We start from the raw sequence: 115,343 nt of genomic DNA, 5'->3' as shown, positions 1-115,343 counted from the left end.
CACAGCTTACAAACAAATATGCTGAAGGTTACCCGGGAAAGAGATATTACGGAGGCTGTGAGGTTGTCGATGAGATTGAAAATCTAGCAAGAGAAAGAGCAAAACAGCTATTTAATGCTGAGCATGCCAATGTACAGCCTCATGCTGGTTCTCAAGCAAACATGGCGGTTTACTTTGCATTCTTAAAGCCTGGAGATACTGTTTTAGGGATGAATTTAAGTCATGGAGGACATTTAACTCATGGGAGCCCAGTTAATTTTTCAGGAAAACTATTCAAATTTATTTCTTATGGAGTTAATAAGGAAACTGAACAAATAGATTATGAAGAAGTTAGAAGACTTGCTTTAGAACATAGACCCAAGATGCTGGTAGCAGGAGCAAGTGCGTACCCTAGAATAATAGATTTTAAGAAGCTTAGAGATATTTGTGACGAAGTTGAGGCACTTTTTATGGTGGATATGGCTCACATTGCTGGACTAGTTGCTGCGGGGGCGCATCCTTCACCAGTACCTTATGCTGATTTTGTTACTACTACAACACATAAAACTCTTAGAGGACCTAGGGGAGGTGCTATCCTATGCAAGGAAAAGTATGCAAAGGATATTGATAAATCTATTTTCCCGGGCATGCAGGGAGGACCTCTAATGCATGTTATAGCTGCTAAAGCCATATGTTTTGAAGAAGCTTTAAGACCAGAATTTAAGGCTTATATTAATCAAGTAATAATTAATGCTAAGGTTTTGGGAGAAGAGTTAACTAAATATGGTTTTAGAATGGTGTCTGGTGGCACAGATAATCATTTGCTGCTGGTTGATTTGACCAATAAAGGCATTACAGGCAAGGATGCAGAAAAGTTGCTAGACGATGCTAAAATTACTGTGAATAAAAACACTATACCTTTTGAGACTCTTAGCCCATTTGTGACAAGTGGTATAAGAATTGGAACTGGAGCTGTTACAACAAGAGGCTTTAGGGAACAGGAAATGAAAGAGGTTGCTTATTTAATGAATCATGTAATTGAAAATAGAGGTCAAGATGTTGAAAAGGTTAGGGAACAAGTAAAGAACATATGTAGTAAATATCCAATTTATTAATTAGTATATGGTGAATATATGAGTAAGGCTGAGATTATATTAAAGTGCTTGCTTGACAATTTAGATGAAGGTATTCACATAGTGGACAATAGAGGAAAAACAATTTACTACAACAAAGCTATGGGTATGGTTGAAGGACTAATTCCTAGTGAGGTTATAGGCAAAAGAGCAATAGAATTATTAAAAGGCGTAGAAGAAGATTCTTCTACGCTTATGAACGCTCTAAAAAAAGGGGAAAAATATATAGATGTTATTCAACAGTACAGCAGCAATATTGGAAAAAATATAACAGCAATAAATACTACAATTCCAGTAATCGCCTCTGAAGAAGTTATTGCAGCTATTGAAATTTCAAAGGACAGGACACAACTAAGAGAACTTAATGAAAAGATCTGCAGGCTTCAAGGTATAAACAATATCAAGGGAAGATTTTACACATTTAAAGACATAATAGGAAGCAGCGAAAAAATACGAACTGCAATTACTAAAGCTATGAAGGCTAGTTTAACTAATTCATCTGTACTCATATATGGTGAAACAGGCTGCGGCAAGGAATTGTTTGCACAGAGCATCCATTATAATGGATTAAGAAAAGATAAAGCTTTTATTGATATAAATTGTGCTGCTATTCCAAGTAATTTGCTTGAAAGCATGCTTTTTGGAACAGTGAAAGGTAGTTTTACTGGAGCGGAAAACAAAAGGGGACTTTTTGAAGAAGCTAAGGGAGGAACAATCTTGCTTGATGAGATAAATTCAATGGATACTACATTGCAATCAAAATTATTGCGAGTGCTGCAGGAAGGCTACATAAGACCAATAGGAAGCAATGTTTTGGTTGATATTGATATAAGAATTATTGCGACTTTAAATGAGGCACCTGAAAAGCTTATAAAGGAAGGAAAGCTGAGAAAGGATTTTTATTATCGACTAGGTGTAATAAGGATAGATATACCTCCTCTTAGAGAAAGGCCACAAGATATTAATGAGCTAACAGCACAATTTATAAGTTTCTATAACAAATTATTGGGAAAAAACATAGCAGGAATTCATGAAGAGGTATTGGATATTTTTTTAAAGTATAGCTGGCCTGGTAATATTAGAGAATTAAAGAACACTATTGAGGCTTCAATGAATATGATAGATGATGGTCCATATATAACAAGAGAGTATGTAGAACAAAGACTGGCAAGGAATTTTATTAGCAATGGTAATTATACTGCTGGAATGGAAGAATTTCCAATAGAGCAATATTTAGAGAACTTGGAGAAGAAAATAATTAATGAGGCTTTAAATAGATACGGGAATAATATATCAAAAACCTCTGCATATTTAAAAATTTCCAGGCAGAACCTTCAATATAAGATAAAAAAATATAATCTGCTGTAAAATCGGCAGTATAATGCAAAAAAATTTGCACTAATTTGAACTATTCAATATATTAAAGCAAGCAGGCTGCATTTAAATTATATGCAAAATATTTTGCATATTTTTAGTTACTATCTCATATGTAAAATTATTAATGATATTTTTATAAAAAATGTATAAATAAAACCTTTTGGCATAAAATATTCCTTTTGCTAAGAGGTTTTTTATTTTTAACTGATATTTTAAGCGATTAAAATATCAGTTAAGTATAGAAATGCATATAAATTGGCTTGATTCTTGCTAGTGAAATATATATGAAGGAATATTTTAGGGGGATATAACATGGAAAATGTGAAAATTATTATATGCGGTTTAGGAGCAATGGGGTGTGGCATAGCTAAAATGCTTCTTGATAAAAAAGGAATTAGTATTATTGCCTGTATTGACAATAATTCAAATAAGGTTGGTAAGGATTTAGGAGAAGTGCTGGGGCTTCAAGAGAATCTAAGCATAGATATTAGCAACAATTTTAATAAAACAATTAAAGAAACAAAAGCAGATATAGTGATTCTAGCCATAGATTCTTTTATAAAGAACATTTATCCATATATAAAGACAATTGTAGAAAATAAAATGAATTGCATAACAATAGCAGAGGAAATGGCCTATCCTTATACTGCTGACGAGGATTTAGCAAAAGATTTAGACAGGCTTGCAAAAGAAAATGGAGTATCTATTTTAGGAACAGGAGTTAATCCGGGCTTTGTTTTAGACACCCTTATAATAACTCTGTCAGCTGCCTGCAGAAGGGTTCAATCAATATGCGCTTCAAGAGTTAATGATCTTTCTCCTTTTGGTACTACTGTTATGAGATCTCAAGGTGTAGGAACTACTGTTGAAAAATTTGAAAATGGCATTAGCGATGGATCAATAGTTGGCCACGTTGGTTTTAGGCAATCAATACCTATGATTGCAAAGGCCTTAGGTATTGAAATTGACGATATTATTGAAACAAGGGAACCAATAATTTCTAATACTTATAGGGAAACACCTTATGTAAAAGTAGAACCAGGTATGGTAGCAGGCTGTTCTCATACAGGTTATGGCATGAAAAATGGAAAAGCAGTCATTACACTGGAGCATCCTCAGCAGATTCATCCTGGGAGTGAGGGAGTAGACACAGGCGACTATATATATATTAAAGGAGATCCTGATATGCATCTTTCTATAAAACCTGAAACTCCAGGAGGAATAGGAACTATAGCTGTTGCAGTGAACATGATACCTCAGGTAATAGCAAGTATGCCAGGATTAAAGACAATGGTGGATTTGCCGCTGCCTCATGCTTTAGAAAACAGTTTTGCAGAAGCAGTAAAGTACTATAAGGAGGGTGATAAGTAATGATTCCAAAAGGAAGTTTTGTTGAAATTGAGCAGGTAATTTTAGAGGCTGAGAGTAGAGCAGAAAATGTTCCTAAGGATACTAAAAAAACCTCTCTAAAGCTTTGGGCAAAGGGATGGCTTTTGGACGATGCTGAAATTGGAAGCAAAGCTAGAATAAAAACTGTAAATAGAAGGACCTTGGAAGGAATATTAATTGAGGTTAATCCTAGGTATAGCCATGATTTTGGCGAAGTTATACCCGAGGTGGCATATATAGGTGTTCAAGCAAAGAAGTTGTTGTGGGGTGATGACGATGAGTGAATATAACAACATTATGCAGCGGAAAAATGAGATAATGCTTAAATCTGTAGGAATAGATTATTCTAATTACGAAACTGGGTCCATATCCTTTGACTACGAGAGGATGATGAGAGATTCAGGGTATTCTTTGTCAGAAGTAATGAAAATACAAGAAGATGCAGGGGTTGGAAACACACCTCTTCTTGAACTGAGAAATATTACTGCTTTGGCAAGGAGAGTTTCTAAGACAGGGAAAGCAGCTAGGATATTTATTAAAGATGAAAGTTGCAATCCATCAGGAAGCTTTAAAGATAGAAGAGCTTCTATTTCTGTTTATGATGCTAAAGTTAGGGGTTATAAAGGAATAGCTTCAGCAACCTCTGGAAATTATGGAGCAGCAGTTGCGTCACAAGCTGCTGCAAGAGGTCTTAAAAGTATAATCGTTCAAGAATGCTATGATTCGAACAAAATAGGTCAACCGGAAATACTTGAAAAAACAAGAAAATGTGAATGCTTAGGAGCAGAGGTTTTAAGATTGACTGTAGGTCCAGAACTTTTTTATACATTCCTAAAAGTTTTAGATGAGACTAGTTTTTACAACGCTTCGTTGTACTCTGTATATGGAATATTAGGAATTGAATCTTTAGGCTATGAAATAGCAACAGGCTGTAGAGAAAAGCTTGGGAAGGATCCTGATGCTGTTGTTATTACACATGCAGGTGGAGGAAACGTTACTGGTACCGCAAGAGGACTTAAGAAAGCTGGAGCAATAGGCACAAAAATAGTTGGTGCTTCTGTAGATTTAACAGGACTCCATATGGCCTCTGACAAAGATTTCAATAGAAAATCCTTCACTACAGGACATACTGGTTTTGGAATACCCTTTATGACATGGCCTGATAGGTCAGATGTACCAAGGAGCGCAGCAAGGCCATTAAGGTATCTTGACAGATATGTTACTGTTACCCAGGGTGAGGTGTTTTATATGACTGAACTTTTAGCACAAATAGAGGGACTGGAAAGAGGACCAGCAGGAAATACTTCGCTAGCAGCAGCTTTCATTATTGCCCAGGAAATGGAAGATGAACAAATAATTGTTATACAGGAAACAGAATATACAGGAGCGGGAAAACATCTTCTTTCTCAGTTAAGTTTTGCTAAAAAAAATGGTATTGATATAAAAATAGGGAACCCCTCAGCAGAAATTCCTGGAGCAAATATTATACTGCCCGAACATCCGTCAATGTTGGCTGTTAAAGAAATGGATTTGAACTATTATAAAAAATCTTATGTGGTAAATGTTATAAAACATAAAAATACAAATTTATTAGATAAAATAGATCTGAATTTTTTATGCGAGGAAACAAAAATGGATAGATTGTGCATGTTAGAACTATTATCGAACATGAATGTATATGTCAGGGAGGTATTATAGATGAAAAGAGAAGATGATTTTGAAAAGAGAAGAGAACATGTTAAAAATTTAAGGGATGAAGAATTATACGATAGATTTTGGAATCTTACTGAGCAAATAGTAAAGCCTATGGTGGAATTGGCATATAACCATACTAGCCCAGCTGTTGAGAGATCGGTGCTTTTAAGGATGGGATTTTCTAGTATCCAAGCTGGCAACCTTGTTAAAGAAGGTATAAAGTATAAACTTATGGGAAAAGGAATGGGAAATGTTGTACTGGCATATTCAAAGCTGAAAAATATTTCATATCTTGAAGCTGGAGAAGAGCTTAGCAGAGGAATAGGCTGGGACGTAGTTATAAAGGTATTTAGGGGTGAATAAGATGATGCAAAGAAATAAAAAGTTGAATATTGATGAAATATTGAAAGATTTGGAGAATTACGCTCCTAAAAGAAGAGGCTGGCATTGGAGAGAAGATTACTCGGATAAGATTGGAGAATTCCAGTACAAAGAAGTATCAAAGCCACTCAAAGACAGTCACCCACTTCCAGCTGCGCGCAGTTTTAACAACATCGATCCTCAGCCCAAACCTGTCATAACAACAGAAATTGCTTCAGGACGTTTTGAAGATGATATAAGAAGAATGAGGATGGCCGCTTGGCATGGAGCAGATCATATAATGGTTATACGAACTGCAGGGCAAAGCCATTTCGATGGGCTTGTAGAAGGTTCACCTGAAGGTGTAGGTGGAATTGCAGTTACAAGAAAGCAAGTTCGAGCTACCAGAAAAGCCTTGGATTTAATCGAAGAAGAAGTTGGAAGAAAAATCAACTTTCACTCTTATGTGTCAGGAGTGGCAGGACCAGATATAGCAGTTATGTTCGCAGAAGAAGGAGTTAACGGAGCACACCAAGACCCTCAATATAATGTGTTATATAGAAATATAAACATGATTCGTTCATTTGTTGATGCAGCAGTTGCAAAAAAACTAATGAACTGGGCAGGCATGCTTCAGATTGATGGAGCACATAATGCAAATGCAACAGCTATGAAGGGCTATAAAGTAATGCCTGAGCTTATGGTGCAGCATGCTATAAATAGCAAGTTTTCAGAACTCGTTGGTATGAAAAAGGAAAACATAGCATTATCAACAGTTCCGCCTACTTCAGCACCTGCACCATGCATAAGGATAGATCTTCCCTATGCAGTTGCATTGAGAGATTTATTCAAGGATTATAAGATGAGAGCTCAGATGAATACAAAATATATTGAATCCTGCACAAGAGAAGCAACTGTAGGACACACTTTAAATTTAATGATATCTAAACTAACCTCAGCAGATATTCAAAGTACAATTACACCTGATGAGGGAAGAAACGTACCTTGGCATTATAATAATATGCATGCTATTAACACAGCAAAGCAGGCTTTAATTGGTATGGATGGGCTCATGGATATGATAGAGCTTAAGAAAGATGGCTATCTTCCAGAAAAAGTTAGAGAACTAAAGGAAAGAGCAGTGCTTTTTCTTGAAGAGATAATTGAACACGGAGGATACTTTAAAGCAGTTGAAGATGGCTTTTTTGTTGATTCGGGCGAATACCCGCAAAGAAATGGCGATGGTATTGCCAGAAGAATAGACGGCGGTATAGCTGCAGACTCAATTTTTCCAAGAGAAAAAGATTACTTTGCTCCAGTATGCGCTCATTTTGGTTATAACAATATACCAGTAGAATATGCACAAGCTTGTGATGCGATTGAAGGATGCACTCTATGCAGACATGAAAAGATAAAATTTATTGATGAGCTGGATGAAAACGATAATGTATACAAGAGATTGGAAAACTTAAAAGAAAATAATACAGTTATGCCTGAGGTTCAATGGAAAAAAGATGGCTTTCTGTCAGTGACTATGTTCATACCTGAAAGTGAACTAATAAGTGAGGCAGCTGCAATAGAAATCGGGAAAAATATGAACTTAACTGAAGTTGAAGTTATTCATAAGCAGGTAATGCAGGAAGCTGAAGGGACTTTAGTTGAAATAAAAGGTAAGGTTAATTTCTCAGTAGATAAGCAGAAACTTAAAATAGCAGAGCCCAAAAAAGTTTTAGGCGAGGATTTTATAAGAGAATATATAAAACAGCATCCAGTTAAAATTGTGGCAGGGACAGTTGGGGAGGATGAACACTCAGTAGGTCTTAGAGAAATAATCGATATTAAGCATGGCGGAGTTGAAAAGTATGGTATTCATTGCGAGTATTTAGGTACATCTTGTCCTATAGAAAAGCTTATCGATGCTGCTGTAGAAACTAATGCACAGGTTGTTATGGCAAGTACAATTATTACTCACAATGATATTCATATAAAGAATATGAAAAAGCTTCATGATCTCTGTGTGGAAAAAGGTGTTCGAGATAGACTAATACTTATTTCAGGGGGAACTCAAGTAAATGATGAAATAGCAAAAGCAAATGGAATGGATGCAGGCTTTGGTAGAGGAACCAATGGAAACCATGTAGCTACTTTTATTGTAGAGGAGTTTCAAAGGAGACAAGATAGCTAGTAAATATTTATATATTCATGAGTTTATAAAACAAAATAGGCAATATGCTTAATGGAAGGAGGAGCTATGAGAATAGACTACCTAGTATCCGAGATAGGGAGTACTACGACTGTTACTACTGGTTTCAAGCTTAATAAAAGCAGCATTGAGATAATAGGACAGGGCAAAAGCTACACCACAGTGCAGGAAGGCGATGTTAATATAGGACTTAGAAAGTCTATTGAAGATTTGGAATCTCAAATAGGTGAGTGCATAATCTGGAATAGGATGTTAGCTGCCAGCAGTGCAGCAGGTGGATTAAAAATTACAGTTCACGGGTTAGTTGAAGATATGACTGTTAAGGCTGCAAAGGAAGCTGCTCTTGGAGCTGGAGGTAATATAAAGCTAGTTACTGCAGGGAAACTTAGAAGCAGCGATATAAAAAGAATAAAGCAAATAGAACCAAACCTCATTATGATAGCTGGAGGAACAGATTTTGGAGAGAGAGAAACTGCTTTATATAATTCTGAAGTATTAAGCAGGGAAATGCTAAATAAGCCTATAGTATACTGTGGAAATTCAGCAAACCATGAAGAGGTAAGAGAGCTTTTTAAGGGGCAGGAGCTTTATATAGTGGATAATGTTTATCCTAAAATTGACGAGCTTAATGTGGAACCTTCAAGAAAGATTATTCAAAAGGCCTTTGAGAATAATATCACTAGGGCACCTGGAATGAATCAAATTAAGGATATGGTTAATGGTACAATTATGCCCACACCAGGAGCTGTAATGGAGAGTGCAAAGTTGCTGCATGAAATCTTAGGGGATGTACTAGTACTCGATGTGGGAGGTGCTACAACGGATGTTCATTCTGTAACTGAAGGAAGCTCTGAGATATTGGATATACTTATTAGTCCTGAGCCTGTGGCAAAGCGAACAGTAGAAGGAGATTTGGGTGTATATGTTAATAGCGGCAATATAATAGATTTACTTGATTTAAGAGATCTGAAAAGCGTTAACAAACAATTTATAACTGATAATATAAAATCAATTCCCTCCACTAAACAAGAGATAGATTGCAGTTTAATACTGACCAAAAAGGCTTTAGAAATAGCATTGAATAGACATGTTGGATATCTAAAAAGAAACTATGGTGCTAGCAAGCAGATTGTAGCTTACGGCAAAGATTTGTCTAAAATTAAATATATTATAGGTACTGGTGGAGCACTTACAAGACTGCCAGATGGGCAAAAGCTTTTAAGAGAAATTAGATATAATAAAGAGGATTTGACCATGCTTCCAAGAGCAAGTGCAGAAGTATTTCTAGATAGAAATTATATAATGGCTTGTGCTGGAGTATTGAGTAAAGAAAATAAAGCAGCAGCATTAATATTGCTAAGACAGAGCTTGGGGATATAAGTCAGGGGGAAATATGAAAAAAAAATATCCTTGCATAGAAATAAATTTGAACAAGATAATTCACAACACAAAAAAAATTGTAGATATATGCAAAAGCAAGGAAATCCACATTGTGGGTGTAAGCAAAGTGTTTGGAGCAAAAAAGCCAATAGTTGAAGCTATGTTGAGAGGTGGAATAGAAATTATTGGAGACTCCAGGATTGAGAACCTAAAAAGAATTGGTGGTTTAAAGTGTAGAAAAATGCTCCTAAGAATACCTATGGAAAGCCAAGCTGTAGAGATAATCAAATATTGTGATATAAGTTTAAATTCAGAAATTGATACTGTTAAAAAACTTTCCGATGCAGCCAGAAGGCTTAATAAAATTCATCACATAATATTGATGGTTGACTTAGGAGATTTGAGAGAAGGAATTTTAGAGAAAGATGTACTTCAAATGGTAACCAGCATAAATCGAATGCCAAATATAAGGCTTTGCGGTATAGGTACAAACTTGACTTGTTATGGTGGAGTTATACCAGATAAAGATAATTTAGGAAGGCTAATGGAGTTAAGAAAGAAAATCGAGAAATCTTATGGCTTAAGGCTTCCAATAATTTCTGGAGGAAATTCCAGCAGTCTTTATGCAATTTTAAACAATACTATACCTAAAGGAATTAACCAGTTAAGAATTGGAGAAGCCATTGTACTTGGACGAGAAACTGCTTTTGGCAATCATATAACCGGCTGCTATAGGGATTCCTTCATTCTGAAAGGCGAAATTATTGAAATTAAAGAAAAACCATCGGTCCCTGTTGGAACAATAGGAATAGATGCTTTTGGTCAAATTCCAAAATTTGAAGATAAGGGAATTATTAAGAGGGCAATTATTGCATTAGGAAGACAGGATATAGTACCTGAAGGCATAGAGAGTGTTAATACAAGTGTTAAGGTGCTCGGCGCCAGCAGTGATCATCTTATAGTGGACATAACAAATTGCAATATTAATTATAATATTGGAGACGTTATAGATTTTTATATGGACTACGGCTGTATTCTTAGAGTTATGACATCTCCTTATGTGAAGAAATATTATGTTGAATTAAAACCTTAAATTTAAGCCAGCGAATAGAAAAGTATTCTGCTGGCTTATAAACTCAAAAATACTATACAATTCTAACAGTGTTTTCAACAAGATTTGAAGCTGCATCATTAGGGCGGGCTTTTAGTTCTATAACTAAACTTTTTATCTTTTCACACAGTAATGGAAACCTATCTTGAAGTTGTTTGCTTAACTGCAAATCAAAATCTATATTATTCACTTCTATGCCAATTAAATAACCAGTTAGATGTTCAGAATTATCTAATAGTCTTATTAAGCTTAGGTCATGCTGAGTCAAAGAATGATTAATATATAAGCTGTTTTTATTTAAAGGTACTAAGGTTATAGTGCCGGGTTCTATTCCATAACAAGTGGCATCCAAAAGTAAGATATAATCATTAATTTTCATATTTTCAAAACAAAAATCTACATCTGTTTCTCCAATAATTACATCAATACCCAGCAAGTTGAGCTCATCACTTAATTTTTCAGCAATTTTAATCGCTATTCCTTCATCGCCCATAAGTCTATTCCCCACAGCTATTAGCTTTGCTTTCACAAAATAACCTCCAAAACATTTTACTTATAAAGTATATGATTATATATTCAGTAAAATTAATTTTTTACAGTTAACATTAGTTGTTTTGAAAGCACTTTTTATAGTAAAATGTTTGAATAAGGCAAAATTAATATTTAATAAAATCTGGAGGTACATCCATGAAGCTTTACTATGATAGTTACGATTGTTTAATTGGCAGGATATATATAGTTTCAGACGAGTTAGGGGCTAGAAATATTGAAATAGTTGAAGAAAAGTGGCAAGAGTTTGCATCGAAAAATGATGTTCAAAAAAGCTCAAGCAAATGTTATGATACACTTAAACAAGTAGATGAATACTTTTTGGGGAAGAGAAGGAACTTTGAATTAAGGCTTTCTATAGAAGGAACTGAATTTCGAAAACGAGTTTGGAAAGAATTAATGAATATTCCTTATGGTGAAGTAATCAGCTATTCCCAGTTAGCTGAAGCTATAGGTAATCCTAAGGCAGTTCGTGCTGTTGGGCAGGCTAATAGGGCAAATCCTCTACCTATTATAGTTCCTTGTCATAGGGTAGTAGGAAAAGATAAAAGCCTTGTGGGTTATGCTGGTACAAGGACAGATATTAAAGATAAGCTGTTAAAGCTTGAAGGCATAATATTATAAAAACGCTATGCAGCATATTGGTGGTGATTTACAATGGATTTATTTACTATGGCAATGAATAAAAATATTAATAATAAGCCATTAGCAGAAAGAATGAGACCTAGAAATTTGGATGAATTCTTTGGTCAAAAACATATTATTGGTGAAGGAAAACTTTTAAGAAGACTTATAAAAAATGATAGTTTGACTTCTATAATATTATATGGACCTCCTGGAGTTGGAAAGACAACCCTTGCCCATATAATATCAAAGGAAACAAAATGCGAGTTTGTAAAGCTCAATGCAACAACAATTGGGGTCAAAGAGATAAGAGAATATATAGACAAAGCTGAAGATCTTTTAAAAATGTATAATAAGAAGACTATTTTTTTTATTGATGAAATACATGCTCTTAAAAAGGGCGCACAGCAGGATTCTCTATTGGATGCTTTGGAGAAGGGAATAGCCATTCTTATAGGAGCTACTACGGAAAATCCATACTTCCAATTAAATGGGGCTCTTTTAAGCAGAGCAAAGGTATTTCAACTTGAACCTCTAACTCTTAAAGATATAAAAGAGATTTTGGAGAACATTTTAAAAGACAAAGAAAGAGGCTATGGGTCAATAAAGATACATGCAGATCCTCAAGCGTTATATCATATAGCTGAACTTGGCGGCGGGGATGCGAGAAGTGCAATTAATGCATTAGAACTTTCTGTGCTTTCATCACAAAAGAACAGTCAAGGTGTAATTGTGATAGATAAGACTGTAATAGAAGAAGCAATGCAAAAATCGGTTGTTAACTATGACTCAACAGGAGATAATCATTACGATATTATTTCAGCGTTTATAAAAAGCATTAGGGGGTCTGATGCTGATGCTGGATTATACTGGTTCGGGCGAATGCTTGCTGGAGGTGAAGATCCTAGGTTTATTGTAAGAAGACTTTTAATATTGGCTTCAGAAGACATAGGTATGGCAGATCCTAATGCAATGGTTATTGCTATGGCTGCAAGTAATGCTCTTCAAATGGTAGGGTTACCTGAGGCAGCAATCCCAATTGCTCAAGCTATAATTTATTTGGCGAAAGCACCAAAGTCAAATGCGGTGTGTGAGGCTGTGTTTAAGGCTATGGAAGAAGGAAAGAAATATCAATTCAGGGTTCCTGTTCATCTTAGAGATGCCCACTATAAAGGGGCTGATGAATTAGGGCATAAGGGTTATAAATATCCTCATGATTATCCAGGACATTATGTTGAACAGGAATATTTTCCAAATGAAATGGGAAAACATACATACTATGTTGAGGATTAATTTGCATATTTATTCTGTTTTAGGGCATTGTTGACATGATTACTCGGATTTGTTATTATAAATTTGAATGTATAGAGAAACACTCAAATTTAAAGGAGTGATTTGATGAAACTTTCTACAAAGGGACGTTACGGTGTGAAAGCCATGGTTGATTTAGCTATTCACTTTGGAGGCGACCCAGTATCCATTAAAAGTATATCTGAGAGACAGAGTATTTCGGAATATTATTTAGAACAGTTATTTTCGCCTCTTAGGAAGGCGAACTTGATTAAAAGCGTAAGAGGAGCTCAGGGAGGTTATGTTTTAAGCAAAGCACCAAAGAATATAACTGTAGCTGAGATTATGGAAATTCTTGAAGGACCTATTGAAATTTCAAACTGCCTGGATGATAAAAGTTGTAATAATTTAGACTGTTGTGCTACTAGACTTCTGTGGGCTAAAATCAAAAACAGTATAGATAGTGTAACAAAATCTACAACACTGCAGGATATCTTAGACGACTATAATAATATGAACGGGTGTATTTAAAAGGAGAGAAACATAATGAATAAGCCAATTTATATGGATTATGCTGCTACAACTTATGTAAAACCTGAAGTTTTGGAAGAAATGCTTCCTTACTTTACTGAGCACTTTGGAAATCCATCTTCTGTATATTCTTTATCTAGAGAAACTAGAAAAGCTATAGACACAGCAAGAGACAGGGTTGCGAAAGCTATCAATGCTGAAGCTAATGAAATATACTTTACAGGCGGCGGATCAGAAGCAGATAATTGGGCGCTAAAAGGGGTTGCTTTTGCTAACATAAACAAAGGAAACCATATTATTACTACAACTATTGAGCATCATGCTATTCTTCATGCTTGTGAGTATCTAGAAAAGCATGGATTTGAAGTTACTTATCTTTCAGTTGATGAATATGGTGCTGTAAATATTAAGGAATTGGAAGCAGCTATTACAGATAAAACTATTTTAGTTTCTATAATGTTTGCAAATAATGAGATAGGATCTATTCAACCTATTAAAGATATTGGAAAGCTTTGCAGAGAAAAGAAGATATTATTCCACACAGATGCTGTTCAGGCTGTTGGAAATATTGAAATCGACGTTAAGGAAATGAATATAGATTTACTGTCCATGGCTGCACATAAAATATACGGTCCTAAGGGAACTGGAGCGTTATATATAAGAAAAGGTGTAAGAATAGATAATCTAGTACACGGCGGAGGACAAGAAAGAGCTAGAAGAGCTGGTACTGAAAATGTAGCAGGTATTGTTGGCTTTGGAAAAGCTATAGAAAGTGCTGTATTAAACATGGAAGAGCATTCTAAAAAACTTTCAGCTCTTAGAGACAGACTTATAGAAGGACTCCTTAAAATTTCACATACAAGATTAAATGGACCTCGTTATGAAAATAGACTACCTGGAAATGTAAATGTTTGTTTTAGATTTATAGAAGGTGAGGCAATACTTCTGCTGTTGGATGCTATGGGTATATGTGCTTCTAGCGGAAGTGCTTGTACGTCTGGTTCCTTGGATCCATCACATGTACTTTTAGCTATTGGACTGCCACATGAAATAGCGCATGGCTCTCTAAGACTGAGCTTAGGAGATACAAACACTGAAGAAGAAGTAGATTATGTAATTGAAACAGTTGAAAAGGTAGTTAAGAGACTTAGAGAGATGTCACCACTTTGGGATGACTTTTTAAAGAAAGGGGATCAATAAATAATGTACAGCGAAAAGGTTATGGATCATTTTATGAATCCAAGAAATGTGGGAGAAATTCCTGACGCAAATGGTGTTGGAGAAGTCGGTAATGCCAAGTGTGGCGACATTATGAAAGTGTATTTAAAGATAGAAGACGATATAATAGTGGATGCCAAATTTAAAACTTTTGGCTGTGGTTCAGCTATTGCTTCTTCAAGTATGGCAACAGAACTTATAAAGGGAAAGACAGTAGAAGAGGCTTGGAAGCTTACTAATAAAGCTGTTGCTGAAGCTCTAGATGGACTTCCACCTGTAAAGATGCACTGTTCAGTGCTTGCAGAGGAAGCTATTCATAAGGCTATAAACGAATATAGAAAATCCGCTGGTTTAGAACTTTGGGATTATAAAGAGCACGACGATATACACGATCAGGTACATGGCGAATAATTATGAAAGTATAACTCTGTAAAAGGGTTATATTTTTTTATTTTTTGGGAAACATATAAGATAGTTTTTCTTAAATAAAAATAATTTTATGAGGTTCTTATGTTTAAGACTAAAGATTTTATGCTTATGGATGTAGTTGATATAAGAGGTAAGAAAATAGGATTTATCAATGATATTATAATTGATTTTAAAAAGGGAGATGTGAAAGGATTTGTTGTTTCTTCCTACAGTTTTTTTCAAAAGACTCTATGTGTACTGAAGGAAGATATAGTTTCGTTTAATAAATCTATGATAGTTAGCAGGGTTTTAAAAGATAAGTTGTTTACATTTTCCAAAATAAAAGGCATGGATATTATAAACTGTAGTGGTAATATTTTAGGAATGGCTGAGGATATATTATTTCATGAGTTTACTTTTAAGATACAAGGTCTAGTAGTGTCCACTGGATTTATTAAAAATTTATTAGTAGGTAAGAAAATATTATTAGTTAATAGCTTTATAATTGGTGAACAGAGCATTCTATATTATTCTGCGAAAAGTAAAGTGGAATTTATAAGTGTACCTCACAAATTATTTGCAGAAGAGAATCAAAATGAAAAGACTATATAATTATTTAATAATTATTTTAATATCTATACTTGTTATATATTTGTCAATTAAAAGTCCGGTGGTAAAAGAACTTTATTATTTATTATGCATATCCTTTGTAATAGCGTATTCCTTAAGACCTTTATTACTTGTGCTTGTACATAAGGGCTTTAATAAAAGATTTGCGGTTATTCTTATTTTAACAATCTTTGTTGCAATAGCTGTAGGCGCTGTTGTAGTTGTAATTCCATCATTGTTTAAAGAAAGTCTGAATATAAACAATACTTTGCTAAAGATTCAGCTTTTTGTTGAAAACTTATATGAAAGAATAAAACCAATAAGCAGCAATAAAACTGTTTATGTAATTCTTGATTCTATATATACGAAAAGTAACAGCATGCTGATAGATATGTTCAATAAAGTATTTAATTACATATTAAGTTTAGGCGAAAATATGTTGTCACTTGCTGTTGTGCCACTCGTAGTTTATTATTTCCTAGCTGACAGTGATGTTATTTTTAATAGAATTCTTGTTATATTCCCGTCTAAATCACGAAATATGATCAAAAAAATAATTGGCGATATAGATAAGATACTAGGAAGATACATAATAAGTCAGTTTGTTCTTTGTGCTATTATAGGTGTGCTGACTTTTGTAGTACTAATAGTTTTGCACGTTGATTTTCCAATTATATTATCAGTACTAAATGCACTTTTTAATATAATACCTTATTTTGGACCGTTATTTGGAGGTCTTCCTGCTGTTATGGTGGCATTATTATATTCAGGCAAGACTGCTCTTTGGACTGCGGCTTGGCTGTATTTAATTCAACAGATTGAAGGCAATATAATATCTCCTAAGATAACAGGCGATAGCGTAAGCATGCATCCACTAGTTGTTATAATATTATTAATTGTTGGTGGAAAGCTTGGAGGCTTTTTAGGAATGGTATTGGCAGTGCCTATTGGTGTTGTAATAAAGATAATATATGAAGACTTAAATTATTATCTTTTCTAAAGAGGGCTAGATTATTGACAGATGGTACATTTTAACTTATAATCTTAATAAAATAAATACAAGACAATGAAGAGAAGGAGTAAGTTTATCTAGGCATTAAGAGAGGAAGTGGTCGGTGAAAACTTCTTGATGGATATTTTGAAGCAGTCTCTGAGTCATATTTTAAGAAGTGATATAACTATACTAATGCATACTATAGTTATATAATTAGGGTGGTACCACGGAATGCTTTCGTCCCTTTTGGGAATGAAAGCTTTTTATTTGCTTAAAATATAAAAAGTATTACATAGAATGAATGGAGGAATTTATATGAGAAAAATGGGTTTAAATGAAATTAGAGAAGAATATTTAAAGTTTTTTGAGAGCAAAGACCACTTAAGACTACCAAGCTTTTCTTTGGTGCCACAAAGCGATAAAAGTCTGCTTTTAATAAATGCAGGTATGGCTCCCTTAAAGCCTTATTTTACTGGTCTTCAAGTGCCTCCAAGCAAAAAGATAACAACCTGTCAAAAATGTATCAGGACAGGTGATATTGATAATGTAGGGAAGACTTCAAGACATGGTACATTTTTTGAAATGCTTGGAAATTTCTCTTTTGGTGACTATTTTAAAAATGAAATTATTCCATGGGCTTGGGAGTTCGTAACTGAGGTGTTAGGAGTTCCCAAGGATAAACTTTATGCTACAATATATCTCGAAGATGATGAAGCTTATGAAATCTGGGCTAATAAGACAGATATAGATCCTTCTAGAATATTCAGACTTGGCAAGGATGATAATTTCTGGGAAATTGGTCAGGGACCTTGCGGGCCTTGCTCAGAAATACACTTTGATAGAGGAAATGGAAAAATAAACACAGTTGAAGAATTTTTAAAGTCAGCCGAGGAAGATAGAGTTGTAGAGTTTTGGAACTTAGTTTTTACTCAGTTTGACAAAGATGAAGAAGGTGTTTATCATAGGCTTCCTAATCCTAATATAGATACTGGTATGGGGCTTGAGAGAATTGCAACCATAATGCAGGGTGTTAATAATATATTCGAGGTTGATACTATAAAGAGCATATTGGATGAGGTATGCAAACTTGCTAATGTAAAGTATGGAGATATTAATAAAAACGACGTCTCCATAAGGATAATTACAGATCATATAAGAAGCATGACTTTCATGATAAGTGATGGAGTGCTGCCATCTAACGAAGGAAGAGGCTATGTATTAAGAAGAATACTAAGAAGAGCAGCTAGGCATGGAAGACTTTTAGGTATAAGCAGTACATTCTTGCATGAACTTTGTGATGTTGCTATAGAAAACTCTAAAGATGCTTATCCTGAACTTAAAGAAAAAAGAGACTTTATTAAAAAAGTCATTAAGCTTGAAGAAGAGAGATTTGAGGAGACAATAGACAGCGGGATCCAAATACTAAAAGATTTTATCGAAGAACTACAAAACAAAGGAATTAACACTTTAGCCGGGGATAAAGCCTTCAAACTATACGACACCTATGGATTTCCGTTAGAACTGACTCTTGAAATACTAGAAGAAAAGAGCATGTCTGTAGATATTGATAGTTTTAATAGAGAGATGCAAAGCCAGAGGGAAAGAGCCAGAGCTGCAAGGGAAGAGTCTAACTACATGGGAAGTGAAGATAGTATTTTAAATAGAATTCCTTCAGAATTAAATACCGCTTTTGTTGGCTATGATTCATTGGTATGTGAATCTAAGGTAAGTCTTTTAATCAAGGACGAAGAATTTGTATCACTTTTAAAAGAAGGAGATAAAGGAATAATAATTACAGAGGAAACTCCTTTCTATGCTGAGATGGGTGGTCAAGTTGGAGATAAAGGTTTAATTGCTTCAAATACCTTTAAAGCAGAGGTTTTAGACTGCAAGAAAAATATATTAGGAAAAACACTTCACTTTGTCAATATAATAGAAGGTAGTGTGGAATTAAATAGTAATGTAACTCTTAAAGTTGATGAAGCAAGAAGAAACAGTATTAGAAAAAACCATACAGCTACCCATATGCTTCATGAAGCTCTTAAGCTTGTTCTAGGTGAGCATGTAAATCAAGCAGGCTCTTATGTAGATGACTCTAGATTAAGGTTTGACTTCACTCATTTTTCTGCTGTATCTGAAGAAGAACTTAAGAAAATAGAGCATATAGTAAATGAGAATATAATGAAGGTTTATAGTGTTGATACAAATATAATGTCTATTGACGAAGCAAAACAAAGCGGTGCTGTAGCATTGTTTGATGAAAAATATAAGGATGAGGTTAGAGTTGTAGCAGTAGGTGACTTCAGTAAGGAACTTTGCGGAGGAACTCACGTAAAAAATTCTGGTGAAATTGGGTTATTTAGAATCGTATCTGAAGCTGGAGTTGCAGCAGGTGTAAGAAGAATTGAAGCTGTTAGTGGTCTAAATGCATTAAACTATATTGAAGAAAAAAATGAACTGCTTAAAGAAGCTGCAGTTTCCTTAAGATGTTTAGAGAGAGACGTAATAAATAAAATACTATCACAAGCTGCAGAGTTGAAAGAAAAAGAGAAAGAAATACTGGAATTAAAAAGGAAAATCGCTGGATCTGTTGAAGAAAAATTGTTAAACAATGTAAAAGAAGTCAAAGGAGTTAAATTAGTTGCAGCAGCGCTTAAGGATATAGATGGAGATTCCTTAAGGGATCTTGCAGATAAAATTAGGGATAATATAAAAGACGGAGTTGTAGTTTTAGGAAGTGCTTATAGTGGCAAAGTGCAGCTAGTTGCAATGGCATCTAAAACTGCTGTAAACAAGGGTGTTCATTGTGGCAAGATAGTTAAAGAGGTAGCAGCTGTAACAGGTGGAGGCGGAGGCGGAAGACCTGATATGGCACAAGCAGGTGGAAAGCTTCCTGAAAAATTAGAAGAAGCCTTAAATATAGTTGAGCAGATTTTGGATACTTTAGTTAAATAGTGTACTTTTAATTAAAAATGGTTTATAATATATTTAACACAAATCTGTTATCATTTTAAATGATAAGAAGAGGGGTGAAACCGCAATGGGATACAACAATGACAATACCATTCAGTTTGATTTTTCCAAAGATAAGAAGGATTTAACCAAAGAGATTTTAAACGAGGTATACAATGCTCTCATTAAGAAGGGTTATAATCCTGTAAATCAGCTTGTGGGCTATTTAATTTCCGGTGATCCTACTTATATTACTAACTATAATGGAGCAAGGGCCTTGGTTAGAAAGTTGGAAAGAGATGAAATTCTTGAAGAAGTGTTAAAGTCTTATCTAGGAATAAAATAAAAATGCCCGTAGGGGCATTTTTATTTTAACTTTACACATAATAAAGGAGAATTAAAATGAGGGTATTAGGATTAGATGTAGGTGAAAAAACAATAGGTGTGGCTGTTAGTGATCCATTAGGATTTACTGCGCAGGGAATTAAGACCATTAATAGAAAAGGGAAAAAAAACGATATAGAAGAGCTTAGGCAAATATGCAATGAGTATACAGTTGATACTATTGTTATTGGGCTCCCGAAAAATATGAACGGTACGATAGGTCCAACCGGAGAAAAAATTATAAACTTTAGCGAGTTTGTAAAGGAAAACATAGATATACCTATTAAATTATGGGATGAAAGACTTACAACTGTTGCAGCTCATAAGGCAATGCTTGAGGCAGATCTTTCACGAGCCAAAAGAAAGAAGATAGTCGACAAGGTAGCTGCTACATACATACTTCAGGGTTATCTGGATAGCTTATCCAAATAACATTGACACAAAATTCTTATTAATATAAAATATCAATTACTACAAAGGAGAGATTTAATTATGGAAAATGATGTTACATCAATATTTCTTACTGATGAGAATGGTGAAGAAATAGAATTTGATGTTGTTACTAAACTTGATATCGAAGACAAGGAATATGTTATTGTAGTGCCTTCAGATGGTGAAGAAGACGAGGCTGTAGCTCTTAGAATCGATCAGGATGAGAATGGTGAAGATATTTTAGTAAGTATAGAAGATGAAGATGAATTTGCCATGGTAGCTGAGGCCTACGAATTAATTTTTTCTGAAGAAGATTTAAGTTAATAAAAGTGAGGTTTTAAAATGTCAAAACTAACTCCAAGTGAAATAGAAAAATTAAAGCAGAATTTAAAGGAAAAAGGTTACAAACTTACTCCACAAAGGAGAGCAATAGTTGATATTATAATCCAAAATGCTGGGAGCCATCTAACTACTGAGGAATTATACGACTTAGTAAAAGAAGATTGTCCTGAAATAGGTTTAGCAACTGTGTATAGAACTGTTCAACTTTTAGAAGAGCTTGGAGTTGTAAGTAAATTAGACCTAAATGATGGCTGTTACAGATATGAACTTGTTCGTGAAGATGAAAATCATCAACATCATCATTTAATATGCAGTCAGTGTGGAAAGGTCATAGAAGTTCAAGGAGATTTATTAGAAGTACTTGAGCATGAAATTGAAGGCAAGTATGATTTTAAAATTGAAAATCACAGTGTTAAGTTTTATGGTACTTGCAGTGAATGTAAATAAATATATAAATATTTATATAAAATATTGAAGAAAAGGAGGGTAGGCATGAAAAAAGAAAAGGATAAAGTTCGAATAATTCCTTTAGGCGGAGTTAACGAAATTGGCAAGAATTTAACTGTAATTGAATATAAAGATGATATTGTAGTTATAGACTGTGGTCTCAGGTTTCCTGACGAAGAAATGTTCGGAATAGATATTGTAATTCCAGATATAAGTTATTTACTTAAGAATAAAGATAAAGTAAGAGGGATTTTTCTAACTCATGGACATGAGGATCATATAGGGGCTCTGCCTTACGTTCTAAAACAGCTTAATGTACCTGTGTATGGTACGAAACTTACTCTTGGTATTGTAGAGTCAAAACTTAAGGAACATGGATTATTGAATACTGTAGAGCTTGTGCGAATCAGTCCTAAAGACGTTGTTAAGCTCGACAATATATCTGTAGAATTCATAAAAACAAACCACAGCATAGCAGATTCAGTTGCAATAGCAGTACATACGCCGCTTGGTGTTGTTCTACATACTGGCGACTTTAAAATCGATTATACCCCAATTGATGGAATGGTAGCAGATTTGCCTAGATTTGCCGAGCTTGGTAGAAAAGGTGTCTTAGCAATGATGGCAGATAGTACCAATGTTGAAAGACCAGGTTATACTATGTCTGAAAGCACAGTGGGAGAAACCTTTGAAAAGATATTTACTCAGGCAAAAGGCAGAATAATTGTAGCTACCTTTGCATCAAATATTCATAGGATTCAGCAGATAATAACTGCAGCAAGCAAGTATGGCAGAAAAGTTGCTGTTTCAGGTAGAAGTATGGAAAACATAGTAGCTGTAGCAGCTGAATTGGGGTATATTAATGCTGAAAAAGATATTCTGATTGGAATAGACTATATTAATAAATATAATGATAATCAGATTGTAATCATAACTACAGGAAGTCAGGGGGAACCTATGTCAGCTTTGACAAGAATGGCAGCATCTGAGCACAGAAAAGTAAATATTTCGCCAGGTGATACAGTAATAATTTCTGCAACCCCAATTCCAGGTAATGAAAAATTTGTTTCAAGGGTAATAAATCAGTTGTTTAAAAAAGGTGCTGATGTAATATATGAGGCTTTGGCCGATGTGCATGTTTCAGGGCATGCGTGTCAAGAAGAGCTAAAACTTATGCATACATTAGTAAAACCAAAGTTCTTTATTCCAGTCCATGGAGAATATAGACACTTAAAGCAGCACGCTGAACTAGCTACAAAGCTTGGTCTTGCTTCTGAAAATATTGCTATCGTAGATATTGGCGATGTTATAGAATTAACAAGAAATTCAATTAAGAAAAATGGCACGGTAATGGCAGGTCAGGTTTTTGTTGATGGTTTAGGTGTTGGAGATGTTGGAAACATAGTGCTTAGAGATAGAAAACACTTATCGCAGGATGGAATATTAACTGTGGTAGTTACTATAGAAAAAGAGTCTGGAAGTGTTATAGCTGGTCCGGATATAATCTCTAGAGGATTTGTTTATGTAAGAGAATCTGAGAACCTTATGGAAGAGGCTAGACTACTGGTTAGAGATACACTCAGAGAATGTGAAGAAAAACATATAACTGAATGGGCACCTATGAAATCTAATATTAAAGAAACCTTAAGGGTTTTTCTTTATGAAAAAACAAAGAGAAAGCCTATGATTTTACCTATCATAATGGAAATTTAAGATTGGAAGAGAACTTAAGTTGACATTTTATGAGCATAATATTAGAATAAGTATGATAAAAATAAATTGGATACTAGTGAGTATCCAATTTTTGTTTGTTAAAATTGATTATACATTATTAATTTTTTGATATAATCGCTGCAAAATATTTTTATAATTACAGAAAGTACGGAGGATACACAATGGAATTATTCACAAGAAATGATATAAGAAATGTTGCTATTATTGCACACGTAGATCACGGTAAAACCACACTTGTTGATGCATTATTAAGGCAAAGCAATGTTTTTAGAACCAATGAAAAGCTTCAAGAAAGAGTAATGGATTCTAATGATCTTGAAAAGGAAAGAGGAATCACTATACTTTCAAAGAATACTGCTGTTATGCATAATGGAGTTAAGATCAATATCGTTGATACGCCAGGACACGCTGACTTTGGTGGAGAAGTTGAAAGAGTTTTAAAAATGGTAGACAGCGTTCTTTTAGTTGTTGATGCTTATGAGGGAACAATGCCTCAAACAAAATTTGTTTTAAAGAAGGCGTTAGAATTAAAGCTTAAGCCTATTGTTGTAATTAATAAAATTGATAGGCCTGATGCCAGAGCGCATGAAGTTATTGATGAAGTATTTGACTTATTTGTAGAATTAGGAGCTGATGATTCACAGCTTGACTTCCAGATTATATACTGCTCTGCTAAAGAGGGTATAGCCAAAATTGAAATCGAAGACGAAAGTACTAACATGGATCCTTTATTTGATATGATTATTAAAAAGGTAAAAGCTCCAGCAGGATATATAGATCAGCCTCTTCAAATGTTAGTTACTACATTAGATTCAAGTGAATACGTAGGTAAAATTGCTATTGGTAAAATTGAAAGAGGAACTGTTAGGAAAAATCAACAGGTTGCCCTTATTAGAAGAGATGGAACTATAAACAATGTGAAAGTATCAAACCTATACGTGTTCCAAGGGCTTAAAAAAGAAGATGTAGAGGAAGCAAAGCTTGGAGATATAATAGCTGTTTCTGGAATTCCTGATATAAATATAGGAGAAACAATTTCAGATATAAGTAATCCAGAAGCAATTCCTTTTGTAGAAATTGATGAACCAACACTTGCTATGAATTTTATGGTAAATGATTCCCCTTTTGCAGGAAGGGAAGGCGATTATGTTACTTCAAGACATTTAAGAGACAGGCTTTATAAGGAAATTCAAACTAATGTAAGTTTAAGAGTAGAAGAAACAGACTCTGCAGACTGCTTTAAGGTTAGTGGAAGAGGAGAACTTCATCTTTCAATTCTTATAGAAACAATGAGAAGAGAAGGCTACGAGTTCCAAGTATCTAAGCCTACTGTAATATTTAAGGAAGAAAACGGAGCAGTGCTTGAACCAATTGAGAAGCTTACAATAGACGTCCCAGAAGAATTCATGGGAGTTGTTATGGAAAAGATGGGACCTAGAAAAGCTGAAATGGTTAATATGACATCAGCTATAAATGGTTATACTAGGCTTGAATTTGTAGTTCCATCAAGAGGGATAATTGGTTTTAGAAACGAATTTATGACTGATACTAAAGGTAATGGAATAATGAACCATGTACTTGAGGGATATGATAAGTACAGAGGAGATATTCCAGAGAGAAGCAGAGGTTCAATAGTTGTATTTGAAACTGGAGAAGCTGTTACTTATGGGTTATACAATGCTCAAGAGAGGGGAACTCTCTTTATAGGACCTGGTACTGACGTTTACGAAGGTATGATTGCTGGTGAATGCTCAAGATCTGGTGATGTAGAGGTTAATGTATGCAAGAAAAAACATCTTTCAAATACAAGAGCTTCAGGGTCAGATGATGCTTTAAAACTTACTCCTGTAAAACCGATGTCTTTAGAACAATGTCTTGAATTTGTAGCATCAGATGAGCTAGTTGAAATAACTCCTAAAACAGTAAGAATGAGAAAGAAAATACTTAATACAGAGCTTAGAAAAAAAGCTAATAACAGAAAATAGATTACTTTAAAAGTTTATATTTTTAACTAGATAACAAGAAAAGAAGATATCTTCTTTTCTTGTTATTAAACTAATTAAATATGGGGTGGGGCAATGAAAAAGAAAATTATTCTTTTTGTTATTATCATAGGAGTATTTGCCGGCATAGGGTATAAAATATACTCCGATGCTATGGGAATTATTCATCATCCATTTATAATGGATGAAAAAAATGTAGAAGTAACAGTAAAAAAGGGTGACACCTTATCAGGAGTCATTAATTCCTTATATGAAAATAAGAAAATAGGGAATTCCTATTTAATAAAGTGGTATATAAAAAAGCAGAATCTCGATACTAATATAAAACCTGGTGTATATACTTTTCCTAAGGATATAGCTTTAGAAATGTTCATTAAAGGACTTGGTGAAGGAAAATATAATGAAAACGCTGTTAAAGTCACTATACCTGAGGGGTACGGTGTTGAACAAATTGCTAAATTGCTTCAGGATAAGGGAATCATAGATAAAGATAAATTTATTCAGAGCATTAAAGAGTATGCTTTGCCCAATTATATAAAAAAGGATTCAAACAGAAGATATTCACTGGAGGGATATCTGTTTCCAGATACCTATGAGCTTATTAAGGGTATGAAAGGAAAAGAAATAATAGATATCATGATTAAAAAGTTTGATTCTGTTATAGCAACTATTCAATCTGAAGCAGGGAATAAGATAGTTGATGGAGAATTAGATAAAATTGTGACTTTGGCGTCCTTGGTTGAACGTGAAACAGAAGCAGTAGAAGAAAGAGTAATAGTTTCATCAGTATTATATAATAGACTAAAGGAAAAAATGCCACTCCAGATAGATGCAACTGTAGAGTATGCCTTAGGTATACATAAGACCATATATACATATAAGGATTTAGAGATACAAAATCCTTATAACACTTATGTTGTACCTGCACTTCCAGCGGGGCCTATATGCAGTCCCGGAAAAGCTTCATTAAAAGCTGCTTTAGAACCAGCTTCTACAAAGTATATTTATTATGTTGCAAAATTTGATGGCACTAAGACCCATTTTTTTTCAGACAATTACAATACTTTTTTAAAGGATAAAAATGTTTCACAGGCAAACTATGCTAAGATGAACAAATAATCGGAGGAAGCTTAATGAGTGGAATAACTTATGATTATATGGAACAGTATATTAGGAGTTTAATACCAGATAGTAATAATATACTTAAGGAATTAGAAGAGTACGCAAAAGAAAATTCTGTTCCTATAATTCAAAAAGAAGTAGGAAAGTTCCTTGAGCTTATGATAAACATAAAAAGACCCGTTAAGATATTAGAGCTTGGCACTGCTATAGGATACTCTGCAATACTTATGCAGCTTAGCTCAAATAATACTACTACCATTACTACTATTGAAAGAAATAAGGATATGGTAAATATAGCATGCGACAATATATCTAAATATGGCTTTCAAGACAAGATTAAGGTTTTAGAAGGAGATTGTCTTGAAGTTTTAGAAAAACTAGAAGGAAAGTATGATTTTATTTTTATGGATGCTGGAAAGGGACATTATAATCATTTTCTGCCTCAATGCTTGAGACTGCTCAATGGAGACGGAGTAATTGTTGCTGATAATGTTTTATTTAAGGGCATGGTAGCATCAAAAGAGCTCCTTAAACGAAGAAAAATAACCATTGTGAAGCGTATGAAGTCATATTTGGAGATGGTGTCCAACAGTAAAGAGCTTATAACTTCAGTCATACCTATGGGGGACGGCATTGCAGTAACTACGAGGAGGCATAATAATGAATAAACCAGAGCTATTGGCACCTGCTGGAAGCTTGGAAAAGCTAAAGACTGCTATAAATTTTGGAGCAGATGCTGTATATTTAGGAGGAAACAAGCTTAATTTAAGGGCTTTTGCGGACAACTTTGGAAATGATGAGTTGAAAGAAGGAATCGAGTATGCTCATGAAAGAGGAAAAAAGGTGTATGTAACATTAAATGTATTTCCTCATAATGAAGATTTAGATGGATTAGAAGAGTATCTTTTAGATTTGTACAAACTAAATGTAGACGCTGTAATTGTTTCAGATCCTGGAATTATAATGGCGGCTAGAGAAGTAGTTCCAGAACTTGAGCTTCACTTAAGCACACAAGCTAACAATGTTAATTGGAAATCTGCAATATTCTGGCACAAGCAAGGGATTAAAAGGATAGTTTTGGCTAGAGAATTATCTCTTGAACAGATAAGGGAAATTAGAAGCAAACTTCCAGAAACTTGTGAATTAGAAGCTTTTGTTCATGGTTCTATGTGCATGTCGTATTCTGGCAGATGTCTACTTTCGAATTATATGACTGGAAGAGATGCCAACAGAGGAGAGTGTGCTCAGCCTTGCAGATATAAATATTATCTGATGGAAGAAAAAAGACCTGGTGAATACTTCCCGGTTTTCGAAGACGAAAAAGGCACTTATATAATGAATTCAAAAGACTTGTGCATGATTAATCACATTCCTGAGTTGTTTGAATCAGGCATAACTTCTTTTAAGATAGAGGGAAGAATGAAGAGTTCTTTCTATGTTGCAACTGTTGTTAAATCCTATAGACAGGCTATAGATTCATATTTTGAAAATCCGGATACCTATGCTTTTGATGAAAAGTGGATGCATAATCTGATGATGGCAAGTCACAGAGAATTCCATACAGGTTTTTATTTTGGAGAAAAGAACAAGCAGGTTTATGGTTCATCTTCATATATCAGAACCCATGATATTATAGGGGTAGTCAAAGATTATGATAGTGAAAACTGCATTGCTACAATTGAGCAAAGAAATAAGGTTTTTGCTGGAGATGAGATTGAAGTGCTAAGGCCTCAGGGTGATAATTTTACTGTTAACTTAGACAGTATGAAAGATCTAGAAGGCAATAAGATTGATGCTACTCCTCAGGCTCAAATGATATATACCATAAAAACTAATGCTGCTTTAATGAAAGATGATCTACTTATAAAGGCCAAGGAGGAGAAGTAATGAAGCGTCCGATCTTAATTGGAATTACTGGCGGTACTGGCTCTGGCAAAAGTACAATTGCTAAAGAGATTTACAAAAAATTTGGCGAGCAATGTATTGCTATGATAGAACAAGACTCTTACTATAAGGATCAAAGTCATTTGTCTTATGAAGAGAGAATAAAGACTAACTATGACCATCCTGACGCTTTTGATAATGCACTTTTAATTAAGCACCTTAAGATGCTGCTTTCTGGTAAAGCTACTCAAAAACCTATTTATGATTTTGAAGTGCATAACAGAAAAACTGAAACTATAAGAATTGAACCTAGAGATATAGTTATTGTTGAAGGAATTTTAATTCTTCAAGAGCCTGAGATAAGAGACCTATTGGATATTAAGATTTATGTTGATACTGATGCGGACGTTAGAATAATAAGAAGATTAATAAGAGATATAAATGAAAGAGGAAGAACCGTTGATTCTGTAATTAATCAATATTTAAATGTTGTCAGACCTATGCACTTACAATTTACTGAACCAACTAAAAGATATGCTGATATAATTATTCCAGAAGGCGGACATAATAAAGTCGCTATAGATATAATTGTTGCAAATATAAAGCAATTTTTGCAAAATGATGAAGAGTAGAATAAAAAACCTCACTTTAGGCTAGAATTTAGTCAGGGTGAGGTGTTTTTATGTATAAAAATAAACATGTAAAAAGAGCAGTTGTTTTATTAATAATTTTTTTTGTTGTATTCGGAGCACTTTTGTGGAGGATTAAAGTTATAACTATGGACAAAGCTGAAACTCTTGGAGTACTTCAGGAATCTCAGTTTGAAGAAAAAGTAGATGTTTCAGACTTGAAGTATATAATTTTTGATCAGAATGGTAAACAAATGCTTAACTATAGTAATAAATATTATGCTGTTATAGATCCTGTAACATTCACTAGAAACTATAATAATGAGGATGAATTATTTGCATTAACATATATTTTAAGAGACTATAACAGTAATTACAATCTTTTAAACATGGGGATAGGTAAAAGCACTGCTAAGATTAGATATGAAGTTGATGAAAGCACATATAAGAAATTAAATAATATTAAAGATGTAAAAGGGTTTTATACATATAGATTTTCAGCTGTAGACAGAGGTGAGGCATGGAAGCTAGAAAATATGCTTATAAGCATAAAAAATCCTTCTGATGATAAGACAAAAAAAGACGACTCGCTTGAGATGCAGATATATAAAAAAACAGAAAAGAATGAAACTCCAAAAGAAGTTTTTAATAAAGATTTAGATGGAAATATTACTCATCAGGGTTTTAATGCGCTAGATAATAATATAAATGTTAGACTGACCATAGATAAGAATATACAAGATAGAGTTAAGGAAATAATTACATCAGACCCATACAAAAAGTATGATCAAATTGGAGTAGTTTTAATGGAAAGCAGCAGCGGAAAACTTCTAAGTATGACTCAAAAGGATGACTCTAGAGCTAATGTCAATCTTGGTTCTACAGGAAATGGATTTGATCCAGGATCAATTTTTAAGGTGATTGTTGAAGAGGCTGGATTAGAACGAAAACGGATTTCATTAAATGAAAAATATTACTGTAAAAATAGCATATATAGCGGAATTTATGATAAATGTCCTGAAAAAGATCATGGGCATCTTACAATAGAAGAAGCTATGAGGGTTTCTTGTAACAACATATTTGCTCAAGTTGGAGATAAAGTTGGTGTGAACTATTTTAAGGAAAATGCTGAATCACAGGGATTATTTAAAAAAGTTTTAAATTTCGACAGTGAAGCTGATGGCAGGATAGTTATGCCGGAGCAAGGAGAAGGGGCAGGCCAGCTTGCTATAGGGCAGAGTATGCTTATAACTCCAATTCAAGCTGTGAGCATAGCAAATACTGTTGTTAATGATGGATTTTATGTAAAGCCATATATAATAGATGCCTATGTAAATAATGAAAATAAAGCTATAGAAGTGTTAAAGACTGATAAGCATCAATCTATAAATAAATCCACGGCTAATATTTTAAAAAATCAAATGATTAAAGTTGTTAACAGCGGCACAGGAGTTGCAGCTAAAATACCAAACATAGAAGTGGGAGGAAAGACTGGAACATCAACTAGAATAGACGGAACTAAAAAAACTTCAGATGGATGGTTTACCGGATTTTTTAAAATAAAAAATAAATATTATTCAATGGTAATTTATGTACAAAATATAGACATTGAAAATGAGCAAGCTGCAAATACTGCAGTACCAATATTTAAGGAAATAGTTTTAGCTCTAAACGATTATCTTGGAAAATAAATTTGAATTTATCAAATAGTACAGGCACTTTTTTAAAAGCTGTGCCATATGATATTAATAAGCACTATTGGGAGGATCAGCTGTGTTCTTCGTGAATTGTTTATTAGATTTGGTTGGCAGCATGGCTTTTTTAGTTGCCTATGTGACCAATGGAAATTCATTTCCTCAACCTCTTGATGAAAAAGAAGAAGAGGACTATTTGATAAGGTTAAAAGATGGCGACATACTTGCTAAGAGCATTTTGGTAGAGAGAAACTTAAGACTTGTTGCACATATTGTTAAGAAGTACTCATATCCTGGAAAAGAAGTAGATGACTTAATCTCCATTGGTACTGTTGGGCTTATAAAGGCTATAGATTCCTTTGACAGTTCTAAAGGTACTAGGTTGGCTACTTATGCTGCAAGATGCATAGAAAATGAAATACTTATGCTTATTAGAAATAATAAAAAAACAAAGGGAGAAGTTTATTTGCAAGAACCTATTGGGATTGATAAGGAAGGCAATGAAATTTCTCTTATGGACGTGTTAAGCAGTGATGATGATTCTATAATTGAGGTTGTAGAAAATAAAATTCAGGTTAAAAAGTTATATAACAAAATTGATAGTTGTCTAGCTAAACGTGAAAAACTAGTTATTGAGATGAGATACGGCTTGTTGGACGGAAAACCTAAAACGCAACGAGAAATAGCTAAGCTTTTAAACATATCAAGATCCTATGTTTCAAGAATTGAAAAAAGAGCTTTAAAAAAGCTTTTCAAGGAGTTGAACAATCCAAATAAGCAGTAGAAATGATAAAGGAAACAATTTAGGGGGTTAGAAGTAATTTGCTATAGGCATATTTACTTCTAACCTTTTTTATTGAAGTATTAATTGTTTTAGAAGCTTAGAGGATATTGGGAAGATTTGTTGAATTAATATATATTAAAATAAAATGGAGGGATATTTTGTACAGATGTGGTCTACTGGGCAAAAATATAAATTATTCTAGTTCGCCAGAAATACATAACAACTATTACTTGAATAAGAAGGTTCCTATAAGTTACGAATTGTTTGATTTAAGTGAAGAATGCATTGAGCATTTTATTAATAATTTAAAAAAGAATAATATTATAGGATTTAATGTTACTATACCTTATAAACAAACAATTATTAAATATTTAAGTCAATTAGAATATCCTGCAGATGAAATTGGTGCTGTTAATACTGTTGTAGTGGAAGAAGATAAGCTAGTAGGATATAACACAGACTATTACGGTTTTATAAGCAGTATTAAGGATTATAATATAGTCCTTAATAAAAGAAATGCAATTATTCTAGGTGCTGGTGGTGCAGCTAAAAGTGTTAGCTGTGCACTTAATGACTTAGGCTGCAGCACTATTGAAATAGCTGCAAGAAATGCAGAAAAAGCGATAAATGACTTTAATAGAAGGTATAAGGTAGTTTCAATAAATGATTATTTAGATTTAAGCAAATATGATATTATAGTTAATTGTACGCCAGTAGGGAATATAAATTCTATAAATCAGATTCCCATAAATTTTGATGAAATTAATAAAAGTTCCATTTTCTATGATTTGATTTATAGACCTGACAAAACTAGATTTTTAAGTAAAGCAGAGCAGCTGGGTGCATTTATTATCAATGGTAAGATGATGCTTTTGCATCAAGCATATAAGGCTGCCGATATTTGGATTAGTAGCTTACAATTAAAATGATAGGGGGATAAACATGACACTATATGAACTTCTTAAAATGACAACAGATAAGGGAGCATCGGATCTTCACTTAACAGTTGGAGTGTCTCCAACTATTAGAGTAAGTGGCGAATTAATTCCCGTAGGCACAGAAAGGTTGAATCCTTGTGATACTGAGAAGTATGTAAAAGAAATTTTGGATGAAAAAGAATACTCGCAATATTTAAGTATCGGCGAAGTTGATACATCCTATTCAATTTCTGGATTAGGACGTTTTAGAGTTAACATTTTTAAGCAAAGAGGAAGCGATGCGTTGGCGATTAGAGTGGTAGCATTAAACATTCCTAGCTTGAACGATTTAGGGTATCCTCAAGTAATAAGAGAACTTACAGAAAGACAAAGAGGGCTTGTGTTGGTAACTGGGCCTACTGGCAGTGGTAAGAGTACCACTTTAGCTGCAATGATAAACGAAATAAATTTAACAAGAGCTGCACATATTATTACCTTGGAGGATCCTGTTGAATATTTACATAAACATAATAAATCTATAATAAATCAAAGAGAGATTGGGAAAGATAGTCACAGTTACCAAAATGCATTAAAAGCTGTACTTCGTGAAGACCCCGATGTTATATTAGTTGGTGAAATGAGAGATATAGAAACAATTTCGATAGCCATAACAGCAGCTGAGACAGGTCATTTAGTTTTTTCTACGCTCCACACTATTGGAGCCGCTAAAACTATAGATAGAATAATTGATGTTTTTCCTCCTTATCAGCAGCAGCAAATAAAAGTTCAACTTGCTGCCGTACTTCAGGGGATAATTTCTCAGCAACTTTTGCCAAGGGCATTTGGAGGTGGTAGAGTTGCTGCTTTGGAAATTATGACTACGACTCCGGCTGTACAAAATCTTGTTAGAGAAGGAAAGACTCATCAGATAGAATCGGTGGTTCAAACTGGTGCTAAATACGGGATGAGAACGATGGATATGGCTTTATCAGAATTATACAGAAAAGGATTAATTACCAATGAATCAGCATTGACACACTCTGTTGATAAGGAAATGCTTCTCAAAATGCTTTCTTTATAATTTATTGATGATAAAATAGCTATTAAAGTAGGAATAATCTGTTTTAACTAGAGTATACAAATACTATTTACGGTTTATAATCAAAATAAAATTTGATTATAAACAATGATAAATACAAATAAAAATATAAACCCTATAGCAATTAGTATAGATTTGTGCTAAAATATCTTGTGAACTAGGGGGGATTGATATTGGATATAATAACATCAATAATGCAGTTTAGTTCGAAGGCGCTAAGTAATATAGTTTTTGTTATTTCAATGTATTATTTATGCATCTCTTTTTTTGGGCTTTATAGAAAAAAAGAAAATAATTCTGTAGAACCAAAGAAAAGCTTCGCGTTAATAGTTGCAGCACATAACGAAGAACAAGTAATTCAAGACATAATCCATAGTTTAAAAAGATTGGACTATCCAAAGAATTTATATGACATTTTTGTTGTTGCTGATAACTGTACTGATAAAACCGCAGCTAAAAGTAAAAGTGCTGGTGCAATAGTATATGAAAGATATAATAAAACTAAACGTGGAAAAGGATTTGCACTAGAATGGGTTTTTGACAAGATTTTTAAGTTGGATAGAAAATATGATGCAGTTGTTATATTTGATGCAGATAATCTTGCTTCCAGAAACTTCTTAAGAGAAATGAATACAAAGCTTTGTGAGGGATTTAAGGTTGTTCAAGGATATCTTGATAGTAAAAATCCTCATGATACTTGGATTACAGGAAGTTATTCCATAGCTTTCTGGACATCAAATAGAATGTTTCAACTTTCAAGAAGAAATTTAGGGCTTTCTAATCAGTTGGGTGGAACAGGCTTCTGTATTGATACCGACACTTTAAAAGAATTAGGCTGGGGTGCAACTTGTTTAACTGAAGATCTTGAATTTACTTGCAAGCTAGTGTTGAATGGCCACAAGGTAGGCTGGGCACACGATGCTGTTGTGTATGATGAAAAACCATTAACTTTGTCACAGTCATGGTGGCAGAGAAAAAGATGGATGCAAGGTTTTGCAGATGTAACTGGCAGGTATTTTTTGAAACTAATTAAAAAAGGCATTGTAGAACGTAATTTTACTGCTATTGACTGCGCTCTTTATAGTATACAGCCTATGATTATTATAGTACTTGGTATTGCTACTCTATTAGATGCTGCAAGCAGGTTTAAAAGTTTATTTACAACAATTAAGGGATTGTTTACTTTCTCTAATGTCCCTGCAATATTTAATTTATCTAATATAAATACTATTACTATGATTTTATTGGTAGTTTCTGTATTACAGTTCATATATACTCCAATAGTATTGTTTTTAGATAAAAAACTTGATTTTAAGGTGTTCCTTTATTATTTTATTTTTCCTATCTATACAATAACTTGGTTACCAATATCTATACAAGGTATTATAGATAAGAATAAAAAGGAATGGAGTCATACTGTACATACGCGCAGTATAAATATTTCAGAGCTCGAAAAAGTTAATTAATTTATATAGAATAAGACAGCAATATATTGCTGTCTTATTCTATATAAATTAAGTTTAAATAACAAAAGTGTATTAAATTATATAGAAATAAAAAAAATTAGAAATTATGATAAATTTATTAAAAATTAAGAGGAAAAACAGAATTTTTGTTGAATATATAATTTAGTGTTCTCTTATGAGGGGGGAAAGTGACTTAATGGATGAATACATAGTAGGAATTGATATTGGATCTTCCAAAATATGCGGCGCTGCTGGTAAAATTGATAAGCAAGGAAAACTTCAAATAGCAGGTGTAAAGTCTGTTGCTTGCAGCGGTTTAAAGAAGGGCATAGTAGTTGATATTGATAGTACTTCAGAAGCAATCAGAAGCTGTATTGAGCAACTAAACAGAATGATTGATAAAGAAATTACTAATGTCTATATATCTCTTCCAGGTGGTATTTGCGAGTTAGTACCTAGTCAGGGTGTTGTTGCAATATCTTCTGAAGATCGTGAAATTAATAAGAATGATGTACAAAGAGTGTTAAATGCTGCAAAGGTGATATCTATTCCATCAAATAAGGAAATTATTGGAGTAATCCCAAATGAATATATAATAGATGGATTTGATAATATTAAAGACCCTATTAGCATGTCAGGGCTCAAATTAGAAGTGGATGCACATGTGATTTTAGCTCAAACAACTATCGTAAGCAATTTAATAAAAAGTGTAAGAAACTCCGGCTTAAGTGTTAATGGAATAGCACTAGAGCCATTGGTAGTATCTCAAATCGCACTGAAAAAGGACGAGTTAAAAATGGGTTCAGTTCTTTTAGATATTGGTGCAGATAAAATTGATATTTCTGTTTATAAAGATGGAGATATTCTATATACAGAAATGATACCGTTTGGAGGAAACACAATTACCAATGATATTGCGTTATGTCTTAAAATACCTTTTTCTGAAGCGGATAATTTAAAGCTTAAATATGGTAGCTTAGAAAAACCAAGTAATTTAGCTGCTAACACTATAAAGGTTAGTGTTGGATATAACGATATTGTTAATGTGAATTATTCTACTTTGATTGATATTATTGAAGCTAGAGTAGAGGAATACTTTATATTAATTAAAGATAGTCTTCAACATAGTGGTCATCTTGAGGATATTGCAAATGTAATTATAGTAGGTGGTGGAGTTAGCTACTTTAAGGGCATTTGTGAGCTTGGCAGAAATGTATTTAATATACCAGTCAGAGTTGGAGTTCCTGAATACTTGGGAGCATCAAGTCCAGTATATAATACAGCTGTTGGTATAATAAGAGATGTCACAAAATCATCAAGTTACGCAGAACCTGTGCGAAAAAGTAAAGAAACTACGGTATATAGGGAAGAACAGCAGGATGGAAGAGAGTTGGATAGTGAACAAACAGGCGTTTTATCTAAAATCAAAGGATTTTTAGCAGATTTTTTCTAATAAGGAGGTATTATTGTGCTAGATTTTGATGTTGATTTTCAACAATTTGCGCAGATAAAAGTAATTGGTTGCGGCGGTGGTGGAAATAACGCTGTAAACAGAATGATTAAGGGTGGACTTAAAAATGTAGAATTTATAGTAGTAAATACTGATAAACAAGCTTTAATGCTTTCACAAGCATCACAAAAAATTCAAATTGGTGATAAGCTTACTAAAGGGTTAGGTGCCGGTGCTAATCCTGAAATTGGTATGAAAGCTGCTGAAGAAAGTAAAGAAGAAATTTCTCAGGCTATTAAGGGAGCGGATATGGTATTCATAACTGCTGGAATGGGTGGAGGTACCGGTACTGGTGCTGCACCGGTAATTGCAGAAATTGCAAAATCTATGGGGATATTAACTGTCGGTGTTGTAACCAAGCCATTCCCTTTTGAAGGAAGAAAAAGAATGCTTAATGCAGAACTAGGGATTAAGAATTTGAAAGAAAGAGTAGATACTCTTGTTACAATTCCAAATGAAAGGTTATTAAGTATTGTTGATAAAAAAACTCCACTAGTTGAATCATTTAAACTTGCTGATGATGTATTAAGGCAAGGGGTTCAAGGTATTTCGGATCTAATAACTATACCAGGACTTGTTAACCTGGACTTTGCAGATGTTAAGACAATAATGATTGATAAGGGATTAGCTCACATGGGCACTGGAGAAGGCCGTGGCGACAGCAGAGCTCAAGATGCTGCTAAGCAGGCAATTTCTAGTCCATTGCTAGAAACATCAATTCTTGGTGCAACTGGAGTGCTTTTAAATATTACAGGTGGACAGGATTTCTCCTTGATAGAAATGAATGAAGCTGCAGAGATTGTTCAACAAGCTGCTGATCCTGATGCCAATATAATTGTTGGTGCAGTTATTGATGAAAATTTAAAGGACGAAATCAGAATAACAGTTATTGCAACTGGGTTTGAGCAAGTTAAGCATGAAGGGGCTAGTTCAAAGGCCTCAATTGGTAGAAGCGAAGCTGCTATAACAATGGAAAAAGAAAAACAAGAAGATAATGATCTTGAAATACCTGCTTTTTTAAGAAGGTCCTCAAGAAGATAAAAGTGCCGAAAGGCACTTTTTTATTTTGTCATTTTTCAGTAGCTAAAAGGATTTATGGTGAGGTATTTTGACACATTTTAAGAATAAAAAATAATAAGTCTAAATAAAAAGTGACAAAATTTTGAAAAGAATAGATATATAATTAATTTAAAGGGGGGAGGTAAATTGGTTATATATCTGGATACTTTGCTTTTAGAGAATTTCATTGTAAATTATTTTTTGCTATATATAACTTCCCAAACTATTAGGATTAAGGTTAAAACCTGGAAACTTGCATTAGCTGCTATAATAGGTGCTGCTTATGTTTTAACAAAGATATATCCAAGCCTTATAATTTTTACAAGTCTATTATTTAAGGTATTGATAGCAGGTGTTATGGTTCTAATTGTGTTCAATCAATTAAATGTTTTGTTTAATTTAAAAGCTCTATTGATTTATATGCTTTATTCTATGCTTTTAGCAGGGTTATGTTTCTTTATAGTGTTTAATCAAACAAATTATATGGGTGACTTTAGCGTTTTCTACGATTTTGAGTATAAGAAACTTATGCTTGCTATAATCATATTTTATTTAACAATAAATAGATTAGTCATTTTTATAAAGGATAGAAAAGAATTAAGTACACTTATATATACTGTAGATATTGTTAGCAATAATATTGAAAAGAAGGTTTTAGCATTTTTAGATACTGGAAATGAATTAAGAGAACCGGCCACTAATTTACCGGTGATGATAATAGAAAAAAGTTATTTTCAAGATATTGATATAAATGAAAAAAATGCTTTCTACATACCATACAGAGTTGTTGATGGCAGTGTTGGTAAATTGATAGGATTTAAACCAGAGTATATTAAAATTCATTATGGCAACGAAATAAAACAGAAAGAAGTTATAGTTGCATTATGTGAAAATAACTTAAGCAGTTTAAATGAATACCAGGCATTGTTATCAAGAGGAATAATTTGAGTACGGGGGGACGTTATGATTAGATTAAAAATATTATTAAACAGATTATTGACCAGATTCAAAGCTTTCGTTGGGAAATTATATTACATTGGTGGAAACGATGCATTACCTCCTCCATTAAGTAAGGAAGAAGAAGAGGACTTGGTTGCAAAGCTTGTTATTGGTGATGAGAGTGTCAGATCAATATTGATTGAAAGAAACTTAAGACTGGTAGTATATATTGCTCGTAAATTCGAAAATACTGGTGTTAATGTTGAAGATTTAATTTCAGTAGGAACTATTGGGCTTATAAAGGCTGTAAATACTTTTGACCCAAATAAAAAGATAAAGCTCGCAACCTATGGATCTAGATGTATTGAAAATGAGATATTAATGTATTTAAGAAGAAATAGTAAAGTAAAAGCAGAAATATCTTTTTATGAACCATTGAATATAGATTGGGATGGCAATGAACTTCTACTTTCAGATATTTTGGGAACAGAGAATGATGCTGTATATAATTTAATAGAAGATGAGGTAGACAAGCAGTTGCTATTTGTCGCTATGAAAAAATTAAATAAAAGAGAAAAAGAAATTGTACAATTGAGATTTGGATTAAATGGTGAAGGAGAAAAAACGCAAAAGGAAGTAGCTGATATGCTTGGAATATCGCAGTCTTATATATCAAGACTGGAAAAAAGAATTATTAAGAGACTAAAAAAAGAAATAAATAAAATGATATAAGGTTGTCTTTAGTATAAAAAACAGCCCCTCGGGAAACAATTTAAATGCTACTATTCAAAAGGGGCTGATGACAGGATGATGATAAACAAAGTAGAAATTTGTGGTGTTAATACCGCAAAACTCCCAGTTTTAAAGGAAGCAGAGATGAGACGGCTGCTTTATAACATGAAAGATGGGGATGAAGCTTCTAGAGAAAAATTCATTAAGGGCAATCTAAGATTGGTTTTGAGCGTTATACAAAGATTCAACAATAGAGGAGAAAATGTAGATGATTTATTTCAAGTTGGTTGTATAGGATTAATAAAAGCCATTGATAATTTTGATTTATCCCAAAATGTAAAATTTTCAACATATGCTGTGCCAATGATCATAGGAGAAATAAGAAGATACCTTAGGGATAATAATTCTATTAGGGTTAGCAGATCGCTTAGAGACATAGCCTATAGAGCGCTTCAGGTGAGGGATAAATTAGTAAGTGAGAATAACAAGGAGCCTACTATCTCTCAAATTGCAAAAGAACTTAAGGTTCCTAGAGAAGAGGTTGTGTTTGCATTAGATGCAATTCAAGATCCGGTTTCTCTATTTGAACCCATATACCATGATGGCGGTGATGCTATATATGTTATGGATCAAATCAGCGATAACAAAAATCTAGACGACAGTTGGCTAGAAAATATATCAATAAAAGAGGCTATGAAAAAGCTTAATGATAGGGAAAAACTTATTTTAACGCTGCGATTCTTTGATGGAAGAACTCAAATGGAAGTTGCGGATGAGATAGGAATATCCCAAGCACAAGTATCAAGATTAGAAAAAACAGCCCTTAGACATATGAGAAAATACATATAAGAGCCCTAAGGGCTCTTTTTTATGCACTTTTTTCATATATAGTGTACTAGCTTCATAGAATTGTATTAAGGTCTTATTCTAATACATGTACAAGCAATAATATTTGTAAAATTAACATATTATGGAGGAGAGGATGAAAATGGAATTATCTATGTATTCTATAGGAAACATAAGATCTATGGAAGTAATAGACCTATCAACAGGAGCAAAGCTTGGTTTTATAAAAGACTTAAAGGTAGACTGTGATCAATATAAAATTTTATCTATACTTTTACCAAATCAGAAAATATCCTGGTTCAGTAAAAATGATAGTATTGAAATTCCGTGGTCAAAGGTAACGAAGATAGGTATTGACGTAATTCTTGTTGATGGAAGCGGGTTAGCGATTAGCAATAGAGAGTAGAAAAAATATTTAATTAAGTATATAATGTACTTGTATAACAGAATCATATAACAAAAGGATGTGAATGAATTGAAATGTCCATACTGCGGCCATGAAGAAAGCAAGGTTGTAGATTCACGGTCAACAGAAGATGATATGTCTATCAGAAGGCGAAGAGAATGCTTAAAATGCACAAAAAGATATACTACATATGAAAAAGTTGAAGATATACCTGTTTTGATTATAAAAAAAGACAGTAGCAGAGAATATTTCGATAAGTCCAAGATTATAAACGGGCTTTTAAAGGCATGCCAGAAGAGACCGGTTTCCCGTATGCAAATAGAAACTATAGCTGATAATATAGAAAAGCAATTAAGCAATCAAATGCTAACTGAGGTTAAATCTGACTATATAGGTGAAATGATAATGGAAAATTTGAAAAGCATAGACGATGTAGCCTATGTTAGATTTGCTTCCGTATATAGACAATTTAAAGACATTAATACATTTATGGAAGAGATTAAAAACTTAATGATAAACAAGTAAAAATGCCCTATGGGCATTTTTATTATGTGTTAAATTACAGTTAAGTTTTTTAGGAAATTATATCTAAAATACAATGACGTGATAAAATCTTATTATGAGGTGAAGTAGTTTTGGAATCATTATATATAGATAATCATGAATTTTTGAAGGTAAAAGAGGACAATGCTAATATATTATTTTCTACTTCTAAGGGAGAGCTTGATTTTAATATAAACTATACAGAAGGTAAAGATAACATTGAAAAATTAAAAGCTTGGTTCTGTTTAAAGGATGTAGGATATCTTTCTCAAATACACAGTGGCAATATTTTTACTTATGATGGCAATTTATACGAAGGGGATGCTTTGATAACTGATAAAAAGAATGTAGCTGTTGGTATATTTACAGCAGATTGTGTACCGGTTTTAATCTTTGACAAGGCTAAGCAAGTTATTGCAGCCGTTCACAGTGGGTGGAAGGGGACTCTTAATGGAATTTCTGCAAATACTGTATTAGAACTCATAAATAATTATGGAAGTATTCCTGAGGATTTAATAGTATATATAGGGCCTCATAACAGGGGGTGCTGCTATGAAATAGGAAAGGATGTAGAAGAGTTATTTTTAGATAATAAGCTGTATAGAGATTTAGAAATAGTAAATCAGGGAAATCTAAATCTTGAAAGGTGCATTGTTGCTCAATTAGAACATGTAGGAGTACAGCAAAAAAATATTAAATGTATTGATATTTGTACCTATTGTAGTGAAGATGTGCAACTTTATTCCTATAGAAAAGATAAGGATAGCTGTGGTAGAATGTTTTCCTTTGTCTATTTAGAGTAAATTGGAGGATCAATTATGTTGGAATATAAGATACTAGCTGTTGACGATGAAGAACATATACAAGAGTTATTAAAATTCAATTTAGAAAATAGCGGGTATAAAGTCATATGCTGCAGTACTGGCACAGAAGCTTTAAAGCTTGCCAAGGTAGAAAAACCAGATTTAATTCTGCTGGATGTAATGCTTCCTGGAATAGATGGCTATGACGTTTGCAAAGAAATTAGAAAGGATAATAATATATCCAGTATACCTATTATCATGATAACTGCTAAGAGTGAGGAATTGGATAAAATACTTGGCTTGGAACTAGGTGCAGATGACTATATGACTAAGCCATTTTCTATAAGAGAACTTTTGGCAAGGGTTAAGGCTGTATTAAGAAGAACTACTATCCAACCTATAGATAAGTCCTATAGATTTGATAATATAATAGTTGATTTTGAGAAACACGAAGTAACAAAGGAAGGAAAAAGAGTCGAATTAACCCTTAAAGAATTTGAAGTGCTTGAAATACTTATAAAAAATAAAGGTAGAGTTGTAACTAGAGAATTTCTTTTAGATAAGGTTTGGGGATATGAATATTTTGGTGAAACTAGAACTGTAGACGTTCATATCAGACATTTAAGGCAGAAGATTGAAGAGGACGATAAGTCACCAAAATTTATCGAAACAATAAGAGGGGTTGGGTACAGGTTTAATATAGGAGACTAAAAATGAAGAGGAAACTAATACAATCTATTCTTAGTGTACTAATTTGCAGTGTAATCATTTTAACTATATTTTTTATAAAAATTATTAATAACCAATATAGTCAGAACTTGCAGCACAATCTTCAAAGCAATAATGCATTTGTCATAAGCCTAATAAATTCAAATAACGTTTTAAGCAATGAATCTTTCTTTAAAACAAACCTAAGTAATATCGAAACCAGAGTTACATATATAGACAAGTCTGGCAATGTCTTACTTGATTCGAAAATTGATAATGAAACAATGAATAATCACAATAACCGTCCTGAAATTATTCAAGCAAGGCAGAAGGGCTATGGATACAGCGTAAGATATAGCGAATCTATGAAAAAAAACATGCTTTATGCAGCTGCAGAATTTAATGATGGATTTATAATGAGAAGCTCACTGCCTTTGGAATTTATTAATAGCTTTGAAAATAGGTATGTTAAGAGTTATATTATAGTAATAGTAGGTGTAATTTTATCGGCATCAGTTATTTCTTCAAGACTTTCTCAAGTAATACTAAAACCTATAAAGGATCTTCAGCATATAACTTTTAGAGTAGCAAATGGAGAACTTTTTAGGAGAGTTAAGATACTAAGCAATGATGAAATTGGAGAGTTAGGAAAAGCCTTCAATGATATGGCTGATAAACTTCAAAAATCAATTAAAGAAGTGACAGAGAGGCAGACAAAGCTGGAAGCTATTTTAAAAAGTATGGATAGTGGTGTTATAGCTGTAGATAAAAATCATAAGGTGATAATGATAAATCCATATGCTGAAGAGATATTTGGAATTAATAAAGATATAATAGGACAAGATTTAATGCACATTATAAAAGATTTTGAATTAGAGAGCATATTTAATAATACTACTGACCAATATACGGAGCTAAAATTACTATGGCCTAAAGAAAGAGATTTAAGAATTAGAAGGGCAGATATTATTAATGACAATGAGTTAATTGGAACTGTAGCCGTGGTTCAGGATATCACCGATATAAAGAGACTTGAAAATATGAGATCACAGTTTGTTGCAAATGTTTCTCATGAGCTTAAAACTCCTTTAACCTCAATAAAGGGGTTTGCTGAAACTCTTAAATTTGTAGAAGATCCCCAAAAACGAGATAAGTTTCTAGATATTATTAATGATGAAGCTGAAAGGTTAACAAGATTAATTAATGACATTTTAACTTTATCTTATATAGAGCAGCACAAGGAAATAAAAAGTGAATTGTTTAATGTTAACCAGGTAATACAAGATGTGTATTACTTAATGAAAAATACCGCAGAAAATAAAAAAATTAATCTTAAGACTGAAATAAACAAAGATATTATGCTAAAAGGAGATATCGACAAATTTAAGCAGATGCTCATAAACCTTGTAGATAATGCTATAAAATACTCTGAAGAAGGTGATAGAGTATTTATTGGCGCAGATATAGAAAATAATAAAAAAATTATCTGGGTGGAAGATACAGGAGTTGGTATGTCTAAGGAGCATTTAAGCCGTATATTTGAAAGGTTTTATAGAGTTGATAAAGCAAGATCAAGAGCTCAAGGAGGAACGGGTTTAGGACTGGCTATTGTAAAACATATTGTATTAAGTTTAAACGGCAGCATAAATGTTGAAAGTGAAGTAGGAAAGGGAACAAAATTTACTGTTAAAATACCTTTTTAAAAAAGATAGAATGTCTATCTTTTTTATTTTTCATCTTATTGGGAATGGTATGCATTGACTAAAATTCTCAGTTAAGGTATTATAACTTAATGAATACATTACCAATTAGGAGTGGCAATATGAAGAATACTATAGTTAAAGTGATTCCAGGCAGTATAGCTGAAGAATTAGAGATAGAGGTAGGAGATAAGCTAATTACTATCAATGACACTGTTGTCAAAGATATTATTGACTATAAATTTCTAATGGCTGATGAATATATTGTTGTTCAGATAGAAAAGATAAATGGTGAACTTTGGGATTTAGAAATCGAAAAAGAGTATGATGAAGATTTGGGTGTAGAATTTGAAAGTTCTATTTTAGACAAGGCTAGAAGCTGCTCTAATAAATGTGTGTTTTGTTTTATTGATCAACTTCCGAAAGGCATGAGAAATACTCTATATTTTAAAGATGATGACTCAAGATTATCATTTCTGCAAGGTAACTTTGTAACTATGACAAATATGAAGGATGAAGATATCGATAGGATTATAAGATATAGAATTAGTCCTATTAATGTTTCGGTTCATACTACAAATCCAGAACTTAGAGTAAAAATGCTTAATAATAGATTTGCCGGAAACATATATGAAAGATTAAAAAAGTTGGCTGAAGCAGGAATAGATATTAACTGTCAAATAGTTCTTTGTCCTGGACTAAATAATGGAGAAGAACTCATTAGAACAAGTGAAGATTTATTTAAGCTGTACCCTGCAATAAAAAACTTGGCTGTTGTACCTGTTGGCGCAACAAAATTTAGGGAAGGGCTTTTTCCAGTAACTTTATATGACAGAGAAAGCAGCCGCAAAGAGATTGCTATGGTTTCAACGCTTCAGGAAAAATATATTAGTATAGTTGATCACCCTTTTATCCGGTTATCGGATGAATTTTATATATTGGCCGATTTGGATGTTCCTCCTTCGGAGTTTTATGGTAATTATGAACAGCTGGAAGATGGAATAGGAATGATTAGATTGTTTAGAGATAATATTAATAACACTTTAAAGAACTTAAATAAAAATGCTACAGGATCATTTACATTTATTACTGGAACCTCTGCTTTCAAAGAAATTGAGGCTGCGGCTAAAAGAATTAATTTAGAGAATTCCGAAATTAAAATAGATACTGTAAAAATAGTAAATAGGTTTTTTGGTGAAACTATAACTGTGGCCGGATTATTAACTGGCAGGGATATAATTTCTCAGGTTAAGGAATATGCTTTAGGCGAATACGTAATAATACCTAGAAATATGCTAAGAAGCGGTGAAGATGTTTTTCTTGATGACATTACTTTGAATGAACTTGAAAATACGTTAAACCGAAAAATTATAATAACTGATTATTCAGGAGAAGATTTAATAGAGAAGATTAATAATTTTTGCAAGGAGGAAAAATAAATGGGCAAACCGATTGTGGCAATAGTTGGAAGACCGAATGTGGGAAAATCCACTCTTTTTAACAAGATTGCTGGAAAGAGAATTTCTATAGTTGAAGATATTCCGGGGGTAACAAGAGATAGAGTATACGCTGAGGCAGAATGGCTAAGATATAATTTTACTATTATTGATACTGGTGGTATAGAGCCTGAAAATGGAGATGTTATATTATCTCAAATGAGACGGCAGGCACAGATTGCTATTGATACAGCTAACGTTATAGTGTTTATTGTTGATGGTAAAGAGGGCCTTACAGGTGCTGATGCAGAAGTTGCTCAGATGCTTAGGAAAAGTAAGAAGCCTATAGTATTAGTTGTAAACAAGGTGGACTCACTAAAGGAAGAAGACAATGCCTATGAGTTTTATAATTTAGGAATAGGTGATCCTATTACCATATCTTCATCACAAGGCTTAGGATTAGGTGATATGCTAGACAGAGTAGTATCTTATTTTCCAGAAGATGATTCTTCTAGTGAAGAAGATGAGTATATTAAGATAGCTATGGTTGGGAAACCTAATGTAGGAAAATCCTCACTTATTAATAAGCTTTTAGGTGAAGAAAGAGTTATAGTTAGCGATATCCCTGGAACTACGCGTGATGCAATAGATAGTGTACTAGAAACAGATATAGGAAAGTTTTTGCTTATTGATACGGCTGGACTCAGAAGGAAAAGCAAGATAAAAGAAGAACTTGAAAGATATAGTGCTGTAAGAACTTTAGCTGCTATTGAAAGAGCTGATATTTGTATTTTAATGATAGATGCTACTGAAGGTGTATCAGATCAAGACGAAAAAATTATTGGTTATGCCCATGAACAAGGAAAAGCAATAATGGTTATAGTTAATAAATGGGACCTGATTGAAAAAGACGATAAAACTATGGATACCTTCAAAAAGAATCTTCAGTATAATTTATCCTTTATAGATTATGCGCCATATCTCTTTATATCTGCAAAGACTGGTCAGAGAGTGCACAAGGTGCTTGAAGTAGCTAAAGAATGCTATGGAAACTTTTCTAAGCGTGTATCTACAGGGCTCTTAAATGACGTAATAAACAAGGCAGTTTTAATGAAGGAACCACCTATTGTTGGCTTAAAGAGACTAAAGATTTACTATGTAACACAAGCTGAGACTAAACCACCATTATTTATATTTTTTATTAATGATTATCAAACATTGCATTTTTCATATGAGAGATATTTAGTAAACCAGCTTAGAGAAAACTTTGACTTCAAGGGAACTACAATAAAACTACAATTCAGAGAGAGGAAAGAGTAATATGAGTTGTAAGGTTACTTTTTTAGGTGGCGGAAGTTTCGGTACTGCTCTAGGAATAATGCTTGCGAAAAAAGGCTTGGAAGTCAATATTTGGGACAGAGATAAAAGCGTTATAGAAGATATAAATGTTAAAAGAGAAAATTTAAAGTATCTGCCTAAAATAACTATTCCCTATAATGTAAAAGCATTCTCAGATATAGAAGAAGCGGTAAGTGGAAGTGATGTAATTGTGCTAGCTGTGCCCTCACATGTCATTAGAATATTGAGTAGACAAATAAGTCAGTTAGTTAATGAGAATCAAATAGTAGTAAGTATAGCAAAAGGGATAGAAGAAGATTCACTTAAAAGGTTATCTCAGGTTATTGAAGAAGAAATTCCCCAGTGCCCTGTTGTGGTTTTATCTGGACCAAGTCATGCTGAAGAAGTTGCTTTAGATATACCTACTGTAGTAGTAGTTACATCGAGAGATATGACAAGTGCCGAGAAAATTCAGGATATATTTATGACCAATAAATTTAGAATTTATACAAATGAAGATATTATCGGAGTGGAAATAGGTGGAGCAGTAAAAAATATTATAGCTTTGGCTGCAGGAATATCTGATGGTATAGGTTATGGAGATAATACAAAATCAGCTTTAATGACAAGAGGTATGAGCGAAATTACGAGGATAGGAATAAAGCTTGGTGGAAAAAGTGAAACTTTTGCCGGAATAACAGGCATGGGAGATCTTATAGTAACTTGCACTAGTATGCATAGCAGGAATAGAAGAGCAGGAATTTTAATAGGACAGGGAGTTTCTGTAGAAGAAGCTACTTCTAAAATTGGCATGGTTGTTGAAGGCATAAAGGCCTGCAATGCATTTTATAAGCTTAAAGAACAGCTTAATGTTTCTATGCCCATAACTGAAGTGCTTCACAAAGTGTTGTTTGAAGGTAAAGATGCAAAGCATGGAGTATACGAACTTATGTCACGTGATAAAAAGAGTGAGATTTATGATATATAAATATTAAATAAAAGATTTTTTGTAATAATTTTATTTTTTCCCAATATATATATAGTGTTAATATGTATTAATTGGGAGGGTATGCGTTGGAAAATTTCGATATATATAAGGACATAGCCGAAAGAACGCAGGGAGACATTTATGTTGGAGTTGTTGGACCAGTAAGAACAGGTAAATCGTCGTTTATAAAGAGATTTATGGATTTGATGGTAATACCCAATATTGAGAACTCCTATAAGAAACAAAGGGCAAAGGATGAACTGCCTCAAAGTGCATCAGGAAAAACTATTCATACAACTGAACCTAAATTTGTTCCGAATGAAGCAGTAGAAGTTAAGCTAGGAGATGGGGCTAAATTTAAGGTTAGAATGGTTGATTGTGTTGGTTATATTGTTAAAGGAGCTTCAGGTTATACAGAAGGAAATGAAGCTAAAATGGTATCAACCCCCTGGTATGATCATGAAATACCTTTTGAAGAGGCGGCAGAGATTGGCACAAAGAAGGTTATAAACGAGCACTCAACAATAGGACTAGTTGTAACAACTGATGGTTCCATAACTGATATATCAAGAGAGGATTACACGGAGGCTGAAGAAAGAGTTGTAAATGAATTAAAAGCAATAAATAAGCCATTTATTATTATTTTAAATTCAGCACGTGTTAATGATCCTAAGACATTGGCTCTAAAACTAGAATTAGAAGCAAAATATGATGTTCCTGTTCAGGTTATGGATGTACTTAATATGAAGGAAGAAGATATAGCAACTGTCTTCCAGGTTGTACTTAAGGAATTCCCAGTGGCTGAAATCAACATAGACATACCTGAATGGATTGAAAAATTAGATTCTAAGCACTGGCTTAAGGCTAACTTCTTTAACCTTGTAAAGGATATGTGTAAAAAAATATTTAAGGTTAGAGATATTAAACGCTCGCTTGACGAATTCAAAGAAGTTGAGTTTCTTGATGTAGCAGACCTGAGTGAGATGAACATGGGAAATGGAACAGCTCGTGTAGGTTTCAATCCTAAGAGCGGTTTATTCTACAGAGTTCTGAGTGAAGTATGTGGATATGAAATAAAAGGTGAAAATGAACTTTTATCAATAATGCACGATTTACACAGAGCAAAGGTTGAGTATGATAAGGTAGAAGCTGCTTTAAAAGACGTAAAAGAAACTGGTTACGGTTTGGTTGCTCCTCAGTTATCTGAAATGAAGCTTGAAGAGCCTGAGTTTGTGAAGCAGGGAAGTAGATGTGTTGTTAAGCTTAAGGCAAGCGCACCATCTCTTCACTTTATAAAGGCTGATATTGAGACTGAAATATCACCTATTATGGGCACAGAAAAGCAAAGTGAAGAACTTATGAAGTCGCTTCTTGAACAATTTGAAAATGATAAATCAAAAATCTGGCAAAGCAATATGTTTGGAAAGCCATTAGAAATACTCGTAAAAGAGGAGCTTCAGAACAAGTTATATAAAATGCCTGAAGACGTTCAAAGTAAGCTTCAAAGAACTCTTCAAAAAATTATCAATGAGGGCAATGGCGGCTTGATTTGCATAATACTTTAATTCATAGTTATGTATTAAATTAGGCATACCTACCAAAGTATGCCTAATTTATATTGATTTTTATTTATTCTGTGCTATAATAATGTTGTTATCTGGGTATAGCGCAGATGGTAGCGCGCTAGAATGGGGTTCTAGAGGTCGCAGGTTCAAATCCTGTTACCCAGACCATAGGAAAAGCTTGTAATCATATGATTATGAGCTTTATTTTATAATTATTTATAGAATATGAATTATTAAGCTTGGGTACCATATTATTGAGGTGATGATAATATGGCAACAAAAGGTGAAAAGAAAAGAAAAAATGATAATAAAACTACTAATGAAAAGAGAGCTAATCCTATAACCTTAGACGTAAAACCAGATGCAACAGAGCCAGTAAGGGGATTGCCTAAAATTTAAAAGAGCTTTTAACAAGCTCTTTTAAATTCCGGTTTTTTACAATCTGTTTTCATAGTATTCGATTATTTTTGCATATTTTCCTCCAAGCTTTGCAGTCAAATTATCACCGTAATCATAAGAAACTATATCATCTTGTGGGGTATCATCAATATTGTTGTTTAAATTATCAACATCATTCATTACTGGTATATTTATCATATTTATCACCTCCTGGCGATAGGTTGTCAATATCTATCTAGTAGGTATGTTTTTATTTTAAGCAAAGACAAATATTATATACTCTTATATTAAATTTTTATAAGAAAAGAGGAATATCATGGATAAGATTTATACTAAGACTGGAGACAAAGGATTTACTACAAACTTACTTAATAAAAAGTATTCAAAAGCAGACATTGAAATGGAACTTCAAGGCGGAATAGATGAAATAAATGCTAATATAGGACTTCTAAGAAGTCTTATAAAATCAAGTTTTTGTGATTTTAAAGCAGAAAATGAAAAAAGATTAGATGAAATCCTTAAAAAAATTCAGTATCACCTTTATCTAATTGGCATAGAAATTTCAACGGAGTTTACAGAATTGTATATATCAGACGACGAAATTAGTATTTTAGAAAATGAGATAGACTATATGGTTGATAAGACGGAGCCTATGAAATCATTTATTTATTATTCTGGAAGCAAGATAGCGGCCTTTTCACATACATTGAGAACATTAGTCAGGAGAGTTGAAAGAATTTACGTAAGAGCTTTAGAAGATTCGTTTTATCCTAAAAGCTATGAGTACATAAATCGATTATCTGATTACTTTTTTACTGTTAGCAGATTTGTAAATGAGTTGCAAGGGTATAAGGATGAGCCAATGATCCTAAATCAATAAGAAATTCTAGTGTTGCTATAAAAATGATGACTTTATGAAATAAATATTGTAAAATATATAATGTGTGAAAGAATTATTTCAATTAATTCAAATCAATTATATTACTCTAAGGGGTGTTAAAGGTGGAAGTTAGCAATAGCAACACTGAAAAAAAAGTTGCAGTAATTTTTAATGGCGGAACAATATCCATGAAAGTCGATCCTAGGATTCATGCTGCAGTTCCTACTCTTACTGGAGAGGAAATAATGTCAATGGTTACTGGAATAGAAAAATTTGCTCAAATAGAGTCATATACTTTTTCTAATTTGCCAGGACCACATATGACTCCTGAAACAATGCTGGAATTGTCTAAATACATTCAGAAATTCTTAGATAGGGAAGACATAACTGGTGCTGTAGTAACTCATGGCACAGATACTTTAGAAGAAACTGCGTTTCTATTAGATTTGACAATTAATAGCGAGAAGCCAGTTGTAGTAACTGGATCAATGAGAAATAGCTCTGAATTAGGATATGATGGTCCAGCAAATTTAGCAGCATCTATATGTACGGTTATTTCGGATGAGTCCAAAAATAGAGGAGTGCTTGTTTGCTTGAATGATGAACTTAATTGTGCAAGTGAAGTTACTAAAGCAAATTCCATGAGTTTAGATACGTTTAAAAGTCCTAACTTTGGGCCTATAGGAATCGTAGATAGCAATGAGGTTATTTTCTATAGAGATAGTCTTAAGAAACATCATATCTTTACGCATAATATTGAGTCCAATGTAGATTTAATAAAATGCGCTGCAGGTATGGATTCAAAATATATAGATTATTGTTTAAATCAAGGAACAAGGGGAATAGTAATTGAAGCTTTTGGAAGAGGAAACATTCCTCCAAGTATGGTTGATGGAATTAAGAGAGCTATAGAAAAAGGAGTTCCAGTAGTATTAGTGTCGAGATGTTTTCAAGGTAGAGTTCTTGATTCCTATGGATATCATGGTGGTGGAAAAGAGCTTAGAAACCTCGGTGTTATCTTTGGGGACAACTTACCTGGTCAAAAAGCGAGAATAAAGCTAATGCTGGCTTTAAGCAAGACTAATGACCTGGCTGCTATTAAGGATATATTTGAGTCAGGACATTATCAATATCATTAATTAGTATAGATTGAAATGTTTATATGCATTTCAGTCTTTTTTCATGCCTCAAATCCAGTAACAATTAGCTGTTCAAATGAATAGTATGATAAAAAACTATCTTTTGGGGGAATATTCAATGAAGGTTAATAATAGATTAGATTCTTTGTCTGAATATCATTTTCAAAGGCTCGATGAGATTAAAAAAAAATTATTAATTAGTGGAAAAACTCTTTTAGATTTAAGCATTGGTGATCCAGACTTGCCAGTTGAAAATAATATAATTGACGGACTTATTAGAGGACTGGGTATAGAAGATTATAATAAATACCCTCCTTACTCTGGTGTAGATGGGCTTAAAAATAGCATTATTAAATATTATAATGATGTATATTCTGTAAAACTAGATGTTAATGAGGTGCTGATTTTAATCGGTTCAAAAGAAGGATTAAATAACGTAATTCCTGCTTTATGCAGTATTGGCGACTATGCATTAGTACCGAAGCTTGCTTATCCTGTTTACGAAACTTGCTGTCGTCTTTGGGGGGTAAAAACATTCAAGTTTGAACTTGAAGAGAAAAACAATTATCTGCCAGAACTGCTAAATATACCGGATGAAATTTTAGAAAAAAGTAAATTTATGATGCTTAATTATCCAAATAATCCTACCGGGGCGGTAGCAAATGAAAGCTTCTACAAAGATGCTTTAAAATTTTGCAGCAAAAAAAATATTGTTGTAATAAATGACGGTGCCTATAATGAGATACTAAGGCCTGGGGAAAAACCATTGAGTATTTTACAGGTTGATAGCAAAAAACAATGTATAGAATTTGGAACTTTTTCTAAAATATATAACATGACTGGTTTTAGAATTGGATATGCTGTAGGAAATAGAGATATAATAAAAGCATTATTAAAGATAAAAAGTAATGTAGATTCTGGTCAGTTTATTCCTATTCAATATGCAGCAATTGAGGCGTTAAAACTTAGCCGTAAGTATGTTGATGATATAAGAAAGGTATATCTTGAGAGAAAGGTATTAACTGAAAAACTTCTTAGTAAACATAATATCGATTTTTATAAGAGCGAAGGCACATTTTATGTTTGGTGCAAAGTCCCAAAGAATTATACCACTGAAAGCTTTTGTGAAGAATTATTAAATGATTTTGGGATAGTTGTAACACCTGGAACAGCTTTTGGTGAGTGTGGAAAAGGCTATTTTAGAATAGCCTTAACTAAAGATAAGTACGAAATAGATAAAATAATGAGCAATTTAAGATGTTATTAAAAAAATTCTTCTAGAGCATAGATGGATTTAACTAAAAAAACCATCTATGCTTTAAAAATAAAATTTAATATGATTTAAATATCTCCAAAATTAACCTTATAAGCAAATTTATCTTGCAATTTTATGAATGGTTTATGTATAATTAGGTGTGAACTTAATAATGGGTCGGAAGGATGAGCTTATTATGACCAATAGCATGACTGGATTTGGAAGAGGAAGTACAGAAGAAAATGGAAGAAGTTTTATTGTAGAAATAAAAAGCGTTAATCATAGATATTTGGATTTAAATATTAAAATGCCTAGAAATTTAGCTTCTCTAGAGGATAGAATAAGAAGAGCTCTATCTGAAAAGATTAATAGAGGTAAGATTGATGTCTATGTAACACAGAATATTATTGCCTCAAATGATGTAGCTGCAAATTTTAATTATGCTCTAGCTGATAGCTATATTAAATGTCTTAAAGAAATCAAAGATAGATATGAAGTAAGAGATGATATTTCCGTTTCACTCATTTCAAGGTTTCCTGATGTTATAACATTAAACCAAAAGGAAGAAGATATTGAGACCTTATGGAATATAATATCGGTATCATTAAATGCTGCTATTGATATGCTTGTTTCTATGAGGCAAAAAGAAGGGCTAAAATTAAAGGAAGACATATTATCAAGATGCAATTACATAAATAACCATATTGCTAAGATTGTCGAAAGAGCTCCTGTACTTTTAGTGGAATATAAGGAAAAATTAGAAAAAAGAGTTAAAGAACTTTTGAATGATGCTAAGCTTGATGAAGGTCGTATGGCAATGGAAATAGCAATATTTGCAGATAAATCAAATATTGATGAAGAAATAGTGAGGCTTAACAGTCATATAGTCCAAATGAAAGACACTCTTGAGCTTGCTGAGCCTATAGGCAGGAAATTAGACTTTATTATACAGGAGATGAATAGAGAAGCAAATACCATTGCTTCTAAAGCAAACGACTTAGAATTAACCAATATAGTTTTAAACATTAAAAATGAAATAGAAAAAATTAGAGAGCAAGTTCAAAATGTTGAGTAAGCTAGGAGGATTAGAATGAGCATTAAGCTAATAAATATTGGTTTCGGTAACATAGTTTCTGCAAATAGACTTGTAGCTATTGTAAGTCCTGAATCAGCACCAATAAAAAGAATAATTCAAGAAGCCCGAGATAGAGGTATGCTTATTGATGCTACCTATGGAAGAAGAACTAGGGCAGTAATAATAACTGACAGCGATCATGTAATTTTGTCAGCAGTTCAGCCTGAAACTGTTGCACATAGATTATCATCTAATAAGGATGAAGTGGAAATTGATGAGGTAGATGAATAATGAAAGAAAAAGGACTTTTATTAGTTATCTCAGGGCCTTCTGGAGCAGGGAAGGGTACAATATGCAAAGCTCTTCTTGATAACAATGAGTTTTGGCTTTCAGTATCAGCAACCACCAGACAGCCTAGAGAAGGAGAAATTGACAGCAAGAACTATTTTTTTATAACTAAGGATGAGTTTAAGCAAAGAATTGAAAAAGATGATTTTTTAGAATATGCAGAGGTCTATGGAAATTATTATGGAACTCCTAAATCTAATGTTTTAAAAGTACTTGAAAGCGGCAAAGATGTGATTTTAGAGATTGATATACAAGGGGCGTTAAAAGTTAAAGAAGCATTTAGAGAGGGGATTTTCATTTTTATTCTTCCGCCATCTATGGAAGAATTAAAACAAAGAATAATAAGAAGAGGGAGTGAGACTCCAGAATCTCTGATGACTAGATTTAAGTCTGCCTATAAAGAGATTAACTATGTATCAAAATATAGTTATGCTGTGGTTAATGATACAGTTGAAGAAGCAGTAAAGAAAATAGAAAGCATTGTGGTCGCAGAAAGATGTAGAGTAGATAGAATTAAAGATACAATTTTAAATTCAAAGGAGGAGTCAATTCATGAACAACTCTATGATTAATCCATCTATAGTAGATTTGTTAAACAAAGTTGACAACAGATATTCATTGGTAATAATAACTTCAAAGAGAGCTAGACAAATAATAGATGGCAGTAAACCATTAATCGATACAGAAAAAAATAAGCCTTTAACTGTAGCTATAAACGAGGTTTATTCAGGTGAAATAGTATACGAAACAGTGAAAGAAGGAATTAAATAGCATGAATTCTGAAAAAACTGTGGTGGTTGGAGTTTGCGGTGGTATTGCTGCTTACAAAGCTTTAGATGTTATTAGTAGTCTCAGAAAAAACAATATAAATATAAATGTAATAATGACAGATAGCGCAGTAAAGTTTGTCAATCCGCTTAGTTTTCAATCTTTAAGTCAAAACATGGTTGTAACAGATATGTTTGCTGAACCTAAGGCTTGGGAGATACAGCATATTTCTCTTGCTAAGAAAGCGGACTTAATGCTTATTATTCCTGCAACTGCAAATGTTATAGGTAAAGTAGCAAGTGGTATTGCAGACGATATGCTTACAACAACAATTATGGCTTCCACGGCACCTGTAGTTTTTGCACCTGCTATGAACACGAATATGTATATAAATCCTATAGTTCAAGAAAATATTGCAAAGCTTAAAAATTTAGGATACAGCTTTATTTCACCAGCCAGCGGAAGATTAGCTTGTGGAGATGTAGGAGAGGGGAAATTAGCAGACACCAAGCTTATTTGTGAAATAGTATTAAGTAAACTATATGATAAAAAAGATTTGCAAAATAAGAGAGTACTAGTAACTGCTGGACCCACCATAGCCCCGATAGATCCAGTTAGATATATTACAAATAGATCTTCTGGAAAAATGGGATTTGCTATAGCTGAAGAGGCAAGAGACAGAGGTGCAAAAGTTACGTTGATATCTGGACCTACTAACATTACACCTCCATTTGGTGTAAACTTTATCAGTGTTAAAACAAATCAAGAGATGTTTGATAAAGTTATCGAATATTTTCCAACACAAGATATTGTTATTAAATCCGCTGCTGTTGCTGATTATAAACCTAGAGAATACTCAGAACAGAAAATAAAGAAAATAGAAGATGATTTAACTTTAACATTTATAAGGGATAATGATATCTTGAAAAAACTTGGAGAAATAAAAAAGCATCAAGTGCTTATAGGTTTTGCTGCTGAAAGCAATAACTTAATAGAAAATGCAAAGATTAAACTTGCTAATAAGAATTTAGATTATATCGTTGCAAATGATATAACTAGCGAAGATGCAGGCTTTGCTGTTGATGAAAATAAGGTTGTTATATTTAATAAAAATGGTTCTATAAAGCAATTAGATAGAATGTCTAAGAGATTAGTGGCTAGAGAACTATTTAATTTTATAAATTCATAAATACTAATAACTTTGGGGGGCAGACCTGATAAATTCATTTCAGGATGAGCCCTTTTTAATTTATTATAATAACAAAGGGTGATTAAGTGTATAAGTATGCTGGAGTTATAGTAAATAACAATTCTATTCAAGTTGATAAAGTTTTTACCTATGCAATTCCAGAAAAGTATAGAAAAATCATAAAGCTTGGATATAGAGTAAAGGTTCCCTTTGGATTAGGAAATAAGAGAATAGACGGGTTTGTAGTAAGCTTATTTAACGATTTTCAAGCTAGTTCAACTGTAAAAGAAATAGCAGATACATGCGAAGAATATTCGCTACTAGAACCAAAGGATTTAGAACTTATAGAGTATATGAGAGAAAAATATCTTTGCACTTATATAGAATGTATTAAAGCGCTGCTTCCCTCTGGTGTAACCAGAGGGATGAGAAATAAGATAAATCAAGTTATATATGTTGCAAAGAAACTAGAAGGCAAATACTGTAAGGAACCCTATGATAGTCTATATAATATAGTTTTTAATAACAATGGAAAGTTTAATAAAAATGAAATTAGTAAAAAATATCAAGTATCTGTATCTTCTATAAACACTTTGTTAAAGCATGGGTTTTTAACAAATGAAGAAATTATTATAAACAGATATAATGAAAGAAATTATACTGAATATAAAGAGAATGCTTTGAATCTAGAACAGTTAAATGCGGTAGATATAATTAATAATTCAAGCGATAAAACTTTTTTGATTCATGGGGTAACTGGCAGCGGAAAAACAGAAATATATATGAATTTAGTTAATCAAATGCTTAAAGAAGGAAAGGACTCTATAATACTTGTTCCCGAAATATCCTTAACCCCTCAAATGGTGGAAAGATTTAAGGGGAGATTTGGAAAAGATATAACTGTGTTTCACAGCAAGCTTTCTGAGGGTGAAAGGTATGATGAATGGCTGAGAGTGAAAAATAAAAACGTTAAGGTGGCAATAGGTGCTCGATCAGCTATATTTTTACCATTTGATAATTTAGGTTTAATTGTTATTGATGAAGAGCATGAGTCTAGTTATAAATCGGATAGTGATCCAAAGTATAGTGCTGTAGACATTGCACTATTTAAGTGTGAGAATAGTGATGCCAAATTAATATTAGGTTCTGCAACACCATCTATGGAAACATACTATAAATCAAAAAATAAGGATATAAAGTTGATAACCCTTAAAAACAGAGCTGATAATGCATTGCTTCCAAAGATAGAGCTTATAGATATGAGGGAAGAACTTATGTCTAATAATAAATCTATGTTTAGTAAAAGGCTTTTTGAAGAATTAGAAAATAGCCTCAGCAGTAATGAACAAAGTATTTTGTTTTTAAATAGAAGGGGATATTCACCATTCGTTTCTTGCAGGAAGTGCGGCTACGTATTTAAATGTGATAACTGTGATATTTCATTAACTTATCATAATGAAAATGGTTCTTTGGTTTGCCATTACTGTGGAATGAAGAAAAGAGCAACTAATATATGCCCTAAATGTGGAAGCAAATACGTAAAATACTTTGGAGTTGGTACAGAAAAAATTGAGCAGGAAGTGAATAAGTATTTCCCAAAGGCTAGAACACTTAGAATGGATTTTGATACAACTAGAAAAAAAAACTCTTATGAAAATATATACAACACATTTAAAGAATATAAAGCAGATATACTTATCGGAACTCAAATGATTGCTAAGGGATTAGATTTTAAGAATGTTACATTAGTTGGTGTCATAGCTGCTGACTTATCTTTAAACCTTCCTGATTTCCGGTCTGCAGAGAGAACTTTTCAACTTATTACTCAGGTTTCTGGGAGGGCTGGAAGGGGAGAAAAGCATGGTAAAGTTATAGTACAGACATATACACCTGATCATTATAGCATAGTTCATTCAGCATCAAATAATTATGAAGGTTTTTACAGTGACGAGATAAGTATCAGAAAAGATATGAACTATCCTCCTTTTTCAAAGATTTTATTGATCAATTTAAGCAGTAAAAATGAGAATTTATTAATAAAAAGTATACAAAATATTGGTTATATCTTGAAAAATATGTTGCAAAATGATGATAAAATAGAAATGTTAGGACCATGTCCTTCTGCTATATCAAAAATTAATGAACAGTACAGATGGCAAATTATTTTGAAAGGAAATATTGATTCTGGTATAGCAAATAAAATAAAAGATATTATTTATCAAACTCTAAAGGAAGTATATACTGAGATTAGAGTAAGCTTGGATATCAATCCAAACAGTTTATTATAAAAATAAATTTGGAGGTTATGAATATGGCAATTAGAAATATAAGAAAAATCGGAGATGAATTATTAAGAAAAAAAAGTAAACCAGTGGATGAAATCAACGAAAGGATTTTAACCTTAATCAAAGATATGCAGGAAACAATGTATGCAGCTGATGGCGTTGGATTGGCTGCTCCACAGGTAGGAATACTCAAGAGAGTTATTGTTATAGATGTAGGTAATGGACCTATAAATTTGATTAATCCTGAGATACTAGAAACATACGGTGAGTATATAGATGAAGAAGGGTGCTTAAGTATACCTGGAGAACAGGGGAAAGTGCTTCGACCAGAAAAGGTAAAAGTAAGAGGTTTAAACGAAAAGGGAGAAGAAGTAACTGTAGAAGGAGAAGGTCTATTAGCTAGGGCCTTTTGTCATGAAATAGATCATTTAAATGGTATTTTGTTTGTTGATAAGCTTATTGAAGGAGAGGAATAGACTTTGAATATAGTTTTTATGGGTACTCCAGAATTTGCGGTACCTTCACTAAAAAAAATAGTTGAAAAATATAATGTATGTGCTGTTTATACTCAACCTGATAGACCTAAAGGAAGAGGAAATAAAGTAACTATGTCTTTTGTGAAAGAGGAAGCTTTAAAACACGATATTCCTGTATATCAACCTGTTAAAATAAAGAATGATAGAGAATGCATAGATGTGCTAAGAAAAATAAATCCTGACTTTATTATTGTTGTTGCTTTTGGACAAATACTACCAAAAGAGATATTAGATATTCCTAAAATGGGTTGCATAAACCTACATGCTTCGCTACTTCCTAAATATAGAGGAGCTGCTCCTATTAATTGGGCAATAATTAATGGAGAAACCAAAACTGGAAATACAACAATGCTTATGGATGTAGGGCTTGATACAGGTGATATGCTTCTAAGAAGTGAAATTGAAATTACAGATACAATGACTGCTGGAGAACTGCATGATATTTTGATGATAGATGGTTCAAATTTACTAGTAGAAACAATTGAAAAACTAAGAAATGGTGAGGTAACTCCTCAAAAGCAAAATGATGAAGATAGTTGCTATGCTTCAATGTTATCTAAAGATACTGCTAGAATTAATTGGGCTTTAAGCAGTATAGAGATTAATAACTTGATAAGAGGTCTAAATCCATGGCCTATTGCTTATACCCAATATGAAAATAATTTAATGAAGATATATCAATCAGAAATAATTGATTATAAAACTCCAAATAAACCAGGAACAATTTTAAAGGTTGGCAAGTCTGGAATAGAGGTTTCTACTGGTAATGGTATTTTGCTAGTAAAGTCTATACAATTCCCAGGAGGTAAGCCTTTAAGGGTGGAGGAATATGTAAAAGGGCATGAAATTAAGGAAGGCGTAATTTTAGTTTAATTTAAAGAGGTGATATTTATGTTTTATGGATATTCAAATTTTTTAATTCTAGTACCAGCTCTAATTGTGTCCTTTTGGGCTCAGACGAAAGTTAGTTCTACCTTTGAAAAATATTCAAAGGTCTACAGCATGAGTGGGCTTACTGGTGCACAAACAGCGAGAATGCTTCTAGATACAAGTGGTCTTTATGATATCCCTGTAGAAGTCGTTCCAGGCAGGCTCTCTGACCATTATGACCCTAGGAGCAGAGTTATGAGACTTTCCAAGGAAGTATTTTATGGTACTTCCGTTGCTTCTATTGGTGTAGCTGCACATGAAACAGGTCATGCCATACAACATAAATTAAAATATGCTCCGTTAACTATAAGAAATTCAATTATACCATTAGTAAATATAAGCTCAAATTTATCATGGGGTTTATTTGTGCTTGGATTAGTGCTAGGATGGGCTAACCTGATAAACTTTGGGATACTTTTATTTTCAGCTGTAGTAGTATTTCAGCTAATAACACTACCTGTAGAATTTAATGCTTCTAAAAGAGCGATAACTATACTTTCTGATAAGGGAATACTTTACACAAATGAGTTAAGTGGTGCTAAAGCTGTGCTAGATGCCGCTGCTATGACTTATGTTGCTGCTGCACTTATGGCAGTTTCACAACTACTAAGGCTTATTATGATGAGCAATAGAAATAGTGATTAATCAATCACATTAATTGAGGTAAATGATGAACATTACAAGAAAAGTTGCAGTTGATATAATAGATACAATATTAAATAAAGGTGCTTACTCTAACATAGCATTAAATTCAACCCTTAATAAAGTTAATTTGAATGATAGGGATAAAGGATTAGTTACTGAAATTGTATACGGAACATTGAAGTATAAATATACAATAGATAAAATATTATCCTCTTTTTTAAAGCAAAAACTTTCAAAAATGGATGGTTATATAGTAAGTATTCTAAGGACTGCATTATATCAGATTTTATTTTTAGATAAGGTTCCAGAATTTGCAGCTGTAAATGAAGCTGTAGATATAGCTAAAAAATACAAATCTATTCAAGCTTCAAAATTTGTAAACGCAGTTCTTAGAAACTATTTAAGAAATAAATCCAAAGTTTTTTACGATGAAAATAATAAAATAGAGGCTATTTGCTTCAAATATTCTTATGAGCCATGGATGGTAAAATTCTTTGTAGAACAATATGGGGAAGAAAAAGGCGAATTAATATTAAATGGCCTTAACAGTACACCCGGAGTTACTGTTAGGGTTAACAATTTAAAGACTAATTTTGATGAAGCCATAAGAAAACTTAAGGATATGGAATACGATGTAAAAGATGGTGTAGTCTGCCCAGAGGCTATTAGAATACTAAAAGGCAAAAGTATAGAGAAAAATCCACTTTTTATGGAGGGTTTAATAACTGTACAGGATGAAAGTGCTATGCTTGTTGCACCATCAATGGATGTCATACCAAATATTAAAGTCTTGGATCTTTGTAGCGCTCCTGGCGGGAAAACAACTCACATTTCAGAATTAATGAATAATACAGGCAAGGTACAAGCTTACGATATACATAAAGATAAACTGCCTCTTATTGAACAGAACTCTAAGAGGTTAGGAATAACAAATATACAGTGCGATGTATTGGATGCGTCTGCTTATAATGAGGCTCTTAGAGATTCTGCAGAACGAGTTTTGATAGATGTGCCTTGTTCAGGACTAGGAATTATAAGAAAAAAGCCAGAAATCAAATGGACAAAAGATTTAAAGCAGCTCAAAGAAATTATAAAGATTCAGAGAAATATTATGGGTAATGCTGCAAAATATGTTAAAATAGGCGGTGTGTTACTATATTCTACATGTACACTGAACAAAAAAGAAAATGAGGATAATGTAAGGTGGTTTGTCTCAAACTTTCCTAATTATAGCATTGAAAAACTTTATTATGGCGAACTTGATAATATTCTATATGATGAATATGGTGTAACGATTTTGCCTAATGAGTATATGGATGGGTTCTTTATAGTAAAATTCAGAAGAATACGGTAGGTGTGTATATGTTAAATATTCTTGATTTGAGTTTGCAAGAATTAAAAGAGTGGATGAAGGAAAACAGTGAAAGCCAGTTTAGAGCTAAACAGGTTTATGATTGGATTTATAAAAACAATTGGGATTTTAATGATATGAATAATATTCCTGTTGCGTTAAGAGATAAACTTATGAAGTCATTTTATATCGAAGTGCCCAAAATCATCGAATCGCTGAAGTCAACTTCAGATGATACAGAAAAGTTTCTTTTGGGTTATAGAGATGGAAATGTAATTGAAACTGTGGTTATGAAATATAAACACGGAAATTCAGTTTGTGTATCTACACAGATAGGCTGTAGAATGGGTTGCAGGTTTTGTGCTTCAACTATTGGAGGTGTAGTCAGAAATTTAAGCTCTGGTGAAATATTAGGACAGATTTTAGCTTCCCAGAAAGCAATAGGAGAGAGGATTTCTAACATTGTACTTATGGGGAGTGGAGAACCATTAGATAATTATGAAAATGTATTAAAATTTATAAACATAGTAAACTCTGATTATGGACTTAATATAGGACAGCGGCATATTACTCTTTCCACATGTGGAATAGTTCCTAAAATTTATGATCTGGCTGAGGAAAATTTGCAGATAACGCTTGCAATTTCTCTACATTCACCTAATGATGTATTAAGAAAAACTATGATGCCGATAGCTAATAGATATTCTATTGAAGAGATTATTGAAGCTTGTAAAAACTATATTCAAAAAACTAATAGAAGAATAACTTTTGAGTATTCACTAGTTAAAGGAATTAACGACGGAATAGAACAGGCTGAGGAGTTAATACAACTATTAAGAGGTCTATTATGTCACGTTAATTTAATACCTGTTAATGAAATAAAAGAAAATTCCTATGAAAAGGCTACTTCTGATAATGTTAAAGCATTTTATAATAAGCTGGTAGACTTTGGAATAGAGACTACTATAAGAAAAGAGATGGGCGCTGATATTAATGCAGCATGCGGACAGCTAAGGCGAAGCTATCTTGAAGATAAAAACACAAAAAAAGGGGTGTGAAAAATGGTGGGGTTACTAACAGATATAGGCAATGTTAGAAAACTCAATGAAGATTATGTTGGTTATCATGAGGACAACCAAAAAAAAATTTACATAGTTGCAGACGGCATGGGAGGACATAATGCTGGTGAAGTTGCTAGTAAAATGGCTGTAGATTCTGCCATAGAATATATTAATTCTATGGATTCTATTGAAAACTTAGAAAGAGTATTATCAGAGGCTATACAATTTTCTAATAAGAAAGTATATGAGTTTTCTAAAACTAATTCTTCACTTAATGGAATGGGTACAACGATAACTGCGTGTTTAATAAAAGATAGCAACATGGTAGTCGCAAATGTTGGTGATAGCAGATGCTATGTAATTGATAATAAAGGAATTCATCAAGTTACAAAGGATCATTCTCTAGTGCAGCAATTAGTAGATAACGGCTCTATAACCATAGAAGAAGCTGCGGTACATCCGAATAAAAATATTATAACCCGAGCATTAGGTACAGCTCCCGTAGTAGATATTGATATTTATACAATTGATTTAAAGGAAATTGATAGAGTAATACTATGTACTGATGGATTATCTAACTCCTTAACCGATTTAGAAATTTATGAAGTAGTTATGAAGACATCAATCTCTGACGCTTGTGATAGGCTAGTAAATTTGAGCAAGGAAAGAGGCGGAAGAGATAATATAACAGTTATTATTTTTGAGGGAGAGTGTAAGAATGATTGGGACTTTGCTAGGAAACAGATATGAAATTCTTGAAAAAATTGGTGAAGGTGGAATGGCAGAAGTTTATAAAGCAAAGTGCCATTTGCTAAATAGATTCGTTGCAGTCAAGATACTCAAAGAAGAGTATTCAAGGGATAAAGAATTTGTAGACAAATTTAAAGCTGAAGCGGCTGCAGCTGGAAGCATTTCACACAATAATATTGTTAATATTTATGATGTTGGTTCGCAGGATAATGTTAATTATATAGTAATGGAATACGTTAATGGGAAAACTCTTAAGGAGCTAATTATACAAAATGGAAGACTAGATTATAACAGGGCAATTGATATTTCCATTCAAATTGCAAAAGCATTAGAATGTGCGCATAAAACAGGGATAGTCCATAGAGATATAAAGCCTCAAAATATTCTGGTAACAGATGATGGAAATGTTAAGGTGACTGATTTTGGGATTGCGAAGGCTGCTAATTCTGCAACTATTACTAATACAAATAAAGTTATGGGCTCAGCGCATTATTTTTCACCGGAGCAAGCAAAAGGAGCTTTTGTAGATGCTAGAACAGATATATATTCCTTGGGTATAGTTCTTTATGAAATGGTAACAGGAAGGGTACCTTATGACGCAGAGAGCCCAGTTTCAGTAGCATTAAAGCATTTACAGGAAGAAGTTGTACCTCCAAAGCAAATAAATAATAATTTGCCTGAAGGGCTAAATAATCTTATTCTTAAGTCTATGCAGAAGGATGCTATAAGCAGATATCAAAATGTTAAGGATATGCTATTAGATTTACAAAGAATAAAGAATAATTCAGAATATAAGGTTGAAATAGGTAATTTTTCAGATGAGCATACTAAGATAATGAGTCCTTTATCAAATACAGATGAAGATTTAGAGGAAGAAACTCCCAAAAGAAGCAGAAAGAAAATAATACTGATTTTAATTCCATTAGCTTTATTAGTAATTGCTGCGGGATTCTTTTCTGGATGGTATCTAAAAAGCACAAAATCAGCCCCTAAAAATCAAACTGCTACAACTAAGGATGTTATAGTACCTAAGATAAAAGGCTTAAATGAGAAAGATGCTGAAGCAGCGCTAAAGAATGTAGGATTACAGCTGCAAGTAGTCTCAAGGGAAAAAAGTGATAGTCCAGAAGGAACCGTAATATCCAGTTCTCCAGAAGAGGGCGAAACAACAAAATCTAACACAGAGGTTAGAGTGTATGTTAGCGCAGGACCTCAAACATCTAATATTCCTGATGTTACAAATCTTGATATAGCTTCAGCTAGTAAAATGATAGAAAATAGCGGTTTTTTAGTAGGTGATAAATCTTTTGAGTATAGTGAAACTGTACCAAAAGACTCAATAATAAGTCAAACTCCAGACGCTGCTGCACAAGCTTCGAAAAATTCTAAAATTGATTTAGTTATAAGTAAGGGTACAAAAATAAAGTATGTTACAGTTCCAGATTTAAGAGGACGTAGTGTATCTGAAGCAGAAACATTGTTAGGCAGCGTGAATCTTAAACTCGGAAACAAAACTACTATTGAAACTACAGATGTAAAACAAATTGATAAAGTTATAAATCAAAAGCCAAATGCAAATACTCAAAATGTTAAGGAAGGAAGTACGGTAGATATAACTATTGGTATTGAAAAAAAAGTTAAGGTTCCAAAGTTAACAGATTTAACTGTGGAAAAGGCAAGAAATGAATTAGAAAAACTAGGTCTTAAAATTAATGCCACAGCTAAAGATACAGATATAGTCATCAGCCAAGATCCAACAGCTGATACTCCAGTATCAGTTGGTACAGTAATTAATGTTACTGCTAAACCAGCAACTCCTCCACCTTCTACTGGTGGAGAAACTAAATCTTAAAAGTTGGCTAAACATGAAAGGTTAAATTCGGAGGACATATGGAAGGAACTATAATAAAAGGAATTGGTGGATTTTACTATGTAAAAGTTGATAAAAACGTGTATGAATGTAAAGCTAGGGGTAAGTTCAGATATAATGAACTTACCCCTATGGTAGGCGATAATGTTGATATTTCAGTTAAAAGTGGTAAGGGCGTAATAGAGTCTATTCATAGAAGAATAAATGAACTCACTAGACCTACTGTTGCGAATGTAACACAAGCCTTCGTTGTATTTACATTGGTTAATCCTGAAGTTAATATGGATTTAATTAATAAGTTTTTAATTCTATGCTCATATAACAATTTAAAAATTGTTATATGTATTAACAAGATGGATTTGGTTGAACTTAAAGATTATGAGAATATAATCCAATTATTGAAGGGAACTGGGTATGAGATAGTATTTTTGAAGGCGAAGGAAGGTGACGGTGTAGATTCCTTAAGGCATAAGCTAGGTGATAATATAACAGTTTTTTGCGGTCCTTCTGGCGTAGGAAAGTCTACTCTTCTAAATAAACTTATAGGCAGCGATGTAATGAAAACTGGAGTTATAAGTGAAAAGCTTGGAAGAGGAAAACATACTACTAGGCATAGTGAACTTGTTGACTATGAAAATGGTTATATAGTAGATACACCTGGGTTTTCATCTTTGGAGATAGACTTTATACCTAAAGATGAGCTTCAATACTGTTTCCCTGAGTTTGAAGAATATCTAAATGGATGTAAATTTGCAGGATGCCTTCATTATAAAGAGCCTGGATGCTCGATAAAAAATGCTGTAGAGGAAAATCATATTAATAAGGAAAGATATGATTTTTATGTAAAAACGCTTGAAGAATTGATAAATAGGAGGATTAGGTATGATTAAAATAGCTCCTTCCGTGCTATCAGCGGATTTTTCAAAATTAGGATATCAGGTAGAAGAGTTACAAAAGTATGGGGCAGATATCATTCATTTAGATGTTATGGATGGAAGATTTGTTCCTAATATCACTTTTGGACCTCCAATTATAAAGAGTATTAGAAAGTATTCAACGCTTCCATTTGATGTTCACCTAATGATAGAAGAACCTGGTAGATATATAGAGGATTTTGTTAAAGCAGGTGCTGACATATTAACAGTACATTATGAAGCTGATAGACATATCGATAGGACTATAAACTATATAAAAAGCTTTGGAATAAAAGCTGCTGTTGCTTTAAACCCTGGAACTCCAGTGAAAAATATAGAAAATTTAATTCCATATCTGGATATGGTTTTAATAATGTCCGTTAACCCTGGTTTTGGAGGACAAAAGTTTATAAGTTATGCTTCCTCAAAAATTCAGGAAGTGAAGAATTTAAGTAATGAGTTGAATCCAAATCTATTAATTGAAGTAGATGGTGGGGTTGATATTGAAAATATAAAACAAGTTGTAGATTGTGGAGCAAATGTTATTGTTGCAGGTTCTGCTGTATTTAAGCATAATAAAATTGAGGAGAATATAAAGAACTTAAAAAGAGGATTATAATATGAAAGCTGTTATTATTGCTGGAGGAGTTCCACCAAGCCTAGACTTAATTATGAATGAACTACAAGGTGACTGCGTATTGATTTGCGCTGACAGTGGCGCTAACTGTCTCCTTGAATACAAAATTAATCCAGACTATCTAATAGGTGATTTTGATTCTATTGATGAAAAAGCTCTTATGTATTTTTCTAGCAGAAATTGCGTTATAGAAGAACATCCTTCGGAAAAGGATGAAACAGATTCAGAACTTGCTTTAATAAAGGCAATAGAATTAAAACCTGACCAAATAGCATTATTAGGATGCACAGGAAATAGGTTGGACCATACATTTGGAAACTTAGGGTTGTTAATGAAGTGCCTAAATACCAAGATTCAGGCATACATAAGAGATGAAAAAAATACTATGTGGCTTGCCAATAAATCGCTATCTATATATGGAAAAACAGATGAATACTTTTCGCTTCTTGCGTATGGCTCAGATGTAAGCAATATAAGCATTAGAGGAGCCAAGTATAGTCTTAATAATTATCACTTAAAGTTAGGCAGCAGTTTAACTGTTTCAAACAGGTTCATAGACAGCAAAGTAGAGATAAGTTTTAGTGATGGAATTCTTCTAATTACTAAGAGCTTTGATTAGGATGCAATTGCATCCTAATTTTTTTGTCACGAAAATAAAAAGTAAACATATAATAGTAACAAAGAAGTACAGGGTAGGGGATAGTAGATTGAGTAGCAAATTTAAAAAGATAAAATCAAATTTAGGGTGGATTATAGGTTCTATTGGAGTCGGTATAGTCATAACCTTTATTATACCTATTTGGGGATGGATTATAGCAGTAGGTGCAGGTCTAATCTATATAGGGTGGTATATCATCAGCTGTAATCGATAAAGTAAACATTGATATGAAAACAAGACGTGCAAGGGGGTTATGTATAGAATGAAAATAATTGCAATTAAGCTTCCAAAGTTCATATCAGCAATTATTAAACTTTTTAGAAAAAAGGGTAGATAGAAAAATTGAACATAAAAATAAAAAATGCAGTTACTAAAAGCAACTGCATTTTTTATTATTAAACGGCACGCTGAACCTTACCAGAACGTAAGCATCTTGTGCAAACATGTAATGTGCTTGGGGTCCCATTAACTATAGCCTTAACTCTTCTTAGGTTTGGAGCCCATTTTCTTTTTGTTTTACGATTTGAATGGCTAGCTTGTAGTCCTGATATAACACCCTTATTGCATATTTCACATCTTCTTGACACGGAAAACACCTCCTTCGAAATTGTGAAGAATACTCTTCTCAATCCAAACATGTTTTATTTTATCATACATTGTATAATTTTTGCAAGTATATTATAAAATTATTATTAGAAATACTTATTAAATAAATTTAATTTTATTGAATAAATTCAACATTTAATATAGAATAGTCTATATGGTGTTTTTAGTAAGGAGGGTTAAATATGATAGGCAATATTCAAAATGAAAATGGATACATTAATTATTCTGAGGAAGTTGTTGCAAACATTGTAGGTGTATCAACAATGGAATGCTATGGCGTTGTAGGAATGGCTTCTAAAAATGCTAAGGATGGTCTCTGGGAGCTTATAAAAGGAGAAAACCTAAGCAAGGGCGTTAAAATTCATACAAAGGATAACGAATTATCCATTGAATTATACATAATTGTTGAATATGGAACTAAAATTTCTGTTATTGCAAATAATATAATACAAAAGATAAAATATAATATTGAAAATTTGACAGGACTCAAAGTTTCTAGTATAACAGTTAACGTACAAGGTGTAAGAGTCTAAGGGGGTACATTTGATGGAATACTTAAAAATAAATGGAACACATTTTTACAACATGGTTATTAATGCTTCAAACAAATTAGAAGATCAAAAGGTTTTTGTAAATTCCTTAAATGTGTTCCCAGTTCCAGATGGAGATACTGGAACAAATATGTCTATGACCTTTAGAGCGGCTGCAGCAGAAATTGAGAACATGAATAGCAGCTCAATTGGCGAAGTGTCAAAAAAGCTTGCCAAGGGTGCTTTAATGGGTGCTAGAGGTAATTCAGGGGTTATACTTTCTCAAGTTTTTAGAGGTATAGCAAAGGGTCTTGAAAATAAGGATGAGGTAGATGCTTTAGAATTTGCAAACAGTATTTTAGAAGGATCTAAAGCTGCTTACAAGGCGGTTATGAGACCTACTGAGGGAACAATTCTTACAATAATAAGAACTGCTGGTGAAAGTGCTGTTAAGAGCAAAGCTACCGATATACTAAATCTTATGGAAGAAGTTTGCAATAGCAGTGAAGCTATGCTAAATAAAACTCCGGAAATGCTTCCTGTACTAAAAACAGCAAAAGTAGTTGATGCAGGTGGTATGGGACTTCTTATAATACTTAAGGGAATGTATGAGGCTCTAAAGTATAATGTTAAGGCTAAGATTGAAGGAACTTCTTTACCAACTGAAGAAATATTTAACCCGGCTGCTGCATTAGGAGAGCAGGATATTAAATTCGGATATTGTACTGAATTTTTTGTTTTAGGGCAAAATATAAGTGTGGATAACTTTAGAAACGAGCTTGAACCTCATGGCGATTCAATGATAGTAGTTGGAATAGAAGATGCTGTTAAGGTTCATATACACACAAATGATCCAGGTTTGGTGCTTTCAAAGGCAGTTAAACTTGGAGAACTATCAAAGATAAAGATAGATAACATGAGAGAACAGCACAGGCACATATTACATGACGAAAATGCCACTTCCCAAAACGAGAACTCAAAACAGCATGAAGAAGTACCAGCTGAAAATAAAAAATATGGCTTCATATCTGTAGCTATGGGAGAAGGCATAAAGAGCATATTTGAAGACTTCGGTGTGGATTATGTAATTGAAGGCGGTCAAACCATGAATCCTAGCACTCAAGATATGCTTGACAGTATAAATAAGATTCATGCTGATAACATATTTATTTTGCCAAATAATAAGAATATTATAATGGCTGCTAATCAAGCTGCTGAGCTTACAGATAAAAATATTATAGTAATTCCTACAAAGACTATTCCTCAAGGAATTACATGTGTTACTATATTTGATGCTGATGCTGAAATTGATGATAATATAAATGCTATGAAGGATGCAATTGCTAATGTATCAACTGGCCAAGTTACTTATGCGGTTAGAGATACAGAAATGGATGGTAAGAAAATTTCTGAAGGTGACATACTGGGTATTGTAGAGAGCAAAATCAACGAGGTAGGAAAAGACAAATATGAGGTTTGTGAAGCTATAATAGACAATATGTGCAATGAAGATAGTGAGCTTATTACCATATTATATGGTGAGGGTGTTGAAGAAAAAAAATTGGAAGAATTAGTAGAGAGCCTTGAAAGAAAATATCCAGACAAGGATATTCAAAGCTATAATGGCAAACAGCCACTGTACTATTTTATAGTATCTGTAGAGTAAAAAAAGCCTTTGGGCTTTTTTTATTATTTTAAAGTTGGAGTGTTGTTCTATGGATTTATACGATGATATAAGCTGTGTCAAAGGTGTTGGACCTAAAATGAAAAAGCTATTTAATGAATGTGGCGTATTCACCGTTATGGATATTTTACTTTACCTTCCTAGAGATTATGAGAAAGTATATGTAAACGGAAATGCATCTCAATCAGTAAATAGTAAGATTATAATAAACTGTACTGTCAGTGGAATTGAAAGAGATATAAGAACAAAAAGTAGAAAAATAATATCTACAGTCATCTTTAAATGTAATGGCAACACTATAAAAGGAAAATGGTTCAATCAGCCTTATATGAAAGATAAGTTTATTATAAATAAAGATTATTTAATATCCGGAAAATTGCAAGAATTTAGAGGAGAAAAGATAATTGTTAACCCTACTATAGCCACAAATTCAAATTTTAATAATGAAGAATCTACTATTTGTGATAGTATATCTGAGAGCAATATAAATATAATGCCTAAATATTCTCTTAAGGAGGGACTAAGTAATAATACTGTTATAAAAATTATTTCTTATGTCTTAAGTACAATTGAAATAACAGAAATCCTTCCTGATAAATTAATTGATAAATATAGGTTATGTTCCTTAGACAAAGCTATAAATAATATTCATTTTCCCCAAAAATTAAATGATTTATTAGAAGCTCAAAGAAGAATTAAATTTCAAGAATTATTTACATATTCCTTAAAAATTTTGATGCTAAAGGATTTTGTAAATAATTCCAAAGCTGGAATTGAATTTAAGGCTGTACCTGAGCTAAAGCTTTTAAAAGAAAACTTACCATTTTCTCTAACGAATGCTCAAAGCAGAGTCATAAGAGAAATATTGCTTGATCAAAAAAGCAGCAAACAAATGAATAGGCTTGTTCAGGGGGATGTAGGTAGTGGTAAGACAATAGTTGCGATTATTGCAATGTTTAATATAGTGAAAAACGGCTATCAAGCTGCAATGATGGCTCCAACAGAAATTTTGGCTAATCAGCACTTTGCTGAGATAAAAAACATATTGCAGAACTTTAATATTAATATATGCTTGCTTAGTGGCAGTACAACTCCAAAGCAAAAGGCAATTATAAAAAAGAAATTAATAGATGGAACTATAAATATAATTGTTGGAACTCATGCACTTCTTGAGGATGATGTCCAGTTTAAAAATTTGGCACTGGTTGTTACAGATGAACAGCATAGGTTTGGTGTAATGCAGCGAAGCAAGCTTTACAACAAAGGCAACAAGGTTGATGTTTTGGTTATGACTGCAACTCCAATACCTAGAACTTTAGCTCTTTATCTTTATGGAGATTTAGATGTCTCTGTTATTGATGAATTGCCTCCAGGAAGACAAAAAATAGAAACTAGCTATGTTGAAGAAAAAAAGGCTGAGAAAGTATATAGATTTGCTCTTAAGGAAATACATAATGGAAGACAAGTATATTTAGTTTGTCCTTTGGTTGAGGATAATGAAGAATTAAGCGTAATCTCTGTAGAAAAACTATATCTTGAGTTGAAAGAAGGTTACTTTAAAGATGTTGAAACGAGTATCCTTCATGGTAAGATGACTAATAAGGAAAAAGATGAAATAATGTCAAAATTTAAGAACGGTGATGTTAAAGTGCTTATTTCTACTACAGTTATTGAAGTTGGAATTAATGTTCCTAATGCTTCTGTGATGATTATACAGAATGCTGAAAGATTTGGACTGGCTCAACTCCACCAGCTGAGAGGCAGAGTCGGCAGAGGGGAATACAAATCCTACTGCGTGTTGATAGCAAATATAAAAAATGAGATAATTAAGAAAAGGCTTGAGATTATAACTGAAAGTAATGATGGATTTAAAATTGCAGAAGAGGATCTTAAGATTAGAGGCAGCGGAGAGTTATTTGGCGTTAGACAGCACGGTGAAGACAGTCTTTTGCTTGCTGATGTATTTGAAGACTTAGATATATTAAAGGTTGCAAACTTTGAAGCAAAAAAACTAATTAAAAGCAACGACGATAAAGATATTATGATAAAAAATGAAATAATTAGAAAGTTAAATCAGACGTCAAAGTTTATTTGTTTTAACTAAGGATAATAATAAGAAGTATTGAGTTGTATCACTTATATTTCTTGAAATTTGAAGAAATTTGTATTAATCTAAGTATATATGTAAATTTCTTTCTGAAAATAAGAAAGGATGAAAACTATGAGAATTATTTCTGGTGAAGCAAAAGGAAGAAAATTATTATCTCCTGAAGGTATGGGAACAAGGCCGACTCTTGATAGAGTTAAACAGTCCATTTTTAATATAATTCAGCATAAAACTGTGGGTGCAAAAGTAATTGATGTTTTTGCTGGAACGGGAAGTCTGGGGCTTGAAGCCGTAAGCAGGGGAGCCGCTGAATGCTACCTTATAGACAAAGGTGACAGCACATTTAAATTTTTAAAACAAAATGTAGAAAACCTGATCTTTAGTGATAGGTGTACATGTATTAACACTGATTCTTATGCAGCTCTTAAAGAATTTGGGAAAAAAGGACTGGTTTTTGATTTGATATTCATAGACCCCCCATATTCAAAGGAGATGATTCCTCCAGCTGTAGAAATTATATCCGAGAAGAATCTTCTTAGTAAAGACGGTTTGATTGTATCAAAGATAGATTCTAGTGAGGAAATTTATACTGGAAATGAGAAAATTGAACTATTTGATCATAGAAAGTATGGAAACACCACTGTGTGCTTTTATAGGTTCAGGGAGGAATAATATGAGAAGAGCGGTTTATCCTGGAAGCTTTGATCCAATTACAAATGGACATCTTGATATTATAAAAAGATCTTCAAAGGTCTTTGATGAGGTTGTAGTAGGAGTGCTTGTGAACCCCGATAAAAAGGGGCTTTTTGATATAGATGAGAGGGTAACTTTGATTCAAAAATGCATAGCCGAGTTTCCAAACGTAAAAGTGCAAAGTTTTAGTGGACTTTTAATTAATTTTATGAAAAGTGTTGATGCGAAGGTCATAGTTAAAGGACTTCGGGCTGTTTCTGATTTTGAATATGAATTTCAAATGGCGCTAATGAACAATAAGCTTAATCCTAATATTGAAACAGTGTTTATGATGACAAATGCTAAATATTCATATTTAAGTTCTTCATCAGTTAAGCAAGTGGCTATGTTTGGTGGATGTATTAAAGGTTTAGTACCAAACGAAATTTCTGATGATATAATTAGCAAGGTAAATAAAGAGGGGGATAAGGGGATATGGAAGTTATAAAACTACTGGAATATCTGCATGAAATATTTGAAACTTCTTCTAAGGTGCCAGTAACTGGAAAAATATTGGTGGATAAGAAAGAAGTGTCAAGCATTGTGGACCAGATTATTAACTATCTTCCAGACGAGTTTAAAAAGGCACAATGGGTAGTGGAGGAAAAGGAAAGAATACTAGGTGAAGCGATACAAGAATCTTCTACAATGAAAAAAGAAAGCATAGACATGCTTAAAAAACAAATAGAGAATCATGATATTACCAAAGAAGCAAAAGTTAGAGCTGAAGAGATAATCGCTTCAGCTCAACGTGATGCAAAGGCTATGAGACTTGGGGCCAGAGACTATGCAGATGAGATATTATGCCAATTGGAAAAAGAAATCAATGAAAAAGGTCAAGTTATGATTGTTAATATAAAGAAGCAGGTTGAAAACTTTATAGTATCTTTAACAGATGAAGTATCAGGTGATTTAGATACTATAAGAGAAAATATTAAAGAGCTAAGAGGTATGAAATAATAACTTTAATTTATTTAGAAAATAAGGAACTACCATTAATAGTAAGATACATATAAACAATAAACTAGACCTAGTTTGATTTATATAATTAAAGGTGCTAGTTGGTATGCTGAAAATTTGCACATTAAATACAACTGCTGCAACAGCAGCACCTATTATGCCTTGAATAAATTTTCTAAATATATAAGTTCTCATAGACAAATCATGCTTATATGTAAAGGAATGTACTTGCGATATTATTGAAAAGCCGCTAAAAGCAAGAAGGAAACTGATTAATATTGCTTTAATGTACATATTTACATTTGTATTAGATATCAAAAAGCAGCCGTTTGTCATTTCTATAAAACCAAGCAAAGTACCTTCAACTAAATTCGTCTCTATTCCAATATAGTAACTGAGTTTACTTATAGCAATATCAAATAAGATATTGCTTTTTATTATACTTATTATTACGCTGTAAATTATAACAAAGCCTCCTATAGACAAGCAGGTCTTTATTGACGACTCTACGCTATCTTTTATAGCGTTTCCGATATTCTTACTACCATAATCATTATTACTAGGTATATATTTTTTATAAGCTTTACTCCTTACTGGTATTATGAATCCCATAATTAAACAGGAGATATAATTTGTAAGCAAAAGTAGATATCCTATATATGAACTGCCTAACATTGCAGTTCCAACAGAGCCTATAGCAAATAAAGGGCTTGTATTTGATGCAATATTTATAAGCCTCTGACAGGTTTTATTATCTATGGTGCCTTGTTCATATAGCTCGCAAGCATATTTAGCTCCAAGCGGGTACCCACAAAATATGCTTATAACTATAGAGAAGGTGCACTGAATAGGCAGTCTTAGTGGTTTGCATAAAATGCTGCCAAATAGTTTTGAATAAATATGTACTCCATCATAGCTCATCATTAAGCTAGTAATAAGTAAAAAAGGAAACAGGGATGGAAAAACCTTGCTTACAAAGAGATTCACCCCAATCAGTGCTGAATCCATGCAGAGCTTTGGCCTTAATACTATTTCTACTATTAAAAGCGAACACAGTATTGTTATTATTAGATTTTTATTAAGAGACTTTAGCAGCTTAAAAACCAAAAAGATTATAACTGCTATAATTAAGTATAATAGAATTCTCAATTTCTTAGCTTTCTCCTTAATGATAAATTATTCTGTATTATTATATTTATCAATGGTCAAGCTTTATTACTAATCTATAATAATTGGACTAATTAAGTAATCGCTATTGGGAGAAATAAATTTATTTAGCAAGCTGTAGGTTTCTGTTGCCTTTATATCAAGTTTCATTGTTTCATTGATGTTTTTAGGTAGCTTAGTAAGTAAAGGTATACTGGAATTATTCTTGATTTGTTTTAAAACCTTTTTACCGGTTTCATTAAATCCTAGCACTCTGCAGTAAGGAGAAGGCTGACTTCTTAGTTCTTTTGTATTAAAACTGTCAAAGCCAACAAAATACTGACATAGTATTCTATTTATTCGGGTATATGTATACCGCTTTGTCTTAATGTTTTCTATCAATTCATTATAGTTATTTGATATTAACAAATTTTTAAATATTCTGTTATGCAATCCTTCCGATATATCTGGCAAATTTTTGAGACTTTCCTTTTGAGAAAAATACTTATATTTAATAAAAGGTAAAAGTTGTTCATCAAATACGAAAGTATAATCGTTATCTTTTAACTTTTTAATCAATTCATAACTTTTGCTTGGCATATGTTTCTGAAGTTCAACTATGCTATTGCAGTCTTTTATATATTTTCTTATTGAAGTTGCACTGGAAAATATAGTGCTTAATGACCGATCATTATAGGCACTGCCTTCGCGCTTAACAGTGTAGGGTTTGATTTTGCTATCTAATTTTAATAAACTTTTACAGTATTCTATTCCAAGGATATTATTGGAAGAACTGAGATGTTCCATAAGGTTATCACTGTTTTCAGAGTCATTTTTAGATAAAAAATCAAACAAAGCTAGCCCTCTTGCCTTTGGATACACATGTCCTTGATCTAAGTATCGCTTTAATTGTAATTTAAAATCCTCAGGTTCTTTAACTAAAGTATTAGCAACCTTAATTATTAAGTTTAAGTCCCCAATCTCACTGCCAAAGCACAGGCTGTCAACTGTACCTAAGCTATTTAATAAACTTACAGCGCCATGGGCGAAAAATTCAGCGGAAGATAGGCTATATAATACGGGTAGTTCCAAAACTAAATCTATTCCACATTCTAGGACTGCCTTGGTTCTATTCCATTTGTCCACCATTGAAGGGAGTCCCCTCTGTACATAATTTCCACTCATAACGCAAATAATAGCATCTGAATTAGTTATTTCTTTTGTTTTATTTATATGATATACATGACCATTGTGCAGGGGATTATATTCAGAAATAATTGCGGATATTTTCATAATTAACACACCTTTTCATAGTTATATAATTATTTTATACATTAATTGAAAGTAAAATTCAATTAATGTTTATTTATCATATCATAGGTATGGGTGGAAATATTTAATATTTTTTGTTGAAAAGTAAGCTTCAAAGAGTTATTATATTATATGGTGTATATGTATTGTAAAATACAGAAGGGAGATATGAATATGGATCTTATGAAAGAATTTTGGGCAAAAGCAAAATCTGACGTTAAGAGGATTGCGCTTCCAGAAGGTGAAGAAGAAAGAACAATTAAGGCTAGTGAAATTATAAAAAGAGAAGGACTAGCTGAAGTAATTTTATTAGGTAATGTCGAAAAGATTAGAGATAAAGCAAGAAGCTTAAATGTTAATATTGAAGGTGTAGAAATCATTGACCCAGAAACAGCTGAAAAGACAACTCAATATGCACAGGAATTTTACGAGCTTAGAAAAAGCAAGGGGATTACACTAGAAAAGGCTGAAAAAACTGTAAAAGATACAATGTATTTCGGTACCATGATGGTAAAACTAGGCGACGCAGATGGGTTAGTTTCAGGTGCCGTACATACGACAGGCGATTTATTAAGACCTGGTCTTCAAGTAATCAAAACTGCTCCTGGAATATCTACAGTATCAAGTTTCTTTATAATGCTTGTTCCAGATAGTACATATGGAAACAATGGAATGTTCCTTTTCTCAGACTGTGCCGTTAATCCAAATCCAACTGCTGAACAATTAGCTGCTATAGCTATTTCTACAGCTGAAACAGCAAAAAATCTTTGCAATATGGAACCAAAGGTTGCAATGCTTTCTTTCTCAACAAAGGGAAGTGCAGACCACGAATTAGTTGAAAAGGTTAGAAAAGCTACAGAAATAGCTAAAGAATTAAGACCTGATTTGCAAATTGATGGAGAACTTCAATTAGATGCTGCTATAGTAGATAAGGTTGCTCAGCAAAAGGCACCTGGAAGTACAGTTGCAGGTCAAGCAAATGTACTTATATTCCCAGATTTACAAGCTGGAAATATCGGATATAAGCTTGTGCAAAGATTAGCAAAAGCAGAAGCTATTGGACCAGTATGTCAAGGCTTTGCTAAACCAATTAACGACTTATCAAGAGGCTGTAATGTTGAGGATATAGTAAATGTTGTGGCTGTAACTGCTGTTCAAGCCCAAGCAACAGTTTAATCTAAGGAGGAAAAGCGAATGAAAATATTAGTTGTAAACTGCGGTAGCTCTTCTCTTAAATATCAATTAATTGATATGAATGGAGAGAAAGCTTTAGCTCAAGGACTTGTGGAAAGAATAGGAATTGAAGGTTCCACTCTTACACAAAAGGTAGAAGGCAGAGAAAAGTACATTATCAAACAACCTATGGCTAGCCACAAGGACGCAATAAAGTTAGTTTTAGGTGCTCTTGTTGATAATACAAATGGTGTTATCAAAGACATGAATGAAATATCTGCTGTAGGACACAGAGTAGTACACGGCGGAGAAAAATACTCAAACTCCGTATTAATTACTGATGAAGTTATGAAGGCATTAGATGAATGCGCTAAGCTTGCACCGCTTCATAACCCACCAAATATTATAGGCATAAACGCTTGTAAGGAGCTTATGCCAAATACTCCAATGGTTGCAGTGTTTGATACAGCATTCCATCAAACAATACCAGAGCATGCTTATATATATCCGCTACCTTATGAGCTTTATAATGAGCATGGGATAAGAAAATATGGCTTCCATGGAACATCACATAGGTATGTTTCTTCGGTAGTTGCTGATATGATGGGTAAGGATATTAAAGATTTAAAGATTATAACTTGTCATCTAGGAAATGGTGCTAGTATAGCTGCTATAAAAGATGGAAAATCAATTGAAACAAGTATGGGATTTACACCACTTGAAGGTATAGCTATGGGAACTAGATCAGGAAGCATAGACCCAGCTATAATCACTTTCTTAATGAAAGAGTTAAATTATTCAATAGACCAAGTGAATGATTTAATTAATAAAAAATCAGGAGTTCTAGGAATTTCAGGTGTAAGCAGTGACTTTAGAGATATTGAAGATGCTGCATGGAAGGAAGGAAATAAGAGAGCCCAGCTTGCGTTAGATGTATTCTACTATAAGGTTAAAAAGTTCATAGGCTCATATGCAGCTGTTATGAATGGAGTTGACTGTATAGTATTTACAGCTGGACTTGGTGAAAATTCACCAGAAGTTAGAGAGTTTGTATGCGAGGGTTTAGACTACTTAGGAATTAAGCTTGATAAAGAGAAAAACAAAGTTAGAGGTAAGGCTGTAGACCTAAGTGTAGAAGGTTCTAAATCAAAAGTGTTCGTAATACCAACTAACGAAGAGCTAATGATTGCTAGAGACGCAATGGAAATTGTTAATAACTAGAGGAAATTTGACAAATTTATACTTAAAGTATAAATACAGCTTGACTTTTAATTTAGTTGTTTATATAATAAATTGTGGCTAATGCATTGAGGTAAAACTATGACAATTGATGTTTTAGATTTAATTAGGAAAAAAGTTTCAAAGAAAAAAGTGCATTTAGTTTATGAAGAAGAAAGTTTTTATGATGAGGGTGAAAAAATTGAGTTTCTAAGTCCGATAATTCTAGATGGGGAACTTCACCTCACTGGAGATGGTATTGACTTAGATGGTAGGGTTATTACAGAATTAAGTCTACCTTGCTCTAGATGTTTAGTAAATTTCAATCATAGCATCGATATCCTGATTCATGAGATATTTTCTCCTAACCCTGACAATAAAGATGAGGATGAAATCATTTTTGTTGAGGGTGATACAATTGATGTCACAGATATAATTAAAAACAATATTCTTTTGTCTTTGCCTGTAAAAAAACTATGCAAGGATGATTGCGAGGGCTTATGTCAGCACTGCGGTACAAATCTAAATGTTGCTAATTGTGATTGCGATAATGAAGATATAGATCCGCGACTAGCTAAGCTAAAAGATTTGTTTTCTGCTGATTAAGGAGGTGTTTACTGTGGGAAATCCTGCGAGAAGATTTTCTAAAGCTAGAAGAGACTCAAGAAGAGCACAAACATTTAAATTAAGCCTACCAGGAATAATTGAATGTCCTCAATGCCATGAAATGAAGCTTGCTCATAGAGTGTGCAAGAGCTGTGGATATTACAAGGGTAAGGAAATAGTTGCTTCTGAGAAGTAATTGTAGAGAAAGTCGTATGACTTTCTCTTATTTTTTAAACAAATATTGTATTTTCATTCTAGGTATAATATACTTTACCATAAAGAATACTATGGTTGATATCGCAAAGAAAGGATGTGAAGAACCTGGTAACCTTCCAGGTAAATGTATGAAATTAGCGGTTGATGGTATGGGGGGAGACTTTGCTCCAGATGCTGTAGTTCAAGGTTGTGTTGATGCAGTAAACGAATATGGAGTAGACATTATAATAACAGGGCCTGAAGATTTAATTAAGCAGAAGCTTTCGACTTTTAATTATCCAAAAAATAAAATAGCTGTGGTAAATGCTTCTGAAATTATAAGTCCAAATGAAGAACCTGTCAAAGCTTTAAAAAGAAAGAAAGATTCAAGTTTAGTGAAAGCCTTAAATTTAGTTAAGTCAGGAGAAGCTGATGCAGTATTATCAGCTGGTAGTACTGGAGCAATAATGGCTGGTGCAACCCTTATTGTAGGGAGAATTAGAGGGATAAAAAGAGTAGCCCTTGCTCCCGTAATGCCAGGTAAAAATGCACCCTTTATGGTAATTGATGCTGGTGCAAACGTAGATAGCAAAAGTTCATATCTTGTTCAATTTGCTTTCATGGGAAAGATTTATTTTGAAAATGTTCTGAATGTTAATAATCCTACTATAGGACTTGTTAACATAGGAGCTGAAGAGGAAAAAGGGAATGAGCTTACAAAGGAAACATATAAACTTCTTAAGCAAACTGATTTAAATTTTGTTGGTAATATTGAACCTAGAGATGTACCTGTTGGAGATGTGAATGTGGTAGTTTGTGATGGTTTTGTAGGCAATACTATCTTAAAAACCTATGAAGGAGTAGCTTCAACTATATTCAGTCTGTTAAAAGAACAGATTATGTCTTCAACTATTACTAAAATAGGTGGTCTTTTGTTGAAATCAGTATTCAGTAATTTTAAGAAAAAGTTCGATTATACTGAGTATGGAGGTTCTGCATTCTTAGGGGCGAACGGTATTGTAATTAAAGCTCATGGAAGTTCAAATGCTAAAGCCTTTAAAAATGCCGTAAAGCAAGCAATTACTGCTCATGAAAACAAAGTTGTAGATAAGATAAGGGAAGAATTAGAAAAAATAAACATTGATGATGAAAGTAATACTCATAAGGAGTAATTTTATTTGTTTATTAATATTGACGCTAAAGAGGATATGTAATATTATCTTTATATAGCTTTATAAGTAGGAGGTGAAAACATGATATTTGAAAAGGTTAGAGATATAATATCAGATCAACTCGGTATAGATGCCGATGAAATATCAATGGAATCATCATTTGTTGACGATTTAGGTGCTGATTCACTTGACATAGTTGAGCTAATAATGGCATTAGAAAGCGAATTCGATTTAGAAATTCCTGACGAGGATGCTGAAAAAATTAGTGTTGTAAGTGATGTAGTTGATTACATAAAAGCTCATACTGAAGAGTAATTATAAGTCCCGTATAATGCGGGGCTTTATATTTTTATTTTAAAGTTTAGTTTATTCTTGAGTCTGTTAGCTAGCAGATTGAAGAATGAACTAGAAAGTATATAGGAGTGAAGAAATGAAAGTAAACTTAGATTCTATGAAAGAACTTGAAGAAAAACTAAATATTAAATTTAACAATAAAAAGATTATAGCTGAAGCCTTAACTCATAGTTCGTTTGTTAATCAGAATAAAGACTTAAATCATAATGAGAGGCTTGAATTTTTAGGTGACTCAATACTTCAGCTAACTATATCAGAGCATCTATATAAAAATTATACTGATAAAACTGAAGGTGAATTGACAAGAACAAGAGCTCTTATTGTTTGTGAGAACTCGTTATATGAAATTGCTCAAAAGCTAAACGTAGGTAAATATATGTATATGAGTAAGGGTGAGGAGCTTACAGGGGGAAGAGATAGAGTATCTATTTTAGCAGATTGTGTTGAAGCGATTATCGCAGCAATTTACATGGATTGTGGTCTTGAAGAAGCAAAAAAATTTATTGTATGTAATTTTGAGAATATCATAAAAAAGGCAATAAGTAATGAAATAGTGTTAGACTATAAAACTAAATTACAGGAGGAACTTCAACAAAATGGCGAGGTGTCAATATCCTATAAGCTTATTAGACACGAGGGTCCTCCACATAGAAGAAAATTTTTTACGGAAATTCTAGTAGGAGATAAGATTTTAGGTGTAGGAGCTGGTTATAGTAAGAAGGAAGCTGAACAAAATGCTGCTAAAGATGCACTTATGACATTGGAGGTTTAGAAATTAATGAGCAAATCACATTATATAATTCCAATCTTTGTTCCGCATGAAGGTTGTCCTCATGATTGTGTGTTCTGTAACCAAAATAGCATTACTGGAAGCACTACAAAAGTTACAGGAGATTTTGTTAAAAATACAGTTGAGGAATATTTAAGGACTATCCCTTCAGAAAATAGGATATTGGAGATTTCATTCTTTGGAGGTACATTTACTGCTATAAATATTGAAAAGCAAAAAGAGTTGCTACAGGTTGCGAAACATTACAAGGATTTAGGAATAGTAAATAATATAAGATTATCTACAAGACCTGATTATATAGATGAAGCAATATTAGCTAACTTAAAAAAATTTTCTGTTGATATTATCGAATTAGGGGTACAATCACTAGATGATGAAGTTTTGAAAAAATCTGCAAGAGGTCATACAGTAGAAGACGTAATGAATGCATCTCAGCTAATTAAAGACTTTGGATTTATTTTAGGACATCAAATTATGCTGGGATTGCCTGGCGATAACTTTAAAAAAGATATTAAAACTACAGAAGAAATTATTAAACTTGCTCCTAATTTATGCAGAATATACCCTGCACTAGTTATTAAAGATACACCTATGGAACATATGTATAATAGAGGAATTTACAAGCCATATACATTAGATGAAGCTATTTATATAAGCAAGATTTTATATGGAATGCTTTCGGCAAACAATATAAATATTATTAGAGTAGGGCTGCAAACAACGGAGGAGATTGATGAGGATGGTGAAATCATAGCAGGACCGTTTCATCCTGCCTTTAGAGAATTGGTTGAAGGAAGTATTTTTAATGATATGCTGATTGAATACCTTCCAAAGAACTTCTCTGGTGATGTGGAGATTTTTATAAATAATAGGGATATATCAAAATTATATGCTTCCAGAAAGAGATTTTTTATAGACACTAAAAAACAATTAAAGACATTAAACATTAGATTAGTTCAAGATTATGATATAGAAAGAGGAAATTTACTTATAAAATGGGATAACAGTTGTAAAAAAGAGTCGATTCATTGCTATTTGAGTCAAAAATACAAAGAAGGATATTCGAATGTTTTATAGAATATTATCTCTGTAAAATTTGTTATAACAGGTTTTGTAGGGAGGAATTTAATCATGGAAGTATTAAAAGTATCAGCACAATCACAGCCAAAATCAGTAGCAGGAGCTTTAGCAGCAGTATTAAGAGAGAATAGTTCTGCAGAGGTTCAAGCCGTAGGAGCAGGTGCAGTTAACCAAGCAGTTAAAGCTATTGCAATTACAAGAGGATTTGTAGCACCAAATGGAATAGATTTAGTTGTAGTCCCTGCTTTTTCAGAAATTACTATTGAAGGTGAAGAAAGAACCGCAATAAAATTTATTGTAGAGCCAAGATAATAAGGATAAAGCAAGACCGTGAGCATGATTAATTCAGTTCACGGTTTTTTATTTTTGCATTGATATTTTTTCTTTTATACTATAAACTTATGTTGTGTTGCATAAACCCGTATGTTAGGAGTGTTAATAAATGAAAAAGAGGCAAAGAGAAAAGTATACTAAGTTATTGATATATTTTATTGTTTTTATATTTTTAATTGGGCTTTTGCCGGCTTTATTTAGATAATAAGGAGTGTACTTATGTTCTTAAAATCAATTGAAATAAGGGGCTTCAAATCCTTCGCTGATAAGACAGACCTTACCTTTAAAAAAGGAGTTACAGCAGTTGTTGGACCTAATGGAAGCGGAAAGAGCAATATATCAGATGCTGTAAGATGGGTGCTTGGAGAACAAAGCGTTAAAAGTCTTAGAGGCGGTAAGATGGAAGATGTCATTTTTGCAGGTACACAGTTTAGAAAACCAGTGGGTCTTTCTCAAGTTTCACTTACTTTAGATAACTCCAATGAAGAATTGCCTATAGATTATTCAGATGTTACAATTTCAAGAAGACTTTATCGTTCAGGTGAAAGTGAGTACTACATAAATAATACACAGTGTAGATTGAAGGATGTACAAGAACTTTTTATGGATACCGGTATTGGTAAAGAAGGATATTCCATAATTGGACAAGGTAAAATTGATGCTATACTAAGTGGTAGACCTGAAGAAAGAAGAAATCTTTTAGAAGAGGCTGCTGGGATTGTTAAGTTTAAAAGCAGAAAAGAGGAAGCTGAAAAGAAACTTAACAATACTGAGCAAAATCTTATAAGAATTACTGATATCTTACAGACCTATGAAGAAAGACTTGAACCACTTAAACTTGAAAGTGAGAAGGCTAAAGCTTTTTTAGAACTATCGGGAGAACTTAAAGAGAAAGAAGTTAATTTAATTGTGCACTCTATAGATAATGTGCAGGTAAAAATAGAAGATATTAAAACTGCTGTAGGCAGCGTGAAAGATGAAATTGATCAGCTTATTAGGAAAAGAGATGAAAGCAAAATAGACCTGCAAAAACATAATGAGGAGCTTGATAGAAAAGATGTTCAAGCACAAGAAAATCAGCAGGAATATTATAAAAATAAAGCTGAGTATCAAACAATTATTTCAGAAACAAATCTTATAGAAGAGAGAATAAAAAATCTACAATCTTTTATTGAAAAAAATATTGCAGACTTTAATGGGATTCAAGAAAAACTCAATAATATTCATGTAATTAAGGATGAGCAGGAAGATAATTTAAAACACTATCAGCTAGAACAACAAGAGCTAAATGCTAAGATAACAGGTTTTGAGAAAGAAATTCTACAATTAAATTTTTCAGTAAATGAGGATGAGAATACTATAAATCAGCTTAAGAAGGAAGAAAATGACCTTTTAAGTAAAACTATCGAAGAGAAGAATAGCATATTAATTTTTAATACAGAAAAACAGCAACTAGAGAAAAGATTAGAAGAATTAGTAAACTCCTGTGAAAATTTCATAAATTCTATAAAGATTAATTCAAATACTGTTACAATACTTGAGGAAAGTATTAATGACATAAGTATTAAAGTTAAGTCATATGAGGAAAATATTAAAAAGAACAAGTATGAAATTGCAAAGTATAATAGTTATTTGAATAATGATGAAAAGAAGCTTAGAGAATTAAATGTTTCTGCGAATAAACTAGATGCTAATCATAATATGCTACTAAATTTAGACAAGCAATATGAAGGTTATAACAAAGCAGTTAAAACTTTAATGCAGAATATATCTTCTGGAAAGGTGCCTAGGGCATCTGGCAAGTGCCATGTCGTGGGAGAAATTATTACTGTTAAAAAAGATTTGGAGACTGCAATTGAGATTGCACTTGGTGGAGCTATTTCTGACATAATTACAGATGATGAAAATGTAGCAAAGACATTAATAGACTATCTTAAAGCTAATAATATTGGTAGAGCTACATTTCTTCCTTTAAACATTATCAAAGGGAAGAAGGCATCTAATATAGAAAATATAAAACATTATAAAGGGTATATAGGAATAGCAAGTGAACTTATAACCTTTGATAGTAGCTTTTCAAATGCTATTGAATACCTTATAGGTCGTACAATCATAGCTGCCAATATGGACAATGCATTAGTAATTGCAAAGAAAATAAGCTATAGTTACAAAATTGTTACCTTGGCTGGAGAGGTTATTAATCCTGGTGGTTCACTAACAGGTGGTAGCACCTACCACAAGTCAGCAAGCATTATAAGTAGAAAAAGGGAAATTGAAGAAATAGCAATTGCGCTAAATGAAGCTAATCAACAAATCTCTTTTTTATCTGATAAGGTTAATCAATCAAAAAAGGTTATTAAAAGTCTAGATGATGAATGCTTGAATTTAAGAGACGAAATTTATCATCAAAATATTGAGATAGCAAAACTTCAAGGCAAAATAACCTCTATTACAGGAGAAAATAACAGGTTAACTCTCAATCTTAATTCCACAAGAGATGAAATAAAACTATTAAAGGACAAACTTAAAAGTAGCGATGAAGTGCTTGCGTCAAAAAATTCAAGTCTTGAAATTCTAATAAATGCACAAAATGAAAAAACAAAGTTACTAGAAGAATTTCAAACTAGTTTACGTGATATAAATGTCAAACTTTCAGAACTTAAAGATAATCATACTGCAGTAAAGATTAGGAAAGCTCAGTTTGATGAAATTGTCGTAAACAAGATAAGAGAGTTAGAGAGATTATCCAATGAGATGGAAGAATTGCATCATAAGAAGAAATTTCTTAAAGAAGAAGCAATAAATGCAGAGAATACAATTAAAGAAAGTAACGACCAAATTCAAAACTATAAACAAAAATTAGGCTACATTACTGATAAATTGAGTGAACTTGAATGTGTGTTTAAGGAAAGTGAAATTGAAAGAATAAAACTAAAGGAAAATATTAAAATTATTTCTAGCGAATTAGAGACAGTGAATTTATTGCTAAATAAAAAAGAAGAAGAAGTTCATAGACAAGAGCTTTCTTTAGCAAAGCTGGAGGCAGAGGTTGAAAGCTTGTATTCAAAACTGAACGAAGAAATGTTTCTTACTTATGCAGAAGCTCTAGAATATAAATCAGAAATAGTTAGCATGGAAAGTTATAAAAAAAGTATTGGGAAGCTTAAGACTCAAATAGCTGAACTGGGTACAGTAAATGTTGGAGCTATTGAAGAGTATAAGGAGATAAAAGAAAAGTTTGCTTTCATGAGTTCTCAAAAGGAAGACTTAATTCAGGCTAAAACAGAGCTTCTTAAGATGATAGATGAAATGACAACTAAAATGAAATCTGTTTTTAGCGAAAACCTAAGCAAACTTAAAGTGATATTTAATGAGACCTTCAAAGAATTGTTTAAAGGTGGAAGGGCAGATTTAATTTTATCTGACGGAGATGAGCTGACAGCAAATATAGAAATCAATGTAGAGCCGCCGGGTAAAAAGCTTCAAAATATTAATCTTATGTCTGGAGGAGAAAAAGTTTTATCAGCAATTGCTTTATTGTTTGCAATTCTAAAAATGAAACCAACTCCATTCTGTATCTTGGACGAAATAGAAGCTGCTTTGGATGATGCTAACGTTTTAAGGTATGCTGAGTTCCTTAAAAAATTTTCAAGCAATATTCAATTTATAGTTATAACTCATAGAAAAGGAACAATGGAAGTCAGCGATGTATTGTATGGAGTTACTATGGAAGAAAAGGGTGTTTCTAAAGTAGTTTCTGTAGATTTAAATAAACATCCTGCAATAAGATAACAATATAATTAATTTATTATAATTAAGGGGTTAATCCAAGGAGGCAATTTATGTTTGGTGGATTTTTTGAAAAACTCAAGAATGGTCTTTCTAAGACTAAGGACGGTTTTACTGATAAGGTAAGCGAAATGCTTAATCTCTATGTAAATATTGATGAAGAGCTTTATGAAGAGCTTGAAGAAATACTTATTACCTCAGATATTGGTGTAGAAACTACACTTGAGATAATGGAAAGACTAAGGGAGAAGATAAAAACTAATAAAGTGAAGGATCCTAAAGAAATCACTCCTTGCTTGAAGGAAGTTCTTGTAGATATGCTTGGTTCCGAGCAGGAAACTACACTAGTTAATAGCAGCCCATCTGTAATATTGGTTGTAGGTGTAAACGGAGTTGGAAAAACTACTTCAATAGGAAAGATCTCAGCTAAATTTAAAAATGACAAGAAAAAAGTTCTTTTAGCTGCAGCTGATACCTTCAGAGCAGCTGCTATAGACCAACTTGAGGTATGGAGCAACAGAGCTGGTGTTGATTTAATAAGGCATCAGGAAGGCTCTGATCCAGCAGCCGTTGTATATGATGCAATACAGGCAGCTAAGGCTAGAAAAGTCGATGTACTCATATGTGATACGGCTGGAAGGCTTCATAATAAGAAAAATCTTATGGATGAGCTTAGCAAGATAAATAGAATAATAGATAGAGAATTTTCAGAAGCACAAAAGCAAACCCTATTGGTTTTGGATGCTACAACAGGACAAAATGCAGTTCAACAGGCAAAACAGTTTATGGAAGTTGCTGACGTAAACGGAATTGTACTTACAAAGCTTGATGGCACAGCTAAAGGCGGGGTTGTTATATCTATTAAGCATCAGCTTAATGTTCCGGTAAAATTAATAGGTGTTGGCGAAGGTATAGATGATCTTCAAGAATTTAAAGCAAAGGCATTTGTTGAAGCTTTATTCTAATAGACAAATTTAAAATGCTGTTAAGTAAAATTACTTGACAGCATTTTAAATATCTGTTATTATTTTTTTTGTGAGTCGGGTGATATTATGGAAGAGAGAGTTGAAATATCATTATTATTAGATTTTTATGGTTCTCTTTTAACAGATAAACAGAGAGATATAATGACTATGTATTATAATGAGGATCTTTCCCTAGCGGAAATAGCTGAGCTTAATAATACAAGCAGGCAGGCTATTCATGACACGATAAAGAGATGCCAAAGACTTTTGCTTGACTATGAAAACAAGCTTCAGATTATGACGAAAAACTTTATCTTATCTGATATAAAGAAAAAGCTACTAATTAAATGTTCTTTTCTAAAGGATAAAATAAGTGATAGCGAAATTAAGACGCATATTGAGTATATAGAAAAAGATATTATTGAGAATTTATAGGAGGATTATCATGGCTTTTGAAGGATTAGCTTCCAAACTTCAGGAAACTATAAAGAAGCTTAAAGGTAAGGGTAAGCTTACTGAAAAAGATATAAAAGAAGCTATGAGGGAAGTTAAGCTTGCACTTTTAGAAGCTGACGTAAATTATAAAGTGGTTAAAGACTTTATAAACAGCGTGAGCGAGAAGTGTCTAGGAAACGAGGTTATGGAAAGCTTAACTCCGGGACAACATGTTATTAAAATAGTAAATGATGAGCTTACTGCTTTGATGGGAAGTTCTGAAAGTGCTGTTAACTATATAAATAATGGGACTACTGTAATAATGTTAGTAGGTCTTCAGGGTGCAGGTAAAACGACAATGGCCGGAAAGCTTGCGCTGCAAATAAGAAAGAAAAATAAAAAACCGTTGCTAGTTGCCTGTGATATCTACAGACCTGCAGCAATTAAACAGCTGCAAGTTGTTGGAAAACAGATAGATGTTCCTGTTTTTTCAATGGGTGATAAAGTAAATCCAGTTGATATTGCAAAAGCAGCAATTGAGCATGCCAAAAGCAATGATAACAATGTAGTTATAATAGATACTGCTGGTAGACTTCATATAGACGAAGAACTCATGGATGAACTTAAAAATGTAAAAGACAGCATTAATCCTCATGAGATTTTACTGGTAGTAGATTCTATGACAGGTCAAGATGCAGTCAATGTTGCCCAAAGCTTTAATGAGCAATTAGATATAAGTGGCGTAATACTAACTAAACTAGACGGCGATACAAGAGGGGGAGCTGCTTTATCTATCAAAGCTATGAGCGGTAAACCGATTAAATTTGTTGGCGTCGGCGAAAAAATGAATGATTTGGAAGTGTTTTATCCTGATAGAATGTCATCTAGAATTCTTGGTATGGGAGATGTACTTTCTTTAATAGAGAAAGCTCAAGCGGCAATTGATGAGAAAGAAGCCAAAGAGCTTGGTGCCAAGATGATGAGTCAAGACTTTAATCTTGATGATTATCTAGCTATGATGGATCAGATGAAGAAGTTAGGACCTCTTAATAAAATCATTGAAATGATACCAGGCTTAAACACAAAAGAACTTCAAGGTGTAGACTTAAGTCAAGGCGAAAAGGAAATGAAAAGACGAGAGGCTATAATTAATTCCATGACAAAAAAGGAAAGAAAAAATCCTAGCCTTGTAAGTGGTTCTTCCTCTAGAAAGAAGAGAATTTCGCAAGGTTCAGGTACAAATATACAAGATATCAACAAATTCCTCAAGGAATTTGAAATGATGAAAAAGATGATGAAACAAACTAAAAATATGCAAAAGGGCTTTAAAAAAGGATTATTTGGCAAATTGCCTTTTATGAATTAATGTCCTACTTTTAAAGGAGGTGAAATACATGGCTGTAAAGATAAGATTAAGAAGAATGGGTGCTAAGAAAGCTCCATTTTACAGAGTAGTTGTTGCTGATTCCAGATCTCCAAGAGATGGAAGATTCATTGAAGAAATTGGTTACTATAACCCTACTACTGAACCAACTACAATCAAAATTGATGAAGAAAAAGCTGCTCAATGGGTGAAGAATGGTGCACAACCTTCTGACATAGTTAAGAAGCTTTTTGATAGAGCTGGAATAAGCGAGAAGCTTACAAAGTAATTACTGGGGGTGTATTTTGTGAAAGAATTAGTTGAAATAATAGCAAAATCATTAGTTGATAACCCAGATTCAGTTCAAGTTAAGGAAATCTCTGGAGAGCAATCTTTAATACTTGAACTAAAAGTTGCGCCAGAAGACATGGGAAAAGTAATAGGAAAACAGGGAAGAATAGCTAAGGCTATCAGAACTGTAGTAAAAGCAGCAGCAATCAAGGAAAACAAGAGAGTTGTTGTAGAAATAATATAGGGGTTAGGCGCAGCCTGACCTCTATTTTTCTTATAAGTGAACACATTTTGCGTTTAGAAGGTGAAGGGTAATGAAAGAATTTCTGGCAGTAGGTCAAATTATAAATACCCACGGAGTAAAAGGTGAAATAAAAGTATATCCGTTAACGGATGATATTAAAAGATTTAGAAAGCTAAAAGAAGTCTATATTGATGGAAACATTATAAAAATTCTTTGGTGCAAGCTTCAAGTTGACAAAGTAATATTAAAGCTTGAAGGAATTGAGAGTATAGAACAAGCTATAAAATATAAAGATAAATATATAGAAGTAAAGAGAGAAGATGCCGTAAAGCTTGATGAAGGTGAATATTTTATTGCTGATTTAATAGGCTGTAAAGTTTTTGATGAAGATAACAAGGAATTAGGGGATGTTTTTGATGTTATTCAAACTCCAAGCAACGATGTTTATTGGGTAAAAGGAAATACGGAAGTACTAGTACCTGCTTTAAAAGATATAGTCACAAATATTGATGTTGAAAATAGAAAGATAGTTATTAAAGCGCTTGAGGTATGGCAATGAACATTCATATATTAACGCTTTTTCCTGATATGTTTCAAGTATTTAATCACAGCATAATCAGCAGAGCTGTTCAAAATAAGATAGTTTCTATAAATACAGTGAATATTAGAGATTTCTCTAGCAATAGGCATAGAAAGGTTGATGATTACCCTTATGGGGGTGGAGCAGGAATGGTCATGTCCCCCCAGCCTATAGTAGACTGTTTAAGCCAAGTAAGGAGTAATAACAAAGGCAAGGTTATATTTTTAGGACCTAGAGGAAAAACCTTCAACCAAGAGATTGCTAAGGAGCTCTCAAAAGAGCCTGAGCTTATTTTCTTATGCGGTCATTATGAAGGAATTGATGAAAGAGTGTACAAATATATTGATGAAGAGATTTCTTTAGGTGATTTTGTATTGACTGGCGGAGAAATGGCTTGTATACCTATAGTAGACAGTATATGTCGTCTCATTCCTGGTGTACTTTCAACAAGTGAGAGCTTTACGGAAGAATCTTTCTATGATGGTGTTTTAGAATATCCGCAATATACAAGACCTGAATGCTTTAACGGAGATAAAGTTCCGGAAATACTTTTATCAGGTCACCATGAAAATATAAGAAAATGGCGTAGGTTACAATCCCTAAAACTTACAAGGGAAAGAAGGCCGGATCTTTTTAACAAACTAAAGCTTTCTAAAGAAGATTATAAATTGCTAAAATGATTAATTACATATTGCATATAAGAATTTTATATGATAAAATACAATTTGTGCTAGTACGGGCGTTCCTCTGACACATCATGCGGTTAAGAACGTCAAATAAATTAAAGGAGGGACTGCACATGTTAGAAGTTATAAGAGCTATTGAAGCTGAACAAATCAGAAATGACCTACCTAAATTTAATGTTGGAGATACTGTAAAGATTCACGTTAAAGTAAAAGAAGGTAACAGAGAAAGAATCCAGATTTTCGAAGGTATCGTTCTTAAGAGACAAAACGGTGGATTAAGAGAAACTTTCACAGTAAGAAGAATTTCTTACGGAGTTGGTGTTGAAAGAACATTCCCAGTAAACTCCCCAAGCATCGACAAAATTGATGTAGTAAGAAGAGGTAAGGTAAGAAGAGCTAAGCTATTCTATCTAAGAACTAGAGTTGGTAAGGCTGCAAAAGTTAAGGAATTAATATAAGAGAGGGTCTTTATAGACCCTTTTTTCATATTTAGGATGGTGTATATATGGTTAAGGACATAGTTGAATTAATAAAATCTGTTGTAATTGCCATAATAGCTGCAGTGCTCATAATTACCTTCGTTTTTGAAACTGTTAGCGTAGACGGACAGTCTATGTCTCCTACATTAACTCATAAAGACAGGCTAATTATAGAGAAAGTTACATATTACTTTAGAAAACCTAAGCCGAATGATATTGTTGTAATTAAATATCCTGCTGATACTAGAGAAAAGTTTATAAAAAGGGTGGTTGCTGTTGCTGGTGATAAAGTAAAAGTGGAAGATAACAGATTGTTTATAAATGGTGTAGAAAAAGACGAACCATATTTAAAAGAAAAATTTATTAACGGTTTTTATAATGAAGTTACTGTTCCTGAAAATACAATTTTTGTTTTAGGGGATAATAGAAATAACAGTAAAGACAGCCGGTCACCAGATGTGGGATTTGTAAATTTAAAATTGGTGGTTGGAAAATCGGCTTTAAGAATATATCCATTTAATAAGATAGGAAGGACTAGATAATTATGGCTATAAATTGGTTTCCTGGGCATATGGCTAAAACTAGGAGAGAACTTAAGGAAAACATAAAGCTTGTTGATGCAGTTATTGAAATAAGAGATGCTCGAATAGTAAAATCCAGTGCGAACCCTGAGGTAGATGACATATGCGGTAATAAACCAAGATTAATACTTTTAAATAAAAGCGACTTGAGTGAGGAAAAAGTAACAAATGAGTGGATAAAGGCTTTATCTAAAGATTACATAAGTGTTTTATCTGTAAATAGTGTATCGGGATCTGGGCTAAACAACATAAAGCCAGCCTTGGAGAAAATTTTAAAGGAAAAACACGATAGGCTAAGGGCAAAAGGCTTAGCCAACATAGTAACTAGAGTTATGGTAGTTGGAATACCTAACGTTGGAAAGTCTTCATTTATAAATAAGATGGCAAAAAATAATATTGCCAAAACTGGTGATAGACCTGGAGTTACAAAAAGTAGACAATGGATTAAAACCAAGCTGGGTATAGAACTCATGGATACTCCTGGTATACTCTGGCCTAAATTTGAGGATGAAGAAGTGGCTTTAAATTTAGCTTTTACAGGCGCTATAAAGGATGAAATTATGGATATTGAGGAACTGGCACTCAAGCTTATTGAAAGGCTTCAAAATTATTATCCTGAGAGATTAATTAATAGATATAAATTAGAATCATTAAGCGAAGAGCCACTAGAGAATATGAATAATATTGCAAGAGCTAGAGGTACATTAGCGCCAGGGGGAAACATAGATTATAATCGAGTTTCTGTATTGTTGCTAGATGAATATAGAGGGGGAAAACTAGGGCAGATATCTTTAGAGAGGCCTTAGTATAATAGAATTTAAATATGGAACATATGAATTTATTAGATATGAATTTTAAAAACATAAAAAACTATGTAGATAGTTTAAAAAATGGATATGAAAATAGCAATATAAGTCAGCAGCAGCTTTTGGAAGCTGCTGCTGTTTTGAGTGAGGACAATAGGAAAAATGTTCAAGGTCTTTCTATTAGGTTAAAAAGCTATGTTGAATGTATTAATAAAGAAATTGATAGAGTAAATGGTATGTATGCTTTTGACAGACAATTTTCATCCAATGCTTTTATTGCTGGGGTAGATGAAGTTGGGCGTGGTCCTCTGGCTGGCCCTATTGTTGGAGCGGCTGTAATACTGGATTTAGATATAACTAATGATAGAGAGTTGCTGCTTGGTATCAAAGATTCGAAAAAGTTATCCAGCAGATCAAGAGAACAATTGGCAGAAATAATAAAAAGCAAAGCCACTGCCTATAGTATTTCTTTACTCGATAGCAGCATGATAGATACTAGAGGAATCGCATGGTGTAATAATGAAATATTTAGAATGGCTGTGCAGGAACTTGAAAGGCAGCCTGATTTAGTTTTATCAGATGGATATCCTATAAAAAACTTTAGTTTGCCAAACAAATTTATAATTAAAGGTGATGCAAAGAGTGCAAGTATTGCTTGTGCTTCAATAATAGCTAAAGTATACAGGGATAATTTAATGAAGGAATATGCAAAAATATATCAAGACTATGGCTTTGAAGACAACGCAGGCTATGGAACTCAAGAACATATTACTGCACTTAAAAAACAAGGCCCTTGTAAGATTCATAGAATGTCGTTTCTAACTAATATTTTATAGTTTATAATCTATAAAACCCTATGTTTATAAGAAGATAAAAAGTTAACTTGTTACCTTTTTATCTTCTTATAAATTTTAAGCTAGAGATAAATATAGATTCTATATTTGAAATGCATTTTTTATCAGTCTAATTTTGTGGCAGTTATCAAATTTGTTAAGCATTATCTCTACAACATCAAATCTAAAATTTAGCTTATATAGTTTTCTCATCATTATATAGTACTGTGCGGTTTTATAAATTTTAAACTGCTTGTAAGCGGTTACTGCTTCGCTAGGAGCACCATACAAACTGTCATATCTGGTTTTAACTTCTATAAAAGCTATATGCTCATCATCCTTTCCTATTATATCAAGTTCTCCAATTTTGCACTTGAAATTTCTTTCAATTATTGTATAGCCCCAATCTATTAAAAATTTTTCTGCCAAGTCTTCACCGAAGTTGCCTATAGTTTTATTTAGTTTTTTCATATGAGCACTTCCTAAAAGAATAAATAGATTTTCTTTAAATAATAAGCTAATTTAATTGAAAACTCAAGTAATTATTTATATACATCTTAACTTATGTTATATAATCAAATTTTATTGTCAATAATTTATTCCTAGAGGTGATATTATGGCAATTAAAATTGCTACTGCAGCTTTCAGCGGGATAGATGGAGTTATAGTAACAGCTGAAATAGATATAAGTAATGGACTGCCTTCTTTTAATATAGTTGGACTTGGAGATGCAGCTGTTAAGGAATCAAAAGAAAGAGTCAGATCGGCTATAGTTAACTCTGGTTATGAGTTTCCAGTAAATAGAATAACTATCAACTTAGCTCCTGCAGATTTAAAAAAAGAAGGCTCACAGTTTGATCTTCCAATAGCAGTAGGTATTTTGCTTGCTACTGAGCAAATAAAAATAAATGATGTTCATGAATATTTATTTTTAGGGGAACTTTCATTGTTAGGAGAAGTCAAAAGAGTAAAAGGTGTGCTTCCGATTGTAATAGAGGCGATAAATCACAATATAAATAAGTTTATTGTACCAAACGAAAATGCCAAAGAAAGTTCAATAATAAGAAACTCATCAATTTATCCCTTTGGCGAACTAAAACAAGTAGTTGATTTCCTTGAGAATAAAGATATGCTTCCATATACTTTTGAGGATACCGATTATGAACTAAATAATTTAAATTATGATTTTGCTGATGTAGTTGGACAGGAGAGCTGTAAAAGAGCAATTGAGATTGCCGCTGCTGGAAGCCATAGCATTGCATTGTGGGGCCCGCCAGGTTCAGGAAAGAGCATGTTGGCTAAAAGAATACCGAGCATATTACCTTCCTTGAGTTATGAAGAAGCTTTGGAAGTAACTAAAATATACAGCATAATAGGGCAGCTAAAGGAAAATAGTCTATTATCAACACGCCCGTTTAGAAGTCCTCATCATACTAGTTCATCAATAGCTTTGGTTGGCGGTGGACGTAATCTAAATCCAGGTGAAATTTCACTTGCTCATAACGGAGTGCTTTTTTTAGATGAGCTTCTGGAATTCAAAAAAAGCGTATTAGAGGTATTAAGGCAGCCGCTAGAGGATAAGAAAATTACAATTTCACGTGCAAATGGCAATGTTAGCTATCCTGCAAATTTTATGTTGGTAGGAGCATTAAACCCCTGTCCGTGTGATTAACACCTTGTACAATATCGCTATCTTTAGTAAAACTGTACTTAACCTTGATATCGACAGATTTACGACCATTTAGCTGTTCTATAGTATATACATCAATTCTTTTAACTAGTGTTTTAACTATATCTCTTTTATCCTTAAAAGTGATTCCATTTTCAATCTTTTCTTTCATAGTAGCAAGTAGCAATTCAACTGAATTAAATTTTTGTTCTAGTATAGATTGAGAGTTAATTTGTTTATCTAAATCTATTACCAACTCTTGGTTAACTAAAAGCTCATCATTAATTTTACTTAATTGTTTTTCCACATCAGTAGCACTAATTATTTTTCGCCTGAATAGATCTAATATTGACTGTTTTTCTTCCTCTTTAGTGTTTATAGAAACCTGTAATTGATCTTTCTGTCTTTTAAGACTGGTTATCTTATTATTAGTATCCTCTAAATTCTCGCGTATAAGCTCTACAACCTCTCCTGGATTGTAAATAAAGTGAAGTATGTCATCCCAAACTAACTCTTCTATAAATGCCCCAGGAACGTTTTTAGAAGCACATTTGCCGTTTAGTATACCGTCATAACTGTATTTGCTTGTGCATGTGTAGAAATTTTTATTCCTAGCCTTATAGGTTATTCCCATATAGTTTTTTCCACAGCAGCCACACTTAATTAGGCCTCTTAAGAGATAATCTTGAGTTGAATTTCTCATAGCGTCAATCTGATTTTCTTTTAAGACATTTTGAGCAGAGGTCCAAGTATCAGAGTCTATGATACCAGGAACTTCTCTTGTTATGATTTCTCTATCTTTTTTATTGCTTCTCTTCCCATATTCATGTATCCCCATATAAGTCTTGCTCTTTATAATCCTTTGAATAGCAGTAGGTCTCCAAATTCCAGCAGTGGATTCCTTGCGCTTTCCTCTTAGTACCTTCTTATCTAGTTTTTTATAAGATGATGGTATTCCTAAAGCATTTAAGTAATTCGCTATTTTCACTGAACTATATTTTTGATTTACAGTTAAATCAAATATCATCCTTATTACTTCAGCCTCAGTTATATCAAAGCCAGGCAGGGGAGAGTCGTTTACTTCTAAATAACCTTTAGAATCTACTATATAACCATAAGGAACAATACCGCCTAACCACTTGCCGTCTCTAGCAGCTCTATTTGCTCCATGCCACATTCTTTCAAGTATTGTTTCTCTTTCGAGGTCAGCAACACCAGCGAGCATAGTTATCATAAAGCGTCCAGAGGGATTAGATGTGTCAAAAGGTTCAGTCATGCTCTTTATTTGTATTCCATAGTTTTCAAGTTCATATAAACTGTTAAGAGTTACACGAGCTGACCTTCCGAGCCTATCTAATTTATATACTAATAAAGTATCAAATAATTTATTTTTGGCATCTTCAATTAAATACTTTCCTTCTGGCCTTTCATGTAGTGGAATCGTACCACTTATTCCTTCTTCTTTATAAACTTTAAAAACTTCTAAACTATGTAAATCACAATACTTTTCAGCAAATATAATTTGATTTTCGATTGTTCCTCTATCGGCTTGGTCCTCTGTACTTACTCTTACGTAGACAGCAACTTTCATATATTAATCCTCCTTAGTATCAAAAAATAAATAAACCCACCACAAGCAACTAAGCTTATAATGGGTTTCATGAACCTCTAGATGATCTAAACGGGAATGTGTGGGTTTCTAGATATAATATATCAAACGGATGTTTGCATGTCAACGTGTTTTTTAGTTCGTTTAAGAGTTTAATACCTCAGAATTCAAATTAATTTTTTCTATAAAAGGTATCACCTCTGAAAAGGTCATAAAATAAGAAGATTCTTCTTGAAGGATATCAAAAATAACCTTATATTTGTTATCTGTGGAAAAATCAGCATCCGCAACAAAAACTAGATTATATGTGCCTTTTAATTTATATGCATCATAAGCCCAAGACTTTACGCTAGATACAAGATGGCTTGGCATTTTTCCCTCAAACGTAAAGAATTTGAATGCATAATTACCTAATATTAAATCAAAGTTTAGAGATTCAGAAAAATATCCTTGAGTACGTTTGCTTGAAAAATCAATATTTTTGTTTTTGAGAATATTTTTAAGATAGCGATATTGATCATCTTTATTTGGTCTTTTTTCTTTTGAAAAATCGAAGCGTAATATCATCTTTTTAGTTTCTTCAATAAATGACTCAAAATCATCCTCTTCTGTAATTGTAATTTCTGTAAATTTAAAATCATTTGCGTAGAAGCGTATATAATTTTCTATACTATTATTCTTGCTAAAAGTAAATTCTTTACTTTCAACTTCATCTTTAATTCCCTCTAGTTGAATTTTAAGAAATTCTATATCTAACTCATCGTTAAAATTACTTACTCTTTTCCAATTTGTTGTATATTCAAATCTATAAATATTTTCAGTAATATTATGGAATAAAATTCCTAGATTAATACATTCTTTAGTAAGGAATGAAGTATAGTGGCAAAAAACAGAAAATTTTATATAGGCCATTTGGCTCACCCCCTAATATTGATAACTTAAAATTATATTTATAAGAGTATCTAAATTTTTAAATCTGTAATAAAGATACTCCGCTAAGGCTCTATTTTCACTCGTATTACTTTCCCATTCACTAGGTATATTATTAACTATATTATAAAAGAACTCCTTGTTCAACCTATTAAGAAATAAATTTTTTGCTTCTAACATCGATACTAAATCTACTTTAATAACTTTCTTAAACATGGAATATAAATATGAATTACTTTCCATAATTGTTACATCTTCAATATCATTATCCTTTATGCAAAACGATAATTGATTACTATCCCACAGACACTGCTTATTGAATGTATGAGAATGATCTATTATGTACATTTTTTTTGATTGTTTGGTAGTATTAATTAAGAGATTACCTTTATTTCTATCACTATTATAAATAAGATGATCAAAAAGTAATATCGAAGGAATCAACCATTTATAATTTTGTGAAAACTCTATGAGTTTAAAATTATTAATTACAGTTACATTAGGTAAATATGTGGAATAGAATCCTAAACCATTATTATTATGTCCAAAATCTGTTAAATTATAAATGCTTTGATCAACCTTTGTGAATTTATCTATTTTACATATGCCGCATTCTGGTGTTGTTAAGTGTAATTGCTGCGCTATAAGGTAACATACTAACTCATTAATTAAGACCTTATTGCCCTGTATATTATTAAAAGGCTTAACAACAACTTTATTGTTGCCACCTGTGCCCACAATAGGCTCAGTGCAGCCATTTCCGATAACAAAATCTAGGCTATCTATATTAAGTATATCCAATTAAGTAATCACCGCTTTCCAATTGAAAGTAAATGTTTAATATAATAAAAGGGTTGGTGCTCAAGGCTCTCAAAGTATGGTCGTACGCATTTTTATTTTTAGTTATTGATATGGTTCGACATATTAAATGAAGTTACGACGTATTACATAATTTCAAATATATGTATATAGATTGTATAAAAAATTACTTAAATTAATTTAATTTGAGTTGTAATAATTCTTTAGGCATATTAATACTCGCTGCTATTTGCTCCATTGTAAAGTATTCAGGATAGTGATTAATAAGATCATCCTGTATAAGTAATTCAGATGAAAACATATTTGCTTCTATCTCATATTTATTTTTTATATAAAAAGTATTTTTTTCGATGAATAAAATATTTAGCTTTGCATGTAGCATAGCATGTCCTAATTCGTGTGCACATACTAAAAGCCTGTTCAATTCATCCAAGGCGTTATTAATATGTATTATTTTATTTTTAGGGCAGGCTTGATAAAATCCTCTAATATTGCCTAAAGGTTCATATAAAATTTTAATCCCTAAACATTCAGCAAGTTCAAAAGGGTTATTTGTGCCATATTTTTCAACTAGCTTTTTAACTATCTTTTTTATATTCAAGATATCCTCTCCCTAATTCCCCGACCATTAACCCATGATTAACTTATTTATTTTCTTTTCTGTATTTTTTAGGAGTATATTTCTTTTTATTTGAAATCTTAGCATATTCTAGACCGTTTTTGATAGCTTGTTTAAGGAGTAATAAATCGTCCTCATCTAATATCTCGCCATTTAGCATAAGTCCTTCCTGGCTTTCTATATAATCCATAGTTTGGTTCAAAAGTTTCTCAACATCTTTTTCATCTTTCTTTGTTAATTTGTTGGAGTTTTCATCAGCGCCTGATGTAACTCTAACTTGGCTATATGTGTTAGGATTGTAGTGCTTATAAGAATCTGTTTCATTATCATACTTAAATACGGTTCTTCTCTTAACTGCATTAGAATTAGCTTCATCAAACTTGCCAAGCTCAATAAACAAATCGTATAAACTTATATTCATTGCATCTGCTAATTTTTCAATAACCATAAAAGTAGGCTCAATTTGCTTGCCGGTTCTTGGGTCAATGCCGGTTTGCAACTTAGCTACATAAGTGTGGCTTATGCCTGCCAATTTAGCAAAATCACGTTGAGACAAGCTGTTTTCATTCATATAATTAGTAATAATTTCACTCAATGTTTTCATTTAACACACCTCTAACTTTATTATACTTGTAAACAATAGATTACAAAAGCTAAATAAAAAATAAATTCGAAAATTCTTGCATAACATAGTTGACAACCGAATATAATATCGTTACAATAAAAATGTAAACAATGGTTTGCAACACGAAAGGAGGTGGAAATTATGGGTAACAAAATAAGAGAAATTAGAGAATCCATAGGATTATCCCAGGAACAGCTCGCTTCTGAAACACATATTTCCAGAGTTTACCTATCTAAAATAGAAACAGGCAAGAGCAAACCATCATATTTAATTGCTTATAGGCTTTCCAAGAGATTAGGTAAACCGCTAGAGGAACTTTTTTTTAACCTTGATGGCAACCATGGTTTGCAATGTGTTACTGAGACTTGCTATTAGTATCTGTAGTTCATTGAAAATTAAATTGGAAAACGGAGGGATGTAGAGTGGGGAACGATTTACAAATCATAGATGAAAGGCAGTTGCTAGGCAAAAACTTTAGAATGTATGGAACTTATGAAAGTCCTTTATTCTTAGCGAAGGATGTAGCTGAGTGGATTGAATATAATCCAAACAAGGTTAATGAAATGGTTGCAATGGTAGATGATTCTGAAAAGCTGACCGAAACAATTTCGTGGTCAGGTCAAGGGCGCAAAATGTGGTTTCTTACTGAAGATGGGTTATATGAGGTTTTAATGCAAAGCAGAATGCCTGCCGCTAAAGAATTTAAGAAACAGGTAAAACAAATTCTCAAAGATGTAAGAAAACATGGAATGTATGTCAAGGAAGACCTTCTGGATAATCCAGACTTACTCCTAGACATATTGACCAAATACAGAGATGAGCGCAAGAAGAGACAAGAGCTAGAGCAAACCAACACTATATTAATGCACGTTAATAAGACCTATACAGCTACTGAGATAGCAAAAGAGTTAGGATTCGCATCAGCAATGGCGCTTAACAAGGAACTATATGATCTGAAAATTCAATTTAAGCAAAATGATACATATGTTTTATATTCAAAATATGCTGATAAAGGTTATGTAGAAATTAAACAGGAGGTATTAGACAACGGTAAAGCTATTTACCATAGACGCTGGACACAGTTGGGGAGAGAGTTTCTTCTCAAAGTAATACAAGAAAAAATAGCAATATAAAAATTAAATAGGGTTTCGTGACGAGGGATGAGGGCACTAAACAGGAGGGTTTCTATGTTTGATAGTTTTAATGAGTTTAGATGTCCAGGATGTAATAAATTAATTTTTAGGTATAAATTGAAAGGTTCATTAGTAGTAGAAGTTAAATGCACCAGATGCAACAAAATAGCTTCATTGGCTATAGGAAGGATGATGAATTCATGGGAAAGTTAGTTTCAGTAGAACATGAAAAATTTAAATCAGGACGATTTGAATGTACTGTTATAAAAGAATTCTATGCGGGGGAAGAGGAGAGTGCTGCACAACTTAAGGCTCTGAAGTACATAAAGGCATTAGGAACTAGGAAGGATGCGATTTAGTATGGCAATAAAAGTTAGAGTAAGCTGGCCAAATGATAGGGAGGATTTGGAGATAAAAGTAGCAGAAGTGCTTGCTGAAATACTTGTTAAAAAGCTAAACACAGAAGAAGTTGAAGTATTAATAGAAATATTAAAAGATGATTCAGTGGATTTGAGAATATAGAAAGGATGTCAAATCAATGAGAGAATCCTAAAGAAAGGCTGCAAAGCCTTATAAAAAATTTTACTTAGCCATAAAAGCATAGACTTCTCAATATATTCTATGCTTAAGAAAAAAGAATAGAACCGGGGGATGAGAAAAAAGTGAAAAATGGTAAGAAACCAAGCATGGAAGAAAAAAAGTTTCTAACTAAACAGGGGTTGGATCCAGATGACTACCTAAGAACAAAGAAGACTGCTGAAGGCTATGAGTTCTATAGGATAAGTACTGGAAAGTTAATAACTATAAGAAGATAGGAGGAAAAAATGAGTGAGTATTATTAAAAGATTACAGATTAAAAATTTCTTGGGTGTAGAAGAACTTGGATTAGAAGCTGCAAAGATAAACATCTTTAAGGGACCCAAGGGTAGCGGCAAGAGTAGCATAATTGAAGGTATTGAAAAAGCTTTTACAAATAAGGATAGACGTACAGAAGTAATTAGGCATGGAGCTGATGAAGCAACATTATTAATTGAGCTTGATAATGGTTTAGAAGTTAGCAGAAGGATAAGAGCTGAAAAAGCAGACTATCTAAAATGCAGGAAAGATAATGAAGCAGTACCTAGCACAGAAAAGTTTCTAAGAAGCTTAATTAATGGAGATATATTTAGACCATTAGATTGGGTAAATATGGGGATAAAAGAACAAACAAAATCAATATTGAGTATGTTGGAGATTGGATGGAGTCAAGAAAATATTATCCGTTGGTTTGGCGAACTTCCTTCAAATATTGACTACTCACAGCACATTCTCCAAATACTCAAAGCTATAGAATTAAAATACTATAATGACAGGCAAGAAGTTAACAGAGAAATTAATGAGTTAAAAACTCAAATAAAGGTCATTCTTGATGAGCTTCCAGCAGATTATGATGGAGAAGCTTGGAGAGACAAGAAAGTTCAAGAATACTACTCCATGGTTAATGAAGCGCAAAAGATTAATCATTGGATAGAAGAAGCAAAAAAACTTCAAGAGAGTTTTGAAGAAAAGGTTAATGCAATAAAAGCAAGTGCTGATAATGAAAAATCAAGAGTAAATTTAAAGTTTAGGGGTCTTAGAGAAGACATAAAAGACATTATAGACCTAGCAAAATCAAAGATAGAAAAGGCTGAAGCTTCTATAGATGGATTAGTTAATACATATCAAACTGGAATAAAAACTATTGAACTTGGTACCCAAAAAGCTAAGCAAGATTTAGAGATTGAATTGCAAGCGAAGATACAAGAACTTAAGGCGGAATATACTGAGAGAATTTCATTTGTAGATAAAAAGTCTACAGAGGATAAAGAAAAACTTAAAAAGCAGCTTGAAGTTACAAAGGAAGAATCTAAGGACTTAATCTCTATAAATGAAAATAAGATAGCTTCTAAAGAGCAGGAACTCTTGGGACTTGATGATTTGGAGAAGGCAGAACTTAAATCTGTAGAAAAAAAAATAATCACTGAAATTGAAAAAGAAAAAATAAGAGCAGGAAAGGCAGCTGACTATCTAAAGAATAATGAGCCAGTTAATTTAGAACCTTTACAAGCTGCAGCTGATGAAGTAGCTGAAATGCAGAGTTATTTAAGGCAGTGGGATATGATGATTAACATTCGTGACGGAAAGCTTGCCGAAAAAGAAAGATACTCTAATGAACTTACTTCAAGAATTAATACAGCAAGAACTCTTCCTGGTGAGCTTCTAAAAACAGCCAAGATGCCTATTGATGGTATTTCAGTTGATGAAAATGGTTTGATTAGGATTAATGGTACCTTAATAGATGGTCTATCTGATGGTGAAAAGTTAGAACTTGCAATGAGAATAGCTAGAGCGCAAGCAGGAGAATTGAAAGTTATTTGCCTAGATAAATTCGAAAGTTTAAACCCTGCAGCGCAACAAAAGTTGATTTCTGAAATGTCAAAAGATGATTATCAATATTTTGTTACAAGCACCATGGCTGATGAATTTGAAATTGAGAAGATAGGATAGGAGGAAAGGTGATGGTTGAATTTATTGAAAATAAGGATCTATTTCCTACAGCTAAAATAGTCTTTGACACTAGAGAAGATGATGAGGAAAGGAGCAAATGGCACAGCAACAGATGCAACAGCATAGGTGGCTCTGAGATAGCCAAAGTTGCAGGTTTTAGTAAGTATGGCTCAGCATTAACAGTATTCAATGATAAACTAGGACTTTCAGAAAAGTTTAGAGGTAATATCCATACAGTCTTTGGAACAAGAATGGAACCAGTTATAAAAGAATGGCTTCCAGAGGACTTTAAAAAAACTACTGATGTTGAACTGAAAATATATGATTATCCATACATGATGGTTCATAAAGATTATGAGTATTTCTCAGCAAATATTGATGGATTGGCACATTTAACACAAAGACTAGTGTACTGGGAAAATAGAGATACAGGCGAAATCAAGACCATTGAACCAGGCGAGCTTATAGGAATTGAAATTAAGACTGGTTCAGAGTTCTTAAAGAAGATGTGGGCAGGTGAAGAAATTCCAGATGAATATTACTGTCAAGTCCAGTGGTACATGGGTATAACAGGGCTAAAGCACTTCCTGATTGTTTATCTACTAGGAAAGGAAGTTAATTGGAAGGTTATACCTAGAAACGAAGATGATATCAAAGCTTTATTCAATATAGGAGCTAGCTTTTGGAACAATAATATTTTAAATAAGTTAGCGCCAGATCCAAGCGGACTAGAGTGTGAAACCAAAGAAATCTTATACCGTCAAGCTATAGACAACGATATTGAAAGCAGTATTAGTGATGGAAAGTTATCTAAGTATAAGGCAGTAGATGAACAAATAAAGGCTTTAGAGAAAGAAAAAGAGCAACTAAAGCAATTGATCTACTTAGATTTAAAAGATTGCAAGAAAGGCTCAGACGGAACTTATAAGATAAGCAGATGGACAGTTAAGAAAGACAGTATTGATACAAAGATTCTAAAAGAAAAATACCCAGTAACTTATGCAGCTGTGCTTAAAGGTCAAACAGAATATGTGAGTATGAAAATATCAGAAATTAAATAAAGGGAGGAATAACAATGGCAAATGTAAATGGAGGCTTAGTAAGTAAGAAACCTCAAGAAAGCCAACCGACAACACAACAATCAATTGGTGTTAAAAATATCTTAGCAAATATTAATATGAAAAAGAAGTTTGAAGAAATCCTAGGTAAAAAAGCTGCTGGATTCATGGCTAGCATGATTAATATATCAAATACTGCACTAAAAGATGTAGAGCCATACAGTATTGTAAGTAGCGGTATTATTGCGGCAACTCTAGATTTGCCTATAGATCCTAACTTAGGATTTGCTTGGATAGTTCCTTATAATGGGAAAGATGCTTCAGGAAACAGAATTAAGAAAGCTCAGTTTCAAATGGGTTATAAAGGATTTGTACAACTAGCATTAAGAACTGGTCAATACAAAGCAATTAATGTAATTGAGATTTATAAAGGTCAACTAAAGTCATGGAATCCACTAACAGAAGAATTAGAATTTGACTTTGATTCAAAAGAAAACGATGAAGTTATGGGATATGCTGCATTCTTTAAGTTAGTTAATGGTTTTGAAAAAACTGTTTACTGGTCAAAAGAGGACATTTTAAAACATGCTAAGAGATTTTCAAAAACTTTTAATAATGGTCCTTGGCAAAGTGATTTTGATGGAATGGCGAAAAAAACTGTATTAAAAAACACTCTAAGTAAATGGGGAATCTTAAGTATCGAAATGCAGACAGCTTTAACAGCAGACCAGGCAGTTATAAAAAAGGAAGTTGCTGAAGGAGCTGATATTAGTGGAAACATAGAGTATGTAGATAGTCCATCTGACAATTCAAATGTAATTGATGCAGAGTATAAGGATACTAAATCAGAGCAGCAAGAGGACATTTATGAAGGGACACCTTTTCAAGATTAAAAATACACCCTTTGGAGAGGGTGTATTCGCTAAAAAGTAGAAAGATTGGATATAGGTATTGGGGTACCTATATCCCCATTATATCAAAAATGGGGAGGGTTGAGAACATGAATAAAAAAAGAATATATGGTGTAAGACTAGCTGCTTTAGCAATACTCCTTTTTATTCTTAGTATATGTAGTTTAGCTAAGTTTTATACAAAGGACAAACCGCTAAAGATGATATACAAGCTTAGAGAAAATGAAGGAACCGTTGAAGTAGCAAAGAGATTCAACGTAGATCCGAAAACTATCAAATATGATGGTGGGTATCTAATTTTTGAGGTTAAATAAGACAAATTTTTAGGCAGGTGATAACAGAAGATATGGCAGGACTAACATGGATAAAGCTCAATCTAGATATGTTTGATAATAAAAAAATTAAACAGATAAGAAAAATGCCTGGTGGGAATGATATGGTTTTATTCTGGGTCATGCTCCTAACACTCGCAGGGAAAAGCAACTCACAGGGATACATACTCTTTACCGAAAATATTGCATACACTCCAGAAATGTTAGCTAATGAATTTGATATGGAATTGAACACTGTAAAGATGGCTCTGGAGTTATTTAGCAGGTTTAACATGATATCTGTGAAAGAAGAGACCATTGTCATAACTGGGTGGTCTGAACATCAAAATATTGAAGGAATGGAAAGAGCTAAGGTGCTTGCAAATGAAAGAGTTAAAAGACATAGAGAAAACAAAAAAAAGCTACTTGAAGCCGCTCAGGGAGAAACATGTTCAGCAGACTGTAACGTTACAGAAACGTTACAGAAACCGTTAAGTAACGGGTGTGAAACTGACATTAAGAAGATAGATATAAGAAGTAAGATAGAAGATATAAAGAAAGATAGATTGAAAGATACAAGAAATGAACTTAACTTAATCGAGCATGCATACTACAATACCTTCTATCGACAGATGACGCCAGTATATGTGAAAAATACATTAGATATTTTGCATAAGGGTGATTATACAGAACTTATCATTCATGCAATCAATTTAACAAAACTAAGAACTGAGCAGCAAAAGAAAGAAAAAGGCTTTAAGTATACACTTAGTATTTTAGAGAGTTGGATAAACAAAGGATATAAAAACCCTGAGGATGTGCAGAGAAATGAGGGAGAGTTAAAGACCGGTACTGATAGTAGCAACATTCCAGCAGCATACAAACCATTTGAGTTTGAATAGGAGGCTAGATTAAATGGAACTAAGAGCTCTACCTCAGAACAATGAAGCAGAGAAGCAGGTTTTAGGAAGTATTTTAAAACACAATGAAGCAATTTATGACGTGGTAGATATCTTAAAGCCTGAAGACTTTTATGCTAGCAGACATGCGTTAATATTTAGCACAATGATTAAAATGAGCAGCAATAATACACCAATAGACATGGTTACATTAGCTAATATTTTGGGAGCTGATAAAATTCAAGCCATAGGTGGAGTATCCTATCTTGCGGAATTGTTCGCTGAGGTAATAAGTACTACTACTATAAGAAAATATGCAGAAATAGTAAGAGATAAGTCAGAGAGACGAAAAGTAATTAAGACTTGCCAGGATGCTTTAGATAAAGTATATAACGATGAGCAAGTTGTAAAAGGTATCATAGGCACACTTGAGGATGAGTTGCTTAATGTAGGCTTTGAGAATGAAAACAAAATACTTACGGATGAAGAACTCATGGAAAAAACACTGACTATGATTCAGGAAAACTATGAGAGGGGTGGAGACATAACAGGAATATCTACTGGACTCAATTCACTTGACCAAGCCACTAATGGGATAGTAAAAGGTGATTTCATAGTTATAGCTGGAAGACCTTCCATGGGAAAGACTTGCTTTGCATTAAATATTGCTAACAGTGTTGCAAAGACAAATAAGGTGGCACTGTTCGAGTTAGAAATGAGTGCAGAAAAAATAGGAGCGAGAAGGCTAGCAGCTCAAACTTTAGTAAATGCTACAAGGCTCCCAAGAGGTAAGATAGAACCTCAAGAATGGGAAAGAATAATGACAAAATCAGCTGAGATTGCATATAGAAATAACATGTTTACTGATACCACTGCTGGAATAACAATGACGGAAATTAAAGCTAAGTGCAAAAAACTAAAGTTAAAATACGGCTTAGATGTAGTGATTATAGACCACTTAACACTCATAACTCCAACAAATACAAAGGAGAGTAGAGTTAACCAGGTTGGTGAAATAACAAGGCAAGCTAAAATAATGGCTAAAGACTTAGATGTGGCTGTAATAATGCTATCTCAGTTAAGTAGAGCTGTAGAACAGAGAGCTGATAAAATTCCTATAATGTCAGACTTAAGAGAATCTGGGACCATAGAGCAGGATGCAGATTTGATAATTTTGCTTTTCAGGGATGAGTATTATAATCCTGATACTGAGAAAAAGGGCATCATAGAAGCTATAATAGCTAAGCAGCGTGATGGAAGGACTGGTACGTTACAGTTTGCATATAAGCCTGAGTATCAGCTTATAACTGAAAAGCCTAAGTATTAAAGGAGGTTACTAATGAACAGATGGGGAGTTTATGAAGCACTAAAAGGCAGCAGGGAAGTCGACATTGAGGAAATAGAAAAAGCTTCTGCAGAAGAAGTGAAAGAAGGAGCAATTGAATTCCTAATGAGCAAATCAAAAGAAATTGAAATTAAATAGGGGATGCGAAGATGAAGAAAAGTAAACAAAAGACTGATTCAATAGCAAAAGTAGTGGCAACAATGAAACTTGCTAGAAATTTAAATTGTACATTCGAGGAGGCCGCCAAGAAATTAAAAGATATGGATAAAGCTATTTAGAAGGTGAGACTTTGCAAAGATGTTTAATCTGCAATAGAAAACTAGTAGATGAAGAAAGTATAAAACGGAAAATAGGACCAAATTGCTGGAGTTTGGTTCAAAGGCTAGCTAAAGAAGAAAAAGCTAAGCGTAAGGCAAAGTTAAAGTTTAAGAAGTATGAAGTAGAAGGTCAGGTAACAATATTTGAGATGGAGGAGTAAAGAATAATGAGTTTAGAAAATAGTATAAAGGACTGCATAACAAAGGAATTGGAAAAAGGAGTAGTTGAAAAGGTAATATCATCTAAACTTGAGGAATGTGTTTCTTCAGCGTTAAAAGATATGTTTAGCTGGGGCGGAGATGTTAAGAAGGTAATTGAAAATAAGGTTAAGTCTGTAATGATACCTTACTTAGAGAACTATGATTATTCTCAATATATAACAAAGCTGGACTCCGTATTGGTTGATGTTCTTAAAAATACAGCGTTAGAAAACAAAAAAATACTTGAAAATTTCAAAGAACTAATGACTAGTGAAGAAGAATTGAAAAGTATAAACATAACTCAGATATATGATAAATGGTGCAATTACTGTACAGAAGCAATTGATAAAGATAAGATTGACGATTATGACTATGAGGGCGGGTATATCAATACTAGGTTAGATGTTGAAGAAGTAAGTAGTAGTTGGAGTGACTATGAAAAGCAAATTGTTAGGTTTGAATGTGAAGAAGATGAGGATTTAAACATAGAATTTATGCTTACTAGATGGACGAAGTATGACGGTGATACTTACAGATTAACATATGAGAAAGTCAGCGACCTAAAATCATTGAGAAATTTAGGAAAGTTCGATATGTATCTGATGAAATTAAATCAGGCCTATCCAAAGATAAGTATTGATGATTATAGCAAGAGTGATGAGATATTCATCGAGTACGAAGAATAGTTAAGACGCAATCTGAGAATAAGGTGAAGGAGAAATAAAACTATGTATGATATTGATTTAATAAGAAATTTGTTAATTAAGACTTCGTTGGATGGCAACTTCAGTATCTGTGATACTTGTATTCATCAAAATGATGACAACTCTTGCCACTACATGAACAATAATAAATGCGGTATCAATTTGGAGGAATATGTTCCTAATGCTGATGTAATTAATTTCAAAGTTTAATGAACAATTCAAATATAGGTCGAAATAGTGAGGTGATAAAGTGAAGAAGAATGATCTTCGAAATGAAGTTAAGAATTTAGCAACTAAGCTAGCGACTGAAGAAGTTGAAAGAACAGGAAAAGATTATCACGATTGTATAAGTGCTGCTCTGGATAAAGCTTGCGACATATTGGGAGTAAGTAAGAAGAAATTTGTAACTATGTTTATATAAAAGAAAGGAAGGTAATAAAAATGCGAAACACTGGAATTGTTAGAAAAATTGACGACCTTGGGAGAATTGTTATTCCAAAGGAGACTAGAAGAGTTCTGGAAATTGAAGAAGGAACACCTTTAGAAATTTATGTTGATGGACAGGCTGTTGTTCTTAAAAAATACCAGGCAAGCTGCATATTCTGCGGAGAGGCTGCAGAGGTAAAAGACTACAAAGGTAAGAAAGTCTGCAAAGGATGCCTAAAGGAGTTAAGGAATGCGAGATAAGCTTTTAAACTCTGTTAAACAAGTAGTAGAGGAAGAACTTCAAAGAACATATACAGAGTATGGATTTGGAGATTTTAATTCAAATCATGAGGCCTATGCTGTTATTAAAGAAGAAATAGAAGAAGCAAGGATAGAACTAGATAGAGCTGAGCAAAGGCTAAGATGGGCATGGGAAATCATTAAGAAAAATGAAAATCCAAAAGAATCTATAGAGAAAATAAGACTCTATGGAATATACCTAGCATGTGAAGCTATACAGATTGCTGCTGTAGCTGAAAAATATATAACTTCACTAAAAAAACAAAGGGAGGATGAAAACCATGGAAACAAAATTTAATCTGGAGACGCTTGCCGGTGGAGCTTTCACTGAGAGAGTCAATCAAGCACTTAAGGAGGTAGCTGAAAACATTTTAGATCCCAATACTGACCACAAATTCAAGAGAAAAGTGACTATAGATCTTACTTTTGTAACCAAGGAGGACAGAGATTTAACAGAGGTTGATATAGTTGCTAAGACCAGGCTGGCTCCAAGGACTTCAGTACATACTAAGATTCTATTAGATAAGAATTTTGATGGTGAAGTAATTGCTTCAGAGTTTAAGAAACAAGTAGCCGGACAGATATTCATCAAGGTAGATTCTGAGACGGGTGAAATTTTAAATGATAAAGAAGAAAAAGAAGCGACAGATCTCAAAGGTCTGCAGCTAGTAAAATAATTATATTAATGGAGGAATGTAAAAATGTTAGATAGACAAGCTTTAGAATATTTAGTAAACCTAGGAGAAGTTAAGATTTTAGATGTAGATGGAAAGAAATTTTCCAGCAAAGAACTTTATCCTGTAAGAGATCCTAAACCATCAAAATTAATAGTTGCAACGCTAACAGCATTAGTTGATTATTTAAAATCTAATGTGGATAAAAAGTCTAGCGAAAAGCTATTAATTCATGTTATAAGTCCTGACAAAGTAGCTCTTTATTCAGAGTTAAGAGAGGATAAAGAAAGAGAAATCTATATGCAATGTGAAGCTCTAACTCCAAACAATATTAGATATAACAATTTTATGGACACAGAAAGTTTCAACATAATGCTTCAGAGCAGTTTTGTAGACAATAATGATAAAACTATTCTTCTAAAGGTTACTGGGAATGTAAAAGAAGAAAATGTACAGCAAGTAGGAGATGATGGTGTATCTCAAGCAGTAGCAATAAGAACTGGAGTAGCAAGCGTGGCTAATGTAGTTGTTCCTAATCCAGTAACGTTAGCACCTTTTAGAACATTCCCTGAAATCAAGCAACCGGAATCAAAATTCATATTTAGAATGCAGTCAGGACCACGTGCAGCTCTTTATGAAGCTGATGGAGGAGCTTGGAGAAATGAAGCAATGAATAGGATAAAAGAATATCTTCAAGATATGTTAGTGGATGTGGAGAATATTGAAATAATATCATAATTTAGGACTTACAGTCTTTGAGAGTATAGTTTTACCCCTGTATTCTCAAATGACAATCAAATGAAAGAGGTGATTAAATGAAATACTGTGAAATATGCGGTAGAGAAGCGAAAGAGCATCACATAGTAAAACGTAAACCAGCACCTTTTATGGTTAATACAAAGATTAATATAAAGCACTTATGCTATGAACATCATAGAACCGGAAAAGATGCGCCATATAATAATTATAAAAAAGATATTGAATACAAGTTAGAACTTCAGAAAAAACTCTTTGAACTGTTCGATAAAGATTCTTATGAGGTAAAAGAAATACAAAAGATATTAGGGATATCAAGTGATGAAGTAAATTCCTTAGTTAAAACATTAAAGCTTCATAAAGAGGGATATGACAAGTTGGACATTGTTTTAAGGTGTATGGGAGGGAGGCTGTATAGTAAATGATTAGATTAATTATTCCTGGAGAACCAATGGGCAAAGGTAGACCAAGATTAGGAAAATTCGGGGCCCATACTCCTGTAAAAACTCTAAATTATGAAAATCTTGTTAAAGAGATATTTATGATAAATGGACTTAAGTTAATACCTGATAAACCGCAGTTAAAAGCTGTTATAAGCTGCTATTATTCAATCCCTGAGTCGGCAAGTAAAAAGAAAAAGGAATTGATGAAAAATAAAGAGATAAGACCTACTAAAAAACCTGACTGTGATAATGTGGCCAAGATAATCTTAGATTCATTAAATAAAATAGCATATGCAGATGATAGTCAAATAGTAGAGTTAACAGTTAATAAGTGGTACTCGCAGAATCCGAGGGTAGAAGTTGAAATTGATAAACTTTAAGGCGAGGTGATAACTTGTCAGCAGTAGATAACAGGCTAGTGAGAATGAAGAATTATGTTGGTAGCGAAGAATATCAAAAATCTAGTGAAAGATGCTTGGCTGATATGAACAGAGCAGAAAGAAGAGAGTACTTAAGAAAAGAAGAGAAGCTAAAGAAATGTATAAATAGTATGACCCCAATGCAACTTGAATTAATAGAGCAGCTAGCAGAAATGAAAGCTAGAGAGTTAGCTGACAATAAGATAGATGAATTTAGAGATACCTTAGACAGATGCATGACAGCTCTATTAATATTATCGATGCCAGAAAAAAACTGGTCTGATATAGATTTGATAATAGATGAGTTAGCAGAGTTAGTTCATGAAGATGTAACAAAAATTCTTCAATTTAAAAATGAATGTAAAGGAGATCAGGAGATTATGAATAAGACAATGCAGAAATATGAGGACGATGTAAAGGTAATGTGTGAAAAGCTGGTAAGTGAAGGAATAAAACAAAAGAAAGCAATAGATGAACTTATGGTAGCTTTCCCTAAATTAACTAAGAGTATGTTGACAAATGCCTATAAGAAAATTAAGTCTGACTGGGATAAGCAACTTGAAGAAGATTTAGAAGTACAGGAAGCAGCTGACGAGATAATGGAAATTATAAATGAAAATGAGGAAAATAAAGAAGCGGACAAGATACTTGAGGAAGTAGATAAATTTACTGAGCAAGCAGAAAAGGCACCAGTAGTAGTATGCAAAGGAAACAGTTGCAAAATAATATCAGAGCAAGAAGAGACGAAGGTGGAAAAACCTATGAAAGAGACTAAGGCACTAAAAGTATTATCAATGAATTTACAAGGTGAGAATGGTAATTATAAGGTTTGTCAAAATGGAGTAGAGCTATCTAATGCCAATATGATTTTATCCTTCGAAAATGAAGAACAGCTAGATAGATTCGTTGATGAATTTAAGCAAGTATTTGCAATGAAAAACTAATTAAAATTCATAAATTAACAGCATTACAAAGCTTAGTACATGCAGTATTGAAAGTGGTACAAGCTTTGTAATGCAAGAAAAGGTGACAGCATGAAAGTAATGATAATGAAATGTACAAAACAAGGAGCTTGGTGGAATAAATCAATAGGCAAGATTTATGAAGTAACTAAAGAGCTAGATGAGGATTACTTACTAAAAGTTAACGATAAGAAGAATGAGGGTAACCACATATTAAAAAGTGATTGTGTGATTATCTAATAAAAATAATTGTTCTTTGAAAACTGAATAATACGGTATTTAAAAGCAGTAATTTTACTTAGTTTACTAGAAATGGTAATAAGGTATATGATAAAATTACCTTAAGCTTTATCGGTATAGTAACTTTATGCAGAGCAAAGATGACTATATAAAGAGTATTTTCAAGGTTGTCTCATAAGCTGTTGTTCTCCGAAAGATGATGAATAAGAGGACTCCGATGTTTTGTCAGCGGCTGCCTGGATAAGCTTTGGAGTATTATTTTAGGCTTAGTGATATGTACCTATAACGATATTTATTAAGAGAGGTGCTTTTTATGAAACCTTTAGTTTTAGGAATTGCTGGGGCTTCGGGTAGTGGAAAGTCAACATTTAGTGAAATTCTATTAAAAGAATTAAC

131 protein-coding genes, 1 tRNA gene, 1 pseudogene and 1 other annotated feature (2 of these 134 cut by a window edge) are annotated in these 115,343 nt (G+C 32.9%); of the genes and pseudogenes, 122 read left to right on the top strand and 11 right to left on the bottom strand.

Annotation, left to right across the window (positions count from 1 at the left end; all coding sequences use genetic code 11):
* From glyA to orr, 9 genes are all read left to right on the top strand, one after another.
* Positions 1-1,094, top strand: partial view of a serine hydroxymethyltransferase gene (gene glyA / locus NBE98_RS10395; RefSeq protein WP_250814877.1) — the 3' portion only. The gene continues 139 nt to the left of window position 1, outside the view; 1,094 of the gene's 1,233 nt are visible here — the last part of the coding sequence; its start codon lies beyond the left edge, outside the window; the stop codon is at positions 1,092-1,094.
* A gap of 18 nt (positions 1,095-1,112) precedes the next feature.
* Positions 1,113-2,480: a sigma-54 interaction domain-containing protein gene (locus NBE98_RS10390; protein WP_250814876.1), complete on the top strand. Its 1,368-nt coding sequence runs from the start codon at positions 1,113-1,115 to the stop codon at positions 2,478-2,480.
* A gap of 321 nt (positions 2,481-2,801) precedes the next feature.
* Entirely contained in the window at positions 2,802-3,860 is a 1,059-nt protein-coding gene (ord, locus tag NBE98_RS10385; protein WP_250814875.1) for a 2,4-diaminopentanoate dehydrogenase, read from the top strand.
* Entirely contained in the window at positions 3,860-4,162 is a 303-nt protein-coding gene (ortA, locus tag NBE98_RS10380) for a 2-amino-4-oxopentanoate thiolase subunit OrtA (protein ID WP_250814874.1), read from the top strand. The genes ord and ortA overlap by 1 nt, the downstream gene beginning before the upstream one ends.
* Positions 4,155-5,576 (top strand): 2-amino-4-oxopentanoate thiolase subunit OrtB, encoded by a 1,422-nt coding sequence (gene ortB / locus NBE98_RS10375; RefSeq protein ID WP_250814873.1) that lies wholly within the window; start codon positions 4,155-4,157, stop codon positions 5,574-5,576. Before ortA ends, ortB begins: the two co-directional genes overlap by 8 nt.
* On the top strand, positions 5,577-5,936 hold the full coding sequence (locus NBE98_RS10370) for an ornithine aminomutase subunit alpha (protein WP_250814872.1): 360 nt from the start codon (positions 5,577-5,579) through the stop codon (positions 5,934-5,936).
* A gap of 1 nt (position 5,937) precedes the next feature.
* A complete protein-coding gene (gene oraE / locus NBE98_RS10365; RefSeq protein WP_250814871.1) occupies positions 5,938-8,118 on the top strand; it encodes a D-ornithine 4,5-aminomutase subunit OraE in 2,181 nt (726 codons plus the stop codon).
* A 66-nt stretch (positions 8,119-8,184) separates the two neighbouring features.
* Positions 8,185-9,516 (top strand): GlmL-related ornithine degradation protein, encoded by a 1,332-nt coding sequence (locus NBE98_RS10360; protein WP_250814870.1) that lies wholly within the window; start codon positions 8,185-8,187, stop codon positions 9,514-9,516.
* A 13-nt stretch (positions 9,517-9,529) separates the two neighbouring features.
* The gene (gene orr, locus NBE98_RS10355; RefSeq protein ID WP_250814869.1) at positions 9,530-10,609 is read left to right on the top strand and encodes an ornithine racemase Orr; all 1,080 of its coding nucleotides are present in this window, start codon (positions 9,530-9,532) and stop codon (positions 10,607-10,609) included.
* 52 nt (positions 10,610-10,661) lie between these two features.
* Here the strand turns inward: orr and NBE98_RS10350 are convergent, their stop codons facing one another.
* Positions 10,662-11,156, bottom strand: coding sequence for a hydrogenase maturation protease (locus NBE98_RS10350; protein WP_250814868.1), 495 nt, complete (start codon positions 11,154-11,156; stop codon positions 10,662-10,664).
* A 158-nt stretch (positions 11,157-11,314) separates the two neighbouring features.
* Here NBE98_RS10350 and NBE98_RS10345 point away from each other — a divergent pair, with 158 nt between their 5' ends.
* The 39 genes from NBE98_RS10345 (at position 11,315) to NBE98_RS22445 (ending at position 49,711) form a co-directional block, all read left to right on the top strand.
* Positions 11,315-11,800, top strand: coding sequence for a methylated-DNA--[protein]-cysteine S-methyltransferase (locus NBE98_RS10345; RefSeq protein ID WP_250814867.1), 486 nt, complete (start codon positions 11,315-11,317; stop codon positions 11,798-11,800).
* Positions 11,801-11,833: 33 nt separating this feature from the next.
* A complete protein-coding gene (locus NBE98_RS10340) occupies positions 11,834-13,093 on the top strand; it encodes a replication-associated recombination protein A (protein WP_250814866.1) in 1,260 nt (419 codons plus the stop codon).
* 105 nt (positions 13,094-13,198) lie between these two features.
* Positions 13,199-13,621: an RrF2 family transcriptional regulator gene (locus NBE98_RS10335; protein ID WP_250814865.1), complete on the top strand. Its 423-nt coding sequence runs from the start codon at positions 13,199-13,201 to the stop codon at positions 13,619-13,621.
* A 15-nt stretch (positions 13,622-13,636) separates the two neighbouring features.
* Complete coding sequence (gene nifS / locus NBE98_RS10330; protein ID WP_250814864.1) at positions 13,637-14,821, top strand: cysteine desulfurase NifS; 1,185 nt, start codon at positions 13,637-13,639, stop codon at positions 14,819-14,821.
* Complete coding sequence (nifU, locus tag NBE98_RS10325) at positions 14,822-15,250, top strand: Fe-S cluster assembly scaffold protein NifU (RefSeq protein ID WP_250817536.1); 429 nt, start codon at positions 14,822-14,824, stop codon at positions 15,248-15,250.
* Between the two features lie 99 nt (positions 15,251-15,349).
* Entirely contained in the window at positions 15,350-15,859 is a 510-nt protein-coding gene (locus tag NBE98_RS10320) for a PRC-barrel domain-containing protein (RefSeq protein WP_250814863.1), read from the top strand.
* Positions 15,843-16,856 (top strand): AI-2E family transporter, encoded by a 1,014-nt coding sequence (locus tag NBE98_RS10315; protein WP_250814862.1) that lies wholly within the window; start codon positions 15,843-15,845, stop codon positions 16,854-16,856. Before NBE98_RS10320 ends, NBE98_RS10315 begins: the two co-directional genes overlap by 17 nt.
* 57 nt (positions 16,857-16,913) lie before the next feature.
* Positions 16,914-17,098: a binding site (T-box leader), on the top strand.
* Positions 17,099-17,165: 67 nt separating this feature from the next.
* Positions 17,166-19,805, top strand: a complete 2,640-nt coding sequence (gene alaS / locus NBE98_RS10310) for an alanine--tRNA ligase (protein ID WP_250814861.1) — start codon at positions 17,166-17,168, stop codon at positions 19,803-19,805.
* An 85-nt stretch (positions 19,806-19,890) separates the two neighbouring features.
* Positions 19,891-20,148 (top strand): IreB family regulatory phosphoprotein, encoded by a 258-nt coding sequence (locus tag NBE98_RS10305; RefSeq protein ID WP_250814860.1) that lies wholly within the window; start codon positions 19,891-19,893, stop codon positions 20,146-20,148.
* Between the two features lie 56 nt (positions 20,149-20,204).
* A complete protein-coding gene (gene ruvX, locus NBE98_RS10300; protein WP_250814859.1) occupies positions 20,205-20,618 on the top strand; it encodes a Holliday junction resolvase RuvX in 414 nt (137 codons plus the stop codon).
* A gap of 60 nt (positions 20,619-20,678) precedes the next feature.
* The gene (locus tag NBE98_RS10295; RefSeq protein WP_250814858.1) at positions 20,679-20,942 is read left to right on the top strand and encodes a DUF1292 domain-containing protein; all 264 of its coding nucleotides are present in this window, start codon (positions 20,679-20,681) and stop codon (positions 20,940-20,942) included.
* Between the two features lie 18 nt (positions 20,943-20,960).
* Positions 20,961-21,407 (top strand): Fur family transcriptional regulator, encoded by a 447-nt coding sequence (locus NBE98_RS10290; RefSeq protein ID WP_250814857.1) that lies wholly within the window; start codon positions 20,961-20,963, stop codon positions 21,405-21,407.
* A 45-nt stretch (positions 21,408-21,452) separates the two neighbouring features.
* On the top strand, positions 21,453-23,120 hold the full coding sequence (locus tag NBE98_RS10285; RefSeq protein WP_250814856.1) for a ribonuclease J: 1,668 nt from the start codon (positions 21,453-21,455) through the stop codon (positions 23,118-23,120).
* Positions 23,121-23,302: 182 nt separating this feature from the next.
* Complete coding sequence (typA, locus tag NBE98_RS10280; protein ID WP_250814855.1) at positions 23,303-25,126, top strand: translational GTPase TypA; 1,824 nt, start codon at positions 23,303-23,305, stop codon at positions 25,124-25,126.
* A 93-nt stretch (positions 25,127-25,219) separates the two neighbouring features.
* Positions 25,220-26,263, top strand: coding sequence for an endolytic transglycosylase MltG (mltG, locus tag NBE98_RS10275; protein ID WP_250814854.1), 1,044 nt, complete (start codon positions 25,220-25,222; stop codon positions 26,261-26,263).
* Between the two features lie 14 nt (positions 26,264-26,277).
* Entirely contained in the window at positions 26,278-26,934 is a 657-nt protein-coding gene (locus NBE98_RS10270) for an O-methyltransferase (RefSeq protein WP_250814853.1), read from the top strand.
* A complete protein-coding gene (locus NBE98_RS10265; protein ID WP_250814852.1) occupies positions 26,927-28,153 on the top strand; it encodes a peptidase U32 family protein in 1,227 nt (408 codons plus the stop codon). Before NBE98_RS10270 ends, NBE98_RS10265 begins: the two co-directional genes overlap by 8 nt.
* Positions 28,153-28,782, top strand: coding sequence for a uridine kinase (udk, locus tag NBE98_RS10260; RefSeq protein ID WP_250814851.1), 630 nt, complete (start codon positions 28,153-28,155; stop codon positions 28,780-28,782). Before NBE98_RS10265 ends, udk begins: the two co-directional genes overlap by 1 nt.
* Before the next feature lie 50 nt (positions 28,783-28,832).
* Positions 28,833-30,470, top strand: a complete 1,638-nt coding sequence (locus NBE98_RS10255; RefSeq protein WP_250814850.1) for a penicillin-binding transpeptidase domain-containing protein — start codon at positions 28,833-28,835, stop codon at positions 30,468-30,470.
* Between the two features lie 82 nt (positions 30,471-30,552).
* Positions 30,553-31,257, top strand: coding sequence for an RNA polymerase sporulation sigma factor SigK (sigK, locus tag NBE98_RS10250; protein WP_250814849.1), 705 nt, complete (start codon positions 30,553-30,555; stop codon positions 31,255-31,257).
* Between the two features lie 158 nt (positions 31,258-31,415).
* Positions 31,416-32,186, top strand: a complete 771-nt coding sequence (aroE, locus tag NBE98_RS10245) for a shikimate dehydrogenase (RefSeq protein WP_250814848.1) — start codon at positions 31,416-31,418, stop codon at positions 32,184-32,186.
* A gap of 13 nt (positions 32,187-32,199) precedes the next feature.
* Positions 32,200-33,255, top strand: a complete 1,056-nt coding sequence (locus tag NBE98_RS10240) for a type IV pilus twitching motility protein PilT (protein ID WP_250814847.1) — start codon at positions 32,200-32,202, stop codon at positions 33,253-33,255.
* 212 nt (positions 33,256-33,467) lie between these two features.
* Positions 33,468-34,739 (top strand): glycosyltransferase family 2 protein, encoded by a 1,272-nt coding sequence (locus tag NBE98_RS10235; protein WP_432432681.1) that lies wholly within the window; start codon positions 33,468-33,470, stop codon positions 34,737-34,739.
* 196 nt (positions 34,740-34,935) lie between these two features.
* Entirely contained in the window at positions 34,936-36,192 is a 1,257-nt protein-coding gene (ftsA, locus tag NBE98_RS10230) for a cell division protein FtsA (protein ID WP_250814845.1), read from the top strand.
* Positions 36,193-36,207: 15 nt separating this feature from the next.
* Positions 36,208-37,290, top strand: coding sequence for a cell division protein FtsZ (gene ftsZ, locus NBE98_RS10225; protein ID WP_250814844.1), 1,083 nt, complete (start codon positions 36,208-36,210; stop codon positions 37,288-37,290).
* Positions 37,291-37,455: 165 nt separating this feature from the next.
* Positions 37,456-38,256: a sigma-E processing peptidase SpoIIGA gene (spoIIGA, locus tag NBE98_RS10220; RefSeq protein ID WP_250814843.1), complete on the top strand. Its 801-nt coding sequence runs from the start codon at positions 37,456-37,458 to the stop codon at positions 38,254-38,256.
* 15 nt (positions 38,257-38,271) lie between these two features.
* A complete protein-coding gene (gene sigE / locus NBE98_RS10215; protein ID WP_250814842.1) occupies positions 38,272-38,979 on the top strand; it encodes an RNA polymerase sporulation sigma factor SigE in 708 nt (235 codons plus the stop codon).
* Positions 38,980-39,054: 75 nt separating this feature from the next.
* On the top strand, positions 39,055-39,828 hold the full coding sequence (gene sigG / locus NBE98_RS10210) for an RNA polymerase sporulation sigma factor SigG (protein ID WP_250814841.1): 774 nt from the start codon (positions 39,055-39,057) through the stop codon (positions 39,826-39,828).
* Positions 39,829-39,961: 133 nt separating this feature from the next.
* Entirely contained in the window at positions 39,962-40,231 is a 270-nt protein-coding gene (locus NBE98_RS10205) for a YlmC/YmxH family sporulation protein (RefSeq protein WP_250814840.1), read from the top strand.
* Positions 40,232-40,300: 69 nt separating this feature from the next.
* Positions 40,301-40,756, top strand: coding sequence for a transcriptional regulator NrdR (gene nrdR / locus NBE98_RS10200; protein ID WP_250814839.1), 456 nt, complete (start codon positions 40,301-40,303; stop codon positions 40,754-40,756).
* Between the two features lie 110 nt (positions 40,757-40,866).
* The gene (pgeF, locus tag NBE98_RS10195) at positions 40,867-41,577 is read left to right on the top strand and encodes a peptidoglycan editing factor PgeF (RefSeq protein ID WP_250814838.1); all 711 of its coding nucleotides are present in this window, start codon (positions 40,867-40,869) and stop codon (positions 41,575-41,577) included.
* 15 nt (positions 41,578-41,592) lie between these two features.
* Positions 41,593-42,288, top strand: a complete 696-nt coding sequence (locus NBE98_RS10190; RefSeq protein WP_250814837.1) for a response regulator transcription factor — start codon at positions 41,593-41,595, stop codon at positions 42,286-42,288.
* 2 nt (positions 42,289-42,290) lie between these two features.
* Positions 42,291-43,988, top strand: coding sequence for a two-component system histidine kinase PnpS (gene pnpS, locus NBE98_RS10185; protein WP_250814836.1), 1,698 nt, complete (start codon positions 42,291-42,293; stop codon positions 43,986-43,988).
* A 119-nt stretch (positions 43,989-44,107) separates the two neighbouring features.
* Positions 44,108-45,424 carry a DUF512 domain-containing protein gene (locus NBE98_RS10180; protein ID WP_250814835.1) on the top strand — a complete coding sequence of 439 codons (1,317 nt, stop codon included), beginning with the start codon at positions 44,108-44,110 and terminating at the stop codon, positions 45,422-45,424.
* The gene (gene der, locus NBE98_RS10175; protein ID WP_250814834.1) at positions 45,425-46,741 is read left to right on the top strand and encodes a ribosome biogenesis GTPase Der; all 1,317 of its coding nucleotides are present in this window, start codon (positions 45,425-45,427) and stop codon (positions 46,739-46,741) included.
* 1 nt (position 46,742) lies between these two features.
* On the top strand, positions 46,743-47,747 hold the full coding sequence (locus tag NBE98_RS10170) for an NAD(P)H-dependent glycerol-3-phosphate dehydrogenase (RefSeq protein WP_250814833.1): 1,005 nt from the start codon (positions 46,743-46,745) through the stop codon (positions 47,745-47,747).
* Between the two features lie 86 nt (positions 47,748-47,833).
* The gene (gene spoIVA / locus NBE98_RS10165) at positions 47,834-49,312 is read left to right on the top strand and encodes a stage IV sporulation protein A (protein WP_250814832.1); all 1,479 of its coding nucleotides are present in this window, start codon (positions 47,834-47,836) and stop codon (positions 49,310-49,312) included.
* Positions 49,313-49,404: 92 nt separating this feature from the next.
* Positions 49,405-49,480: transfer RNA gene (locus tag NBE98_RS10160), tRNA-Pro, on the top strand.
* 102 nt (positions 49,481-49,582) lie between these two features.
* A complete protein-coding gene (locus NBE98_RS22445) occupies positions 49,583-49,711 on the top strand; it encodes a hypothetical protein (protein WP_284703625.1) in 129 nt (42 codons plus the stop codon).
* A 36-nt stretch (positions 49,712-49,747) separates the two neighbouring features.
* Here the strand turns inward: NBE98_RS22445 and NBE98_RS10155 are convergent, their stop codons facing one another.
* Positions 49,748-49,909 carry a hypothetical protein gene (locus NBE98_RS10155; RefSeq protein WP_250814831.1) on the bottom strand — a complete coding sequence of 54 codons (162 nt, stop codon included), beginning with the start codon at positions 49,907-49,909 and terminating at the stop codon, positions 49,748-49,750.
* A gap of 118 nt (positions 49,910-50,027) precedes the next feature.
* Between NBE98_RS10155 and NBE98_RS10150 the strand changes: the two genes are divergently transcribed.
* From NBE98_RS10150 to NBE98_RS10055, 20 genes are all read left to right on the top strand, one after another.
* Entirely contained in the window at positions 50,028-50,591 is a 564-nt protein-coding gene (locus tag NBE98_RS10150; protein WP_250814830.1) for a cob(I)yrinic acid a,c-diamide adenosyltransferase, read from the top strand.
* Positions 50,592-50,713: 122 nt separating this feature from the next.
* Entirely contained in the window at positions 50,714-51,730 is a 1,017-nt protein-coding gene (locus tag NBE98_RS10145; protein ID WP_349305914.1) for an asparaginase, read from the top strand.
* A 118-nt stretch (positions 51,731-51,848) separates the two neighbouring features.
* Entirely contained in the window at positions 51,849-52,997 is a 1,149-nt protein-coding gene (locus tag NBE98_RS10140) for an aminotransferase class I/II-fold pyridoxal phosphate-dependent enzyme (RefSeq protein ID WP_250814829.1), read from the top strand.
* A gap of 184 nt (positions 52,998-53,181) precedes the next feature.
* Complete coding sequence (locus NBE98_RS10135; RefSeq protein WP_250814828.1) at positions 53,182-54,060, top strand: YicC/YloC family endoribonuclease; 879 nt, start codon at positions 53,182-53,184, stop codon at positions 54,058-54,060.
* A 15-nt stretch (positions 54,061-54,075) separates the two neighbouring features.
* Positions 54,076-54,351, top strand: a complete 276-nt coding sequence (gene remA / locus NBE98_RS10130; RefSeq protein WP_250814827.1) for an extracellular matrix/biofilm regulator RemA — start codon at positions 54,076-54,078, stop codon at positions 54,349-54,351.
* Positions 54,351-54,980, top strand: coding sequence for a guanylate kinase (gene gmk / locus NBE98_RS10125; RefSeq protein ID WP_250814826.1), 630 nt, complete (start codon positions 54,351-54,353; stop codon positions 54,978-54,980). Before remA ends, gmk begins: the two co-directional genes overlap by 1 nt.
* Positions 54,961-55,179: a DNA-directed RNA polymerase subunit omega gene (gene rpoZ / locus NBE98_RS10120; protein WP_250814825.1), complete on the top strand. Its 219-nt coding sequence runs from the start codon at positions 54,961-54,963 to the stop codon at positions 55,177-55,179. The genes gmk and rpoZ overlap by 20 nt, the downstream gene beginning before the upstream one ends.
* Position 55,180: 1 nt before the next feature.
* Positions 55,181-56,365 (top strand): bifunctional phosphopantothenoylcysteine decarboxylase/phosphopantothenate--cysteine ligase CoaBC, encoded by a 1,185-nt coding sequence (gene coaBC / locus NBE98_RS10115; RefSeq protein ID WP_250814824.1) that lies wholly within the window; start codon positions 55,181-55,183, stop codon positions 56,363-56,365.
* An 86-nt stretch (positions 56,366-56,451) separates the two neighbouring features.
* Complete coding sequence (priA, locus tag NBE98_RS10110) at positions 56,452-58,653, top strand: primosomal protein N' (protein WP_250814823.1); 2,202 nt, start codon at positions 56,452-56,454, stop codon at positions 58,651-58,653.
* Positions 58,654-58,676: 23 nt separating this feature from the next.
* Complete coding sequence (gene def / locus NBE98_RS10105; protein ID WP_250814822.1) at positions 58,677-59,126, top strand: peptide deformylase; 450 nt, start codon at positions 58,677-58,679, stop codon at positions 59,124-59,126.
* A 3-nt stretch (positions 59,127-59,129) separates the two neighbouring features.
* The gene (gene fmt, locus NBE98_RS10100) at positions 59,130-60,059 is read left to right on the top strand and encodes a methionyl-tRNA formyltransferase (RefSeq protein WP_250814821.1); all 930 of its coding nucleotides are present in this window, start codon (positions 59,130-59,132) and stop codon (positions 60,057-60,059) included.
* Between the two features lie 18 nt (positions 60,060-60,077).
* A complete protein-coding gene (locus tag NBE98_RS10095; protein ID WP_250814820.1) occupies positions 60,078-60,761 on the top strand; it encodes a zinc metallopeptidase in 684 nt (227 codons plus the stop codon).
* A gap of 25 nt (positions 60,762-60,786) precedes the next feature.
* On the top strand, positions 60,787-62,115 hold the full coding sequence (rsmB, locus tag NBE98_RS10090; protein ID WP_250814819.1) for a 16S rRNA (cytosine(967)-C(5))-methyltransferase RsmB: 1,329 nt from the start codon (positions 60,787-60,789) through the stop codon (positions 62,113-62,115).
* 8 nt (positions 62,116-62,123) lie between these two features.
* The gene (gene rlmN, locus NBE98_RS10085) at positions 62,124-63,170 is read left to right on the top strand and encodes a dual-specificity RNA methyltransferase RlmN (protein WP_250814818.1); all 1,047 of its coding nucleotides are present in this window, start codon (positions 62,124-62,126) and stop codon (positions 63,168-63,170) included.
* Between the two features lie 3 nt (positions 63,171-63,173).
* Complete coding sequence (locus NBE98_RS10080; protein WP_250814817.1) at positions 63,174-63,923, top strand: Stp1/IreP family PP2C-type Ser/Thr phosphatase; 750 nt, start codon at positions 63,174-63,176, stop codon at positions 63,921-63,923.
* Positions 63,892-65,775: a Stk1 family PASTA domain-containing Ser/Thr kinase gene (gene pknB, locus NBE98_RS10075; RefSeq protein ID WP_250814816.1), complete on the top strand. Its 1,884-nt coding sequence runs from the start codon at positions 63,892-63,894 to the stop codon at positions 65,773-65,775. The genes NBE98_RS10080 and pknB overlap by 32 nt, the downstream gene beginning before the upstream one ends.
* A 38-nt stretch (positions 65,776-65,813) precedes the next feature.
* Positions 65,814-66,683: a ribosome small subunit-dependent GTPase A gene (rsgA, locus tag NBE98_RS10070; protein WP_250814815.1), complete on the top strand. Its 870-nt coding sequence runs from the start codon at positions 65,814-65,816 to the stop codon at positions 66,681-66,683.
* Positions 66,676-67,326, top strand: coding sequence for a ribulose-phosphate 3-epimerase (rpe, locus tag NBE98_RS10065; protein ID WP_250814814.1), 651 nt, complete (start codon positions 66,676-66,678; stop codon positions 67,324-67,326). The genes rsgA and rpe overlap by 8 nt, the downstream gene beginning before the upstream one ends.
* A gap of 1 nt (position 67,327) precedes the next feature.
* A complete protein-coding gene (locus tag NBE98_RS10060) occupies positions 67,328-67,963 on the top strand; it encodes a thiamine diphosphokinase (protein WP_250814813.1) in 636 nt (211 codons plus the stop codon).
* A gap of 88 nt (positions 67,964-68,051) precedes the next feature.
* Positions 68,052-68,216, top strand: a complete 165-nt coding sequence (locus tag NBE98_RS10055; RefSeq protein ID WP_250814812.1) for a hypothetical protein — start codon at positions 68,052-68,054, stop codon at positions 68,214-68,216.
* A gap of 181 nt (positions 68,217-68,397) precedes the next feature.
* Here NBE98_RS10055 and rpmB read toward each other — a convergent pair whose 3' ends face one another.
* Positions 68,398-68,589: a 50S ribosomal protein L28 gene (gene rpmB, locus NBE98_RS10050; protein WP_250814811.1), complete on the bottom strand. Its 192-nt coding sequence runs from the start codon at positions 68,587-68,589 to the stop codon at positions 68,398-68,400.
* A gap of 201 nt (positions 68,590-68,790) precedes the next feature.
* Between rpmB and NBE98_RS10045 the strand changes: the two genes are divergently transcribed.
* The 6 genes from NBE98_RS10045 (at position 68,791) to NBE98_RS10020 (ending at position 74,621) form a co-directional block, all read left to right on the top strand.
* The gene (locus NBE98_RS10045; RefSeq protein ID WP_250814810.1) at positions 68,791-69,141 is read left to right on the top strand and encodes an Asp23/Gls24 family envelope stress response protein; all 351 of its coding nucleotides are present in this window, start codon (positions 68,791-68,793) and stop codon (positions 69,139-69,141) included.
* A gap of 13 nt (positions 69,142-69,154) precedes the next feature.
* Positions 69,155-70,804 (top strand): DAK2 domain-containing protein, encoded by a 1,650-nt coding sequence (locus tag NBE98_RS10040; protein ID WP_250814809.1) that lies wholly within the window; start codon positions 69,155-69,157, stop codon positions 70,802-70,804.
* Between the two features lie 49 nt (positions 70,805-70,853).
* Positions 70,854-72,926, top strand: a complete 2,073-nt coding sequence (gene recG / locus NBE98_RS10035; protein WP_250814808.1) for an ATP-dependent DNA helicase RecG — start codon at positions 70,854-70,856, stop codon at positions 72,924-72,926.
* Between the two features lie 117 nt (positions 72,927-73,043).
* Positions 73,044-73,601: a 16S rRNA (guanine(966)-N(2))-methyltransferase RsmD gene (gene rsmD, locus NBE98_RS10030; RefSeq protein WP_250814807.1), complete on the top strand. Its 558-nt coding sequence runs from the start codon at positions 73,044-73,046 to the stop codon at positions 73,599-73,601.
* Between the two features lies 1 nt (position 73,602).
* Complete coding sequence (gene coaD / locus NBE98_RS10025; RefSeq protein WP_250814806.1) at positions 73,603-74,109, top strand: pantetheine-phosphate adenylyltransferase; 507 nt, start codon at positions 73,603-73,605, stop codon at positions 74,107-74,109.
* Positions 74,097-74,621, top strand: a complete 525-nt coding sequence (locus NBE98_RS10020; protein WP_250814805.1) for an ATPase — start codon at positions 74,097-74,099, stop codon at positions 74,619-74,621. The genes coaD and NBE98_RS10020 overlap by 13 nt, the downstream gene beginning before the upstream one ends.
* Here the strand turns inward: NBE98_RS10020 and ylbJ are convergent.
* Both ylbJ and NBE98_RS10010 read right to left on the bottom strand, forming a co-directional pair.
* A complete protein-coding gene (ylbJ, locus tag NBE98_RS10015) occupies positions 74,604-75,770 on the bottom strand; it encodes a sporulation integral membrane protein YlbJ (protein ID WP_250814804.1) in 1,167 nt (388 codons plus the stop codon). The genes NBE98_RS10020 and ylbJ overlap by 18 nt on opposite strands.
* Positions 75,771-75,839: 69 nt before the next feature.
* Entirely contained in the window at positions 75,840-77,060 is a 1,221-nt protein-coding gene (locus tag NBE98_RS10010; RefSeq protein WP_250814803.1) for a nucleotidyltransferase, read from the bottom strand.
* A gap of 192 nt (positions 77,061-77,252) precedes the next feature.
* Between NBE98_RS10010 and pta the strand changes: the two genes are divergently transcribed.
* The 21 genes from pta to rnhB all read left to right on the top strand — a co-directional run bounded on the left by pta (position 77,253) and on the right by rnhB (position 95,054).
* A complete protein-coding gene (gene pta, locus NBE98_RS10005; protein ID WP_250814802.1) occupies positions 77,253-78,254 on the top strand; it encodes a phosphate acetyltransferase in 1,002 nt (333 codons plus the stop codon).
* A gap of 18 nt (positions 78,255-78,272) precedes the next feature.
* Entirely contained in the window at positions 78,273-79,472 is a 1,200-nt protein-coding gene (locus NBE98_RS10000) for an acetate/propionate family kinase (RefSeq protein WP_250814801.1), read from the top strand.
* A 99-nt stretch (positions 79,473-79,571) separates the two neighbouring features.
* On the top strand, positions 79,572-80,075 hold the full coding sequence (locus NBE98_RS09995; protein WP_250814800.1) for a YceD family protein: 504 nt from the start codon (positions 79,572-79,574) through the stop codon (positions 80,073-80,075).
* 13 nt (positions 80,076-80,088) lie between these two features.
* Positions 80,089-80,271 (top strand): 50S ribosomal protein L32, encoded by a 183-nt coding sequence (gene rpmF, locus NBE98_RS09990; RefSeq protein WP_250814799.1) that lies wholly within the window; start codon positions 80,089-80,091, stop codon positions 80,269-80,271.
* A 148-nt stretch (positions 80,272-80,419) separates the two neighbouring features.
* Positions 80,420-81,442 carry a phosphate acyltransferase PlsX gene (gene plsX / locus NBE98_RS09985; protein WP_250817532.1) on the top strand — a complete coding sequence of 341 codons (1,023 nt, stop codon included), beginning with the start codon at positions 80,420-80,422 and terminating at the stop codon, positions 81,440-81,442.
* A gap of 81 nt (positions 81,443-81,523) precedes the next feature.
* Positions 81,524-81,757, top strand: coding sequence for an acyl carrier protein (gene acpP / locus NBE98_RS09980; RefSeq protein WP_250814798.1), 234 nt, complete (start codon positions 81,524-81,526; stop codon positions 81,755-81,757).
* A 115-nt stretch (positions 81,758-81,872) separates the two neighbouring features.
* Positions 81,873-82,568, top strand: coding sequence for a ribonuclease III (rnc, locus tag NBE98_RS09975; protein ID WP_250814797.1), 696 nt, complete (start codon positions 81,873-81,875; stop codon positions 82,566-82,568).
* Between the two features lie 6 nt (positions 82,569-82,574).
* On the top strand, positions 82,575-83,663 hold the full coding sequence (locus NBE98_RS09970) for an elongator complex protein 3 (RefSeq protein WP_250814796.1): 1,089 nt from the start codon (positions 82,575-82,577) through the stop codon (positions 83,661-83,663).
* 54 nt (positions 83,664-83,717) lie between these two features.
* On the top strand, positions 83,718-83,978 hold the full coding sequence (locus NBE98_RS09965; protein ID WP_250814795.1) for a stage V sporulation protein S: 261 nt from the start codon (positions 83,718-83,720) through the stop codon (positions 83,976-83,978).
* 240 nt (positions 83,979-84,218) lie between these two features.
* Positions 84,219-87,791 (top strand): chromosome segregation protein SMC, encoded by a 3,573-nt coding sequence (gene smc, locus NBE98_RS09960; protein ID WP_250814794.1) that lies wholly within the window; start codon positions 84,219-84,221, stop codon positions 87,789-87,791.
* A gap of 50 nt (positions 87,792-87,841) precedes the next feature.
* Positions 87,842-88,753, top strand: coding sequence for a signal recognition particle-docking protein FtsY (gene ftsY / locus NBE98_RS09955; protein WP_250814793.1), 912 nt, complete (start codon positions 87,842-87,844; stop codon positions 88,751-88,753).
* 87 nt (positions 88,754-88,840) lie between these two features.
* Entirely contained in the window at positions 88,841-89,188 is a 348-nt protein-coding gene (locus tag NBE98_RS09950; RefSeq protein WP_250814792.1) for a putative DNA-binding protein, read from the top strand.
* A 10-nt stretch (positions 89,189-89,198) separates the two neighbouring features.
* Complete coding sequence (ffh, locus tag NBE98_RS09945; protein ID WP_250814791.1) at positions 89,199-90,554, top strand: signal recognition particle protein; 1,356 nt, start codon at positions 89,199-89,201, stop codon at positions 90,552-90,554.
* Positions 90,555-90,582: 28 nt separating this feature from the next.
* Positions 90,583-90,840 (top strand): 30S ribosomal protein S16, encoded by a 258-nt coding sequence (gene rpsP, locus NBE98_RS09940; RefSeq protein WP_250814790.1) that lies wholly within the window; start codon positions 90,583-90,585, stop codon positions 90,838-90,840.
* Between the two features lie 18 nt (positions 90,841-90,858).
* On the top strand, positions 90,859-91,086 hold the full coding sequence (locus NBE98_RS09935; RefSeq protein ID WP_250814789.1) for a KH domain-containing protein: 228 nt from the start codon (positions 90,859-90,861) through the stop codon (positions 91,084-91,086).
* A 70-nt stretch (positions 91,087-91,156) separates the two neighbouring features.
* Positions 91,157-91,645, top strand: coding sequence for a ribosome maturation factor RimM (gene rimM, locus NBE98_RS09930; RefSeq protein WP_250814788.1), 489 nt, complete (start codon positions 91,157-91,159; stop codon positions 91,643-91,645).
* Positions 91,642-92,346: a tRNA (guanosine(37)-N1)-methyltransferase TrmD gene (gene trmD, locus NBE98_RS09925; protein WP_250814787.1), complete on the top strand. Its 705-nt coding sequence runs from the start codon at positions 91,642-91,644 to the stop codon at positions 92,344-92,346. The genes rimM and trmD overlap by 4 nt, the downstream gene beginning before the upstream one ends.
* A gap of 119 nt (positions 92,347-92,465) precedes the next feature.
* A complete protein-coding gene (gene rplS, locus NBE98_RS09920; protein WP_250814786.1) occupies positions 92,466-92,810 on the top strand; it encodes a 50S ribosomal protein L19 in 345 nt (114 codons plus the stop codon).
* A 47-nt stretch (positions 92,811-92,857) separates the two neighbouring features.
* Positions 92,858-93,373 (top strand): signal peptidase I, encoded by a 516-nt coding sequence (lepB, locus tag NBE98_RS09915; protein ID WP_250814785.1) that lies wholly within the window; start codon positions 92,858-92,860, stop codon positions 93,371-93,373.
* A 2-nt stretch (positions 93,374-93,375) separates the two neighbouring features.
* On the top strand, positions 93,376-94,218 hold the full coding sequence (ylqF, locus tag NBE98_RS09910; RefSeq protein WP_250814784.1) for a ribosome biogenesis GTPase YlqF: 843 nt from the start codon (positions 93,376-93,378) through the stop codon (positions 94,216-94,218).
* Positions 94,219-94,259: 41 nt separating this feature from the next.
* On the top strand, positions 94,260-95,054 hold the full coding sequence (gene rnhB, locus NBE98_RS09905) for a ribonuclease HII (protein WP_250817530.1): 795 nt from the start codon (positions 94,260-94,262) through the stop codon (positions 95,052-95,054).
* A gap of 99 nt (positions 95,055-95,153) precedes the next feature.
* On the opposite strand, the gene NBE98_RS09900 is transcribed toward rnhB, so the two are convergent.
* The gene (locus NBE98_RS09900) at positions 95,154-95,522 is read right to left on the bottom strand and encodes a YraN family protein (RefSeq protein ID WP_250814783.1); all 369 of its coding nucleotides are present in this window, start codon (positions 95,520-95,522) and stop codon (positions 95,154-95,156) included.
* A 145-nt stretch (positions 95,523-95,667) separates the two neighbouring features.
* On the opposite strand from NBE98_RS09900, the pseudogene NBE98_RS09895 reads away from it, so the two are divergent.
* A pseudogene (locus tag NBE98_RS09895) lies at positions 95,668-96,717 on the top strand (YifB family Mg chelatase-like AAA ATPase); the annotation flags it as partial.
* On the opposite strand, the gene NBE98_RS09890 reads toward NBE98_RS09895, so the two are convergent.
* The 5 genes from NBE98_RS09890 to NBE98_RS09870 all read right to left on the bottom strand — a co-directional run bounded on the left by NBE98_RS09890 (position 96,683) and on the right by NBE98_RS09870 (position 101,301).
* Positions 96,683-98,311, bottom strand: a complete 1,629-nt coding sequence (locus tag NBE98_RS09890) for a recombinase family protein (RefSeq protein ID WP_250814782.1) — start codon at positions 98,309-98,311, stop codon at positions 96,683-96,685. The pseudogene NBE98_RS09895 and the gene NBE98_RS09890 sit on opposite strands and share 35 nt — an antisense overlap.
* Positions 98,312-98,473: 162 nt before the next feature.
* Positions 98,474-99,241, bottom strand: a complete 768-nt coding sequence (locus tag NBE98_RS09885) for a DUF3037 domain-containing protein (protein WP_250814781.1) — start codon at positions 99,239-99,241, stop codon at positions 98,474-98,476.
* 12 nt (positions 99,242-99,253) lie between these two features.
* Positions 99,254-100,060 (bottom strand): HipA family kinase, encoded by an 807-nt coding sequence (locus NBE98_RS09880; RefSeq protein ID WP_250814780.1) that lies wholly within the window; start codon positions 100,058-100,060, stop codon positions 99,254-99,256.
* A 193-nt stretch (positions 100,061-100,253) separates the two neighbouring features.
* Positions 100,254-100,679 (bottom strand): ImmA/IrrE family metallo-endopeptidase, encoded by a 426-nt coding sequence (locus tag NBE98_RS09875; RefSeq protein WP_250814779.1) that lies wholly within the window; start codon positions 100,677-100,679, stop codon positions 100,254-100,256.
* A gap of 43 nt (positions 100,680-100,722) precedes the next feature.
* Positions 100,723-101,301, bottom strand: coding sequence for a helix-turn-helix domain-containing protein (locus NBE98_RS09870; protein ID WP_250814778.1), 579 nt, complete (start codon positions 101,299-101,301; stop codon positions 100,723-100,725).
* 162 nt (positions 101,302-101,463) lie between these two features.
* Here NBE98_RS09870 and NBE98_RS09865 point away from each other — a divergent pair, with 162 nt between their 5' ends.
* The 26 genes from NBE98_RS09865 to NBE98_RS09745 all read left to right on the top strand — a co-directional run.
* Positions 101,464-101,697, top strand: coding sequence for a helix-turn-helix transcriptional regulator (locus tag NBE98_RS09865; RefSeq protein ID WP_250814777.1), 234 nt, complete (start codon positions 101,464-101,466; stop codon positions 101,695-101,697).
* Positions 101,698-101,744: 47 nt separating this feature from the next.
* Positions 101,745-102,455: a BRO family protein gene (locus NBE98_RS09860; protein WP_250814776.1), complete on the top strand. Its 711-nt coding sequence runs from the start codon at positions 101,745-101,747 to the stop codon at positions 102,453-102,455.
* Between the two features lie 54 nt (positions 102,456-102,509).
* A complete protein-coding gene (locus NBE98_RS09855; RefSeq protein WP_250814775.1) occupies positions 102,510-102,668 on the top strand; it encodes a hypothetical protein in 159 nt (52 codons plus the stop codon).
* A complete protein-coding gene (locus NBE98_RS09850) occupies positions 102,656-102,814 on the top strand; it encodes a hypothetical protein (protein ID WP_250814774.1) in 159 nt (52 codons plus the stop codon). The genes NBE98_RS09855 and NBE98_RS09850 overlap by 13 nt, the downstream gene beginning before the upstream one ends.
* A gap of 1 nt (position 102,815) precedes the next feature.
* Entirely contained in the window at positions 102,816-102,977 is a 162-nt protein-coding gene (locus NBE98_RS09845; protein WP_250814773.1) for a hypothetical protein, read from the top strand.
* Between the two features lie 140 nt (positions 102,978-103,117).
* Entirely contained in the window at positions 103,118-103,270 is a 153-nt protein-coding gene (locus tag NBE98_RS09840; protein ID WP_250814772.1) for a DUF6906 family protein, read from the top strand.
* Between the two features lie 13 nt (positions 103,271-103,283).
* A complete protein-coding gene (locus NBE98_RS09835) occupies positions 103,284-104,981 on the top strand; it encodes an AAA family ATPase (protein ID WP_250814771.1) in 1,698 nt (565 codons plus the stop codon).
* Positions 104,982-104,992: 11 nt separating this feature from the next.
* Positions 104,993-106,042 (top strand): YqaJ viral recombinase family nuclease, encoded by a 1,050-nt coding sequence (locus NBE98_RS09830; RefSeq protein ID WP_250814770.1) that lies wholly within the window; start codon positions 104,993-104,995, stop codon positions 106,040-106,042.
* A 14-nt stretch (positions 106,043-106,056) separates the two neighbouring features.
* Positions 106,057-106,932, top strand: coding sequence for a recombinase RecT (locus NBE98_RS09825; protein ID WP_250814769.1), 876 nt, complete (start codon positions 106,057-106,059; stop codon positions 106,930-106,932).
* A gap of 107 nt (positions 106,933-107,039) precedes the next feature.
* The gene (locus NBE98_RS09820) at positions 107,040-107,264 is read left to right on the top strand and encodes a hypothetical protein (RefSeq protein ID WP_250814768.1); all 225 of its coding nucleotides are present in this window, start codon (positions 107,040-107,042) and stop codon (positions 107,262-107,264) included.
* 32 nt (positions 107,265-107,296) lie between these two features.
* Positions 107,297-108,163: a phage replisome organizer N-terminal domain-containing protein gene (locus tag NBE98_RS09815; RefSeq protein ID WP_250814767.1), complete on the top strand. Its 867-nt coding sequence runs from the start codon at positions 107,297-107,299 to the stop codon at positions 108,161-108,163.
* A gap of 13 nt (positions 108,164-108,176) precedes the next feature.
* Positions 108,177-109,487: a replicative DNA helicase gene (dnaB, locus tag NBE98_RS09810; RefSeq protein WP_250814766.1), complete on the top strand. Its 1,311-nt coding sequence runs from the start codon at positions 108,177-108,179 to the stop codon at positions 109,485-109,487.
* A 12-nt stretch (positions 109,488-109,499) separates the two neighbouring features.
* Positions 109,500-109,643: a hypothetical protein gene (locus tag NBE98_RS09805; RefSeq protein WP_250814765.1), complete on the top strand. Its 144-nt coding sequence runs from the start codon at positions 109,500-109,502 to the stop codon at positions 109,641-109,643.
* Between the two features lie 11 nt (positions 109,644-109,654).
* Positions 109,655-109,783, top strand: a complete 129-nt coding sequence (locus tag NBE98_RS22440) for a hypothetical protein (RefSeq protein ID WP_284703624.1) — start codon at positions 109,655-109,657, stop codon at positions 109,781-109,783.
* A gap of 11 nt (positions 109,784-109,794) precedes the next feature.
* Complete coding sequence (locus NBE98_RS09800; protein ID WP_250814764.1) at positions 109,795-109,983, top strand: DUF6011 domain-containing protein; 189 nt, start codon at positions 109,795-109,797, stop codon at positions 109,981-109,983.
* A gap of 6 nt (positions 109,984-109,989) precedes the next feature.
* Entirely contained in the window at positions 109,990-110,709 is a 720-nt protein-coding gene (locus tag NBE98_RS09795; protein WP_250814763.1) for a hypothetical protein, read from the top strand.
* Positions 110,710-110,977: 268 nt separating this feature from the next.
* Positions 110,978-111,148: a hypothetical protein gene (locus tag NBE98_RS09790; RefSeq protein WP_250814762.1), complete on the top strand. Its 171-nt coding sequence runs from the start codon at positions 110,978-110,980 to the stop codon at positions 111,146-111,148.
* 20 nt (positions 111,149-111,168) lie between these two features.
* Positions 111,169-111,414, top strand: coding sequence for an AbrB/MazE/SpoVT family DNA-binding domain-containing protein (locus NBE98_RS09785; protein ID WP_284703623.1), 246 nt, complete (start codon positions 111,169-111,171; stop codon positions 111,412-111,414).
* The gene (locus NBE98_RS09780) at positions 111,404-111,751 is read left to right on the top strand and encodes a hypothetical protein (RefSeq protein ID WP_250814761.1); all 348 of its coding nucleotides are present in this window, start codon (positions 111,404-111,406) and stop codon (positions 111,749-111,751) included. Before NBE98_RS09785 ends, NBE98_RS09780 begins: the two co-directional genes overlap by 11 nt.
* On the top strand, positions 111,735-112,130 hold the full coding sequence (locus NBE98_RS09775; protein WP_250814760.1) for a replication terminator protein: 396 nt from the start codon (positions 111,735-111,737) through the stop codon (positions 112,128-112,130). Before NBE98_RS09780 ends, NBE98_RS09775 begins: the two co-directional genes overlap by 17 nt.
* A 24-nt stretch (positions 112,131-112,154) precedes the next feature.
* Entirely contained in the window at positions 112,155-112,865 is a 711-nt protein-coding gene (locus NBE98_RS09770) for a hypothetical protein (RefSeq protein WP_250814759.1), read from the top strand.
* Between the two features lie 77 nt (positions 112,866-112,942).
* Positions 112,943-113,308, top strand: coding sequence for a hypothetical protein (locus tag NBE98_RS09765; RefSeq protein ID WP_250814758.1), 366 nt, complete (start codon positions 112,943-112,945; stop codon positions 113,306-113,308).
* The gene (locus NBE98_RS09760; RefSeq protein ID WP_250814757.1) at positions 113,305-113,706 is read left to right on the top strand and encodes a RusA family crossover junction endodeoxyribonuclease; all 402 of its coding nucleotides are present in this window, start codon (positions 113,305-113,307) and stop codon (positions 113,704-113,706) included. The genes NBE98_RS09765 and NBE98_RS09760 overlap by 4 nt, the downstream gene beginning before the upstream one ends.
* A 14-nt stretch (positions 113,707-113,720) precedes the next feature.
* Positions 113,721-114,689 carry a hypothetical protein gene (locus NBE98_RS09755; protein WP_250814756.1) on the top strand — a complete coding sequence of 323 codons (969 nt, stop codon included), beginning with the start codon at positions 113,721-113,723 and terminating at the stop codon, positions 114,687-114,689.
* Between the two features lie 90 nt (positions 114,690-114,779).
* Positions 114,780-114,947 carry a hypothetical protein gene (locus NBE98_RS09750; RefSeq protein WP_250814755.1) on the top strand — a complete coding sequence of 56 codons (168 nt, stop codon included), beginning with the start codon at positions 114,780-114,782 and terminating at the stop codon, positions 114,945-114,947.
* Between the two features lie 313 nt (positions 114,948-115,260).
* Positions 115,261-115,343 carry the start of a uridine kinase family protein gene (locus tag NBE98_RS09745; protein ID WP_250814754.1) on the top strand. 478 nt of this gene lie beyond the right edge of the window, so 83 of the gene's 561 nt are visible here — the first part of the coding sequence; its start codon is at positions 115,261-115,263; its stop codon lies off the right edge, out of view.

Source organism: Clostridium swellfunianum (assembly GCF_023656515.1).
Classification (GTDB): domain Bacteria; phylum Bacillota; class Clostridia; order Clostridiales; family Clostridiaceae; genus Clostridium_AT; species Clostridium_AT swellfunianum.
The sequence above is the reverse complement of the archived record's forward strand: the minus strand, read 5'-3'. Positions and strand labels throughout refer to the sequence as shown.

Bases quoted from the DNA above. Each gene is read 5' to 3' on its own strand.
- NBE98_RS10390 (WP_250814876.1), top strand. From the start codon at position 1,113: ATGAGTAAGGCTGAGATTATATTAAAGTGCTTGCTTGACAATTTAGAT.
- ord (WP_250814875.1), top strand. From the start codon at position 2,802: ATGGAAAATGTGAAAATTATTATATGCGGTTTAGGAGCAATGGGGTGT.
- ortA (WP_250814874.1), top strand. From the start codon at position 3,860: ATGATTCCAAAAGGAAGTTTTGTTGAAATTGAGCAGGTAATTTTAGAG.
- ortB (WP_250814873.1), top strand. From the start codon at position 4,155: ATGAGTGAATATAACAACATTATGCAGCGGAAAAATGAGATAATGCTT.
- NBE98_RS10370 (WP_250814872.1), top strand. From the start codon at position 5,577: ATGAAAAGAGAAGATGATTTTGAAAAGAGAAGAGAACATGTTAAAAAT.
- oraE (WP_250814871.1), top strand. From the start codon at position 5,938: ATGATGCAAAGAAATAAAAAGTTGAATATTGATGAAATATTGAAAGAT.
- NBE98_RS10360 (WP_250814870.1), top strand. From the start codon at position 8,185: ATGAGAATAGACTACCTAGTATCCGAGATAGGGAGTACTACGACTGTT.
- orr (WP_250814869.1), top strand. From the start codon at position 9,530: ATGAAAAAAAAATATCCTTGCATAGAAATAAATTTGAACAAGATAATT.
- NBE98_RS10345 (WP_250814867.1), top strand. From the start codon at position 11,315: ATGAAGCTTTACTATGATAGTTACGATTGTTTAATTGGCAGGATATAT.
- NBE98_RS10340 (WP_250814866.1), top strand. From the start codon at position 11,834: ATGGATTTATTTACTATGGCAATGAATAAAAATATTAATAATAAGCCA.
- NBE98_RS10335 (WP_250814865.1), top strand. From the start codon at position 13,199: ATGAAACTTTCTACAAAGGGACGTTACGGTGTGAAAGCCATGGTTGAT.
- nifS (WP_250814864.1), top strand. From the start codon at position 13,637: ATGAATAAGCCAATTTATATGGATTATGCTGCTACAACTTATGTAAAA.
- NBE98_RS10320 (WP_250814863.1), top strand. From the start codon at position 15,350: ATGTTTAAGACTAAAGATTTTATGCTTATGGATGTAGTTGATATAAGA.
- NBE98_RS10315 (WP_250814862.1), top strand. From the start codon at position 15,843: ATGAAAAGACTATATAATTATTTAATAATTATTTTAATATCTATACTT.
- alaS (WP_250814861.1), top strand. From the start codon at position 17,166: ATGAGAAAAATGGGTTTAAATGAAATTAGAGAAGAATATTTAAAGTTT.
- NBE98_RS10305 (WP_250814860.1), top strand. From the start codon at position 19,891: ATGGGATACAACAATGACAATACCATTCAGTTTGATTTTTCCAAAGAT.
- ruvX (WP_250814859.1), top strand. From the start codon at position 20,205: ATGAGGGTATTAGGATTAGATGTAGGTGAAAAAACAATAGGTGTGGCT.
- NBE98_RS10295 (WP_250814858.1), top strand. From the start codon at position 20,679: ATGGAAAATGATGTTACATCAATATTTCTTACTGATGAGAATGGTGAA.
- NBE98_RS10290 (WP_250814857.1), top strand. From the start codon at position 20,961: ATGTCAAAACTAACTCCAAGTGAAATAGAAAAATTAAAGCAGAATTTA.
- NBE98_RS10285 (WP_250814856.1), top strand. From the start codon at position 21,453: ATGAAAAAAGAAAAGGATAAAGTTCGAATAATTCCTTTAGGCGGAGTT.
- typA (WP_250814855.1), top strand. From the start codon at position 23,303: ATGGAATTATTCACAAGAAATGATATAAGAAATGTTGCTATTATTGCA.
- mltG (WP_250814854.1), top strand. From the start codon at position 25,220: ATGAAAAAGAAAATTATTCTTTTTGTTATTATCATAGGAGTATTTGCC.
- NBE98_RS10270 (WP_250814853.1), top strand. From the start codon at position 26,278: ATGAGTGGAATAACTTATGATTATATGGAACAGTATATTAGGAGTTTA.
- NBE98_RS10265 (WP_250814852.1), top strand. From the start codon at position 26,927: ATGAATAAACCAGAGCTATTGGCACCTGCTGGAAGCTTGGAAAAGCTA.
- udk (WP_250814851.1), top strand. From the start codon at position 28,153: ATGAAGCGTCCGATCTTAATTGGAATTACTGGCGGTACTGGCTCTGGC.
- NBE98_RS10255 (WP_250814850.1), top strand. From the start codon at position 28,833: ATGTATAAAAATAAACATGTAAAAAGAGCAGTTGTTTTATTAATAATT.
- NBE98_RS10240 (WP_250814847.1), top strand. From the start codon at position 32,200: ATGACACTATATGAACTTCTTAAAATGACAACAGATAAGGGAGCATCG.
- NBE98_RS10235 (WP_432432681.1), top strand. From the start codon at position 33,468: ATGCAGTTTAGTTCGAAGGCGCTAAGTAATATAGTTTTTGTTATTTCA.
- ftsA (WP_250814845.1), top strand. From the start codon at position 34,936: ATGGATGAATACATAGTAGGAATTGATATTGGATCTTCCAAAATATGC.
- sigE (WP_250814842.1), top strand. From the start codon at position 38,272: ATGATTAGATTAAAAATATTATTAAACAGATTATTGACCAGATTCAAA.
- sigG (WP_250814841.1), top strand. From the start codon at position 39,055: ATGATGATAAACAAAGTAGAAATTTGTGGTGTTAATACCGCAAAACTC.
- NBE98_RS10205 (WP_250814840.1), top strand. From the start codon at position 39,962: ATGAAAATGGAATTATCTATGTATTCTATAGGAAACATAAGATCTATG.
- NBE98_RS10190 (WP_250814837.1), top strand. From the start codon at position 41,593: ATGTTGGAATATAAGATACTAGCTGTTGACGATGAAGAACATATACAA.
- pnpS (WP_250814836.1), top strand. From the start codon at position 42,291: ATGAAGAGGAAACTAATACAATCTATTCTTAGTGTACTAATTTGCAGT.
- NBE98_RS10180 (WP_250814835.1), top strand. From the start codon at position 44,108: ATGAAGAATACTATAGTTAAAGTGATTCCAGGCAGTATAGCTGAAGAA.
- der (WP_250814834.1), top strand. From the start codon at position 45,425: ATGGGCAAACCGATTGTGGCAATAGTTGGAAGACCGAATGTGGGAAAA.
- NBE98_RS10170 (WP_250814833.1), top strand. From the start codon at position 46,743: ATGAGTTGTAAGGTTACTTTTTTAGGTGGCGGAAGTTTCGGTACTGCT.
- NBE98_RS22445 (WP_284703625.1), top strand. From the start codon at position 49,583: ATGGCAACAAAAGGTGAAAAGAAAAGAAAAAATGATAATAAAACTACT.
- NBE98_RS10155 (WP_250814831.1), bottom strand. From the start codon at position 49,909: ATGATAAATATACCAGTAATGAATGATGTTGATAATTTAAACAACAAT.
- NBE98_RS10150 (WP_250814830.1), top strand. From the start codon at position 50,028: ATGGATAAGATTTATACTAAGACTGGAGACAAAGGATTTACTACAAAC.
- NBE98_RS10140 (WP_250814829.1), top strand. From the start codon at position 51,849: ATGAAGGTTAATAATAGATTAGATTCTTTGTCTGAATATCATTTTCAA.
- NBE98_RS10135 (WP_250814828.1), top strand. From the start codon at position 53,182: ATGACCAATAGCATGACTGGATTTGGAAGAGGAAGTACAGAAGAAAAT.
- remA (WP_250814827.1), top strand. From the start codon at position 54,076: ATGAGCATTAAGCTAATAAATATTGGTTTCGGTAACATAGTTTCTGCA.
- gmk (WP_250814826.1), top strand. From the start codon at position 54,351: ATGAAAGAAAAAGGACTTTTATTAGTTATCTCAGGGCCTTCTGGAGCA.
- rpoZ (WP_250814825.1), top strand. From the start codon at position 54,961: ATGAACAACTCTATGATTAATCCATCTATAGTAGATTTGTTAAACAAA.
- coaBC (WP_250814824.1), top strand. From the start codon at position 55,181: ATGAATTCTGAAAAAACTGTGGTGGTTGGAGTTTGCGGTGGTATTGCT.
- def (WP_250814822.1), top strand. From the start codon at position 58,677: ATGGCAATTAGAAATATAAGAAAAATCGGAGATGAATTATTAAGAAAA.
- NBE98_RS10095 (WP_250814820.1), top strand. From the start codon at position 60,078: ATGTTTTATGGATATTCAAATTTTTTAATTCTAGTACCAGCTCTAATT.
- rsmB (WP_250814819.1), top strand. From the start codon at position 60,787: ATGAACATTACAAGAAAAGTTGCAGTTGATATAATAGATACAATATTA.
- rlmN (WP_250814818.1), top strand. From the start codon at position 62,124: ATGTTAAATATTCTTGATTTGAGTTTGCAAGAATTAAAAGAGTGGATG.
- NBE98_RS10080 (WP_250814817.1), top strand. From the start codon at position 63,174: ATGGTGGGGTTACTAACAGATATAGGCAATGTTAGAAAACTCAATGAA.
- pknB (WP_250814816.1), top strand. From the start codon at position 63,892: ATGATTGGGACTTTGCTAGGAAACAGATATGAAATTCTTGAAAAAATT.
- rsgA (WP_250814815.1), top strand. From the start codon at position 65,814: ATGGAAGGAACTATAATAAAAGGAATTGGTGGATTTTACTATGTAAAA.
- rpe (WP_250814814.1), top strand. From the start codon at position 66,676: ATGATTAAAATAGCTCCTTCCGTGCTATCAGCGGATTTTTCAAAATTA.
- NBE98_RS10060 (WP_250814813.1), top strand. From the start codon at position 67,328: ATGAAAGCTGTTATTATTGCTGGAGGAGTTCCACCAAGCCTAGACTTA.
- NBE98_RS10045 (WP_250814810.1), top strand. From the start codon at position 68,791: ATGATAGGCAATATTCAAAATGAAAATGGATACATTAATTATTCTGAG.
- NBE98_RS10040 (WP_250814809.1), top strand. From the start codon at position 69,155: ATGGAATACTTAAAAATAAATGGAACACATTTTTACAACATGGTTATT.
- recG (WP_250814808.1), top strand. From the start codon at position 70,854: ATGGATTTATACGATGATATAAGCTGTGTCAAAGGTGTTGGACCTAAA.
- rsmD (WP_250814807.1), top strand. From the start codon at position 73,044: ATGAGAATTATTTCTGGTGAAGCAAAAGGAAGAAAATTATTATCTCCT.
- coaD (WP_250814806.1), top strand. From the start codon at position 73,603: ATGAGAAGAGCGGTTTATCCTGGAAGCTTTGATCCAATTACAAATGGA.
- NBE98_RS10020 (WP_250814805.1), top strand. From the start codon at position 74,097: ATGGAAGTTATAAAACTACTGGAATATCTGCATGAAATATTTGAAACT.
- NBE98_RS10010 (WP_250814803.1), bottom strand. From the start codon at position 77,060: ATGAAAATATCCGCAATTATTTCTGAATATAATCCCCTGCACAATGGT.
- pta (WP_250814802.1), top strand. From the start codon at position 77,253: ATGGATCTTATGAAAGAATTTTGGGCAAAAGCAAAATCTGACGTTAAG.
- NBE98_RS10000 (WP_250814801.1), top strand. From the start codon at position 78,273: ATGAAAATATTAGTTGTAAACTGCGGTAGCTCTTCTCTTAAATATCAA.
- NBE98_RS09995 (WP_250814800.1), top strand. From the start codon at position 79,572: ATGACAATTGATGTTTTAGATTTAATTAGGAAAAAAGTTTCAAAGAAA.
- plsX (WP_250817532.1), top strand. From the start codon at position 80,420: ATGAAATTAGCGGTTGATGGTATGGGGGGAGACTTTGCTCCAGATGCT.
- acpP (WP_250814798.1), top strand. From the start codon at position 81,524: ATGATATTTGAAAAGGTTAGAGATATAATATCAGATCAACTCGGTATA.
- rnc (WP_250814797.1), top strand. From the start codon at position 81,873: ATGAAAGTAAACTTAGATTCTATGAAAGAACTTGAAGAAAAACTAAAT.
- NBE98_RS09970 (WP_250814796.1), top strand. From the start codon at position 82,575: ATGAGCAAATCACATTATATAATTCCAATCTTTGTTCCGCATGAAGGT.
- NBE98_RS09965 (WP_250814795.1), top strand. From the start codon at position 83,718: ATGGAAGTATTAAAAGTATCAGCACAATCACAGCCAAAATCAGTAGCA.
- smc (WP_250814794.1), top strand. From the start codon at position 84,219: ATGTTCTTAAAATCAATTGAAATAAGGGGCTTCAAATCCTTCGCTGAT.
- ftsY (WP_250814793.1), top strand. From the start codon at position 87,842: ATGTTTGGTGGATTTTTTGAAAAACTCAAGAATGGTCTTTCTAAGACT.
- NBE98_RS09950 (WP_250814792.1), top strand. From the start codon at position 88,841: ATGGAAGAGAGAGTTGAAATATCATTATTATTAGATTTTTATGGTTCT.
- ffh (WP_250814791.1), top strand. From the start codon at position 89,199: ATGGCTTTTGAAGGATTAGCTTCCAAACTTCAGGAAACTATAAAGAAG.
- rpsP (WP_250814790.1), top strand. From the start codon at position 90,583: ATGGCTGTAAAGATAAGATTAAGAAGAATGGGTGCTAAGAAAGCTCCA.
- rimM (WP_250814788.1), top strand. From the start codon at position 91,157: ATGAAAGAATTTCTGGCAGTAGGTCAAATTATAAATACCCACGGAGTA.
- trmD (WP_250814787.1), top strand. From the start codon at position 91,642: ATGAACATTCATATATTAACGCTTTTTCCTGATATGTTTCAAGTATTT.
- rplS (WP_250814786.1), top strand. From the start codon at position 92,466: ATGTTAGAAGTTATAAGAGCTATTGAAGCTGAACAAATCAGAAATGAC.
- lepB (WP_250814785.1), top strand. From the start codon at position 92,858: ATGGTTAAGGACATAGTTGAATTAATAAAATCTGTTGTAATTGCCATA.
- ylqF (WP_250814784.1), top strand. From the start codon at position 93,376: ATGGCTATAAATTGGTTTCCTGGGCATATGGCTAAAACTAGGAGAGAA.
- rnhB (WP_250817530.1), top strand. From the start codon at position 94,260: ATGAATTTTAAAAACATAAAAAACTATGTAGATAGTTTAAAAAATGGA.
- NBE98_RS09900 (WP_250814783.1), bottom strand. From the start codon at position 95,522: ATGAAAAAACTAAATAAAACTATAGGCAACTTCGGTGAAGACTTGGCA.
- NBE98_RS09890 (WP_250814782.1), bottom strand. From the start codon at position 98,311: ATGAAAGTTGCTGTCTACGTAAGAGTAAGTACAGAGGACCAAGCCGAT.
- NBE98_RS09885 (WP_250814781.1), bottom strand. From the start codon at position 99,241: ATGGCCTATATAAAATTTTCTGTTTTTTGCCACTATACTTCATTCCTT.
- NBE98_RS09870 (WP_250814778.1), bottom strand. From the start codon at position 101,301: ATGAAAACATTGAGTGAAATTATTACTAATTATATGAATGAAAACAGC.
- NBE98_RS09865 (WP_250814777.1), top strand. From the start codon at position 101,464: ATGGGTAACAAAATAAGAGAAATTAGAGAATCCATAGGATTATCCCAG.
- NBE98_RS09855 (WP_250814775.1), top strand. From the start codon at position 102,510: ATGTTTGATAGTTTTAATGAGTTTAGATGTCCAGGATGTAATAAATTA.
- NBE98_RS09850 (WP_250814774.1), top strand. From the start codon at position 102,656: ATGGGAAAGTTAGTTTCAGTAGAACATGAAAAATTTAAATCAGGACGA.
- NBE98_RS09845 (WP_250814773.1), top strand. From the start codon at position 102,816: ATGGCAATAAAAGTTAGAGTAAGCTGGCCAAATGATAGGGAGGATTTG.
- NBE98_RS09830 (WP_250814770.1), top strand. From the start codon at position 104,993: ATGGTTGAATTTATTGAAAATAAGGATCTATTTCCTACAGCTAAAATA.
- NBE98_RS09825 (WP_250814769.1), top strand. From the start codon at position 106,057: ATGGCAAATGTAAATGGAGGCTTAGTAAGTAAGAAACCTCAAGAAAGC.
- NBE98_RS09820 (WP_250814768.1), top strand. From the start codon at position 107,040: ATGAATAAAAAAAGAATATATGGTGTAAGACTAGCTGCTTTAGCAATA.
- NBE98_RS09815 (WP_250814767.1), top strand. From the start codon at position 107,297: ATGGCAGGACTAACATGGATAAAGCTCAATCTAGATATGTTTGATAAT.
- dnaB (WP_250814766.1), top strand. From the start codon at position 108,177: ATGGAACTAAGAGCTCTACCTCAGAACAATGAAGCAGAGAAGCAGGTT.
- NBE98_RS09805 (WP_250814765.1), top strand. From the start codon at position 109,500: ATGAACAGATGGGGAGTTTATGAAGCACTAAAAGGCAGCAGGGAAGTC.
- NBE98_RS22440 (WP_284703624.1), top strand. From the start codon at position 109,655: ATGAAGAAAAGTAAACAAAAGACTGATTCAATAGCAAAAGTAGTGGCA.
- NBE98_RS09795 (WP_250814763.1), top strand. From the start codon at position 109,990: ATGAGTTTAGAAAATAGTATAAAGGACTGCATAACAAAGGAATTGGAA.
- NBE98_RS09785 (WP_284703623.1), top strand. From the start codon at position 111,169: ATGCGAAACACTGGAATTGTTAGAAAAATTGACGACCTTGGGAGAATT.
- NBE98_RS09780 (WP_250814761.1), top strand. From the start codon at position 111,404: ATGCGAGATAAGCTTTTAAACTCTGTTAAACAAGTAGTAGAGGAAGAA.
- NBE98_RS09775 (WP_250814760.1), top strand. From the start codon at position 111,735: ATGGAAACAAAATTTAATCTGGAGACGCTTGCCGGTGGAGCTTTCACT.
- NBE98_RS09770 (WP_250814759.1), top strand. From the start codon at position 112,155: ATGTTAGATAGACAAGCTTTAGAATATTTAGTAAACCTAGGAGAAGTT.
- NBE98_RS09765 (WP_250814758.1), top strand. From the start codon at position 112,943: ATGAAATACTGTGAAATATGCGGTAGAGAAGCGAAAGAGCATCACATA.
- NBE98_RS09760 (WP_250814757.1), top strand. From the start codon at position 113,305: ATGATTAGATTAATTATTCCTGGAGAACCAATGGGCAAAGGTAGACCA.
- NBE98_RS09750 (WP_250814755.1), top strand. From the start codon at position 114,780: ATGAAAGTAATGATAATGAAATGTACAAAACAAGGAGCTTGGTGGAAT.